This is a genomic window from Clostridium subterminale (assembly GCF_039521425.1).
Taxonomy (GTDB): domain Bacteria; phylum Bacillota; class Clostridia; order Clostridiales; family Clostridiaceae; genus Clostridium_J; species Clostridium_J subterminale.
The window spans coordinates 346,029-461,371 of sequence record NZ_BAAACI010000001.1 but is presented as its reverse complement, the minus strand read 5'-3'; the positions used below and the strand labels follow the sequence as shown (position 1 = coordinate 461,371).

The following is a 115,343-nucleotide window of genomic DNA, read 5'->3' as shown; positions in this document are numbered from 1 at the left end:
TGAGAGAGTTGGAAATGGCGTTATTAAAAATGTGTTAGGTGAACATGATATGAAAATCTTCCAGAGTGGAGTAAGGTATTTTAAATAAAATTTTAGATTTGGAGGAGTACTAAATGAAGGTAGCAATTATATTTGGAAGTAAGTCGGATACTGAGGTAATGAGAGGTGCAGCGAAATGCTTAAGAGAATTTGATATTCCTTTTGAAGCTCATGTGTTGTCAGCTCATAGGGTACCAGAAAAGTTAACAGAAGTTTTAAAAAAGCTAGAGGAAGAAGGCTGTGAAACAATTATAGCTGGAGCAGGGCTAGCAGCTCATCTCCCAGGAGTTATAGCTTCAAAAACTATTATACCGGTAATAGGTGTTCCAATAAATGCAGCTATTAATGGGGTAGACTCTCTTTATTCAATAGTACAGATGCCAAAATCAATCCCAGTGGCTACTGTAGGAATAAATAATAGCTATAACGGTGGAATGATGGCAGTTCAAATGCTTTCAGTGAAGTACCCAGAAATTAAAAATAAATTAAAAGAATATAGAAAAAATATGAAAGAGAATTTTATAAAGGAAAATGAAGTGGGGGTAGAATTATAATGGATATGAAGAATTTTATTTATGAAGGAAAAGCAAAAAGAATATTTAAAACTGAAAAGGAAGATGAAGTACTAGTTTACTACAAGGATGATGCAACAGCTTTTAATGGAGAGAAGAAGGCATCAATAGCTTCAAAGGGAATACTAAATAATACTATCAGTTCTATAATCTTTGAAATGTTAAAAGAAAAAGGAATAAAGACTCACTTTGTTGAAAAAATTAGTGATAGAGAACAAATATGTAAAAGAGTGGATATAATTCCTCTAGAAATTATAGTAAGAAATATAGCAGCTGGAAGTATGGCTAAGAGATATGGGGTTGAAGAGGGTACAGAGCTTAAGACTACAGTACTTGAAATTAGCTATAAAAATGATGAGTTAGGAGACCCTTTAATGAATGATTATCATGCTATGGCCTTAGAAATAGCTACAAAAGAGGAATTAGATTATATATATGACCAAGCTTCTAAAGTAAATAAAATACTTACTGAATTTTTCTTGAATCAAGATATAAAATTAGTAGATTTTAAATTGGAATTTGGAAAACTTAATGGAGAAATATTACTAGCAGATGAGGTTTCACCAGATACGTGTAGATTATGGGATCTTAAAACAGGAGAAAAGCTTGATAAAGATAGATTTAGAAGAGAACTAGGAGATTTAGTAGAAGGATATACAAAGGTGCTTGAAAGAATTAAGTAATTGATCATTGGCAAGAGTATTTTTTAGGAGGAAACAGTAATGGATTTTAAGTTTAAGGCTTCTAGTTACGATGGATATGAGTGTTATGATGAAGATAAATTTCATGATGAGTGCGGGGTATATGGAATATATAGTAAGAAGGACAACTTAGATGTAGCAAAAAGGACATATTACGGTCTTTATGCCCTTCAACATAGAGGTCAAGAAAGTGCAGGAATAGCAACCTTTGATGGAAGCGATATGAATTGCCATAAGGATATGGGTCTTGTATCTGAAATATTTAGTAAGAAAATCCTAAAGGAATTAAATGGGTATGGTGCAATTGGACATGTAAGATATTCTACAGCTGGGGGGAGTTCACTAAAAAATGCTCAACCCCTTATGGGAAAATTTAAACTTGGAAACATTTCTATAGCTCATAACGGAAATTTAACTAATGCTGCTATTATTAAAGAACTTTTAGAAGATTCAGGGTGCATGTTTCAAACATCTACTGATACTGAGGTAATTATTAATCTTATATCTAGAGGGTCGAAGAAAGGAATACTTCAAAGTGTAATTGATTCTATGCAAGCTATAAAAGGTTCCTTTGCTATTGTAATATTAACTGAAAATGAGTTAATAGGAGTTAGAGATCCATACGGAATTAGACCATTATGCCTTGGAAAAATAAATGAAAGTTATGTATTAGCATCGGAAAGTTGTGCACTTAATGCTACAGGTGCTGAATTTATAAGAGATGTTGAACCTGGTGAAGTAGTTGTAATTAATGAAAATGGTGTAAAATCCATAAAGTTTGGTGAAAAATCTAAGCTTGCCACTTGTTCCTTTGAATATATATATTTTGCAAGGCCAGATAGTGTTATAGATGGAATTAGTGTTAATAATTCAAGATATAAAGCAGGAATCAAGCTTTATGAAGTAGCACCGGTGGAGGCTGATATAGTAGTTGGGGTGCCAGATTCAGGAATGTCAGCTGCTATGGGATATGCAAAGGCATCAGGAATACCTATAGATATGGCACTTATTAAGAATAAGTATATTGGAAGAACTTTCATAGCTCCAACACAAGAAGAGAGAGAAGCTTCGGTAAATGTTAAGCTTAATGTGATAAAAGATAATGTTTTTGGTAAAAGAGTTGTTTTAATAGACGATTCTATAGTACGTGGAACTACAAGTAAGAGATTGGTAACTATGCTTAAGGAAGCTGGAGCTTCTGAAGTTCATTTTAGAGTTTGCTCCCCTATGGTTAAATATCCTTGTTATTATGGTATTGATATACCTTATAGAAGTCAGCTTATAGGAGAGAAAATGAATGAAAAAGAAATAGGGGAAGTCATTGGAGCAGATAGTCTAGTATATCTTTCAAAAGAAAACTTATTAGAATGTCTTGAAAGTGACCATGGATTTTGTTGTGGATGTTTTGATGGAGAGTATCCAATTTCCGCACCGGTAAAATTATAGTAAGGAGTGATATAGGATGATAACATATAGAGATGCAGGAGTTAATATAGAAGAAGGTTATAAAGCTGTAAAGCTTATGAAAGAATATACAGCTAGAACTTTAACTTCGTCGGTTTTAAATGGAATAGGAAGTTTTGCTGGAATGGTGAGACTACCAGAAGGATATAAAAAACCTGTATTAGTTTCAGGTACTGATGGAGTAGGAACTAAAATTGAGATTGCAATTAAGCTTAACAAATTTGATACAGTTGGTATAGATTGTGTAGCTATGTGTGTTAATGATATTCTATGTCATGGTGCTAAGCCTTTGTTTTTCCTAGACTATATTGCTTGTGGAAAATTAGATTCTCTTATAGCTAGTGATATTGTAAAGGGTGTTAGTGAAGGATGCTTACAAAGTTATGCTTCACTTATTGGTGGAGAAACAGCAGAAATGCCAGGGATGTATGATTTAGGAGATTATGATCTTGCTGGATTTGCTGTTGGGATCGTGGATGAAGATAAAATTATAGATGGAAGCAAAATTAAAGAAGGAGATACCCTTATAGGCATAACTTCTTCTGGTGTGCACAGTAACGGATATTCTCTTGTAAGAAAAGTTGTTACAAATTATGACGAAGTCCTTGAAGGAAGAACTCTAGGTGAGATTTTATTAGAACCAACAAAGATATATGTAAAGCCAGTATTAGCACTTATGGAGAAATTTGATATCCATGGAATGTCGCATATAACTGGCGGTGGATTTTATGAAAATGTACCAAGAATGTTTAAAGATAACTTTACAGCAGAGATTAAAAAGGATTCTTTCCCAAGACAACCTATATTTCAGTATTTAATTAATAATGGCGTAGATGAATATCATATGTTTAATACCTTTAACATGGGAATAGGTATGGTTCTTGCAGTAGATAGCTCTGTTAAAAATGATGTAATTAATGAACTTAAAGCTCTTGGAGAAGAAGCTTATGAAATAGGTAAAGTACAAGCTGGAGGTGGAGGAGTTTGCTTAATATAGCAGTGTTAGTTTCTGGTGGAGGAACTAATCTCCAGTCTATCATTGATAGCATTAAAAATGGATATTTAAAAGATGTAAATATTAAGTATGTTATAAGTGATAGAGAAGGAATCTATGGAATAGAAAGAGCTAGAGCGTACAATATAGATACTTTAGTTTTAGACAGAAAAATATATAAGAAAGATCTAAGCAACAAAATTTATGAAGTGGTAAAAGATAAGATAGATTTAATTGTTCTTGCAGGATATTTGTCAATTATTTCATCTCCTTTAATAGACGGTTTTAAAGATAGAATAATTAATATTCATCCTTCACTGATTCCGAGTTTTTGTGGAAAAGGTATGTATGGAATTAAAGTTCATGAAGCTGCAATAGATTATGGTGTAAAAGTTAGTGGATGTACAGTACATTTTGTAGATGAAAATACAGATACAGGAGCTATAATTATCCAGAATGTAGTAAATGTAAAATCAGATGACACTCCAGAAAAGCTACAAAAAAGAATATTAAAAGAAGAACATAAAGCTTTGCCATTAGCTATAAAGCTTATGAGTGAGCATAAGATTTTTATAGAGGATAGAAAAGTTATTATAAAGGAGTAATGGAATTATGAAAAGAGCTTTAATAAGTGTTTATGATAAGAATGGAATTGTAGAGTTTACAAAATTCTTAGTAGAGCATGGGATAGAAGTTATATCTACTGGTGGTACCTATAGTCTTTTAAAGAAAAATAACATAGAAGTTAAAGAAGTAGCAGAAGTTACAAAGGCAGCGGAAATGTTAGATGGAAGAGTAAAAACACTACACCCTGTAGTTCATGGAGGTATCCTTGCCATTAGAGATAATGAGGAGCACATGAAGACTTTAAAAGAAAGAGAAATAGATACTATAGATTTAGTATGTGTTAATCTATATCCTTTCTTTGAAAAAGCTAATGAGGGATTAACCTTTGAAGAAACAGTAGAATTTATAGATATAGGTGGTCCAACAATGCTTAGAAGTGCTGCTAAAAACTTTAAAGATGTGGTAGTAATAAGTGATGAAGAAGATTATAAAATAGTTATGGAGGAAATGAAGGAAAGTGGAGAAGTTTCCTTTGAAACTCGTAAATATCTTGCTATGAAGGTATTTAACTTAACCACAGCCTATGATAGTGCAATATGTGAATACTTATTAAACCACATGGAGAATAAGGATAAACATTCAAATAAGTATTTATCCTTATCTTATGAAAAAATGGAAGATTTAAGATATGGAGAAAATCCTCATCAAGAAGCTTCTGTATTTACTAATACAAATAAAACTGGAATGCTTAATAATATTGTAATATTAAATGGTAAGGCACTTTCTTACAATAATATAAAGGATATGGATATAGCTTGGAAAGTAGTAAATGAATTTGAAGAAATTACCTGTTGTGCTTTAAAACATAATACACCTTGCGGAGTTGCGGTGGGGGATTCTGCTTTAGGGGCTTATAGTAAAGCATATAGTTGTGATAATGTTTCAATTTTTGGAGGTATAGTAGCCCTTAATGCTAAAGTAACTAAAGAGGCAGCAGAAGAAATGAAAAAAACTTTCTTAGAAATTGTTATTGCGCCTGAGTTCGAAGAAGAAGCTTTAGAAGTACTTAAAACAAAGAAAAATCTAAGAGTTATAAAATGTACGAGTAAACCAAGTGATAAAAAAGAAGTTATTTCTGTAGATGGAGGTATATTAGTACAGGATGTAGATAGAAAGCTTTATGAGGAATTAAAAGTAGTTACAGAAGCAAAACCTTCAAAGGAACATATGAGTGATATGATATTTGGAATGAAGGTTTGTAAATATGTAAAGTCCAATGCTATAGTGGTAGTTAAGGATGGTATGGCCAAGGGAATAGCTGGTGGACAAGTTAATAGAATTTGGGCTACAACTCAAGCTATAGATAGAGCTGGAGATGGAGTAATCCTTGCTTCTGATGGGTTCTTCCCATTTAGAGATTGTGTAGATGAAGCTAGTAAACATAATATAAAAGGAATAATTCAGCCAGGTGGATCTATGAGAGACAATGAGAGTATTGAGGCATGCAATGAGTATGGCATACCTATGGTTTTATCAGGAGTGAGACATTTTAAACATTAGTATCCTAGAAGTTAAACTTGAGGTGATTTTATGAAAATTTTAGTTATAGGAAATGGTGGAAGAGAACATGCTATAGCATGGAAACTTGGTAAGAGTGATAAGGTTTCAAAGATATATTGTGCTCCAGGAAATGGTGGTACTTCTATGGAACATAAATGTGAAAATATTAATTTAACAGATAATGATAAACTTCTAAACTTTGCTTTAGAAAATTCTATAGATTTAACTGTAGTTGGACCAGAAGTATACCTATGTAATGGTATAGTAGATCTATTTAAAAGTCACAATCTAAAAATATTTGGACCTAGTAAGAAAGCAGCAACTCTTGAAGGAAGCAAAACCTTTGCTAAGGAATTTATGAAAAAATATGGAGTTAAAACTGCAGCTTATGAAGCTTTTAGAGATTCAAAGAAGGCTTTAGAGTATTTGGAAAAGGCTGAATATCCAATAGTTATAAAAGCTGATGGACTTGCTGCAGGTAAGGGCGTTGTTATAGCTGAAACTAAGGAAAAAGGAATTTTAGCCATTAATGATTTCATGGTTAATGATACTTTTGGAGGAGCTGGGAATGAAGTTATAATTGAGGAGTTCTTACAAGGTGTAGAAGCTTCAATATTAAGTATTACGGATGGAAATACTATAATACCTTTTATATCATCTAAGGATCATAAGACTATATTTGAGGATAATAAGGGGCCTAATACAGGTGGAATGGGAACTGTAGCTCCGAATCCATATTGTAATGAAGTGGTTTTAAATGCCTTTGAAGAAGATATTTTAAAGCCCACACTTAAAGGCATACAGGAAGAGCACTTAGATTATGTAGGAATAATATTCTTTGGATTGATGATTTGTGAAAAAGGAGTATATCTTTTAGAATATAATGTTAGAATGGGTGATCCAGAAACTCAGGTTGTATTACCTCTTATGGAGAGTTCTTTTATTGATATAATTGAAACAGCTATAGAAGGAAAACTTAGTAAGGATATGGTTAAATTTAAGAATAAGACAGCTTGTTGTGTTATAGGATCATCAAAAGGATATCCAGGAAAATATGGAAAAGGTGAGTTAATTACAGGTGTTGATAGTTGCAGTGAAAAAGTATTTGTTGCTGGGGCTGAGACTATATATAATAAATTAATTACCAGTGGTGGCAGAGTTTTAGGAGTTACAGCTCTTGGAGATAATTTAGAAGAAGCTAGAGAAAAGGCATATAGAGGGTTATCACAAGTGAATTTTAATGGAATGTATTATAGAAAAGATATTGGTAAATAAATACTGAAATAAGAAAATGCTAAGGGGTAGTAAATAACTATTCCTTAGCATTTTTATTTCTATACTCACTGGGGGATATACTATAGGTTTTCGAGAAGACTTTAGAAAAGTAATTTTGATCACTAAATCCACAGTTATTAGCAATGTAGTTTATAGAATAATCTTGAATTTTTAAAAGCTTTAAAGAGTTCTCTAGTCTAACCTTTGTTAAATATTCATTAATGGTTTCATTATAGGCTTTTTTAAAGGTGTTAAAAAGAGTAGATCTACTACAAAAAAAGATTTCACATAAAAAACCGATAGAAATTTTTTTGTGGAAATTTTCATTGATATATTTTTTTATTTTGTAAGCTAAGTTTTTATCTGTTAGGCTTAGATGGTTGTTTAAGGTTATATATCTAGCACATATATTCATTATAGAGATGCAAGATAGTATTTTACTTTTAGAACTAGTAGGAAGCTTTTCTATTTCGTTACAAAGTTTAGAAGTATCTTTTAAGTATTTGATAGATTCTTGATATGTATAGGATTTACTATCTTGTGTATCGTCTATAGTTTGTCCCATCATTAAATATCCAGATAGTACTCCAAAATGATATATAGGTGCCACGGCTTCATATAGACCAAATTTACATCGATAAAAGTAAACCTCTTTACTTTCTTGTACAATCTTAAAAGCTTCCCTATCATTTTTTACACAGAAGTCTTTGCAACATTTATTTTCCTGGATTAAGGAGCAAAAGCCTGAAAGGCTTTGAGGATATGCAGCAATTTCTTTTAGATTAGTATCATATATAGAAATTCTGAATCCAGAGATATTATGTAAATCTTCTAGAACTGTATTTAATTGAATTAGATTCTTCATGGCATAATACTCCTTTTAATTTAGTAAAATAGTAAAAACAAGACCATTTTACTAATAAGTATACTATTTTTTAGAGAAATATCAAGATGATATGATTTATAATATATATATTAACTGTATTTAAAAAGGGGATGATTACTATTAAAGAGCCAGTATTAGTTATTATGGCAGCAGGAATGGGGAGCAGATATGGGGGACTAAAGCAAATAGAGGCTATAGATGAAGAGGGACATAAAATTATTGATTTTTCTATATATGATGCTATAAGAGCAAACTTTAGAAAGATAATTTTTATTATAAAAAAAGAAATTGAGGAGAAGTTCAAGAGGAAAATCGGTGATGAAATAAGTAAATATATCCAAGTAGAATATGTTTATCAAACATTGGATAATATACCTAAAGGGTATTCTATTCCAGAGGGTAGAGAAAAACCTTGGGGAACAGGTCATGCGGTTTTAAGTTGTATGAGAGCAATAGATGGACCTTTTGCAGTAATTAATTCAGATGATTATTATGGGCAAAGTGGCCTTAAAATGATTTATGATTATCTAATTTCAATAGACGATAGTAAACTTAATTATGCCATGGTAGGGTATAACTTAGAAAATACGCTTACAGATAGTGGTGGAGTTGCTAGAGGAATATGTAAGGTAGATGACAATAATATGCTTATAGGAATTACTGAAAGAAATTATATTGCAAAATTAGAAAATGGACCAGCTTACACTGAAGATAGAGGCAAAACTTGGACTAGTATCTTAGAAAGTAATATTGTTTCAATGAATATGTGGGGATTTAGTAGTACTATTTTAAAAGAATTAAATAACAGATTTGAAGAATTTTTTGAAAAAAAGGTTCATCAGGATCCTCTTAAAGCAGAATATTTCTTACCAGAAGTAATAGGACAATTATTAAATGAAAAAAAAGCAACTGTGAAGGTTTTAAAATCTAGAGATAAATGGTATGGAATTACTTATAAAGCTGATAAAGAAAGAGTAGTAAAAGAAATTTTTAACTTGAAGCTAATGGGAGTATACCCTAAAAAACTTTGGAAGTAGCAAATAAGGGAGTTATTAATATGACAAGGAAAGAACAATGTTCAAAAATTAATGAAGCCATTGAAAATATTAATTTTTCAGGTAAATATATAGAGCATACCTTATATGGTAGTGGACATATTAATGATACATTTTTAGTGAAATTTGAGCAAAATAATGGAGAAATTAAAAAGTATATTCTACAAAGAATAAATCATAATATATTTAAAAATCCTTTAAAGGTTATGGAAAATATATCAGGAGTTACATCATTTTTAAAATATAAAATAAAAGAAAGTGGTGGAGATACAGAGAGAGAAACTTTAAATATTATTAAAACTAAAGATGGAAATAATTTTTTTAAGGATAGTATAGGATCCTATTGGAGAGGCTATAAATTTATAGAAAACGCTACTAGTTTTGATAAGGTAGAAAAACCAGAAATTTTCTATGAAAGTGCCTTAACTTTTGGGTATTTTCAAAATCTATTATCAGAGTATGATGTTAGTACATTATATGAAACTATACCTGATTTTCACAATACACCTGTTAGGGTTGAATCTTTTAAAATAGCAATAGCAGAGGATAAGTTTCAAAGAGTAAAGAAGGTAGAAAAAGAAATAGAGTTTGTTATGGAAAGAGAAAAGGAAACTCATATTTTAATAGATATGCTTCGAAGAGGAATGCTACATTTAAGAGTTACTCATAATGATACTAAATTAAATAATATTATGATGGACAATGAAAGTGGAAAAGGGATATGTATTATTGATTTAGATACTATTATGCCGGGACTTTCAGTCAATGACTTTGGAGATTCTATTAGATTTGGAGCTAATACTGGAGATGAAGATGAAATAGATTTATCTAAGGTAAATTTAGATATGAATTTGTTTGAAATATATACAAGAGGATTTTTAGAGGGATGTAAAGGTAGTCTAGTTGATAATGAAATAGACATGCTACCCATGGGAGCTAAAATGATGACATTAGAATGTGGAATAAGATTTCTTACAGACTATCTTAATGGAGATAATTACTTCAAAATACACCGTCCAGATCATAACTTAGATCGTGCTAGAGCTCAGTTTAAACTAGTTTATGATATGGAGAAAAAATGGATGGATATGAAAAAAGTTATAGAAAACTATAGAAATATATTAAAATAAAAAAATAATGAAATTTCATAATACTTCAATGAGCTATGTAATAAAATTTTATTACATGGCTCATTTTAAGCTTTTCAAGAAAATTAGTTTTTTAGCAAAAATGAAAGTATATTTTAGTTATTTAAGGTATATGAAATAACTTTAAATCTTATAATATAAAGGGAGCAAGTTCTTACGAATTTATTACAATATTTTTTTTATATTGAAATAAACAAGTACATAATGTATTATAATCAATGTGTATATTTATGTATTGCGAGTAGTACCAAAATATGTAATAAGGGTATTAACAAGTATGGGAAAATTGTGTAAAATGTATGTAGAGGTATTAAAAGTAGATTTATATGTAAAATTATAAAATAAAAATAGTTTCCATAATAATAGTATATTAGTTATGGAAGAATAGAAAAATAAAGGTGAAGATTATGTTTAATTTAATATTATTAATTGTTATGTCTCCATATACTGCATTATTTATTGGAGCATATACTACTTATAAAGTAATAAAGATGAAAGAGGAAATACTGAAAAATAGTTGGAATATGGGATTAATCCTATTGTTTCTTTGGTCTCTATTAGTTGGACTTCTAAATAAAAGCATTATGTCTACAGCTGTTTCAATAGTATTTTTCTTATATTTTACAATAAGTGTAGTTTTACAAAATTATTGCAAGACAGAAGAAAAATTAGAACTAATATGCAATTATCTAATCAAGTTTTCAATTTTTTCAGGAATTGTTGGAATTATAGAGAAGGTTACTTTTGCATATTTTCCTATGGAGCTTTGGAAGAAATTTTTAGGGGTACCATTGGAGGTTTCAACTAACCATAGAATTTTTAGTACTTTTGGAAATCCTAACGTAGCTGGAGATTGGTTTGCTATAATGGTCATAATGGCAATATATTATGCTTGGAATAGTAAAGAAATTAAGGAGAAAGTGACATATTATAGTGCTACAGCTTTATTTTTAATAAATATTTGTTTATGTGGTTCAAGAGGGGTTTTTATTGGATTAGTGTTTGGATTACTTTGCCTATTACTATTGAAAATAAAAAGAAATAAGAGTGATATAATAATGATTTTATCTATTTTATTAGTTATAGTAATAGTAGGTTTTACTCCTCCAAAGGTATCTGATATATCTCAAGAAATTACTGGTCATCAGATTGAGAGGTCCTTTGATACTAGAGAAGAAATATGGTTAGGATCTTTAAGGATGATAAAAGAGAAACCATTAACCGGATGGGGAATGTTAGGAACTATAGAGCATGGTAATGAATTTTCAAGATATAGTCGTGTCATTAATCACTCTCATAATATATGGCTATCACTTTTTACTTCTTTAGGAGTAATCGGGCTTTTAATTTACTTATATATAAGAGCAAATATTTATAAAGATTTAATATATCTTTATAAATCTGGATATAATAGTGTAGCTTTACTTATGGCGATACAGGCGGTTGTTTTAGTTCATGGAGTTATTGATTTTACAATGATAACTCCACAAATAGGAATACTATTTATTGGATCATCATCTATAGTCACAGCCCTAGCAAAAGAAAGTGTTGGTGTGTTTTCGAAAAGAAGAAGCATAGCTGTATAGTTGTTAAATTTTATAAAGGCTTTTATGAAGAAGTTTATTATTCATAAAAGCTTTTTTATATATTAAATCACATTTTATTAAAAATTCTTATTTAAACTATTGTGATATTATAAAGTGTTAATGAAGAATCTAAGAATATCTTTATCCGATGACTACCAGCTCTAATACTACCATCTTCTTCAAAGTGGGAGTAAAGAGCTACTATGTCCCTGGATAACGATTTCCCCTAAAGGACAATGAGTTCTAAGTATCGAAAATACTGATACTACTGATAATAAGAACTCTGTTTATATTTTAATCAACCTTAATTTTATTATTTAAATAGTAAGTTCCATGAAATCAGCATAAATAGAACAACTATATAAATAGTTCCCTATATAAATTGTTATATAGGGAATTTTTTATATATTAGGACGTAAGCAAAGGAGTCTTATTCATGTAAAATTATATGTAATTGACATAACAGATTAATTTATATAGTTGTATTAATATTACCAATAAGTAATATTATATTTATCAATAATTGGTATTGGTAAATTGCTATATAAAGCAATAAAATGAAATTAAGAATAATGTATTACATTTTATAAAGGTTTTAATAGGGGGGCATTACAATATGAATCTAGAATATTTAAAAGAGTTGGAACAGCCAATGAGAGAAAAGCTGATGAGAGAAGAATTGGGAGAAGAAAAGTGTAAGATAATTGATAAGTTCAATTTACATCCCAATGAAAACTTATATTGGGAAAGAGTAGAGTCCAAATATCCTAATCAAGAATATTTTAGTCATAAACTAGCTATGAAGAGTACACCTATAGGAATAATATTTCATATAAATAGATTATGTTATGCAAAAACTAAATATTTTGAACAAAATTGGGATAAATTTGTTCCATGTATATATAGTTATATAGATAATTTTGTAGAAACGGAAATTTATAATATGGAATATATTAAACATAAAAGCACAGGTATAACTTTAGATTTGCGAGAACTTGCTAAAATTCATTGGATAGATGATTTTAGAGCCATATGTACTTACCTAGAGAAAAAAGGAATAGAAATGCAATCTTAATAGGAAAAATAAATTTATAAGAGCTTAGTTATCATTTGATAATTAAGCTCTATTCTTATAAAAGACTATAAAAGAAGAAATATTTAGGTTAATATATTATATAGATAAGTAAATTTATTTAATAGTATATTATTATCTTGAAAGGGGAGATAAATATAATAAATATAGATTGGAAGCCTGATAAAAACTTAAGTAAGCCCCTATATCTTCAAATTGTAGATTACTTTAAGGCGAAAATAATTGGTGGGGAATGGCAAGTAGGTTTTATGATTCCTACGCAACGTGAATTAGCTAAAATCTTTAATGTAAATAGGAGTACTATTGTTTCAGCTATAGATGAGTTAAAGGCAGAAGGAATCTTAGAGGGAAAGGGAAAAGGTGGAACCAAAATAGTAAATAATGTATCACCTTTATTATCTAATATACAACCAGATTGGAAGTCTTATATTGATGAAGGAATTCATATTCCAAATGTTAAAACTATTAAGAAAATCAATACCTTGGAGTTTAGAGAAGATTATATACGATTGAGTACTGGAGAACCCTCTTCAGAATTATTTCCAAAAGAAGAAATGAAAATAATATTAAATGAAGTAGCTAAAGATATGGATAATTTGGGATATGAAAGTCCCAGTGGCACTATGTATCTTAGGCAGCAGGTAAGTAAATATTTAGAGACCATTGGCATAGATGCGTCACCATCTTCCATACTTATTGTTTCTGGAGCTTTGCAAGCAATGCAACTAATTTCTATGGGGCTATTACAAAAGGGTTCTACAGTATTACTAGAGAATCCTTCTTATATGTACTCGCTTCAAATATTTCAGTCCTTAGATATGAGAAGAAGCGGAATACCTATGGATAATGAAGGGGTTATGGCTAATTTGATTCCAGATTACATAAAAAAACATGTTCCATCTATACTGTATACTATACCAAACTTTCAAAATCCTACTTCTGTAGTCATGTCAGAAAAAAGAAGAAAAGAATTGATAAAAGTTTGTCAGAAAGAAAAGTTGCCTATTATAGAAGATGATGTCTATAGGGAGCTTTGGATCGATGCTCCACCACCAGATCCTATTAAGAGTATAGATACTAACGGATTGGTATTATATGTAGGAAGTGTATCAAAGACATTATGTCCCGGACTAAGAATTGGTTGGATTGTTGGACCAGAACCAGTAATTGAACGATTAGGTGATATAAAGATGCAAACAGATTATGGTTCTAGCTCTTTATCGCAACTTACTGTTGGAAAATGGTTAGAAACGGGATTGTATGAAAATCATTTAAAAGAGATAAGAAATCAGTTAACTATAAGAAGAGATGTAACAATAAATGCTTTAAATAGATACTTTAAGAGTATAGCTACATGGGAAATACCTTCAGGAGGATATTATGTATGGATTACTTTAAAGTATAAAATAGGTATGTATAAGCTTTTTGATGAAGCATGTAAAATAGGAATTTTATTATATCCTGGATATATATATGATGCTAATTTCAACAATTCTTTAAGGATTTCTTTTTCCTACGCCCCCATAGAAGAACTAGAGGAAGGGTTATTAAAATTATCATTGCTTATTAAAGAATTAATTAAAAGTTAATTTTATAAATTTTTTTATAGTGATTAAGCAATTAATTGAATTTAGTATTATATTTGATTTTTAAAACTACTCATAACATAATTATATGGTTGTGTTATGAGTAGTTTTTGGTTGGGTTTATTATAATTAATATGGATGGAGAATCATTGAGTGAATTTTCTTATAATGAAAGCAAGGTAGCAGCTGTTAAATAAAACTAATTTAAATTAGGTATCTTATATTAGGGGACTGGAGAGGATACTATGTTAGAAAACACTTTAATCAATGATATCCATATAAAGGATATAGAGGAGCAGGAAGCATTTCCTATATTAGAGATAAATTTAAAAAAGGTATATGAAAATACTAAATATGTTGTGGATTTATGTAAGAACCAAGGAATTTCTGTAGCGGGGGTAGTTAAAGTTGTACATGCTATGCCACAAATAGTATCAGAGATGGATAAGGCAGGATGTAAATATCTTGCTACATCTAGAATTAATCAAGTTATAGAGATGAAAAAACAAGGTGTAAAAAAACCAATTATGCTTATTAGAATACCTATGTATAATGAAATAAAACAACTAGTAGAATATGCAGATATAAGTTTAAACTCTGAAATTGAAACTTTAAAGAAAATAAACGAGGAATGTAAAAATATAAATAAGAATCATAAAGTTATTTTAATGATGGACTTAGGTGATTTAAGAGAAGGCGTTGTAGATGAAAAGGAATTCATAAACCTAGCCTTATATGTAGAGAAAGAATTAACTAATGTTAAACTTTATGGTATAGGGACTAATTTAGGATGTTATGGTTCTGTAAAGCCTACAGAAGAGAATTTAGGAAAATTATGTGAGGTAGCAGAAAAAATTGAAGCTTTAATTGGTAGAGAATTAGATGTGGTCTCAGGAGGAGCTACTTCTTCGTTAACTTTAATCTGGGATGGAAAAATACCAAGTAAAATTAACAATTTAAGAATTGGTGAAGGAATACTTGTTGCTAAGGATTTAGATGATTTTTGGGAGTATGATATGTCTATGCTACATCAAGATTCATTTGTATTAAAAGCTCAGGTGGTAGAAGTTAAAAATAAACCATCTCATCCGATTGGTGAAATATTTATAGATGCTTTTGGGAATAAGCCCACTTATGAAGATAGAGGGAAAAGAAGACGTGCATTATTGGCAATAGGTAAGCAGGATTTTGTTTCGGTGGATACTTTAATACCTATAGATAAAAATATAGAGGTAATTGGTGCTAGTAGTGACCATTTAATTATAGATATAGAAAATTGTAAAACCAATTATAAACTTGGTGACGTTATAGAATTCAATATATATTATCCTCACTTATTATATCTTAGTGGATCAAAGGATGTGAATAAGAAGTTTATATATTGAAGATAAAGAATATGTAATTATAATATAGGTATATACAATAGATATTTTCAAATCTATTGTATATACCTATATTTATTTACAAAATTAAATAATCTTAATATAATAATATTTGTGACAGGGACATGTGCCATTAGCTCAGCTGGCAGAGCACCTGACTCTTAATCAGGGGGTCCAGGGTTCGAACCCCTGATGGCGCACCAAAGGAAACAATACTGTATAGTGTTGTTTCCTTTTTTATAAATTTATTTTAGGAAATAATAGAATAATAAATGATTTACTTGGTTAAGTTAATCTGTGTAAATATAAATTACACGGATTTATATTTTATTACATTAGATGATAAATATTTCTTTAATGTATTTTAATAAAATACTTTACAAAACTTACAGTCGGTTGTATAATAATATTTGTGATAAGGACATGTGCCATTAGCTCAGCTGGCAGAGCACTTGACTCTTAATCAAGGGGTCCAGGGTTCGAACCCCTGATGGCGCACCAAACCTCGTAGTACTAACAAGTATTACGAGGTTTTTTACTTTTCAAATTATAAGATAGTATAGACTTAATTAATAAAATGTATTAAGGTTAATATAGATTTTATACAAAATGAAAGAAGGAAAAATAATGAATCATTTATCAATAGAAAATGCTAATGCACCTAGTTGGTTTATATTTAGACAAAATGAACTATTAGTTAAAGAGAAAGAAGATAGAATTTTTATACCTAAATTTAAAGATTTAGAATCTATTAATATTAATCCTATAAGAGTTCAAAATCTAGGAACTAGAAGTTGTGGTAAGTGTTACTCTGTCGAGGTATCTCAAGAGTATTTAGAACCTTTAGGTATGAAATTTATAAGCTTAAGAAACTTATATGGACAAGTTCCTGATGAAATATATATAGAAGCGGGACGTGCTATTCAAATCATGAGTTGGGATAGAACCCATCAGTATTGTGGTGTCTGTGGTAGTAGAACTAATACCATATCAAATGAATATGGGAAAATATGTCCACAATGCGGATTTATAAGCTACCCTAGAATAAGTCCAGCTATAATAGTTGCTATAGTTAAGGAAGGAAAATTACTTCTTGCTAAAAATGCTAAGTCAAAACATAGTTTTTATAGTGTTTTAGCAGGATTTTTAGAGCCTGGTGAAACTCTAGAGCAATGTGTAGAGAGAGAAGTTATGGAGGAAGTGGGAATAGAAGTTAAAAATATAAAATATTTTGGTAATCAACCATGGCCTTTTCCTAACTCTCTTATGATAGGATTCACAGCAGAATATGATAAGGGTGAAATAGAGGTTGATGGAGTTGAAATTGTAGAGGCAAGCTGGTTTGAGGCAAATAACTTACCAGATATTCCTGGCAACATTAGTATTGCAAGAAAACTAATAGATTGGTTTAAGGAGAATTATACTGGGATCTAGATTTTATAAAAGAACTATATAGTGGTATTCAAAGGAACGTATACTGCGTTTTTATAGTATACTAAATAAACTTTAACACATAATAAACAATGAATATATTTGTTAAAGGAGGGATAAAGATGGACCATGAATTAATAAGAGATCAACAATATGAGATTAAACAACGCGAAGAAGATAAAAGAAAATATAAAAAGGAAAACTATCTTCGCAATGGTAATAAAACTCAAGGTCAATATGCTCAAAGTAGCTTTAATACTACTATTGAGGAGCCGGGAACCAATGAAAGTGGTATTGTAGCAAAAAAAAACGGTTATTAAAATTAAATATTTTATTTATAAAAGGGCTATTTCGAAATAATCTAAATCTTAAATTAATATTGAGTATTTACTAGCAAGAATATTAAAGTAGAAACTCAATATTTCAGAGATATTAGTAAATTACTTTGAGATAGCTCTTTAAGTTTTAATTATAAAATCTCAAAATATGAAAATAAAAATAATGGTCTAATAAATTATTAAAAATTTTAATAAAAAATTCTTACTATGTTATAATAAAGCTATTGAAATTTTTACGTGTTATATAAGGAGCAATTAAACTATGGATAAGAATAAAGTTAAGGCTTTTGCCATTTGGGCAAGAAGTAATCTTATTGAAAAAATAAAGGATAGAGCATATAAAATTGGGATTGAAGATAATAGAGTTCGAGATATAGAAAAGGTTCAAGGTGGATTTAAAGTAGTAGGTGGAGAAGAAATACTTAATATTTTACCTAACCATAGAAAAGCACTTATAAAGGAAGTAGAATCTAAATCTTTAGATGAAGTTGTGGAAGAGGTGGCATATACTTGGTTTAATAGATTTATAGGTTTAAGATATATGGAGGTAAATGATTATTTACCCATTGGAATAAGAATTATATCTTCAGAGATACCAGGTAAAACAGAACCAGATATTTTATTTAGAGTTGGTGAAGTTATAAGAGAGTTGAGACTAGATTCAGATTTAGTCTATAAGTTGTTAGATAGTGGTAAAAATTCTGATAGAGAAAGTCTATATAAATATATTTTAATAAGGCAATGTAATGAATTAGGAAATATTATTCCTGGTTTATTTGAGAAAACAGCAGACTATACAGAATTATTATTTCCAGATAATTTATTAGAAGAAGGCTCTATACTAAGAAAAATGTGCAGTGACATAGATGAAGAAGACTGGAAAGATGAAGTGGAAATTATAGGATGGATGTACCAGTACTATATTTCTGAAAAAAAGGATAAGGTTTTTGATAATTTAAAGAAAAATATAAAAATAACTAAAGAAAACATTCCAGCAGCTACTCAGTTATTTACTCCTAAGTGGATAGTGAAATATCTAGTAGAAAATTCACTGGGAACCATATGGATTCAAGGGCATGAGAATGGAAATTTAAAGACTGAGTTGAAATATTATTTAGAGGAAGGGATTCAAGATTCAGAAATAAATGATATTTTAGGTGGCATTAAATTGGATAGAAAGAAATTATATCCTGAGGATATAAAGGTTCTTGACCCATGCATGGGTTCAGGTCATATATTGTTATATACCTTTGATGTGCTTTATAAAATTTACAAATCTGCAGCTTATCCAGAACGAGAGATTCCAAGGATAATATTGGAAAGTAATATCTTTGGATTGGATATAGACTTAAGAGCAACTCAAATTGGTGCTTTTTGTCTTGCTATGAAGGCCAGATCTTATAATAGAAGGTTTTTTAGAGAAGTTGAAAAAAAACCTTTAAAGCTTAATATAGAATCTATAGAAGAAAGCAATGGTATTACTTATGAAATTATAGAATACTTTGCAAATGAAGATGAAGAGATAAGAGGAGATTTATCTTATTTAGTAAATGCTTTTAGAGATGGTAAGGAGTTTGGATCAATATTAAGGGTTGAGAAGGTTAATTTTCAGACTTTAAAAGCAAGGTTAGAAGAGATAAATGAAGAAAATAATTTAATATTTAGTGATTATAGACAGATACTTTTGAGTAAATTACCAAAGCTCATAAATCAAGGAGAAATAATGAGTAATAAATATGAGGTTTGTATTACTAATCCACCTTATATGGGATTAAGGGGTGCTAATGATACACTAGCTAAGTATCTTGTTAATAATTATCCTTTATCAAAGCATGATTTATTTTCTGTGTATATGGAAGTATGTAAGAACTATCTAAAAAAAGATGGGATTTATGCCATGGTAAACCAACACTCATGGATGTTTTTAAGTAGTTTTTTAGAACTTAGAGGTAAGCTTTTAGAAGAAAGTACTTTTATAAGTATGATTCATTTAGGGTCTAGAGTATTTGAAGATAATGTGGGAACCATAGTACAGAATGTTGCCTTCATAAATCAAAATAGCCAAATTTCTAAATATAAAACTAGGATTGTAGACCTTACTAAGGAGACAACTGCTTTAGAAAAGAAAATAAAAGTCAAGTCAGCTTGTAATGGCATGGAAAAAGATAGAGTTTATGATATATGGTTAAAAAAACTTATGACAATTCCAACAAAGCCCTTCGCTTATTGGGTAAATGACAATGTATTAAAATTATTTTCTAATTTAGATAAGTTTGAAAATATTGCAAAGCCTAGGCAAGGAATGGCTACATCAGATAATAAACGGTTTTTAAGGGATTGGTATGAGGTTGATATAAATGAAATTAATTTTTCAGCCAGTGATAAAGAGGAAGCTTTGTTAAGTAAGAAAAAATGGTTTCCATATAACAAAGGTGGAGAATTTAGAAAATGGTTTGGAAATAATAGGTTTGTAATTAATTGGGAGAATAATGGTGCAGAAGTAAAAGATTATGCATCAAAGTTATATAAATCATATAGTAGGACTATAAAAAATGAGGAATTTTATTTCAAAAGTGGACTTACTTATACTTTTATTTCGGAAGATATGGGAGTAAGATATTCTCCACAGGGGTTCATATTTGATGTCGCTGGGTCTTCTATATTCTTTAATGATAAAGAAATAGAAAAGGTAGTACTAGCATTATTATGTAGCAAAGTTGCTAATATGTTTTTAGATATAATGAATCCAACCTATAATATACAAGTAGGAGATTTGAAGAATATTCCAATACATGAAGGTATATTTAAAGAAGAAATTAAGTCTATCATTGATGAAGTTGTAGAGGAAAACATAGCTATTAGTGAAGCAGAATGGAATGACTTTGAGATATCATGGAACTTTAGGACTCATCCATTGATGAGAGGCTTAAGAGAAGATGGTTTTAATGATGTAACCATAGAGTCTAGATTTAGACATTGGGAAAAGGAAAATATTAAAATTATTGAGAGACTTAAAAATAATGAAGAAAAGTTAAACAAAATTTTCATAGATATTTATGGATTAAGTGAAGAATTAACCCCAGATGTGTCTTACAATGATATTACGTTAAGAAGAATTGGTGTAGAAAGAGAAGTGAAATCTTTAATATCCTTTGCAGTGGGATGTATTATGGGGAGATATTCAACTGATATTGATGGTTTAGTATACGGAGGTGGAAACTTTCAAAATAAGTGGGATTTTGAAAATTATAGAGTTAAGAAAGTTATAGTAGATTCCAAAGGAAAAGTAACTGATGATAGATGGGTAAATTCAAGTTTTATGCCTAAGTTTGATAATATAATACCTATAACAGAAGAAAAATATTTTTCAGAAGACTTAATGACTAAATTCGTTGAATTCTTAAAAGGAGTTTATGGAAATAATACCTTAGAAGAAAATCTTAATTTTATAGCTAATATTTTAGGCAAAAAGGATAGTGAGACTTCAAGACAAAGCATTAGAAGATACTTATTTAAGGAATTTTATAAGGATCATGTAAAAGTTTATGGAAAGAAACCTATCTATTGGTTATTTGATTCAGGTAAGAATGATGGATTTAAAGCTTTGGTATATGCCCATAGATATGACAGATTAACCATAGCTACATTGAGGACGGAATATGTTCATCTTATACAGAGAAAATATGAAGGTGAGTTAAGTAGATTAGAATTAATAAAAGATTCACAGGAATATAGTGCAAAGGAAAGAGCTAGAGCTAGGAAAAAAAGTGACAAGATAAAAAGGCAAATAGAGGAACTTATTGAGTATGATGAAATAGTTGCATATATGGCTAATGAAGAAATGTCCATTAGCTTAGATGAAGGAATTGTAAAAAATTACGATAAACTTCAAAATATTAAGATAATGAAAAAAAATGGGAAGGAAGCTAAGATGAATCTTTTATATAAAATCTAAGGACTTTATATTTAAACCATATAGGGGGAAAGTTATGGTGAATAATCTGGATAGCATAAATAAAGAATTATTTGGTGACATATCTGATGAAAAATTTATGGCATATTATGAAATGATAGTAGCTAGGATAAAGAGAAGTAGAGATAAGGTAGAAAAGCTTCAATATAAAAATGAAAACGAGTTAAGAGAAGATATAGAAGGTATAAGTCAGCGGATGTGGAATGGCTTGGAAGATATATATACTTTTGATTTAAGTAATATGAGTAAGATACATGAGTTTTTAATTGATGAAGTTATAAATCTACATAATGAAGAAGATGATATAAGTAATGACAATATTTTTAGCAATGTATTAAATATGAAAAATATAAAAAATCATGGTATTGATGGGAAAAGGGGTTCTAGAATATATCTATTTAAAGATTCTAGTTATGAATATTATTTTGTTGGAGATATTCATTCTGATGATTTTATTATAAGAAGAATACTAGAGAATTGTGATTTTTTTGAAAAAATTGTTTTGAGGAAAAATATTAGAATAATTTTTTTAGGGGATTATGTGGATAGAGGAAAAGAGCATCTAAAAACTATAGGTGAAATAATGATTTTAAAATATATTTTCCCAGGAAATATTTACCTAACAAAAGGAAATCATGATGGTGGATTCCTTGAAGGTGGTGGTGTAAAACTTTGTGTAGGAAAGCCCTTGGAAGATAAAATGGAAGACTACTTTATTCTATTTTTAGATATATTATATAAGAAAAATGGAAGTTTTTCTAAAGAGTTAATAAAAAAGTATTTAGAATTATTTAATAGTATGGCCATAATTAATATTATAATAATGGGAGATAAGATTATATTAGGAGCTCATGGAGGATTACCAAGACCACATAGGGAGAAGAAGGATATATATGGATATATTAAATCAATAATGGATTTAACAGATGAATCTATTGTTGATAACATAGGGAAAACTATAGTTCAAAATATTCTTTGGAGTGATCCTTTAAGAGGAGATCAGGAGATTAGAGAAAATTCGGGTAGATTTAGGTTTAAAGAAGAAGAATTCTATGAGTTTAGTAGGATGTTTGGGGTTGATATCTTTATAAGAGGGCATGAAGCTCATGAAAATGGTTGTGAGAAGTATTTTGATAATGGAGTGTATAGTGTTTTTTCCTCAGGTAGTATTATAGAGAATGGAAGAAATATTAACCTTTCTACAGCCTATGATTATATAAGTCCAAAGATTATAAAGATTGATTTAAAAGAAGGCATTCAAGTATTGTCTATAAAATAATAAATATTATATTTACAATACTAATTCTTAAAGTTATAATCAAAATTGTGTTAAGTTTAGCAAAATATCTATATATTCCTTTAATTTATGGTAAACTTTAAAAAGGTAATATTTAATAGTAATCTATATAAGTTAAACTTTAGATGAAATTGCGATATATCTCATATTATATAAATGGCTAAGTTGTATTAGATGGATTAAGCTAAGTTGTGAGGTAATTAATAAATATATAAGGTAAGGTGAATAACATGAATTATGAAATATTAGCAAATACAATTTTCCCTGACATTGATAAGGAGCCAGAATATTATATTTCAAAGTACCCAAAGAGAAACCTTAAAGAAGGTGCAAAGGTTACTAGATATGCTCCAAGTCCAACAGGGTTTCAGCATATAGGAGGAGTATTTTCTGCATTAATAGATGAAAGAATAGCTACTCAAGGTGAAGGAGTTTTTTATTTAAGAATCGAAGATACAGATCAAAAAAGAGAAGTGGCTGGTGCTATTAAAGATACTATAAATACCATGCATAAGTTTGGGCTAGATTTTACAGAAGGTATGACAGGGGATAATACATCTAAAGGTGAGTATGGGCCTTATAGACAAAGCGAAAGAGAAGAGATATATAAAACTTTTGCTAGAGATCTAATTAGCAAGGGTCTTGCTTATCCATGTTTTTGTACTTCAGAAGATTTAGAACAACTGAGAGAAAAACAAATTAGTGAAAAATTAACTCCAGGATATTATGGAGAATACGCAATCTGTAGAAGTTTATCTCCAGAAGTAGCTTTAAAAAGAATAAGTGAAGGTGAAAAATATATTATAAGATTAAAATCTCCAGGTAATCCAGAAAACAGAGTGGAGTTTCACGATTTAGTTAAAGGTGATATCTCTTTCCCAGAAAGCAATCAGGATATAGTTATAATTAAATCTGATGGACTTCCAACTTATCATTTCGCTCATGCCATTGATGATTCGCTAATGGGAACTACTACAGTAATTAGGGGAGAAGAATGGTTATCATCTCTTCCAATTCATATTCAACTTTTTGATATTCTTGGATTTGATAGACCTGAATATGCACATACTCCTACAATAATGAAGTTAGATGGAGATTCTAAAAGAAAACTATCTAAGAGAAAAGATCCTGAAAGTGCAGTAAGTTATTATGATGAAGAAGGATATCCTATGATATCTGTTATAGAATATTTACTTAACATAATAAATTCTACTTTTGAGGAGTGGAGAGAAGAAAATCCATCATCTGATTATCATGAATTTAGAGTATATCTAGATAAGATGAGTAAAAGTGGTGCTTTATTTGATATTGTAAAATTAAGTGACGTAAGTAAAAATGTAATTTGTAAGTTAAAGGCTGATGTAGTATATGATTACTATATAAATTGGGCTAAGGATTATGATAAGGAAATGTATGACCTAGTAACTAAAAATGAATCAATGTGTAAAGAAATATTTAATATTGACAAAGAAGGACCAAAACCTAGAAAGGATTTCGCTAAGTGGAGTGATGTTAAGGAAAAAATATTCTTCTTCTTTGATGAATTATTTAAGAGTACTTTAGAAGAAATAGAATTTCCTAAGAATATAGATTTAGCAGAAGCTAAAAGGGTAATAGAAGCTTATGCTAAGGCATATAACTTTAATACAGATAAGGATACTTGGTTTGAAGATTTAAAAGTAGTAGCTGTAGGATTAGGATATGCCACAGATAGAAAAGCTTTTAAGAAAAATCCAGAGAATTATAAAGGTATGGTTTCAGATGTAGCAGGATGTGTAAGAACAGCATTAACTCATAGAAATAACACACCTGATCTTTATACTATTATGCAAATAATGGGAGAAGAAAGAGTTAAAAATAGATTCAATAAATTTATACAATTATAATTTAAAAAATATATAGATAAAAAATCATCCCTATAATTTTATAGGGATGATTTTTTATCTATAACTGAAACATATTTATTATCCTTAATGTAGTATCTCCAAAGAAAGTCTTTTGCCTCTTCAGCGTAATCAATACCTATCCTTTTAGAATATACAATATTGAAGTCTTTAAAATCATCTTCATATAAGGATAACTCATCACTAAATATGGAATGGGCATTTAAAGATTTGTCTATATTAAAGGCTATACATAGTTTTCCAGGACCGGAAGTAAGATTAAATATTTCACGGGACTTAAGATCAGCGAAAGGTTTTTTAAATCTATTTTCACTCATAATTTCAATACCATCTATTGGTTCAATGGCACGAATTAAGACGCCTTGAGGATCACCTTCAGTACCGGTTACTATATTCATGCAGTTATACATTCCATATATTTTATATACATAAGCTATACCAGCGCTTTTAAATAAAGGTTCAGTTCTATGAGTTTTTTTATAATTATAGGCATGAGAAGCTTTATCAATTTTACCCACATAAGCCTCGGTTTCTACAATTCTTCCAGTGAGTTTAAATCCCATATAGTTTCTTACTAGTATTTTACCTAGTAGATCTTCAGCAACTTTTCTTGCATCTCTTTGAAAAAAGCCAAGAGAAAGAGTATTTAATTTCATAAGTATCCTCCATATATTTTTACAAATAAAATATTTAATCTTTTATAGTATATAGTTTAGTTTAAATATGTTTATATTATTTGTTATATATATAATTTTAAACCTGTAAAAATAAAGTATCTAGTAATTTTATATGGATTGAATTAAAATTTAAACTAGTAATATAAAATCTTCATTATTAATCTATATTAAAAAATATACTTTAAACTATCTTATACTAATATAGTCTAAAGTTTACTAGGAGGATTTACAAGTGGAAAATAAAAATGAAACAGTATTAATTACTGGAGCTTCATCAGGAATTGGATATGAACTTAGCAAAATATTTGCTAAAAATCACTATAATCTAATTTTAGTTGCTAGAAGAGTTGAAGAGTTAAATAGGATTAAAGATGAGTTATCAAAGATTTATGGAGTAGAAGTAATTATAATTCAAAAAGATTTATCAAAATCTCATAGTGGTAATGCAGTTTTTTATGAAATTATGAATTTAAATATAAAAATAGATATTCTGGTAAATAATGCTGGGGTGGGTTATTGTGGTCTCTTTCATGAAATTAATATGGAGGATCATAGTTTAGTAATACGAACAAATATGGTTGCTTTAACGGAGCTTACATATTTAATTTCTAATCATATGATTGAAAATGGACAGGGAAAAATTCTTAATGTAGCATCTACGGGGGCTTATCAACCGGGACCTTATACTGCAGTATATTATGCATCAAAAGCTTATGTATTGTCTTTAACAGAAGCTTTATCAATTGAACTGAAAAAGTATAATGTTCAGGTAAGTGGACTTTGTCCAGGAACTACGAAAACGGATTTTCATAAAAGAGCTGGTAAAGGAGAATTAAGAGGAGCTATGTCGTCTAAATTAGTAGCTGAAATAGGTTATAAAGAGTTTATGAAAGGACGAGGTATAATTATACCTGGAATTAAAAATAAAATAGCTATAGGAATATCTAAAATTTTTCCCAGAAAATTATTAGGAAAAATCGTGGGATATATTCAAAATTCAGCTATTTTATCTAATAAGTAATATTTTTGTATGAAATGTATTGATAATAATGTATAATTATATATTATATGGTTTAAATTTCATATGGGGGGGTAAAAATTTGAAAACACACGGTGTATTTTGGGGTATAATATTCATTCTTATTATAATTTTAATCATGGTTTCTATATTTAATAGAAGAATTAAAAGCTCTATAGGAAGACTAACTAATGAAATGGGGAAAATTGCTCAAGGTGATTTAACAAAGAAACTAAAGGAGAATAGAGTTAAAATAATAAAAGAACTAATTATGTATTCCAATGATTTTATGGTAAAAGTTAGAAGACTTATAGGAAAATCTACAGAAATTAGTGATAGAATACTTATAAATTGTAATGTGTTAGATGAAGATATGAAAAATATGGAATTACATGTAGTTGAAAACGTAGAGTCTATAACCACAATATCTGATGATATGAACAGTCAGGTTGATAAAGTTGTATCTGTTAGAAGTGATATAGAAAATATTGTTTTAAATCATGGAACTATGGCTAGAAATTCTCATAGCGTAGAAAAAACAGCCATGTCAATGATGGAATCCGTAAGTGAAAGTAAGAGTGAGTTTGATAAACTTATTAATAAGATGGAAAAATCACTATCTTTGGAAAAGGAACTATCTCTTAGGTTAAAAGACTTAGAAATTGGTGCGCAAAAAATTCAAGATATATCTGATACTGTAAAAGAAATAAGCGGTACTACTAATTTACTATCTTTAAATGCTTCCATAGAAGCTGCGAGGGCAGGAGAAGCAGGGAGAGGGTTTTCAGTAGTAGCTGAGGAAATAAGAAAATTGGCAGAAATGTCATCTGTACAAGCTGATGAAATTCAAAAAATAACAGATAAGGTACAAAAGGATATTTATGAATTTGGATCTATTATGGAGGAAGACTTATCAGTTATAAAAGAATCTATCTCATACTCTAAGAAAAATAGTGAAAATTTTCAATCTATATCTAAGGAGAGTATGAATACATTAAAATCTATACAAGAAATAAATAAAGCTATTGAGGAACAAAACATAAATTTAAGAAATATAGAGCTCTCTATAAATAGTATTTCTAGTTTTGTTTCTAAAACTACCATTCATGTCCAAAATACAGCAGAAAGTTCTAAGGATCAATTTAAGGTAGTAAAGCGTGTATCAGATAATATTAAAGAAGTAGTAAATATGAATAAGGATATGAAGCTAGTAATATCATCTTTTGCACAAAATTATGTTTTAGATGAAGATACTGAAAAATATATAAATAATGCGAAGAATATTTTAAATAGTATTGCAAAAGAGAGGGCAATAATTTCTTTAGAAGAAACTAAGTGTAATAAAGCTCTAAAGGAGTTTGTAAATAAATATCCATTCTTTTATCTGATTTCAGTTATGGATATAAATGGAGATACTAAGGGAATAACTCTAGAGGGAAGTAGAGAAGAGTTATATTGCAATTATTCTCATAGGCCGTACTTTAAAGAAGCCATTAAAGGCTTAATGTATAAGTCAGAACCTTATATATCTTCTGATACTGATGGATATTGTATAGCTCTTTCAGTACCAATAAAAAACCATATTGGACAAGTAGTAGGTATTGCAATGGGAGATTTAGTATTAGAAAAAAATTAAAATAAAGCTATCTTAGATCACTAAGATAGCTTTATTTTAATTTTTAGCTTTAAATAGTTCTAAAGCTTTTGCTAATTGATCAGGGCAGGAAGTATCTTTTAAACCACAATGGATTCCTTTGAGTCTTAATATAACTTCATCGATATCCATACCTTCTACTAAACTAGCAATACCTAATAGATTACCGTCACAACCTCTTACAAAGTTTACATTTCTTATTTTATTATCAACTACGTCAAAGTTAATTTCCTTTGAACAAACTCCTGAAGTAATAAATTTCATTTATTATGCCCTCCTATGCAAACTAACATACTATTAGATAATACTGTAATATGGTTAATATTTCAATAATAACAAATGATTATTTTATAATTAAATAGATGATTTTGAAATAATTAAAAAGTTTTAAGCTAATTAGGAAGTTTACTAGCTATTATTTCTTTAACCATATCAGGAAGTTTTTCTTGTTCTTCTTTAGATAAATTTTTAGTTTCAATAGGAGGATGAATAAATAACTCTACATTAGCAGCCTTAATTCTATTGTTATTAGCTTCCATAAGTTTATAGGAACCCTTTATAGTTATAGGTACAATGGGTGCATTAGACTTAGTTGCTAATTTAAAACTACCAGATTTAAATTCACCTAGAGGACCACCTTTACTTCTAGTACCTTCTGGAAATATAACTAGTGAATGTCCTTCTTTAATTATTTTTACACCTTCAATTATAGCAGAAGCAGATTTTCTAAGGTTACTTCTATCCATGAATACACAGTGAATATATCGCATCCAAGTTCTTACTAGTGGTATTTTTAAAGTTTCTATTTTAGCAATGAAACCTTTAGGCTTATTAATATAACTCATTAATAGTGGAATATCAAAATTTCCTTGATGGTTACTAATAAATACCACAGGAATATTATTTGGAATATTTCCTTTTCCATAAACAGATACAGTTGCTCCACTATATTTAAGCTGGGACATAGCCCACTTTGAGGTTACTTTATGTATATAAGTTTCTTTTTCTTCAATTCTTCCTTGTTTCTCTAAAGAATTAACTTTATACATTGGTCCAATTTTGGTTAAAAGACTAATGGCAAAATGACCAAACCATATAATTGTTCTTAACATAATAAATCCTCCATCATAGTAATGTATATTAGTAATTATATTACAGAGTTATAATTTAATAAAGAATAAAAACTCTATATTAAGGATAATATAGAATTTTAGCATATAATTAAATAAAAGTTTAAACAATTCCCATGAAGAAAGTGGTATAATTCAATATAAGAAAGTATAGAAAGGGTGATATCTATGGCTTTAAAAGATATAGACATAAAGAGTAAATTTAAAAATCTTGAATTAGAACAGTTAGAAAAACATAGTGAAAAATTATCTTCAGCATTAGTTGTAGGTGTAGTTATTGGAGCTATTGGAATTGGATACAAGGTTACTAAAACTATCATGAAGGTAAAAGGCAAAAAATAGTGCAGTTAAGTATACATAAAATTTAAGTTTAAGAATTTATAAATTATAGAATGTGAATTAAATGTATTATATATTAAAATAAATGGTATAAATATAGTTAGATATATAGTGATAAAAATGAGTGGCCATGCCACTCATTTTTATTTACAAATAGGTATCAAACCATTGAAGAGCTTCACAAACTATAGCCTCTGTAATATAGTGATTTAGTCTGTCATAGGTTTTCATATCCACTAAATCTTTGTTTTGGTAATGTTCTTTTATTGCATTAAAGAATGCAATCTCACTTTTTATTGGTACTAAAACATCTTTATCGCCATGAAGTAAAAGAAGGGGGATATTATTAAAATTATTAATATTATTAATAGGACTAAAGGAAGATAGTTCATTTAAACGTTTATCTATATAATCCTTATTTTCTTTATACTGATCGCCAACTATCTCTAAAGTTGCTTCCACCCATGCTCCAGAGCTATTCATTATTACACCAGCATTAATGCATTTATTATGAGCAATAATACCAGAAGTAATCATTCCTCCCATGGAATGACCAGAAACTCCAATTCTTTGTTCATCTATGTTGTAGTTAGATTTAATATAATCAAGAATTAAATTGAATTCCTTAACAGAATTTAACACCGTTGGCCAAAACTTAGTTAATCCACTATCACCTTGCCAATAATCTATGGTTCCGCGGTCACCATGATTTATTGAATCAGGTATAACTACCATATATCCATTACAAGCTAAGAAACTTCCTAGATTTTTATGCACATCCTTATTAGAACTCCATCCATGATAAAAGAATATTACAGGAAGTTTATCAGTAAAATTCTTAGGATAAATTATAAGAGTAGATATGTTTTGTATATTTACTTTTTTAAAATTGATTAAATTATTAATCCACATTGGTATGCCTCCCTTAAGATTTCATAGAGTTATAAAGTTATATATTATTTAATAAAAACTTGTGTTTTTTATTTTACTTATAAATTACATTATACATAAGTTATTTGAACTTTAATAGATATTTACCATTACTATTATTGGATAGGTAAATGCTTTCAATTAAAGAAAAGCAGACCATATTGAATTAACAAAATATGGTCTGCTTTTCTTTTAGATAAATAGAACTATAAACTAGAAATTAATTTAGAATATAATGTGAGCAATAATTGAGATTATAGGAAGAGTTATTAAGGTTCTTTCTAAAAATATAATGAATAATTCTTTTATATTAACAGGTATTTTAGATCCAAGTAATAAAGCTCCCACTTCTGAAAGATATATTAGCTGAGTTATAGAAGTGGCAGCTATAATAAATCTTGTCATATCATTCTGAATTGCACCTGACATTATAGATGGTAATAGCATGTCTGCAAATCCAGCTACTAAGGTGCTAGAAGCTGCTGCAGCTTCAGGGATTTGAAGAAGTTTTAAAATTGGTATAAAGGGTAAACCAAGAATTTGAAATAATGGTGTATATTCCGCTAACATTAGTGCTATAGTTCCTACAGCCATGACTACAGGGATTACTCCAAACCACATATCTATAACATTTAATGTTCCTTTAGTAAATACATCTTTTTTTAAGGATGAAGATTTAGCTTTATCTATAGCTTTTTCTAACCCAAATTTAAAAGGTGTATATCCTTCAGTAAGAAGGTCTTCCATAGAGTTATTTGTATTATTATAGTATATATCCTTTTTTCTTGATAGTGGAGGTAATTTAGGCACTAATATAGCAGCTACTAAACCAGCAAAGGTAACTGAAAGATAGAATGGGAAAAACATATGACTAAGCCCAACAGTATCAATTACAATTATACTAAAAGTTATTGAAACTAAAGAGAAGGTTGTACCAATTACACAGGCCTCTCTTTCAGTATAATACCCATCAACGTATTGCTTACTAGTTAAAAGTACACCAATAGTACCATCTCCAAGCCAAGAAGCAATACAATCTATTGCAGCTGAGCCAGGAAGATTAAAAATTGGTCTCATTATTTTTACTAGGAGAGCGCCTACAAATTCTAAAAGTCCGAAATTTAAAAGAAGAGGTAGGAGTAATCCAGCAAATAAAAATACTGAAAAAAGTATAGGGAGTAAATCGGATAAGATCATTCCGCCTGTATTTTCTGACCAAATTGCTTTAGGACCTATTTGAAGCATTGTGCATATTATAAATATTCCACCTAAGACTCTGATAGTAAACCAGATATTATTTACATTAAAAAGAGAATTTAAAAAATTATTTTTAACAATAAATTTAGGTTTAAATGTTTTAGTTACTATTGTAAAAGTTGCGGTCACAACTATTATGGCTGTTACTATGTATGGAAGTAATTGGCTGAGAGCATCTTGAACATAGGTTGATAAAGTTGCAATAGGTATAACAACATCTTGTCCCTTGGTGATTGGAATCATAAATAAGAAGACACCTAAAGAAGATAATAGAACAAATTTAATTACAGCTAATATATATGAATAATCTTTATTATTTGCTGAAAGAGATATTTTACTATTTTGATTTTCCACTTATATACATCCTTTCTATAACGAATTTATGTATAATTATACATAAGCTATCCCTATAATGCAACATAATTATACATAATTATTATATTTTAATTTAAAAATTTACTTTATTTATTGAAAAAAATGTAAAGATGTGTGAAAATTAGTATTAGGATTATTGGATAAATATATATTAATTTTAAATTGGTTTTATATAAAATAGTATTTATAAGTTACATACTATTTTATCTTTGGAGTTATAGGAATGAATAATTATAAATGTATTAATTACAAAAAACAAGTATAAGTAATAATTATACTTAATGTATAATCACTTATACTTGTTTAAAGGTAAATATTTAGTTAGTATTATATTGAAAGGTGGAACATAAAGTTTCTTCATTTGTAGATGAGGTATAACCAGAAATATCAATAGAGTTTGCAGTACATTTAAGTTTCTTATTATAGATACAATTCTTAGCTCTACAGTTTACATTGGAATAAGGAGTATTTATGCTTATAGAGTTTGTTAATGCACCTGACTTGTTTATAAAGTTCTCACAATTTGTACCATCAGGTTGATAGGTATTGGAACCCCCAATGGTTATTTGATTTAAATTACAGTAGTTGGAATTGTTATTTATACAGTTATGAACTGAACATTGAAGTAAAACCATTTTATCTCCTCCGAAAACAATTTTACCTTAGTATACCTAATTATTCTAATTTTTATACATAATCATAAACTTATTAAAATCTTCCTCACTAAGACACATATCTCCAATGTTACCATGTTTAGTATCATCCTTAGAGATTCCGTGAAAATCAGATCCACAAGTTATTAACATATTTCTTGATTTAGCTAATGATATAAATTCGTCAGTTTCTCTTTTAAAGTTCTGATAATATAGTGCTTCAATACCATGAAAATCATACTTTAATATATCTTTAATAGGCGTTTTTTTTATCAGTTTAGGATGTGCTAGAATTACTATGCAATTATATTTTTTTAAAAGTTTAATTCCTTCTTGTATGGATATATGTTTGTTAGGAACATAGGCAGGGCTATCATTACCTATAAATTTGTTGAATATATGCTGAAAATCATATGGATATCCAGCATTGACTATGGCTTGTGCTATATGAGGTCTAGCTATAACCCCATTACTAATCTTTAAAATATCATTTACATTTATTTTAATATTAAAATATTTATCTAAATTTTTAACTATAGATAAAGCTCTAGTTTCTCTGTTTTTCTTCAAATTATTAAGGAATTCTATTAAGGTTTTATCTTTATAATCATTTCCCCTAAAATATCCTAAGATATGTATGCTTTCTCTATTATGATTACAACTTAATTCAATTCCAGGAATGAAATTAAGGGAAATTTCATTGGCCTTGATTAAAGCTTCTTCTATGCCTTCGGTGGTATCATGATCTGTTATAGATAAAAGCCTAACATTTTTATTTTTAGCCATTTTTACTACTTGAGAAGGGGAAAACCTCCCATCTGATGCAGTTGTATGACAGTGAAACTCTGCTATAATATTCATAAATATCTCCTTCCTTTGTACAGTAAATAGATATATAATATAGATTTAGTATATCTTAAGTTTAGTATTATTTATACTATATAAGGAGATTCTATAAATTGAAAGAAAATTTATAAGGATAACTATTCAGTAATATATTATGTCATAATAATAATTGTCATAATTGAAAAAAATATATATAATAAAACTAAAATAAAAAATACTTATGAATTTAAAGGAGAGAAAAAATGAAAGGTGAAACAAGAAAAAGAATTGCGACATTAGATAATAGAATAAATACTACAAAACTTGTAAAATTATATATATTACATTATTTAATATATGAAAATAATGAAGAGTATGGATTGGAAATAGTAAATTATATAAATAAGAATTTTACTAAAGTTTCTAATGGTTTAGTGTATCCACTTCTTAGAGATTTGGAGGAGAATTTATATCTTACAGCTAAATGGGAAGATTTTGATAGAAAAAACAAACGTTTATATAAAATTACTGATGAAGGTATAGAACACTATAAAAGAATAAAGTCAGATTATTTTCATGCCATAGAATATAATATTTCTATTTATAATAATGTTTTAAGTCAAATCTATAATAAATAATAGAAAAGTGTGTACAGTATTATAAGGAGCTTATTATCATTATTAATCACATATGTAATTAAAAAGAATATTATATATGAAGAGATTAATTAATGGGAGGCTTTAAATTATGTGTAAGATAACCTTAGACCCTGGACATGGTGGTAGTGATCCAGGAGGTGTTTATGGTGATCTGATAGAAAAAGATATAGCGCTAACTATAGCCATAGAATGTGAGAAAGAGCTACTTAGACATGGAATAGAAGTTCAAATGACAAGAGATACTGATAAATATCTAGGACTTTCTCAAAGAACTACTATGGCAAATAATAATATGTCAGATTATTTTATTTCTATCCATTGCAATGTAGGTGGAGGAGATAGAGGTGAAATAGTTTATTCTATATATAATGGTAAAGGTCTAGAACTTACAAATAAAATTAGTAGTGAAATTATGAACATTGGGCAGACACAAGTTAAAACTTATAATATGATGAATAAAAGTAGAAGAGATTATCTTCCATTAATAAGAGATACTGTTATGGATGCAATTATTATTAAATGTGCTTTTATAGATAATGAAGAAGATAATAAGATAATTAGCACCATAGAAAATCAGAAAAAATTTGGTAAAGCTATCGCAAAAGGTATTCTTTCTCAGTTAGATATTGATTATAAGGATATAGAAGAATTGACTTATATTAATTAAGGAAGCTTTACAAGGATAACTATTAAACTGACACCTATCAATGAAGAAAATGTTAGACCCATTAGTATATTTATTCTAATGGGTCTAATATTATTTCATGCTTTTTATATAAATACTAAGTATATCTTCATAGCTTAATGGATATGGATGATTTTTAAGTTTCTCTTTATTAGAACTCATATAGGAAGCGTAATTTTTTAGTTCATCAAGAGATATTTTTAAATCCTTTGTAAATATTTCATCTATAAAGTTTCCAAACTCATCTATACTTGAGAAATTCAATAAAGATATAATTTTATCTACTTTATCCTTAGCATTATCTGCATATATTTCAAGATATTCTTTTAAAAGAATTCCATTAGCCTTACCATGAGGTACATTATGATAATATGTTAATGGATATCCCATTCCATGAGGAATAGAGGTACCACTTTGTGAAATTACCATACCTGCTATGGAGGATGCAATTAACAATTTTTCACGTGTTTCAAAGGAAATATTTTCTGAAGATATATGTGAAACACATTCACTAAATATATTTAAGCCATTTTCAGCAAGGGCATTGCTAAAGAAATTAGCATTAGTAGATAAATATCCTTCTATTAAATGTGAAAGTGCATCTATAGAAGTATTTATTGTTACATTTTTAGGTGTATCCATCAAATAAGTAGCATCTAAAAAAGATACTGCAGGGAAAATTTTAGGGGATATACCTCTTTTATTTTTAATCTTATGATCTGTTAATATAGAGTAAGGTGTAGTTTCAGTTCCAGTTCCAGCAGTGGTAGGAACTGCAACAATTGGAAGAGAATTAAGATCAGAATTCGTAAATAAATCTTCAATTGTGGCTTGTGAATTTAAAAGAAGCACTCCGGCAGCTTTAGATGCATCGATAGGGGAGCCTCCACCTATTCCTATAATAAAATCGATATCTTTACCTTGACCAAAATTTTTAATTCTATTAATAGTGTTTGTAGATGGATTTTCTTCTACATCATCAAAAATATGAAATTCTATATTGTTTTCTTTTAAAGAATTTAAAACATGGTTTAAAGAACCATTAGTTTTAGAAGAATGTGTCCCAGTTACTATTAAAGCGGTACTTCCTAAAGAATTCATTATACTACCATGATTTGATATTGCATTTTTTTCACATATAACCTTTGTTGGCATAAAAAATATTGGATTACTCAAAAATTTATTCCTCCTTAAAGTTTAATTGTCATATTAAAATTTTCATCATATTTTAATATAGCATCTATTACAAATTTTCTCAATTGATTAAGAGATATAACTTTATTATAAGTTTTTATTAATAAAATCTATCATCATTGAATATTAAAAATAATTCTGAAAATAATAGTTAATAGGGAGGTGAGCTTTATGGCTAAGAATAAGGAAAATAAACCTAAAAAGTCTTCCAATAAGATGAATGGTGAACTAACTTCTATGAACGACAAATCAAATGATAGTAGAAATTCTAAAACAGGATATATGGAACAACAACCTAACTCTCGCTTAAATCAGTTAAAATAAGTCTAGATTATAAATAAACCGATAACACTACAAAATATTAATATGTAGAGTTGTCGGTTTATTGTTTAATTGGATTGATTTTTTCATTAATAAAAATTATAATTCATTTTATTAGAGTTATGAAGGGAAGTTTAAGATGGAAGAGAGATTACAAAAATATATGGCTAGATGTGGTGTTGCTTCTAGAAGAAAATGTGAAGAAATAATATTGTCTAGCAGAGTTAAAGTTGATGGAAATATAGCAAATGAATTAGGAATAAAAATTGACTCTATAGTTAATGAAGTTAGAGTAGATGATAAAGTAATAAAACCAGAAGAAAAAAAGATATATGTAGTTCTTAATAAACCTACAGGATATATATCATCTGTAAAGGATGATAGGGGTAGAAAAACTTTATTGGATATTGTCAAGGTAGATGAAAGAATATATCCTATTGGAAGGTTAGATTATGATACTTCTGGCTTAATTCTTTTAACTAATGATGGTGAAGTTTATAACAATGTAATGCACCCAAGAGTTTCTATTAATAAAACTTATATAGCAATAGTAAAAGGGATAATCAATGAAGATAAAATATATAAATTTGAAAAAGGAATTGATATTGGAGATTATATTACTGCACCTGGGGGATGTAAGTTGTTAAAAAAGTATAAAAATAGTTGTGAAGTTGCTATAACTATTCATGAGGGAAAAAATAGGCAAGTCAGAAGAATGTGTGAAGCAATTGGACATCCAGTTATAAATTTGAAGAGAGTTTCAATAGGAGAAATAAAATTAGATACTGAGTTAAAAGAAGGTCAATGGAGATATTTAAGTGAAAAAGAAATACAGTACTTAAAGAATGGAGGAAATAAAAATGTTTAAATACTTGGGCAATATAACAGATTTATCTCACTATATAATTAAAAATTTTGTGGAAGATAAAAATATAGCTATAGATGAGACTTTAGGAAATGGTGGAGATTGTGACTTTTTAAGTGAGAGCTTTAAAAAAGTTTATGCCTTTGATATTCAATCAGTAGCAATAGAAGAATATAAGAAAAAGAACAAAGATAATGTAATACTTATTTGTGATTCTCATGAGAATATAGAAAAATATATTACTGAAGAAGTGGATGTAGCTATATATAATTTAGGTTTTCTTCCCGGTGGCGACAAATCTATAACTACAGAAGCTGAATCAACACTAAAAAGTATTAAAGGGACTTTAAAAATATTAAAAAATGGAGGTTTTGCCATTATATCAGTTTACATTGGTCATAATGAAGGTCTTCATGAAAGTGAAGAGATATTAAAATATGCAAGTTCTCTACCTAAAGATAAGTATGGAGTAATGATTCATAAAGTTATAAATAGGAGTGAAAGGGCTCCGTACTTGTTAGTTATTGAAAAGAAAAAATATCCTTAAAACTGTGATTTTTCAATGCTTAATGTAGATTTTTAAACTGTGTTATAAGTTTATAATTATCTCTTGGATGGAAAGAATTCATAAAAATTATATTCATAGAAGTTTTTTGTTGAAGGATAATCAATCATGTGTTAATATGAAGTATATAATTCATTTTTCAGTAAAATGAATTATATACTTTATAATCTTTTAAAAGGAGTTAAGTTATGGAAAATAATAGTACTGATTTAATGAGAATGATACAAACTAAATTTTCAAGGTTAAGTAAAGGGCAAAAGCTTATAGCTGAATATATTTTAAAGCACTATGATAAAGCCGCATTTATGACTGCTGCGAAGCTTGGAGCAAGTGTTGGTGTTAGTGAGTCAACAGTAGTTAGATTTGCTAATCAATTAGGTTATGAAGGGTATCCTGAACTCCAGAAGGCATTGCAAGAACTTATAAAAAACAAACTTACCACAGCTCAAAGAATAGAATTGTCTAACGACTTTATTATTCCTAATAACGCTTTAAAAGGAGTATTGAAATCTGATATAGAAAATATTAGAGCAACTATGGAAAAAATAAATTATGAAGCTTTTGAAAGTACAGTAAATAGTATATTGAACTCTAAGAAAATATATATTGTAGGGTTAAGAAGTTCAGCTGCGTTGGCAGACTTTTTAGGTTTTTATTTAAATTTAATATTAGACAATGTAAAAATCGTATCTTACGGAATGAGTGATATTTTTGAACAGATGCTAACTTTAGGGGAAGGAGACTGTGTGATTGGTATAGGTTTCCCACGTTATGCTATGAGAACTGTTGAAACTCTTAATTATGCTAAATCAAGGGGAGCTGATGTTGTTGCAATTACAGATAGTGTTTTATCTCCTTTAGCAACTAAGGCTGACTATGTTCTAATTGCTGAAAGTAATATGGCTTCCTTTGTTGATTCTTTAGTGGCTCCATTAAGTGTTATAAATGCTCTTATTATAGCTGTAGGTTTAAAAGAAAAAGATAAAATATCTAAAACCTTCACAGATCTTGAGCAAGTATGGCAAGAATATCAAATTTATTCTTACAAAACAAATAAGGATATTAATAAGTTTTAATTTTTCTGTCTAAATTTTTATAAAATTATGTTGATTTATAGGCAAAAGTATTCTATTATGTAAATAAAGGTATGTAATCGTTTTTAAATATTGCAACAAATCTGTTAAAATGTTTTAAAAAAGAAGGAAAAAAAACGATTACATAGAATATATATTACATGTAAAGATTTACTTGAGTGTGTTTTCATACAAAAAGTAAATTATATAAATAATTTTGTTTAAATTTTAGGAGGTATTGATACTATGGATACTAAAGCTTATATTGAGCAAGTATTAGAAAACGTGAAAAAAAGAAACAGCGCTGAACCAGAATTTATACAAGCTGTTGAAGAGGTTTTAAACTCTATAGGGCCTGTACTTGACAAGCACCCAGAATATGTAGAGTCTAACCTATTAGAGAGATTCTGTGAGCCTGAAAGACAAATAATGTTTAAAGTATCTTGGAAAGATGACAATGGTAAAACTCAAGTAAATAGAGGATTTAGAGTACAATTTAATGGAGCTATAGGACCTTACAAAGGTGGATTAAGATTCCATCCATCTGTTTACTTAGGAATTATCAAATTCCTAGGATTTGAACAAATTCTTAAAAATGCATTAACTGGACTTCCAATAGGTGGAGGTAAAGGTGGTTCAGACTTTGACCCAAGAGGTAAGTCTGATGCTGAAATTATGAGATTCTGTCAAGCATTTATGACTGAATTACAAAGACATATCGGACCAGATGTGGACGTGCCAGCTGGAGATATCGGTGTAGGTGGAAGAGAAATTGGATACTTATACGGTCAATATAGAAGAATTAGAGGAGCTTTCGAAAATGGAGTTTTAACTGGAAAAGGTTTAACTTATGGTGGAAGCTTAGTAAGACCGGAAGCAACAGGATTTGGAGTTGCTTACTTCTGTGAAGAAATGCTTAAACATGAAGGAACTGATTTCAAAGGAAAAACAGTTGCAGTTTCAGGTTTCGGTAACGTTGCTTGGGGAGCATGTCAAAAAGTTGCTGACTTAGGTGGTAAAGTTGTTACTTTATCTGGACCAGATGGTTACATCTACGACAAAGATGGAGTAGTTACTCAAGAAAAAATTAACTATCTAGTAGAAATGAGAAATTCAGGAAGAGATAAAGTTCAAGATTATGCTGATAAATTTGGATGTGAATTCTTCCAAGGACAAAAACCATGGGGAGTTAAAGCTGATATCATGATGCCTTGTGCAACTCAAAATGATATTCATATAGAACATGCAAAACAAATCGTTGCAAATGGAGTTAAATTTGTATGTGAAGCTGCAAATATGCCATGTACAAATGAAGCAGTTGAATACTTCTTAGCTAATGGATTAATAGTTGGACCTGCTAAAGCTGCTAATGCTGGTGGAGTTGCTACTTCTGCATTGGAAATGGCACAAAACAGTATGAGAATATCTTGGACAGCTGAAGAGGTTGATCAAAAACTTCATCAAATTATGGTAACAATCCATAAAAATGCTATGGAAGCAGCTGAACAATGTGGATTTGGATATAACCTAGTTGCTGGTGCTAACATTGCTGGATTTATGAAAGTTGCAGAAGCAATGCATGCTCAAGGAGATATTTAATATTAAATTAAAATAGTTTTAATATTAAAAGGAGGGAATTTTTGAATTCTCTCCTTTTTCATGTGATATAACAAGGATTTTGGTTTTAGATGAAATTTAGTATAATTCAATTCAACTTTATTAATAATGGTAACATAAAAATTTAATTAGCAAAATAAATTCATTGAAAAATTAGGAATTTTATATTAAATTATAATATAGGAATATGTTTAAAATAAAGTAGAAGAGACGGTGATTTTTTGGCACAGGTAGTAGTTGTAGGTGGAGGTCCAGCTGGAATGATGGCTGCAATAGCAGCAAGTAAAAGCAATAAGGTCATATTAATAGAAAAAAATAATAAACTCGGAAAAAAGCTTTTTATTACTGGAAAAGGCAGATGTAATGTAACTAATATTAAGGATATTAGTGAATTTTTTGATTATATTCCAACTAATCCTCATTTTCTATATAGCGCTCTTTATACCTTTACCAATGAGGATACTATTAAGTTTTTTAATGAAAGAGGAGTTGAACTTAAAGTAGAAAGAGGAGATAGAGTTTTTCCTAAATCAGATAAATCTTCAGATGTTATAAAAGCCTTTGAAAAAGCTTTAGTAGAGAAGAATATTGAAATTAAACTTGGAGTTGCTGTAAAAGATTTAAAAATTAAAAATAATAGGATTACTTCATTAGTACTTGATAATGATGATTCTATAGAATGTGATAATGTAATCTTAGCTACTGGTGGAGCTTCATATCCTCAAACTGGATCTAGTGGTGATGGATTTAGATTTTGTAAAAAGTTAGGTCATAATATAGTGCCTATAAAACCATCCTTAGTACCCATAGAAGTTAAAGAAGCGTGGGTAAAAGATCTTCAAGGTTTATCACTAAGAAATGTACAACTTACAGTGTTGGCTAACAATAATAAAATAATTTTTAAAGAGCAAGGCGAAATGCTATTTACTCACTTTGGAATTTCTGGTCCACTATGTCTTAGTGCAAGCAGTTTAATAAACCCAGGTGAAAAGTACAAGAGTGTATTAAATCTTAAGCCTGCACTTAGCGAAAAAGAGTTAGATTTAAGAATACAAAAGGATTTTTTAAAGTATAATAATAAGGACTTTAAAAATGCACTAAATGATTTATTTCCACAAAAATTAATTCCTATTATGATTAACTTAAGTAAAATACCAGAAGATCAAAAGGTGAATAGTATTACAAAAGAACAACGTAGGTATTTTTTAAATCTTATTTCAAATCTTACAATGGAAGTAAGAGGATTAAGGTCTATAGATGAAGCAATAGTTACATCCGGGGGCATTGATACAAAAGAAATTGATCCTTCGACAATGAAATCTAAGGTGATTTCTAACCTGAGTTTTGCTGGAGAAGTAATAGATGTAGATGCTTATACTGGAGGCTATAATGTGCAGATTGCTATTTCTACAGGTTTTATAGCAGGAAGTAAGATATAAATATACAAGTAAAGTTATTATTGAGAAATCTATAATTTTAAAATACTTATAAAATTATAGATTGACAGTAACTATCTAACTGAGGAGTGATACTATGAAAATATCAATAGCTATTGATGGACCTGCTGGAGCAGGAAAAAGTACTATAGCTAAATTAATAGGAGAAAAATATAATTTGATGTACATAAATACTGGATCTATGTACAGAGCAGTTACTTTGTTTGCAATGAGAAAGGGTATTGAACCTAGCCAAGTGGAAGAGTTATGTGAACTCATAGATACTTTGAAGATGTATTTTAAAAATGAGAATCTAATTGTTAATGATATAGATGTAACTGATGAATTAAGAAGTATTGAAGTTACGAATAATGTATCGAGATATGCATCTATACTAGAGGTTAGACAAAAACTAGTTGAAATGCAGCAAGAAATAGCAAAAAATTATAATGTGATAATGGATGGTAGGGATATAGGCACAGTAGTACTTAAAAATGCAAGTTTTAAAATATTTTTGACAGCTAGGGCAGAAGAAAGAGCTAAACGTAGGTATGATGAGCTTATAGCCAAGAATGTAAAAGTAGATTATAATAATATATTAGAGGATATAAAAAAGAGAGATTACATTGATTCAAATAGGGAAGTGGATCCTTTAAGAAAAGCTGAAGATGCTATAGAGATTGATTCTTCTACTATGGATATAAATGAAGTAGTAGAAACCATATCTAAATATATATCATCAATAAATGTAGATAAATAGTCATGTTTAATTTAAATTAATTTATTTTATAGTAAATAGTATTAGAGGTGAGGATAATATGTCTGAAGTAACTCTTGCGAATAAAGCAGGTTTTTGTTTTGGTGTAAAGAGAGCAGTAGAAGAGACAATAAGATTGAGAGAAAAATATGATAAAGATATATATACACTAGGACCATTAATACATAATAATGATGTTGTAAAAAGCTTAGAGGAAAAAGGTATTTATTCTATAACTCTTGAAGAAGCATATAATCTTAAAGAAAATGATGTTGTAGTAATAAGATCTCATGGTGTTGGTAAAAATGTATTTGACCATTTAAGAAGGAATAATGTTATAATAGAGAATGGGACTTGTCCATATGTGAGAAATATACAACAAAAGGTTGAGGAGTATTACAACAAAGGATATAATATAATTATTGTTGGAGATGATAAGCATCCAGAGGTCATAGGCATTAATGGATGGTGTAATGATAAAGCCATTATATCTAAAGATGGAGAAAATATAGATGCAATTAAGGGTAAGGTATGTGTAGTTTCCCAAACCACAGAAAAGCAAAGTAATTGGGAAAAGGTTTTGAACAGGATAATATCATTAGCTAAAGAAATAGTAGCTTTTAATACTATCTGTAATGCTACAGAAGAAAGACAGGAATCCGCAAGTAAACTTTCTAAGGATGTTGATTTAATGATAGTTTTAGGTGGGTACAATAGTTCAAATACTACAAAGCTTTATGAAATTTGCAAAAAAAATTGTGAAAATACTTATCATGTAGAAAAAGTAGATTCTTCACTTTTAAATATGATAGGGAATGAAAATATAAATAAAATTGGAATTACTGCTGGGGCGTCAACTCCAGAGTATGTAATTGAGGAGGCTATTAGTAAAATGAAAAAACAAAACGATATAAGTCAAGAGGATATGGACCTTTATGATAAATATTTTAAGGATACTAGCAACATATCTGTAGGTAGCATTTTAGAAGGTGAAGTGTTTAAAGTAAATGAAAAAGAAGCATATTTAACTATAGGTACAAAAACCGAGGCAATATTAACAGCAGAAGAATATTCAAGAGATAATGAAACTCCTTTAAATCAACAAATTAAAGTTGGAGACGTTATTAAGGCAAAAGTAATAAATAGAAAAAATTCTGATGGACTAGTTGTATTATCAAGAACTGAAGTTTTAAGAGCTGAACAACAACAAGTATTAAAGGCTGCCTTCGACAATGGAGAGATAATAAATGTTCAAGTTAAACAAGAAGTAAAAGGTGGACTTGTGGCATTATTTAAAGGAGAAAGAGTATTTATACCAGCATCTCATATAGAATTAAGTAGAGTTAATGATTTAACTAAGTATATAGGACAAAATTTTGATATAAAACTTATAGAGTATTCTAGAGAAAGAAATAGAGTTAAAATTGTTGGTTCAAGAAGAGAGCTATTAGAGAAAGATAATGAAGCTAAAAAAGCTACTACATGGGCTTCTTTAGAAAAGGGTATGGTAGTTGAAGGTGAAGTTAAAAGATTAACTGCTTTTGGAGCTTTTGTAGAAATTAATGGTATAGATGGTTTACTACACAGTTCTGAAATGTCTTGGAATAAAGTTAATAACCCATCAAAATTATTTAAAGTTGGTCAGGTTATTAAAGTTGGTATTTTAGAAGTGGACAGAGAAAATAACAAATTAGCTTTAAGTGTTAAAATGTTAAGTGAAAATCCATGGAACAATATTAATGAAAAATATCCAACAGGAAATGTTGTTGCTGGAAAAGTAGTAAGATTTGCACCATTTGGAGCATTTGTTGAGTTAGAGGAAGGGATAGATGGATTAGTACACATTTCTCAAATCTCTAATGAAAGAGTTGAAAAAATTGAAGATGCTTTAAAAATCGGAGAAACAATAAAAGCTGTGATAACTCAAGTAGATGCTGAAGGAAAGAAAATTGGACTTAGCATTAAAGAAGTAGAAGCATAAAAATTTTTAGAAGATACACTAGTGTATCTTCTATTTTTATATTTAAAATAAATATACTAAAAATGGTTATATTATTTAAATTTGGATTATAATATATATATAGATTCAAAAAGTATGAGGTAGATGAATTTATGTATAGATTAGAAACAATAAATAATTCAAATTTAAATTTTATAAATGAATTTAATATTACTAATGAGTATAAAGAAGAACTTATAGATATATGTACAAATAAGAACATATTTAAAAAACTTCTTTTGGGAAAAAATATAAAGTATATAAAATCTGAACAAAAATATATAGGTTTTTTATGGTATAGTAAACTTCAATATCAAGTATATAAAATACACTGTATAAAGTTTATTCCTGAATATAGTACTTTTGAGTATTATAAAGAAGTATTTAGGTTTTTCGATAGCTGCAATTCAATTATTATTAGTGAAAACAATAACTTGAATGCAAATTTATTAATTGATCTAGGATTTAGTATAGAAAGAGCTATTATTGAAATGGGAAGAGAAATAAGTTCCTATGAAGAACTTAATATTGATGAGAATATTTCTTTTACAACTTTTAAAGATGGCAAAGATGAAAAATATAGGTGTTTAATTCAGAATATAGTTTTTGATTCAGCTAATAGACAGTCTATAAATGAAGACGATATTATATATGAAAAATATCAAAATTATTATATTCCAGAAGGATGTATTTTTATAAAGTGCAGAGGGGTTTATATAGGGTATGGACAATTAATAAAAAAGGATGCAAAGATTTATATAGCTAATTTTGGAGTTTTACCAGAATATAGAGGCAAAGGTTATGGAAAAAAGCTGCTTAAATATATAATAAATTTAGCTCATGATCTTGGTAGTAAGAAAATATACCTTAAATGTGATAAAAAAAATATGGAAGCTGTAAATTTATATATATGTGAAGGATTTAAAACAATTGATACTTACTATGAATATAAGAAAGATAATATAGATTCATTTTAATATGATGAAATTAGGAGTATACATTATAATTATTATGAATAATAATTATAATAAAAAGAAATTAAGTTGTGAAACTTAATTTCTTTTTTTCTAATACTTATTTTTCAAGTTTAACATATTCAGCTAAAGCTCTTTCTAATATATCCATTGCATCAGCTAAAGCTTCAGTATTTAAGCAATAAGATAATCTTATTTCGTCCATACCAAGATCTTCTGTTGCATAGAAACCTTCTGCAGGAGCAACCATAACAGTTTTATTGTTATAATTATAGTCTGTAAGTAACCATTTTGCAAAATCTTCACCACTTTTTATTGGAAGTTTTGCTACTATATAAAATGCTCCAGTAGGTTTTTTACATATAACACCTGGCATGTTTGAAAGTTTTTCAAACATAATATTTCTTCTAGCTTCATATTCTTTTTTAACGTTAATAAAATATTCTTTAGGGGTATTGATTAGATTTGCTGCTGCTAATTGTTCTATAGTTGGAACGCATAGTCTAACTTGACACATCTTCATAATTTGACTTATAAGTTCTTTATTCTTAGAAGCTACTAAACCAATTCTTGCACCACATGCACTATAGCGTTTAGATATACTATCTATTAAAATTACTCTATCTTTAATATCTTCCATATAAAGAGCAGAAGTGTATTTTAATCCATCATAAACAAATTCTCTATATACTTCATCTGCTATAAGGAATAGGTTATTTTCTTTACATATATCAGCAAGCATTCTTATTTCATCTTCTGTATAAACAACTCCTGTTGGATTTCCAGGGTTAGAAACCATGATTGCTTTTGTTTTACAAGTTATTTTAGATTTTATAACCTCTTTTGCTGGTAGATGGAATCCCTCTTCAGCTTTAGTTATAAAAGGTACTACTTTTACGCCTGCTCCTTGTGCAAATCCTGCATAATTTGTATAGAAAGGTTCTGGTATAATTACTTCGTCGTCTACATCACAGATTGCTGTTAATGCTAAAGAAATAGCCTCAGAACCACCATTGGTAATGAGAATTTCATTAGATTCAAAATCTATATTCCACTCTTTGTAATATTTAATAAAACTATTAATTGCTTCATCTATTCCTTGAGATTGGGCGTATTTAAGCACATTATCTTTATAGTTATTAACTCCTTCAATAAATTCCTTTGGAGTTTCAATATCAGGTTGACCAATATTTAGATGATATATTTTTACTCCTTTACGTGTAGCTTCAGCTCCATATGGTGCTAGTTTTCTGATAGGTGAATATCCCATAGCCAGTATTCTTTTTGAAAATTCCATTTTAACTCCTCCTAAAATTATATGAATAAATATTTAAGTTTATTTATTTTCATTATTGTACTAGTGTATAAAGTATTTATTGTTTCTATTTTGCATAATATTTATGAAGAACTTTACCTAATCTTTTAATTCCTTCTACGATTTTATCTTCTGGCATGTTAGAGTAATTTAATCTAAAGAAATTTTTCTTGCCACCATTAGGGAAGAAAGAAGCACCAGGTACATAGGCTACATTTTCTTTAAGAGCATCTTCCATAATAGAAGCAGAATCTAAATCTTTTCTTAATTCAACCCAAGTAAACAACCCTCCTGAAGGATAAGTGTATTTAACATCTTTAGGGAAATATTTTTTCATACTATCTATCATTAAATCACGTCTAACTCTATAAACTTCAATTATGCTCTTTATATGATCATCTAAACTGTAAGTTTTCATGTATTCTCCTGCGACAACCTGAGCAAAAGTATTACATTGTAAGTCTGCGCCTTGCTTAATTAAAATATACTTTTTAATTATTTCTTCTTCTGCTAATATCCATCCAAGTCTTAGTCCAGGGCAGAAAGTTTTAGAAAAAGTGCCTAGATTAATTACATAACCTGCTCTATCAAAGGATTTAATTGAAGGAAGACTTTCTCCCTCAAATCGTAATTCTCCATACGGACTATCTTCAATTAAAGGTATTTCATACTTAGCAGCTAGTTCACATAAGCGTTTTCTTCTCTCAATATTCATTGTAATTCCACTTGGATTTTGAAAATCTGGAATAGTATAAATCATTTTTATATTGTGGTTTCCGTCTTCTAAAGCTTTTTCTAATTTCTCTACAATCATACCATTTTCATCCATTGGTATTTCTAAGAATTTAGGACCATAAGCCATAAATGCATTTAAAGCTCCAAGATAGCTTGGACTCTCACATGCAATAGTATCTTCTTCATTTATGAAAAGCTTTGCAGAAAACTCTAAACCCTGCTGAGAACCATTTGTTAGCATAACATTTGAAATGTCACACTTTACTCCTGTAGGTGATATTCTTTCTTTTACAATTATTTCTCTTAAAGGAATATAACCATCAGTAGAAGCATACTGTAGAGCTGCTTGACCTTTTTCTTTTATAACCACTGATGTTACTTCGTTTAATTTATCTAACGGAAATAATTCAGGAGCGGGTAATCCACCTGCAAAAGAAATAATTTCAGGCTTTTCAGTCAATTTTAAAAGTTCTCTTATTTCAGACGCTTTTAAATTTGAAGTCCTTTTTGCGTAACGTATATTCATATATATACCCCCCATAATTGCGTTTTAAAATTAATTATACTATTCATCTTATGTACTATGATTTTATTATAACTTATTTAGATGTTTTTTCAAGATATTTTAATATAATAGTAGAAAGAGTAATAAAATAAATATAAAAAATACTTGTTATTTAAGTTTATAAGTAGTATAATGATAAAAAGAATAAAGTAAAAAATAAAATATTTCTTTAAATCAGTCCAGAGAGGCTGGCAAGAAGGTACATATAATTATGGGATTATACTATATTTCTGTATATAACTTCTTGCGAAAGTAAGAAGTTTTTTTATTTATATACCTTTTAATCAGTACCGAGATACTGAAAGGGGAGAAAGAAATTTCTCCTAATATTAAAAATATTAAGGAGGCTTCATATGTCAGAAATAACATTAAAAAAAGAAGCAGAAGAAACTTTGGCAAAGAGAACTATTAGAGAGGAAATTAAAAGAATGGTGCTTGCTATGCAGCACTTAATTGCTATGTTTGGTGCGACGGTTCTAGTACCTGTACTTACAGGTCTTGATCCTTCAGTTGCTCTTGTTGCCGCAGGATGTGGTACTTTAATATTCCACCTTTGTACAAAAGGAAAAGTTCCAGTATTTCTTGGATCTTCCTTCGCATTTATACCAGTAATAATAGCTGCAGGAAATTTAAATGGTGGAGATTTAGCATATGCACAAGGTGGATTGTTAGTTGCAGGATTTATTTATGTAATAATTTCATTAATAGTTAAGAAAATTGGTGTATCTACTATAAAAAAATTCCTTCCAGCTCAAGTTGTCGGACCCATGATAATAGTTATAGGGTTAAATCTTGTACCTACAGCTATAGGAATGGCTAGTGAAAATTTCCTTATAGCAGGTATAACTTTAGCTATAGCATTATCTATTAACTTCTTTGGAAAAGGATTTTCAAAACAATTAGCTATACTTATTGCAGTATCCTTTGGGTATATACTTTCATTAATTATGAATATTGTAGATACTAGTACAATATCTCAAGCAGCATTTTTAGCTGTACCTAGCTTTACATTACCTAAATTTGATATGGCATCTATACTCGTAATTGCACCAGTGGTGTTAGCAGTACTAATGGAGCATGTTGGTGATATTACTACAAATGGACAAGTAGTTGGTAAAAACTTCATTGAAGATCCTGGTCTTAATAGAACTTTATTAGGAGATGGACTTGCAACTATGTTTTCTGCATTTATTGGAGGGCCAGCCAATACAACTTATGGAGAAAATACTGGAGTTTTAGCATTAACAAAGAACTATGATCCATCAATAATAAGAATTACAGCAATATTTGCTATCATCCTAGGTTTTGTAGCTAAATTAGGAGGATTACTTTTATCTATACCTAGCGCTGTTATGGGTGGAATTAGTATCATGTTGTTTGGAATGATTTCTTTAATAGGATTTAAAACTATTAAAAATGGGGATGTAACTTTTGATTGGAAAAACATTTTAGTTATAGCTACCATAATAATCATTGGACTTGGTACTACTAATTTAGAAAAATATACTGGTATATCAATTGGAATTCCAGTTGGTGCCTCTGTTAAAATAACAGGTGTCAGCTTAGCAGCAATTATAGGGGTTACACTAAACATTATATTTAACTTTAAAAGTGAAAAAGAAAAGGTAGCTTAATTATATACTTATTAAAATATCACCTAATACGAAAGTTATGTATTAGGTGGTATTTTTTTACATGCGGTGATATAATGTAATAAAATGTAACATGGGGGTGTGACAATGAAAAAAGTAAAAGTGGAAGATGCTATTGGTATGATAGTGGCCCATGATTTAACTAAGATAGTACAAGGAGAATTCAAGGGTGCCGCTTTTAAAAAAGGACATATAATAGAAGCTAGGGATATAGAAGAACTAAAAGCTATAGGGAAAAATCATATTTATACTATTGAAATGAATTCAGAAATACTCCATGAAGACCAGGCTGCTTTAGAGTTAGGACAAGCAATAGGAGGAAAAAATACCTATTTTAAATTACCTAATGAAGGCAAAGTAAATATTCTAGCTGCAAGAGATGGACTTTTAAAAATTAACACTAATCTGTTATATGAAATTAATTATATTAAAGATATTGTAGTAAGCACATTACACAATAACACTGTTGTACTAAAGGATACTATTGTTTCTGCTACAAAAGTAACACCTCTAGTTGTAGAAAAAAGATATATTAATCAAGTAAAGGATTTATTAAGAAATGTATCAGGAATTATAGACATAAAACCTTTTATAGTTCAAAAAGTAGGAATAGTTATTACAGGTACGGAAGTTTATAAAGGCATTATCACTGATAAATTTGCTCCAATCCTTAAGGAAAAGGTTAGTAATTACAAAGCTATGGTTGAAGATGTCATATTTGTTCCAGATGACTTAGAAAAAATAAAAAATGCTATAGAGAAATTTAGATCTAGAGGATGCAGTTTAATAATATGTAGTGGTGGTATGTCGGTAGATGCAGATGACTTAACGCCTGTAGCCATTGAAAAAACTGCTTCAGAGGTAATCACCTATGGATCTCCAGTGATACCAGGAGCCATGTTTATGTTAGCATATAGCGATGATATAACTTTAGTAGGAATTCCCGCTTGTGGAATGTTTTCTAAAATAACTATATTTGATATTTTACTTCCTAGAATAATGTCAAATGATAAAATTAACAAAAGAGAAATAAGTGAGTTGTCACATGGTGGGTTATGCTTAAAGTGCAATATATGTCATTATCCAATTTGTCCATTTGGTAAATAGGGAGGTATTTTATATGAGTATTACTTTACTTGAAGAAGTAAATGATCAAATAAAGAATGGAAATTTTGTAGCACTTTCTATAATTACTAAGGCTTGTGGGTCTTCACCTAGAGGAGAAGGGACTATGATGGGAGTACTAAGAGATGGTACTATAATTGGTACTATAGGTGGAGGTAAAATTGAAGATGAAATTATAAAATCTAGCATAGAAGCTATAAAAACACAAAAAAGTGGTAGATATGAATATAATTTAAATGAATCTAATAAAAAACTTAATATGGTTTGTGGAGGAAAAATTGAGGTATATATAAAAGTACTAATGCCTAAACGTAAACTTATTATAGTAGGTGGAGGTCATATTGCATTACCACTACATTTTATAGCTAATATATTAGGGTATGATATTGTAGTTTTTGAGGATAGAGAAGAATATTGTAATGAGGAAAGATTTAAATTAGCTGATGAACTTTTACTAGGAGATATTAAAGAAAATTTAAAAAAATATCCTATAAATAATCAATGCAGTATAGTGATTATAACAAGGGGACATTCCCATGACTATGAAGCTTTAAAAACTGTTATAGATACTGAAGCAAATTATATTGGTATGATAGGAAGTAAAGTAAAGGTAAAAAAAACTATTTCTAAATTATTAGATGAAGGACTTAGCAAAGGCTTGTTGAATAAAGTATATGCACCTATTGGTATAGAATTAGGTGGTGAAAGACCAGAGGATATAGCATTGGCCATAATGGCAGAAATATCGTTAATTACAAATAATGGGGTGCTTGCCCATAAAAAAATTCCAATAATATAGACATATAAAATTTTATCTTGTATTATTGTAATATAATTACTATGTTAATAATATTTTAATAATATAGGGTATTATGTTACTTGTTAATAAATTAAGATAGGTAATACTATATTTTATTAGTATATAAATAGAAAGGTGTTTTAAGGGGGAAAAGAATGGTAAATCGAAAAGCTTTAAAAAGTAAATCAAAAGAACAATTAAGGGGGCAGTGGAAAATACCAGTATTAATAACATTAATAGTGTGTATAATAGAGGGAGTTATAAGCTATGGTTCTGAAAGTTTTAAAGATAATATAGGACCGTCCGTTCTAATAGCAGTTATAAGCTTAATAATAAGCTTTAGCATAGCAATTATGATTAATTCTTTTTATTTAAAAATTTCTAGAGGTAAAAAAGTTGAATTTTCCGATATACTTATTCCATGGAAAACCTGGGGGAAAGGTATGGGTATACAGCTTTTAATAATCTTAATGTACATACCAATAATAATTATTATTGGTATAGTTGTAGGGTTTATAGCAATTCAGTATGGTAACAAGATAATTATGGGATCTTTATCAGGTAATCCAATTCCATCATTTGAAGGCATGGTAGCAGTTATTGTTCTGGTTACGTTAGTTTTATGTATACCAATAATTATTTTGGGTTTATATTTGTTCCCATCAGTGATTTTAGTATGTGAAGATAATAGTAAGGGTGTTATTCAGTGTATAAAAGAAAGTTTTAAATTAATGAAAGGAAATGTATGGAGTTTATTTGTACTATATCTTAGCTTTTTAGGTTGGGCGATTTTATGTATTGTACCAGTTATAGTTGTAGCTATTATTGCAGCTTTTTCATTTAATGAAACTCTCATTACAATATTACCTTTAATTGCAGCAATTGGCTTTCTATGGCTAGGACCATATATAAATACAACATCTTTAAATTTCTTTAATGAAATATCTGGATATGATAATAAACCTATATACGATGAAATAAATTCGTTAAGTTAATGGTATATGGAGCTTATTTAAGTCATCATTTAATATATTGATTAGAATAAAATATTTTACCTATGGAAATATATAAATATTTATATATAAAACTAGTTAACTATTTGTTCTATTTATGCGGTTTTGCAAGAGTTTATTTTTTTATTTGTACAATTAAATAAGGTATATATCAATTTAAAAATCCAAAGTATTCCTTTGGATTTTTAATGTTTAATTCAAATTTAACTTAATGAACTAATGATAAACTTGAAAAATATTACTTAAAAATTAAAGGTTGTATGGAAATACTATTGTTTGTTATGAATAAAGATGATAGATTAATAATAGATTAAATTTAAGAAAAAATACATTAATAAACTATATTGTATAAATATAAATAAATGATTAGGTGATGAAATGAAGATAGTATGTTCAATAGGTCCTAATGTTAAGACCTTAAGTGATTTAGACAAATTTATAAATTCAGGAATGGATTCTATGAGATTGAATTTTTCTCATATAGAATATGAAACAGCTAAGAATCAAATAAAGTATATGAAGGAAAAGTATCCTCAGATTTCTATTATTCAAGATTTGCAAGGCAATAAAATTAGAGTTTCTAATTTATTTAATGGCCAATTAAGAGTTAATCTTGGAGAAACCGTATATTTTTGTAGTGAAGAATTTTTTAAAGAAAATCTTAGACATAGTGGAAAGAATACATTAATTCCAATTTCTTTTCAAGGACAATTTTCTTGGCTTTCTAAATGTAAAAAAATCCTTATGAAGGATGGGACGATGGAATTTAATGTTATAGGAAAGCTTAAAGATAAAGAGGCAATAAAGGCAGAAGTTGTTTTAGGTGGTATGGTTAGAGGTGAAAAGGGGTTAAATGCCCCAGGAATGGATAGATCAGGCATGACTTTAACCATGAAGGATAAAAAGGATATTGAATTTGGACTTTTAAATGGAGTAGATACAATATGCCTTTCCTATGTTACGAGAGAATCTGATATTCTAGAATTAAAGGAATATATAAAAAAAGTAAAGAAGTATAATCCACAAATTATTATACCTAAAATTTGGGCTAAAATAGAGTGTAAAGAAGGAATTCTTAATTTTGATTCTATTTTAAAATCAGTGGATGGAATTATGCTAGGGAGGGGAGATTTATTTTCGGAATTAAATATAATGGAAATTCCCTTTGTACAGGATGAAATAGTAGAAAAGATGAAATCTAAAAAGAAGGAGCTTATAATAGCAACCTATGTGCTAGATTCCATGAGAAGTTCATTAAATCCTAAAATTCCAGAGTTGGATGATTTATATAATTTTATTAAAAATAAGGTAGATGGAATTATGTTAGCTGGGGAAGTTGGAGTAGGTAAGAATCCTCTCCATGTTATAAGATTTGCTAAAGAATTTATAGATAAATATAGTTATCTTAACGAATAGAAATAATTAAGGTGGATATATAAAATCAAACACTTCATTGTGGAGGATTTAATGGTTTGTTCATGTGTAACTAATAAGTACTTATATTTATTTGAAATGTAGAGTAAAAGCAATAGACTAATAGAAGTCTATTGCTTTTAAATATATTAAATTAAATTTATACAAACTGTTTTCCTAAGTTAAATATATCTAAATCTTTAACTTTCAATCCTCGTTTCATTACTGTTACCATGGCTCTTAAGGTATCTAGAGAAGTCATCAATGAAACTCCTGATTCTACAGCTGTTCTTCTAAGCTTAAAGCCGTCACGCTGAGAGTCATTGCCTCTAGTTGGTGTATTAACTATCATATTTATAGATTTATTTCTTATAGAATCTACTATATCAGGTTTTCCTTCACCAATTTTATTAACTATATTTGCATTTATTCCTTCGTTTTGAAGCATTGTAGCAGTTCCTTCTGTGGCTACTATCTTACAGCCAAGTAAGTTCATTTCCTTAGCTAACATTAAGAATTCATCTTTGTCACTATTATTTATAGTTGCAAGTAAGTTGTCTCCAGACTTTAAAATAGGTCTTTTAGCAGCCAAGAACCCCTTCATCATGGCTTCATCAAAGGTATGTCCTACGCCAAGAACTTCTCCAGTTGACCTCATTTCAGGTCCAAGACTTACTTCAACCTTTGGAAGTTTTTCTGTAGAGAATATAGGTACTTTTACAGTGACAAAGTTTGGTTCAGGACATATTTGTTCTTTATATCCCATATCTTCAAGAGATTCTCCAAGCATAGCACGAGTAGCTAATTCAACTATAGGTACATTAGTAACCTTGCTTATATATGGAACAGTACGAGAAGCTCTAGGGTTAACTTCTATGATATAAATTTCTCCTTCAAACTCAATGAACTGAATATTTATCATACCAAGAACTTTAAGTTCTAAAGCAATCCTCTTTGTATATTCAAAGATGGTTCTTTTAGATTTGTCCGATATATTTTGAGAAGGATAGATGCTTATAGAATCTCCAGAGTGAACTCCTGCTTTTTCAAGATGCTCCATAATTCCTGGGATTAATATATTTTTACCATCACAGATGGCATCAACTTCAATTTCTCTACCAACTAAATATCTATCAATTAAAACAGGGTTTTTATGATCTCTTTTAAAGGAATTCTCTAAATACTTCTTAAGTTCTTTCTCCCTATAAGTGATTTCCATACCTTGTCCACCTAATACATAAGAAGGTCTGACAAGGACAGGATATCCAAGGTTTTCAGCACCAACAACTCCTTCCTCAAGATTCCATACAGCTATTCCTTTAGGTCTATTAATTTTAAGCTCTTCAAGCATAGCATCAAATCTTTCTCTATCTTCGGCTCTATCTATTCCGTCAGCATCCGTACCTAAAATCTTAATTCCATTTTCTCTTAGAAATTTAGATAATTTTATAGCAGTTTGACCACCAAATTGAAGAATTACACCTTTAGGCCTTTCCTTATTGATTATATTAAGTACATCTTCTTCAGTTAGTGGTTCAAAGTAAAGTTTATCCGATATATCAAAATCCGTAGATACAGTTTCTGGGTTATTATTTACAATTATAGTCTCAATACCTTTTTTCTTAAGAGCTCTAACAGCATGAACAGAGCAGTAATCAAACTCTATTCCTTGTCCGATTCTAATAGGACCTGAACCTATAACCATTACTTTTATTTTATCAGATACTACTACTTCATCAAATTCTTCGTAGGTTGAATAGTAGTATGGTGATATGGCATCGAACTCTCCAGCACAAGTATCTACCATCTTATAGGTTGGCATAATGTTATACAGTTTTCTAAGGGTATATAATTCTATAGGGCTAATATTCATTAAGTCTGCAATACCTTTGTCTGAAAAACCCTTCTTCTTTAACAATTTTAGGTAATCTTTATTTAAATCTTCTAATTTAGCAGTTTTTAAGAATTCTTCTTGTTCTACTATCCATTTTAATTTATTTATAAAGAAAGTATCTATTCCGGTAACTTGTGATAACTTCTCTACTAGATATTTTCTTCTAAGCATTTCAGCTAGATCAAAGATTCTTTCATCATCTGGCACCATTACGCTACTTTTTAGCTGCGATAAAGTTTTTTCTTGAGATGGTTTATGCTCTAACACATATTTTCCTATTTCTAAGGAGCGAATTCCTTTAAGGAAGGCAGCCTCAAAATTAGATCCAATAGCCATGATTTCTCCTGTTGCCATCATTTTAGTTCCTAAGGATTTATTGGCATTTTTAAATTTATCAAAAGGCCATTTTGGTATTTTTACAACTACATAATCAAGAGCTGGCTCAAAGGAAGCCATTGTTTTACCAGTAACGGAGTTTACAATTTCATCTAGGGTATATCCAAGGCCAATTTTTGCAGCTACCTTTGCTATGGGATATCCTGTAGCCTTTGATGCAAGGGCAGATGAACGAGAAACTCTAGGGTTTATCTCAATTACGGCATACTCAAAACTATTAGGATTTAAAGCAAACTGGACATTACATCCTCCAATAATTCCTACTTCATCTATGATTCTCAAGGCTGAAGTTCTAAGCATTTGATATTCTTTATCAGAAAGGGTTTGAGAAGGAGCAACAACTATGGAATCTCCTGTATGAACACCAACAGGGTCTATGTTTTCCATATTACATACAGTTATGCAATTTCCTTTAGAGTCACGCATAACTTCATATTCAACTTCTTTCCATCCCTTAATACTTTTTTCTATAAGCACTTGATTTACAGGACTAAGATAAAGACCGCTTTCTAATATGGTAATTAGCTCTTCTTCAGTATCGGCAATACCACCTCCGGTACCACCTAGGGTATAGGCTGGTCTTACAATTACAGGGTAGCCAATCTTTTTTGCAAAGTTAATTCCAGTATCTACATCATTAACTATGTCTGACTCAATAACTGGCTCATTGATTTTTTCCATTAATGCCTTAAATAAATCTCTGTCTTCACCTTTTTTTATAGACTCTACCGAAGTTCCTATGATTTTAACTCCATATTTATCCAATATACCTTTTTCTTCAAGTTCTATTGTTAGGTTTAGACCTGTTTGTCCACCCATACCAGATAAAATGCTGTCAGGTTTTTCTTTTACTATAATTTTCTCAATAAACTCAGTAGTTAATGGCTCTATATATATTTTATTTGCGACTTCTTTGTCAGTCATTATAGTTGCAGGGTTAGAGTTTATTAGTATGGTTTCTATTCCTTCTTCCATAAGTGCTCTACAAGCCTGGGTTCCAGAATAGTCGAACTCAGCTGATTGCCCTATTACTATTGGACCAGATCCTATTATTAATACTTTTTTTATTTCATTTCTTTTACTCATTGATTATTCCTCCTACATGAAAGCTCACTGTCTTTCTTAATGTAATTTATTTTATTAAGGTTAAAAAATTATCAAATATAACGTTATTTTCTTTAGGCCCTGGTGATGCTTCAGGATGATATTGTACACTTGCTATTGGTAATTCTTTATGCATCATACCTTCTAGGGTGCCATCATTAACACTAATATGAGTGACCTCCATATCAATAGGTAACTTAGAAACATAGTAGCCATGGTTTTGACTAGTTATGTATACTTTATTTGATATAACATCTTTTACTGGGTGATTAGATCCTCTATGACCAAACTTAAGTTTACTAGTTTCTCCGCCAAAGGCCCAAGCTAAAAGTTGATGTCCAAGACAAATACCGCAAGTAGGTTTTACAGTTGCTAATTTTTTTACTTCTTCAACTATATTATCTAGTTTCATAGGGTCTCCAGGACCATTAGATAAGAATATTAGGTCTGGGTTTGAAGAGAGTATTTCTTCAGCCTTTGAGGTAGCTGGAAATACAGTTAGTCTGCAGTTTCTTTCTTTAAAGTTTCTTAAGATATTTGATTTAACTCCAAAATCCATAACAGCAACGTGAGGTCCACTGCCTGGTATCTCATATGCTTCATCAGTAGATACTTTATATACAGCATCATCATTTTCAAATTTTTCTAACTTATCATTTATATCTTCTAAAGATAAGTTTTTAGTTGTTATATAACCCTTCATGGATCCGTAATCTCTTAAGATTTTAGTAAGAGCCCTTGTATCAATACCTTCTAGTCCCAAGATTTTGTTCTCTATAAGGTAGCCATCTAATTCCATCTCACATCTGAAGTTTGAAGGATTATTAGATTTTTCTCTTACAATAAACCCCTTAATTTTTGGAGAAGAAGATTCTAAATCCTCTAAATTAATTCCATAATTTCCAATTAAGGGATAAGTCATTGTTACAATTTGACCATAATAAGATGGATCTGTAAGAGTTTCTTGATACCCAGTCATAGATGTATTAAACACTACTTCTCCCACAGTGTCATCAATGTATCCAAAGGCTTTACCTCTGAATTCCATTCCGTTTTCTAATATAAGTTTTGCTTCAATATTTTTTGTTTTCAAGAAAAACCCTCCAATCAAAATAATTAATGTACAACAAAAAGGACAACAAACAAAGCAAATTATAAGTTGCTCAATTTATCATCCTATGGGTTTCTCTTTAAAATAATTATACTTCTAGCCATTATTCCTGTCTCCCTTCTTGGCCTCTCTGGACCAACTTAAAAGTAGATTTGTCCTTTTGATTTTATAAAAAACTTTTTAAAATGTCAATAATAAAATAAATTTATTAATATAAAAAATAATTTCTAATAATTTTTAAAGCAAATATTTGATGAATAAATCTAATAAAATTACTAACAATAAATTCGGGAGGTGATAACAAATGAGTAACAATAGTTTAAAAGATAATAACTTAAAAAACAATAATAATTTCCAAGGGATGAATTCAAAGGCTGCTGGTAACTATACTAAAGGTGCCGTAGAAAGTTTTGAGAATAAAATTGTCAGTGAAACGAATTACTTAGAGAAAGTAAATAAGAATTTAGATAAATAAGAATATTATAAAAGGAGCTTAGGTAAATTTAATTTTATCTAAGCTTATTTTTATTCTTGTTAAATTTTATTAAATTTCATTGCAATTATACTTAAATTGTATATTATATTAATTATTAGAGCTATTTAAGGAGTATGTTATGAGTTGTTTGGGAAATATTATTTGGTTTGTATTTGGAGGATTAATTGCTAGTATACAATGGTTTTTAACAGGGTTACTATGGTGTATAACAATAGTTGGAATCCCTGTTGGAATGCAATGCTTTAAATTAGCTAAGTTACAATTTGCTCCATTTGGTAAAGAAATTATCACAACCAATGACAGTAGTATGGGATTTTTATTAAATATTCTATGGTTGATATTTGGAGGGTTACCTCTTGTAATAACCAATTTGATTAGTGCATTACTACTCTCTATTACTATAATAGGAATACCTTTTGCAGCACAATCTTTGAAAATGGCCAAGTTATCTTTGGCACCTTTTGGTAAAGAGGTAGTATAAAAATTTCAACTTAATTTAGTGATATTGGAGGAATTATGAGAGATATATCAGAATTCAAAGGTAAAATTTTTAGACATTTTAAGGGGGACTTATATTTATTTGAGGATTTTGTAATAAATTCAGAAACCCAAGAGAAGATGGTACTTTATAGAGCATTATATGGTGAATGTGGACTATTTGTAAGACCATATAATATGTTTATAGAAGAAGTACCAAGAAATAAAGTGAATCCAACAGGACAAAAGTATAGATTTGAAGAAATAACAGTAGAAAGTAAAAATATTCGTAGTAAATAATAGTATAAAGGATGAATCTATGTTATAATGATATTTGTATGTTTTAATGAATAGTTCAAAAGGTTTTACCCAATGGGTAAGACTTTTTTAATGATAATTGGAGGTAACGTTATGATTAGTACTACAGGAGTTAGTTTAAGATACGGAGCACGTAAACTTTTTGAGGATGTTAATATTAAGTTCACAGAAGGAAATTGTTATGGATTAATAGGAGCAAATGGGGCAGGAAAGTCTACATTCCTAAAGATATTAGCAGGAGATATAGAGCCTAATACAGGAGAAGTTAGTATAACCCCAGGTCAAAGGCTAGCAGTTTTAAAGCAAGATCACTTTGCTTATGATGAAGAGGAAGTGTTAAAAACTGTAATAATGGGTCATCCTAGATTAGTTGAAATCATGAATGAAAAAGACGCACTTTATGCTAAAGAGGATTTTAGTGATGAAGATGGAATAAAGGCTTCTGAGCTTGAAGGTGAATTTGCAGACCTTAATGGATGGGAAGCTGAAAGTGAAGCGGCTACATTACTTCAAGGCCTTGGGATAACAGAAGATTTACATTACAAGGCAATGAAGGACTTAAATGGTTCAGAGAAGGTTAAGGTTTTACTTGCACAAGCTTTATTTGGTCATCCAGATATTCTTTTACTTGATGAGCCTACCAACCACTTAGATATTAAATCTATAGCTTGGCTTGAAAACTTTTTAATGGATTTTGAAGGAACTGTTATTGTGGTATCCCACGATAGACACTTCTTAAATAAAGTATGTACAAATATGGCTGATGTAGACTTTGGAAAAATCCAAATGTATGTTGGTAACTATGATTTCTGGTATGAATCAAGTCAGTTAGCACTACAAATGTCTAAGGATCAAAATAAGAAAAAAGAAGAAAAGATAAAAGAACTTCAAAATTTTATAGCTCGTTTTAGTTCTAATGCATCAAAAGCTAAGCAAGCTACTAGTAGAAAGAAACAATTAGATAAATTAACTCTAGATGATATTAAACCATCTTCAAGAAGATATCCTTTTGTTGGATTTAAGGCCGATAGAGAAGCTGGAAATGATTTATTAGTTGTTGAAAATCTATGTAAAACCATTGAAGGTGTTAAGATTCTTGATAATGTAAGCTTTATGATATATAAGAATGATAAAGTGGCATTTTTAGGTGATGGTGTTGCTAAAACTACTCTATTCAAAATATTAATGGGAGAAATGGAGCCAGATAGCGGAAGCTTTAAATGGGGGATAACTACATCTCAATCTTACTTTCCATCTGATAACTCAGAGTTCTTTGATGGTTTTGATTTAAATCTTGTGGACTGGTTAAGACAATTTTCAGAGGAGAAGGCAGAAAGCTTTATAAGAGGATTCCTTGGTAGAATGCTATTCTCGGGAGAAGAAGCATTAAAGCAAGCTTCTGTACTTTCAGGAGGAGAAAAAGTTCGTTGTATGCTATCAAAGATGATGTTAAGTGGAGCTAATGTGTTAATTTTAGATGAGCCAACAAACCACTTAGACCTAGAATCTATAACAGCAGTTAATAATGGACTAATTAACTTTGCTGGAACTATACTATTTACATCTCATGACCATCAGTTTATTAATACAGTTGCAAACAGAATAATAGAAATTATTCCTGGTGGTGTAATTGATAAAAACATGACTTATGATGAGTATCTAGAATTAAAATAGAGCATAGTATGTTAATAAATTATAATAATGTTTGGTTAAATATCATTATGTATAAACTAAATACTTATTAGTATAAATATTAATTTATTTAGTTGACATTTTACCATTATTTATTTATAATACAAATAATATAAAATTTAATATGGAAATTCTATGAAAAGGACAGTACTTTCTTTATTAATTCTTAAAGCGAGTGAAGGTTGGTGTGAGCTTCACAAGAATAAAAGAATCTTATCAAGTAATTGCAAAGAAATTTATTAATAATAAATTAGGAAGAGAACCTTGGAGAAGCTGCCCCAAAAGTTTACTTAGTAGGGTAAGTCGCTGTTGCGTTAAAAATTTATGAGTGGACTTTTATAGAAGTCAATTAGAGTGGTACCACGGTTATATAACCGCCTCTTTCCTATGGAAAGAGGCGGTTTTTTTATATACATTTTGAAGTTTTTATAGAGAAAAGAGATGAAAGAAAAAAAGGAGGATTTATTATGGATTATAAAAATATAATAGCAGAGAATTTATGTAAGCATATAGATATGGAAAAGGAAACAATAGAAAAACTTGTTGAAAACCCACCAAAACCAGAAATGGGGGATTTTGCATTCCCATGTTTTCAATTAGCAAGATCTATGAAGAAAGCACCAAACATGATAGCTCAAGATTTAAAAGCATTACTTGGTAATTTAGATGGATTTGAAAAAATAGATGCCTTTGGACCTTATATAAACTTTTTTGTAGCCAAGAATGATTTTATGAAGGAAATCATTGAAAAAGTATTAAATGAAAAAGAGACTTATGGGAATACAAAAGAGGGAGAAGGCAAAAATGTAATTGTTGAATATTGTTCAGCTAATATTGCTAAGCCGTTCCACGTAGGTCACTTATATACTACCATGATTGGTAACTCTCTTTATAAAATATTTAATTCTCAAGGATATAATGCTATAGGAATAAACCACCTAGGAGACTGGGGAACACAATTTGGTAAACTTATATATGCATATAATCATTGGGGTGATGAGAAGGCTTTAGAGGAAGAACCAATTAAAGAAATGTTAAGGGTTTATGTAAAATTCCATGATGAAGCAGAAAAAAATCCTGCTCTTGATGATGAAGGGAGAAAGCATTTTAAGCTTCTTGAAGATGGTAATGAGGAAGAAGTTAAGCTATGGACTAAATTTAAAGACTTAAGCTTAAAGGAATTTGATAAATTATTTGATATGTTAAATGTTAAATTTGATTCTTTTGCTGGTGAGAGCTTCTACCAAGATAAAATGGATGCTGTTATTGATGAGATTGAATCTAAGGGATTATTAACTGAAAGTAACGGTGCTAAGGTTGTTATGTTAGAGGAACTTAATATTCCACCTTGTATAATAAAAAAGGCAGATGGAGCTACGATATATGCAACTCGTGATTTAGCTGCTATGTTCTATAGAAAGAAAACTTATGATTTCTATAAGAATATATATGTAGTTGCAAAGGATCAATCTCTTCACTTTAAACAAGTATTTAGTACAGTTAAAAAGATGGGGTATGAGTGGGCTGATGATTGTATACATGTACCATTTGGATTAGTTCGTTTCCCAGATAAGAAACTTTCTACAAGAAAAGGTGATGTAGTATTCCTTGAGGATTTATTAAATGAAGCTGTAGTTAAAACAGAAGAAATAATAAATGAGAAAAATCCTACGTTGGAGAGTAAGAAAGAAGTAGCTAAAAAGGTAGGAATTGGAGCAGTTGTCTTTGCTTATCTTAAAAACTCAAGAGAGAGGGACATAATCTTTGATTGGGATGAAATGCTTAGCTTTGAAGGAGAAACTGGGCCATATGTTCAATACACTTATGCTAGAGGAAAGAGTATTTTAAGAAAACTAGGAGAAGGTACTGATGAAGTTGATTATAGTAAACTTACTTCGGAGGAAGAGTTTGAACTAGTAAAAACTTTAGCTGGTTTAAATAATGCTATTAAGCAAGCATTAGATAAATTACAACCAAGTATAGTTACAAGATTTACTATAGATGTTGCTAAAGCTTTTAATAAATTCTATAATTCTATAAATATATCTAATTCACAAGATGAGGTAACAAAGAATACAAGATTAGCTTTAGTTAGAGCTACTCTTCAAGTAATAGAAAATGGATTACATCTCATAGGTCTTGAAACAGTAGACGAAATGTAATAAAGGTTAATATAAAGAAAATCCCTTGGCAATTTATCATTCAAGGGATTTTTCTTTATTTATTATGTTATTTATCATCATCAAGTTTTTTTATTGTATTAACATAACTAGGACACTTAGAGGTACAACTACCACAATTACATCCTTTAGATTTTTTCTTTAAGTTTTTAAAAAGAATAAAGGCTGCTAATACAACAATAACTATAGTTATAAGTATTTCCAAAATATTATCACCTCTTTAAAATATAAGTGAAGCTATATGATATATTCCGAAGGAAAAAATCCATGCCACTATAAATTGATATATAACTGAGAATACAGCAAGTTTTCCACTGAATTCTTTTTTAAATGTAGCTATGACAGAAACACATGGGGTATATAATAAAGTAAATACTAAGAAAGAAATACCGCTGGCTACTGTAAATGTTGCAGCAATGCTTGTAGCTAAATCACCAGTATAAAGTACTCCTAGAGTTCCAATAACTACTTCCTTAGCCATAAGTCCTGTTAATAGTGCTACAGAGTTTTCCCATGTACCAAATCCTAATGGAGCAAAAATTGGAGATATGAAGTTACCTATAGATGCAAGGAAACTTTCATTAATCTCGGCCATTCCACTCATATTAAAGTTTGATAAGAACCATACTAGTACAGATATAGAGAATATTAAAGTCCCAGCCTTTTTTAAGAATCCTTTACCTTTTTCCCAAGTATGAAGCATTAAACTTTTAAATTCAGGAAGTTTATATTCAGGTAATTCTATGATAAAGGGTTCCTCATCTTTTTTAAATAAAGTATTTTTAAATATAAATGCCATTATAAATGCTACTATAAGGCCTAAGAAATATAGCCCAAAAATGACTAAGGATTCATAACCTGCAAAGAGTGCACCAGCAAATAGGGCATATACAGGTAATCTAGCATTACAAGACATAAAAGGAATAATCAGAGCTGTTAACTTTCTATCTTTTTCACTTTCCAAGGTTCTTGCAGACATTATTCCTGGTACTGAACATCCAAAGCCCATTATTAAGGGTATGAAAGCCTTTCCCGAAAGTCCCAATTTCCTCATCAACTTGTCCATAATAAATGCTGTTCTAGCCATATACCCACTATCTTCAAGAAAGCTAATTCCTACAAATAGAGTTAATATGATTGGGAGAAATACAATTACGGAACCAACACCACCAATGATACCATCGATTATTAAAGATTTAAACCAAGGGGATGTATTAGCTAGTGGTATTTCTATTAGAGATACAAACCCTTCATTGACTAGTTTATCAGCTAATTCTTGCAAAGGACCACCAACCCAATCAAAGGTAAATTTAAATATAATAAACATAATTCCTAAAAATATAGGGTAGGCCCAAAACTTATTAAGGACAATAGAATCTATTTTTTCAGTAACAGTATTAATATTTGTTTTTTTACCTTCTACACATCTGTTCAGAATGTTTTCTATATATGCATAGGTTTCTTTTTCATTCATTTTATCAAATTCATGTTTAGAATTTATAGTTTTATCTAAAGACTCGAAGGAATCCTTATTAATAAGAAAATCTTTAACTGCTTTTACACCTTCACCTTTAGAAGCTGATATAGCCATTATATTAACACCTAATTCTTTAGATAAATCAGAGTAATTTATATGAATTCCATTACTTTCTGCTACATCTATCATATTTACTATTAGTAAAATAGGTTTATTGAATTTGGTTAATTGAGAAGTTAAGTAAAGGTTTCTTTCGAGATTAGAACCGTCTATAATATTTATAATTAAATCTACTTCGTCAGTATATAAAAAGTTTTTAGACACTTTTTCTTCATTAGAAAAGGTATCCATTGCATATATACCTGGTAGGTCAACAATTTTTATATCCTTTGATAAATAACCTTCTTTTTTATCTACAGTTACACCTGCCCAGTTACCTACATATTGGTTTGAACCTGTTAGTGCATTAAATAAAGTTGTTTTTCCTACATTAGGATTACCAATAAGGGCAATGGCTTTCATATTACACTGCCTCCTTAATAAAAATCAACTCAGCATCTTTTTTTCTAATAGCAAGGTCTGTCCCTCTTAAGTTTATAATAATTGGATCTCCTAAAGGAGCGGTTTTTTTAACTAAAACCTCTGTTCCTTCAACAAACCCTAAAGCTAATAATCTTTTGGCTAATTTATCATCACATGCAAGTTCTTTAATTAATCCTTTATGACCAGGTTTTAAATTAAAAACGTTCATGAATATCACTCCTTTATGAAAATAATTATCAATATCTATATTTACATTATATTCTAAATGATAACCGATGTCAACTTAAAGTATATATTAATAAAACACATATATAATATAGATAAAAGGGATTTATTTGTGATATAATATAATTATATATTTTTATAGTACATATAATTATATATAGGCTTCTTTGGAGTATATTTGAAGCACAATACCTATTAAAGAAATGAGTGGTAAGGTGATAGTTAAAGAAAGTACTATAGACATTGAGAAAGATGAATTTAAACAGAGTCTAAATATTAGCGGAGATAATGACCTTTATAAAAAGTCGGTTTTCTTTGATTTAGAACATTATGTTTATAAGAAACCTATATGCATAGGGGTCTTTGGAGCAGGATATTATGACGAAGAAAATAATAAGTTGGTAATTACTCAGTATATGATTGAAAATAAGCATGAACTTGAGAAAATTCTTGCTTTATCAAAAGAGTATTTTGAAAATATGAGAAATACTCTAAAAAAAGAATATGTTGTTACTTTTTCAGGAAATAATGACTATCTAGTAATTGACTATCTATTTAAAAAATATAAGTTAAATTATACTGTTGAAGAATATTTTAAAAGTATAGATTTGCAAAAAAAATATGAGCAAGTTAAGCAGAAGTCAATAGGACTTAAAGCGCTAGAGAGTGAATGTGGTGTTCTTAGAGAAAGTGAAGTTATAAGTGGCTCTACATTGGCTAAAACCTTCAGTAAGATAATGAAAGATGATATGTATTTTTCACGAATGCCCATGGAAAAGAAAGAAAAAATTCTTTTATATAACATGCAAGATGTGGTTAGTTTATTTCATATATATACTCAATGGAATAAGTATGTCAGACAAGAGTAATAAAAAAACTATCTCATAGAAGAATATAAATTTGTATTTTTCTATGAGATAGTTTTATATATATTGTTTTTATGTAGCACTCCACGTATTAATAGATGTGAGAAATAGCAGAGGTAATAACATAGATAAGTTTATTAACTTTGATGTAACATAAATTCATAATAGTATATAAAATACATATAATTTTAGAAGATAGAGGAGGTATTATGGAAATATTAAGAAAAGGTAGAGGTGCTACTATAGGAAAGGGAAAATGTGACTTAGTACTTAAAAACGGGAAATTTATTAATGTATTTACTGAAGAAATAGAAGAAGGGGACATAGGAATTATTGATGATACAATTATAGGAATAGGTTCATATGAGGGGAATAAGGAAATTGATTGTAGATCTAAAATTATATGTCCGGGTTTCATAGATGGACACATTCATGTGGAATCTTCCATGACAACTCCAGAATCTTATGGAAATGTAGCTTTAACGAATGGTGTTACAACAGTAGTAGCTGATCCTCATGAAATTGCTAATGTGCTTGGAATGGATGGGATATCTTTTATGCTAGATAGTGCACAAAGAAGTCCTTTGGATATATATTTTATGATGCCTTCTTGTGTACCAGCGGTGTCATTTGAAGAGAATGGTGCTATTTTAAGTGCAGAAGATTTATCTAAGTTTCTTGATAAACCAGAAGTAATAGGTCTTGGTGAGGTAATGGATATACCTTCTGTTATAGAACAAGTACCTTCCATGATGAATAAGCTGGATGCATTTAAAGATAAAATTATAGATGGACATGCGCCACAAATCTCTTATGAAGATCTTAATCAATATATTTTATCAGGTGTAAGAACTGACCATGAATGTTCTTCAAAGGAAGAAGCTTTAGAAAAAGTAAAATTAGGAATGTATATTCTTATAAGGGAAGGTTCTGCTGCTAAAAATTTAAAGGATTTAATTTCAGTAGTTAACAATAAGAATTTTCGAAGATTTTTATTTTGCACTGATGATAGGCACTTAGAGGATTTAGTTGAAGAGGGATCTATAAATAATGCTATTAAGCTTAGTATAGAAAATGGTGTTGATCCTATAAAAGCATATATAATGGGAAGTTATAATGGATATACTTGTTATGGTATAAAAGGCAAAGGAGCTATAGCACCAGGGTATAAGGCTGACCTGGTCATTTTAAATGATTTAACTAAGGTAGATATTTATAAAGTTATTAAGTCGGGTAGAGAAATAGATGACTATAAGAAATTATCCTATACTATTAAAAATAAAAATACTATGAATATAGAAAAGGTAAAAGAGGAGGCATTTAGAATACCCTCTAAAGGAAGCCAAGTAAATATAATTGGTGTAACTCCAGGGTCTCTTGAAACTAAGCTGTTAGTGAAACCTAGTAAGATTATTGATGGATATCTAGATATGAGTGAATATGAAGATATTTTAAAAATAGGGGTTTTTGAGAGGCATAAAAATACTAATCATTATTCATTAGGATATTTATCAGGATTAGGTATTAAAAACTGTGCTATAGCTCAAAGTATAGCCCATGATTCTCATAATATTATTGTTGTAGGAGACAATGATAAGGATATGTCTAAGGCGGTAAATAAGTTAATTGACATAGGTGGAGGAATTACTATAGTGAGTGAAGGCGTACTAATTGATAGCCTTTCCTTAGAAATAGGAGGATTGATGACTAATTCACCTGTAGATTATGTATACAATAAGTTAAAAAATTTAAATAGGATAGTAAGAAACTATGGGCTAAAACTTGATATGGATGCGTTTATAACCTTATCTTTTATGAGCTTACCAGTAATTCCACAGGTAAAGCTTACAAGTAAAGGATTATTTCTATATGATTTATTTAAGTTTATTGAACTTTCTTTTAATTGATAGTGACATAATAATACAAAATATATATAATATGTATTATATACTTTAAAAGTAAACAACATTAATTAAGGAGAATATAATCTTGAAGAATTTAAGCCCAATAAACAAATTTAAGAAATATATTGGTATGAGAAATATAAAAACTGCTCTAGCGGCAGCAATAAGTGTAATTGTAGCTGAATTGTTCCATCTTCAATCACCATTTTTTGTGGCTACAGGAGCTTTGATTTCTATGGAAACTACAGTGAAGAAGGGGATTAATGCTGGAATTTCAAGGGTACTTGGTACTGTAATGGGAGGTTTAATTGGTATTATAACTGTTCTAATAGACCCAGGTAACATATTTTTGCTTTTCTTAGGAATGGTATTTCTGATAACATTACTTAATATATTAAAATGGCAAGACTCTATATCTATGGCTTGTGTTGTATTTTGCGTAATTATGATTACTATGACTAGTGAAAATATAGTTCTATACGCTTTTCAAAGAACAGTTGATACCATAGTTGGGATTGTCATATCAATAATAATTAATTACATTATTTCTCCACCTTTAGATTCTAAGTTCGCTAAGAGTAAAACAGAAGATGAAGATATAGAAGATTTTATTATGAGAGTTCCTGAAAAAATAGATATAAAAGAGTCAAAATAGTGAAAAACTACTGATATAATTTATCAATTAATCAGTAGTTTTTGTTTTAAGAAATTTTATTAATCGACTACTATAGATTAAATACATACCTATAAATGAAATAATAATGGGTAATACTACCAAGTAAAACAAAAATATGAAATATTTCATGTGCACCAAAAGTTCTATGTTTTCCTTTTCTTTCTAAGCAATATATAATTCCACCTATAGTATATAATACTCCTCCTAACACTAATATTGAGAGGCCTCTACTAGATACAACTTTTGAAAGTGGATTAAAAATAAATATAGCCATCCATCCCATAACAATATAAATAGCAGAAGACAACCAAGAAGGACAATTAATCCAATATAATTTAAAAAGAATGCCAATTATAGCTACAGCCCATATTATAGTGAGCATATAGTATCTAATTGGTGTCTCTAATAGAACTAGGCAAATAGGTGTATAAGTTCCAGCTATTAATACAAATATCATTGCATGGTCAATCTTTCTAAGGATATTTATTATTGAATCTTTAGCTACAATAAGGTGATATACACTGCTAGCTGTATAGAGTAGAATTAAGCTTATTCCAAATATAACAGTTGATATCAAAGTATATATGTTGTAATTGTTACTATGAAGTTGAGCAAATAATAAGAAACATAAACCAAGTAAAGAAATTATAGCTCCTAACATATGGGAAAATCCACTAAAGGGTTCTCTAAATTTTGAATTAGTCATATTATACCTCCTAAGATTAAATTCACATGTAGTTTTGAATGCTACATATAGATTATATGTATATTATAACACGTTGTTTATAAAAATGTATATTGTAAATATTAAAATTGTGTTAATGATTATTTTGAATTAAATATGTAAAACTACTATAGAATTTTAGCATTGATATTTATCTATAATATTATTTACTACTACTACTAATAATATTATAATAAAAGAAAATATACATATGAGGTGATTATGTGAACTTTAATATAGAAAACTTAGAAGAACTTCTAATTAATATGAATTTAGATGATAGGATTAATATTAATAAAATACCAGATATCGATTTATATATGGATCAGGTAATTCAATTATTTGAAAATAACTTAGAGCATATAAAAAGAAACCCTACTGACAAGATTTTAACCAAGACTATGATAAATAACTATTCTAAAGACAAATTACTTTTTCAAAATAAAAATAAAAAATATTCTAAAGATCATATACTTTTAATGATTCTAATTTATGATTTAAAGCAAACTTTATCTATAGCTGATATAAAAAAACTATTTACCCCTATGGTAGAGATATTATCGGAAGAAAAGTCTAATTTTGATTTAAGTAATATATATAATGAATACCTTTTATTAAAGGAAAGTCAAATTAATAAAGAAAGAGAGCTACTAACTTCAATTGTCAAAGATGCAACTAATTTATGTGAAAAAGATACTATTAAAGAATGTGAGGATTATAAAAAAATATTATTGATTATATTAACACTTTTAAATTCAGCATCTTTAAATAAAAGAATTGCAGAAAAAATAATAGATACTTATTTTAACAAATAAAAAATAGGAATAAAATAAACATATGAACAAATATTCATATGAAAGGGGAATATAATACATGTATAAAGAAGAAGTTTGTATGCAAGCTTGCATACACGATGAAGTTATTGATAGGTTAAAAGGCAAAACTTTAAGTGATAATACGGTAGAAGGACTTTCAAACTTATTTAAGTCTATGGCAGATCCTACTAGGGTAAAAATATTAAATATCTTATTAAATACAGAAGCTTGTGTCTGTGATATTGCAGCTTTAACTAATATGACACAATCTGCTATATCCCATCAATTAAGAGTATTAAAACTAGCTAGGATTGTTAAATCAAGAAAAGATGGAAAAGTTGTATATTATTCTTTAGATGATGATCATGTTAAAGATATTTTCTATAAAGGACTTAGCCACGTTAATGAATAAACTAGTAAGAGGGGGAGTAAAATAATGGGACAAACAAAAAGACTTTATGAAATTCAAGGGTTACATTCTGCAAATTGTGCTTTGAAAATCGAACGTGAACTAAATCAGTTGCCTTACATACAAAGTGCTGTAGTCAACTCTGTGACATCAAAAGCTATTTTAGAAGTTAAAGAGAACATTGATAAGGAGCTAATATTTGATGATGTAGAAAGCATATCTACTAGAATTGAACATGGAGTTACAGTTAAAGAAATTGATAAAAATGTTATAAATAAAAAAAATGTTAAGGTTCAGGGGAATACAAAAATTATTAATTCTAATGTAAATGATAGTAAAGCCAAGGCAGAAAAGTTTACTCACAAGGATTCTAATGTTGATAATCACAACCATGATCATGGGCATAATCATGGACAAGGGTTTAAAAAGAAACAAATAATAAAATTTATTATAGGAATTTCTCTTGCAATTACAGGAGTATTAATTAAGGATATGGTAAGCATATTTTTATTTATAGCTGCTTATCTAGTAATAGGTGGAGATATTCTGCTTATAGCTGGTAAAAATATAATAAAAGGTCAAGTCTTCGATGAAAATTTTTTAATGAGTATAGCTACAATAGGAGCCTTTTTAATTGGAGAATATCCAGAAGCTATTGGCGTAATGTTATTCTATCAAGTAGGAGAATTTTTTCAGGAATTGGCAATTAACAAATCTAGAAATTCTATATCAGAGTTAATGAATATTCGTCCAGATCATGCAAATTTAAAATTAAGTAATGGCGATATTTCCTCAGTTTCTCCAGAAGAGGTAAGTATTGGTGATATAATAGTTATTAAGCCAGGTGAGAAAATTCCTTTAGATGGAGTTATAGTAAAGGGAGATTCTCAAATAGATACTTCTGCTTTAACAGGAGAATCGGTACCAAGAGTAGTTAAAGAAAGAGATGAGGTTTTAGCTGGATCTATAAATAAAACTTCTCTTATTGAAGTTAAGATAACTAAAGAGTTTAGTGAATCTACGGTATCAAAGATTCTTGAATTAGTAGAAAATGCTTCAAATAAAAAAGCACCAACAGAAAAGTTTATAACAAAGTTTGCTAAGTACTATACACCAATTGTTGTTATATTAGCTATTCTACTAGCTTTTTTACCACCAATAATTATGGGTGAAGATTTATATACCTGGTTATACAGGGGGTTATCATTTTTAGTTGTATCTTGTCCTTGTGCTCTTGTAATATCAATACCTTTAAGTTTCTTTGGTGGAATTGGAGGAGCATCTAGAAGTGGGGTGCTTGTCAAAGGAGGAAACTATCTTGAAGCATTGAGCAAAGCAGAAGTGGTGGTTTTTGATAAAACAGGTACATTAACAGAAGGAAGCTTTGAAGTTACAAAAATTAATCCTTATGGATTTATTACAGAGGACATGTTAATGGAATATGCGGCACATGCTGAGATATATTCTAATCATCCTATTGCAAAATCTATCGTAGAATCTTATAAAAAAATTAGTACAAAGGCTATTATTGATAAAAGAAGAATAAAGAGTTATGAAGAAATTGCAGGTAAAGGTGTAAAAATATATTTTGGTGATAGATATATATATGCAGGAAACTATAAGCTGATGGAAGAGCTTGAAATTGAATATGTGAAATCAAATGAAGTAGGTACTATTATATATGTTGCAGTAAATAATAATTTTGTAGGAAGTTTAGTAATTTCTGATAGAATTAAAAATACTTCACCTAGGGCTATTGCAAAGTTAAAAAAACTAGGAATTAAGAAAACTGTTATGTTTACTGGAGATAATAAGACAATTGCTGAATATGTAACAAAGGTTATTTCAATTGATGAGGTTAGAGCTGAATTAATGCCTCATGAAAAAGTGATTGAGGTAGAAAAAATATATAATGGTCTTTCTAGGAAGGGAAGATTAATATTTGTTGGAGATGGAATAAATGATGCCCCTGTATTAGCTAGAGCAGATATAGGTATAGCAATGGGGGGAATAGGATCAGATGCAGCTATAGAAGCTTCAGATGTAGTTATCATGACTGATGATCCTGAAAAAATATCTACATCTATAACAATAGCTAGAAAGACACAAAAAATTGTAGTTCAAAATATTGTATTTTCATTATTTATAAAAGCTGTAGTATTAGTACTAACAGCATTAGGAATTACTGACATGTGGATGGCGGTTTTTGCAGATGTTGGAGTTACAATAATATCAGTATTAAATGCTATGAGAGCTATGAAGATGGAAGAATAAATAAAAGTTTAACTTGAAAATACTAAACAAAAGAATTAAAAATATATTAAAGCCCTTTAATGTTTTTTATCATTAAAGGGTTTTTAAATTTAAGTGATACTTATTAACTTATTTTTGACATGCTTTTAAATTCGCTAAACTCGTCACTATTTTCTTCTTCAAATAATTTCTTATAGCAATATGATATTATATCGCCTCTTTTTATAATTCCAATGAATATATTTGAGTCATCAACCACTGGAACGAAGTTTTGTGATTTAGCAACAAGTATTAAACTCTCTATATCAGAATTAATTGATACAGGTTTATCTTTAAAATGTCTTGGTATGTCCTTTATTAAAACATTTTCTGTGTCTTTTAAGCTTAATTCGGAAGAATTTTTTAATTTCCAAAGAAGATCACCTTCTGTTAAAGTACCTACATATTTTCCTTTATCATCTACTAAAGGTATAGAAGTATATCTATGATATTCCATTCTCTCCATTGCTCTTCGCATAGTAGAACTAACCTTTTCAAAAATTACTTCGCTTTTAGGAGTTAGAAAAAAGGCAATGTTCATATTTTATCATCCTCCATTAAATCAATATTCAATAAGTATACTAAAAAGCTACATTTTAATTATAACATAATTTTCAGACTAAAAGAGAGTAAAGTTTTTAATAAATTAAGAACAAGTAATGCTATGAATTAATCCTATAATTTATTAAACACAAAAACATATGAGCGATAAACTTTTTAGGAAATGTAAGTGCTAAGGTGTTTCTAAAAGCTATCGTAGATTTAGAAATATTTAAAATATCACAATTGCTTAATATAAAATGATCCTTTAATGATATTTCTTTATTATCTATATCTTGTCTCAACAAAATTACTTTTTCTAATATTTTATTTAGTAATTCATCATAACTATATATAGCACACCTTTCTATTTCTATAACTTCAGCAGCAATTTCCATAGCCATAATAATATTAATATGATTCCTAGATATTATACCTGAAAAATTTTTAATTCTTTTTATAGCTCTTAATAATTTTAAATGGTCATAGATGGAATTATTAAAGTCTACAGAATTCATTATAATGTTTAATTCGGTATCATCAATATCTTTTAGTAATCCTTTTGAAACTTCATCTTTAAAAAAGTAATAGTTTTGTCCTATCAAATGATTAAAAGCTTTTAATGTATCTAAATAGCCTAATTTTATATTTCGTTTAATTCTTGGACCATCAAAATTAATAATTGGACCAAGGCTTTCACTACATTTAATTTCTATTATAGGTATATTATTTTTATTATTAAATTTTCGCTTAAATCCAGGGCCGTCAATATCCACTTGAATTATAGTAGAGCACGAACTATTTAAAAGCATACTAGTTGGAACATTATTATACATACCTCCATCAAAAAAAGTAACGCCATCAATAACCATGTGTTTTAGACCAGGTAGAGAGCAACTTGCCATTATATAGTCAATAATTTTTCCATAAGGAATATCAGTTTTAAATATTTCTATTGGTTTGAGAGGAAACATACTAAGGGTAACTATACCAAAATCTATAGATGAATTTCTTATTATATCTTCATTTAAATAGCTTTGTAATAGACTCTTTAAAGGGGTATTATCCAAACCTCTATTAGATATAACATTTTTAATCAATTTTGGAATGTTTTTAGAGGATAGATTCTCATCTACAGAAAAATTATCATCCACATAGAAGCAAGTTGAAAAATCTATTGATAACCATAATTCTTCTAAATTCTTATAATTATTACTACATATAAAAGCACTATTAATAGCTCCAATTGAAGTTCCAACTACTACAGATATATCTATATTTAATTCTATTAAGGCTTTCCATACTCCAACTTCATAAGCTCCTTTAGAACCACCACCGCCTAAAACTAAACCATAACTATTCAAACTATAAACACTCCTTTAATTGGAAAAATTAATTTAAATATAATGCTATCTACTATTATAATATCCTAAGTGAGTCGAATTTGATAACTATTACAATAATTATATTATATATACTATTTATTGCTATTTATACGTTGAACTTTTATGTAAATAATTATATAATTATTATATACTAACAATGAAATTATAGTATATAATAAACTATCTACAATGATATAAATTTTAAATGCTGAGAAATTTCAATAATAACCAATGTAAGAAGGAGATTAGTTATGGAAATAAATTTAAATTTAATAGAAGAAGCAGTTAAATTGAATAGTATTGAAGAAATTAGAAAAGCATTAATTGAATACTTAAGAATCGAGCCGGAAAACTCAGAAAAAATTATAAATGCTTTAAATTATGCTAAAGAAAATACTGAGGGATTATTTGAAATTCACGATGGTGCAAAATTAGAAGAGGATAATAAGTGGACTAAAGATTACTTTTTAAAAACCCTTAAAGACTTATCTAAAAATTTTTCTGAAGAGAGATTTAACCATTTATGCTTAGTAGGAGCTTTTATATATCCCAATATAGATACTTTAGATCAAGATACAGTTATAATTAATAATGTAAAACCTGTTTCAGATGCTGAAATTAAGTTTGAAAAAGTAAAGTCTGCTCTTGCGTTAGGAACCGGACTTTTAATAGGATATATTATTGGGAAAAAGATTAATAAAAAGAGATAATGTATATTAAAATGACCTATTAGTATTTTATTAAATTAATACTAATAGGTCATTTTGTTTTTAGGAAGTATAATATATTGAAATTATTTTAAGATTCTTATTGAAAACTACTGCTATATAATTCATGCCTTTCAATATGATTAATATGTTTTTGATAATCTTTATTCATTAAATTTATAGTAGTATAGCTTTCACGATTAATAAAATTGGGATCTGATATTAGTTTACAGCCTAAATTTAATACGTTATTTGTAGCTTCACAAGTTTTTTTTAAAACCTCTTCATCAATAATTGTAGTATCATTATTAACGTATGAATATACATTAGTAAAATTATCAATTTGTATAGGTTTTCCACCTAAGTTAGTTATTATTTTACATATTCTTAATGCGTGTTTTTGGTAGTCATTTAGAACTTTAGATATTTGAGAAATAACATTTTCATTTTTAGAATTCTTAATGTAATTTTCAAAAGTATTTATATCGATATATATACCATGTAATAATTCATTTAAACTATTAACTATATATTTTTTATCCAAGAAAATCAACTCCTTGCAATAATATTTATTATATTATTGCCTAAGTGGTATTGACATTATTCATACTACAAAATATTTTAAAAGGTCAAAAAGGCCATTGAATATAAGGCCTTTTTATAATAGGTTAAGATTCAATAACTGTTTTTTCTGATTCTTCTAGTTTTTCCATTGAGAATCCTGTATATCCGTAAACTATCGATATTATAGGATTTATATAATTTAAGAAGCAGAATGGTGCATATAAGAAACAGGATACGCCAAGTGTAGTAGACATAAATGCGCCACATGTATTCCATGGAATAAATGGAGATGTAAGAGTTCCAGCATCTTCTAAAGCTCTTGATAAGTTTTTAGGTGCTAATCCACGTTTAGCATATTCATCTTTATACATTCTACCTGGAATAACTATAGATAAATATTGATCTCCAGCAAGTATATTAACAACAATACAAGAAATTATAGTAATTAGTACAAGAGAACCTGTATTAACGGCAAGTCTAAGTAACTTTTCAGCAAGTACATTTAAGAATCCGGCTTTCTCCATTATACCACCAAAGGTCATAGCACATATAATTAAAGAAACGGTATACATCATACCTTGAAGGCCACCTCGAGTTAGTAGGTCATCTACAATTTCAACTCCAGTTTCGCTTACATATCCATCATTTAAAACATTAACTATATCACCATAATTAGCACCTTGTACTAAAATTGCCAAAATAACTCCTGCAACAACACCTATTATTAGACCAGGAATTGCAGGCATTTTTTTAACAACAAGGACTATTACTATTACTGGTGGTAGTAATAGTATAGGGTTAATTACTCCAGAAGCTTTCAAGCCATCAAATATTATATTGAGTTTAGAAACATCTAGCTCTTGACCTGCATATTTCATTCCAAGTATAGCGAATAGTATAAGAGAAATTATTAAACTTGGTGTTGTAGTATAAAACATGTGTTTAATGTGATCAAATAAAGTAGAACCAGCCATAGCAGGAGCTAAGTTAGTTGTATCAGAAAGCGGTGACATTTTATCTCCAAAATATGCACCAGATATTATAGCACCAGCTATCATTGGAGTAGGGATTCCTAAACCAATACCTACTCCTATAAGTGCAATACCTACAGTACCGGCAGTTGTCCACGAACTTCCAGTGGCTAATGAAACTATAGAACATATTATACATGTAGCTACTAAGAATATACCTGGAGATAAAATCTTAAGTCCGTAATAAATCATTGTTGGAACGGTACCACTTAATATCCAAGCACCAATTAAAACTCCAATTATCATAAGTATTATAATTGCTTGCATCGACATTTGAATAGTATCTATAAATCCTTTTTCTAGGTCTTCCCATTTAAATCCAATACATAAAGCTGTAATAGTTGCAGCTATAGCTGCAATTATTAATGGAATATGTGGACTTGAATCATATAATATAATTGCAATAGATAGAGAAACAATAAGAACTAAAATAGGTATTAGAGCTTGCCAAACTTTTGGTTTGCTAGGGGGGGAAGCTATCTTACTAGATTTTTGTTTTTTTTCTTTCATTAACAACACACTCCTATATTAAATTCCAATTAAAGTAATTGAATTAATTATATATCAGTATAATTATAATTGCAATACTATTCAGAAAATTTTAAAACTAAACATAATGGTCATTGATATTATGCATTGTATTGAGAAAATCTTATTATAAATAGCTTATATAATTGATTTATGAAATTTATTTTAAAATTATATTCATATTATCTTTATAAAAAAGAGTACAAAAAAAATTTGTACTCTTTTTTATGAAAAATTTCATAATTATACATTTATATATTAAATGATTTGAAGGCTGTAAGAAATTTATTTATATCATCATCGCTATGACATGTTGATAGGAACATTGCTTCAAATTGTGATGGAGGTAAATTAATTCCTTTGTCTAACATATGCATAAAATATTTTTTGAATAAATCTGTATTACAACTTTTAGCATCTTCGTAATTATTAATTTCTTTTAAATCTGTAAAGAATACAGTCATCATTCCACCAATTCTATTAATCACTATATTTATATCTTTTTCTTTTGAAATTTCTTTAATACCATTTTCTAACTTTGTTCCTATGGTTTCTATATGAGTATATATGTTTTGATTTTCGTATAACTCTTTTACAGTTGCTATTCCAGCCGCCATAACAAGAGGATTACCTGACATAGTTCCGGCTTGATATACAGGGCCTAATGGAGCAAGTAGTTCCATAATTTCACGTCTTCCGCCATAAGCACCACAAGGTAGGCCACCTCCAATAATTTTACCATAGGTGATAAGATCAGGTGTCACATTTGGGAATAACTCTCTTGCACCTTTATATGCAATTCGGAAACCACACATTACTTCATCAAATATTAATAAAGTACCGTTTTCTTTACAAAGTTTATCTAAGTTCTCAATAAATTCTATAGATGGTCTAACAACTCCCATATTTCCTGCAATAGGTTCAATAATAACACAAGCTATATCATTATTATAAACAGTAAATATTTCTTTTAAGTTATCTATATCGTTATAATTTGCAACAATTGTATGCTCTACATGTTCTTTAGGTATGCCAGCACTGCCAGGTATGCCACAAGTCATAACTCCAGAACCTGCACTAACTAGAAATCCATCATAGTGGCCATGATAACAACCAGCAAATTTTACAATTTTATTTCTTTTAGTATAGCCTCTTGCTAATTTAATTGCACTCATTGTAGCTTCGGTACCAGAGTTAACCATTCTAATCATATCAATTGAAGCAGTTTCACATATAAGTTTTGCTAAGTCTAGTTCTAATTTTGTTGGTGCACCAAAGGCTATCGCTGTTTCTGTGGTGTTTTTTATAGCATTAACAACTCTAGAATTACAATGTCCTAAGATCATAGGTCCCCAGGCTCCAACAAAGTCTATGTATTCTTTATTTTCTTCGTCATATATTTTAGAACCCATACCAGATTTTATTATAGGAGGGGTGATACCCATATCCTTAAGTGCCCTTACTGGACTATTAACGCCTCCAGGAATATACTTTTTGCTTTCTTCAAATATAGTTTTATTATTCATTAAGCTCTTCCTCCTAATTAATTTTATTTAGAAAAATACGTTCTATTAGCTTGTAGACGTCCTCATTATCTCCTTTTAAAGTTTCTTCTTTCAAAACTTCAATGGCACGATTTATATATGTGTTAGCACTACTTTTTAAAAGAGTGGCTACAAGCTTGTCATTATCTTTAGTATACTTTTTATTCTTAAAAGTTTTAAGGTTATTTTCTACAAGTAATTGACCTTCATCTTTAACATCTTTAATTATACCGCCTAAAGACTTTAACTTTAAAAAATTTTCATATTCATCGTAGTATTTATTTATTATATATTTATTTGAATTCATAATATTTCTGCGTTGAATCTTGTTTTCTTTATCTACATTTTGAAGATTATCTAAATTAAATAAACATACATTTTTTAATTCACTACAAGAATCCTCTACATTAATTGGTAAGGAAAGATCAAAAATTAACATTGATTGAGAAGGTAGATCTTTCTTTAAAACAAGGGGAGTAGGGGATGCAGTACAGCATATTAAAGCATCTATGTATTTATAAGTGTCAACTAGCTTATCAATGGATATAATTTCAATCTTTTTATTTACAGTTAATTCTATATTTTTAATTATAGTGCTATGATTAATAACTTTATCTGTATTTCTTACCACTATATATATTTTATCTAAGATATCTTGTTTTCCTATAAGATAATTTAAAGTTAATTGTGCCATTTTACCAAAGCCTAATATTAATATGCTTTTACAACCTTGGTCTAGAGCTTTTTTAGCAGCTATAGATGAATAGGATACAGGTGTCTTATGTAGTTTACTTTCAGTTTTAAACTCTTTTCCACAACTAATAGCCATTGAAAATAGCTTATCAAAAGAAGCTTTTATTACTTTTAATTCTTTACTTTTTATATAGGCATCTTTTACTTGACCTAAGATTTGATCTTCACCTAAAATCTTCGAATGAAAACCACAACTTACTTCCAGTAGGTGAGTTATAGCTTTACTATCATTAGAGTAAAATATATATTTAATAAATTCTTTATCCCAATTAAGTGATTTGAACACTTCTTGTATTATATTATTTTGTGATAAGGAAGATTTTAAGTATATTTCTGTTCTATTACAGGTATTAATTATAACAACTTCCTCGCATATAGTTTCTTTCATTTTTAGTAATATTCCATCTATATTATCTTGGGATATTGCTAGTTGAGCTCTTAAAATTAAATCAAGTTCTTTCTTTATTCCAATTAAATGAATCATTTTTACCCCCAAATCTATGAAATTACTAAATTTTATTTAATCAAATTTAAAACCCACTACAAGTGGGCTTATCATAACTCATATATTGTAACAAGAAAATTATACTATATGAAATTTTTTTTGACAATGATAAAATAGGATAATAAAATCTTATTATATATACTACTAGTAAAAGGAAAGGGGAATATGATGAAAAAATTTATTTTAAACACTGTTATTTCTATTACAGGCTTTGTTTTTATTATTCTTATCTCTACTTTAATAGTAACAAGTATAAAACCTATTTATACTTATAGTATTAATAAATTTAATATGGAGGAAAGAACAAGTTTATCTATTGTTGAGATGAAAGAAAATTATTCTTATGTGATAGATTATTTGTTATATAATAACAATGATAAATTTGAACTACCATCTTTAGAATCATCAGAGGCAGGAGATTTTCATTTTAAAGAGGTAAAAGAATTATTTAGTTTAGCTAAGATTACTATATTAAGTTTAGCAATTATGTTAACAATACTATTTGTACTGTATACTAGAATCTATAAAAGCTATAACTATATAAAATATATCTCTATTATATCAATAATAACTCCGCTTATAACGTCAATTGTTATAAGCACTAATTTTAAATTTTTCTTTACAATATTCCATAAAATATTTTTTAATAATGATAAATGGATTTTTGATCCTATTACAGATCCTATTATAAATATACTTCCTGAAGAATTTTTTGCATTATGTGCTGGTGCCATTGGAATTCTTTGTATAGTCATTGGAGTAATATTATATGTGACATATTACAGTTATAATAAAAATAATTTAAAAAGATATTAGAAAAATTCTAATATCTTTTTAAACTTACAGATAAGTTATACATACTTTTTTACCTAATGCAGTTAATAATCTTGATATATCTTTAACAATTTTGATTTTTAAATTAAATTCATCTGGAAAAGATGGATTTTGATGAGCTGGATTAACTGCTTGCCCTACATATATATCTATGGAGGTACCTTCATTAATTAGCATATTAGTAATTCTAGAAGCTCCATCAGAGCCATTTATAGTGCAGGGTATAGTGTTCTTTTTAATAGCAGTTAGATAATTTTTTAATAAATCTTTTACTTTATTCAAAGTTAGTATACCCTCTGTAACCAAGTCTATACCTTTCATATATCCCATGGGTGGGACCTCTGAAGTATAATGCTTTAAGTCTATTTCTATTGGAGTGTGCAGTGCATTAGATATTATATTAGCTGTAGTGCCACCACATACAATTTTTTTACCAGTGGTATTTTTCACAAGATTTATAAGAACGCTATCGTCGTCTTTAATTTTAGGTGGTCCAGTAAAGATAGATATATGTTGTTCCTTTCTTATCTTAATAGTTACTACAGTGGTATCATCGCCAGGTTTATTATCATATAAGTCTTTACATACTTCTAACAATTGTCTACATATATTTTGAGCAATCACTTCTTTATGGAGTACATTAGTGAGATATCTGTTTATATGAGGCCATTCCCAACCTAAATTTAAGAGCCCACCTACACCAGCATGTACAACTCCATCGCTTATAATAACTAGGGCGTCGGATTCATTCATGTAAAATCTGCTTTCAAAAATAACCTTACCATTTACTATACGTCTATTCTTTTTAATGTCACAACTTCGATTATTTCTAAAAAGAAAAACAGGAGGGTTATCATATTCTACCATATACACCTCGCCACTATTTTTAATTTTCACGATTGTAAAAGTGGAGTAGGCTAATTTTCTAACTTGACACTCAGGTAATGTATTAATTATAGTATCTATAGTTTCATCTATGGTAGCTCCTTCTTTTAACATAGTAACTGCAATTTTTGATGTTAAAGTTCCTAATATATTAGCTTTAACACCACTGCCAAGACCATCTGACATTACTACTATAATCCCATCTTCTGTTTTAGCAATTTCAACATTGTCACCACAAAGTTCTTCCCCGTGCTTATTCATACTCATATTGGCTACATCTAAGTAATATTTTCTCATATTAGTCTTCCTTTTCTAATACTTTTTTTAATTCTAAGATAGCAACTTTAGTTTCTGCAGTAGTTTCACCAAGTAAGCTAGCTATTTCTTGTGCAACCATCATTTGCTTATTTATAATTGATTGGGTAACATCAATAGATTTATGCTTTAGTTCAATTAACTCTAACTTTCTGCTTTCCTCTTCTGTTATATCTGTAAATGTTACCAATAAAGATGAGTGATTTTTAATATAGATTATACTTTTATATCCATGAAAATCTAATTGACTATAGAATACCTTTTTACCTAAAATGTTCTTTTTTGTTTCAGCTACTTTTTTAAAATCTAAGTCATGTATTATTTCAGTTATAGGAAATCCTATTACACTTTCATTTTCACAATTTAGAAACATTTTTCTTCCAGAAGGATTAATGTCTTTAATTAATAAGTTATCATCAATTATAATTAGAGCATTAGGTGAATTTTTAAATATTTCACTATTCATATTTTCAGCTAATGACCTCATATAAGGTACACACATTTCAACTTGAGACATTCCGTTATAAACGGCAATAGCTTTTTCAACGCAGGTGTTATATCCACAAGCACCACAGTTTAATTCATCTTCTTTAGTGTATTTTCCCATTTGTTTAAGAAGAACTTTAATTTCATCTTCTTCAGGGGATAGCATGTGTATCTTTTTATTTTCATAATTTCTTGTAAGATTAGATTTATTTATATTAATAACTTTTGATTTATTATTTTGGGTTTTTAAGTAATCTTGAATTCTTTGAAGTCTGGTGTATACAGATTCATTATTAGATAGTGTGCCTGGACCACCAAGACAACTTTCATTACATGCACTTAATTCTATACACACATTTTTTAAAGTATTATTTTTAAGTTCCTCTAAAATAACTTTACAATTTTCGAGACCGTGAACTCTAATTACATTTAAATCTTTTTTATCAATAGTAGGCCTTATAGCATTTAATATTCCGCCAACTACAGGATAGCGATCACCTCTAGTTGTACCACTAAAATCCACATCTCCATCTTCTAGTTGAAAATAGTCTATATCACTATCTTTTATAAAATCATTGATTTCATCAAAGGTTAGTACAGAATCAACAAATCCTAAATTAGATTCAGATAAAGCTTCGTATTTTTTAGATACACATGGACCTATAAAAACAGTATAAGATTCCTCATATCTTTGTTTTATGCTTTTTCCGTGGGCAACCATAGGAGAGGATACTGGTAAAACTAATGGTATTAATTCAGGATAATATTTTTCGATTAACATTACTATGGAAGGACAGCAACTTGTGATGAATTCGCTATTTGAACTACAATCAATCCTAGATTCATATTCTTGAGTTACTAGTTCTGCACCTATAGAAACCTCTTCAATGTAAGAAAAACCTAATTTTCTTAGAGCAGTTATCAATTTATGAGGATGAGAGAATACTCCTCTAAAAGCAGGTGCTAATTGAGCTACAACTGTTTTATTGCTATTTAATGCTGCCTTTACATCATCAATATCTGAAAGTACATGACGAGCATTTTGAGGGCATACTACTAAACAGTGACCGCAGGAAATACATCTATCTTCTTGAATTTTAGCTTGATCATTTAATACTTCTATAGCTTTAACTGTACAAGTACGTACACATTTGTAGCAATTTTTACAGTTAGCTGATGAAAAATTCATTACTTGCATAAATTCACCCTCTTAATTATATATTCTTCAAAGAATTTATCTACTTCATCTTCATTTACAGTATAAATTTTATCATCTACCGTAACACATACTGAATCAGTACAATGACCAAGACAAAATGAAGCTTTTAATTCTATTTTATCTGTTAAATTGTTTAATTCTATTAAACTCTTAATTCGGTTTATAACATTGTGAGAACCTCTTACATAACAAGCACTTCCCACACAAACTTTAACAATCAAAATAAAATCCCTCCTTAATCTGTATATACCTTATACAATAAATTATAGAACTTTGGTAAAACACCGTCAATCACATGTTGTTATGCATTTGACAATGTTATAGAAGTAAGGTAAATAATAAGTATAAAATATATTATAGGAGGAAATAGAATGAGGTTAGTAATTGTTTCTGATATTCACGGCTCTTTAAAATATACAAAAAAAGCTATAGAAATATTTAATAGAGAAGAGGGGGATTATTTATTAATTCTTGGAGATATACTTTATCATGGGCCAAGAAATCCATTACCTGAAGAGTATAATCCTAAAGATGTAGCAGAGATATTAAATGAATATAGTCATAAAATAATTGCAGTGCGTGGAAACTGTGATTCGGAAGTTGATCAAATGTTATTAGATTTTCCATGTATGGGGGATTATTCTGTAGTTTTATATAACAACAAAAGATTTTTTCTAACTCATGGACATATATATAATGAGAATAATATGCCGAATATATCTACAGAAGATATAATGTTACATGGGCATACACATATACTAGGGCTTAGCATAAAAGAGGGTATTTCAATAATTAATCCAGGTTCTATATCTTATCCAAAGGAAAATAATCCTCATAGCTATGGAGTTGTAGCGGGAGATACGTTCTATATAAAAACATTAGACGGCACCATAATTAAAGAAATAGTATTAAACTAAATAATGTTATATATTAAAAAAGAAGAGGAGCATTTTAAAGCTTCCTCTACTTTTTAATTATTTTATCAATTATACTAGATTCAATTAATTCACTTTTACTAAATCCATTTCTAAAGTATCTCACTTGTTTATATTTAACTCCACCCATTTCAAAATCAAGGACATCAATTCTATCTCCCTTAAAAATTTCAGCTTCTTTTTTCCCTTTTAGAAATATATGAATTTCCATATCATTCCTCCATATAGTTATTTACTAAATAAATTATATAACAACATAGATAATTTATTCAATTATATAGATAAAAAGAATTATTGAATTAGGTTAAATAATATTTTAAAAGATAGACATATAGTAATTATTCAAGGGATCTTTTTTGTAAATAGGATTCTATATTTATACTTAACAAAAATAATTTGTAAATAATTAAAAATGGAGTAGGTATAACATGAAAAGTAATGTTATAATGATATGTAAAGGATCTGGTGGTTATATTGTTACTATATGTACTGCAAAACTAAGTACTAAGGCTTCACCTAACATAAAAGAAAAAAATGGTTAGAGAAGCTTTTACATGGTTCCACCAAAAATAACTAATTTTAACTGCAGGAGGAGTATGTATGAACTTAGAACATGTAAAAAACATTGATTCAGAAATTTATGAAGCAATTTGCCTTGAAACTGCTAGGCAGGAAAGTAAAATTGAACTTATCGCTTCAGAAAACTTTACAAGTGAGGCTGTAAGAGAAGCCATGGGGTCAACTCTTACAAACAAATATGCAGAAGGCTATCCGGGAAAAAGATATTATGGTGGTTGCGAATGTGTAGACATTGCTGAAAACATTGCTAGAGATAGAATGTGTAAACTATTTGGCGCAGATCATGCCAACGTTCAACCTCATTCAGGCTCTCAAGCTAATATGGCAGTTTATATGAGCGTATTAGAACCAGGAGATAAAGTATTAGGAATGAATTTATCTGATGGTGGACACTTAACTCATGGAAGTTCAGTTAATTTTTCTGGAAAGTTATATAAATTTATATCTTATGGAGTAGGTGAAGATGGATTTATTGATTATGAGGCATTAAGAACTGTTGCTTTGGAAGAAAAACCTAAAATGATAGTTGCAGGAGCTAGTGCTTATCCAAGAATAATAGAATTTGATAAAATAAGAGCAATTTGTGATGAAATAGGTGCATATATGATGGTAGATATGGCTCATATTGCTGGACTTATTGCAGCAGGGGTTCATCCTAGTCCAGCACCATATGCAGATTTTATTACAACAACAACTCATAAAACTTTAAGAGGACCAAGAGGGGGAGCAATACTTTGTAAAGAAAAGTATGCAAAACTAGTAGATAAAACTATATTCCCAGGAATACAAGGTGGTCCATTAATGCATACTATTGCGGCTAAAGCTATTTGCTTTAAAGAGGCTCTAGATCCATCTTTCAAAGAATATCAGCAAAAAGTTTTAGAAAATGCTAAAACCCTTGCAAATGCATTAAAAGAGAGAGGATTTAATTTAGTATCTGATGGTACTGATAATCATTTAATTCTATTGGATTTAAGAAATAAAGATATTACAGGAAAAGCAGCAGAACATCTATTAGATGAGGTTGGAATTACTGTAAATAAAAATACAATACCTTTTGAAACACAAAGCCCATTTGTAACTAGTGGTATTAGAATAGGTACTCCAGCTACTACTACTAGAGGTTTTGGAAAAGATGAAATGATTGAAATTGCTGATATAATGAATTGGGCAATTGATAATAGAGATAATGATTTATCACCAGCTAAGGAAAGAGTTAAAGCTCTTTGTGATAAAATTCCACTATATAAGTAAATTACTTGCAATAAGTAAATACCTGGCATTTTATCTGCTAGGTATTTATATTATTTAAAAATATAAGGATGAATACATAAGTAATATTTAGATTATATTGACTTATTTGTTTAAACCTCTTATAATTATGATTGAAAATCAAATAGTATTTTAGGTGCTTTTTAAAAGTGAAAAGGGAATATGGTTAAAATCCATAGCAGCCCCCGCTACTGTAAATGATGACGACCCTCAAAATACCACTCTTCATAGGGGAAGGTGAGGTTAGAATGATTCATAAGCCAGGAGACCTGCCTAAATGTAAGCTTTCGGAGGGAAATGAGCTATTTTAGTGGCTAAGTTAATATGTATAAGAAAATTAAAAAATTTTGTAAGTTTTATCTTACTTATATTTAAACTTATATTCTTATTTTACTAAGATGGAAATTTTTTATTTATTTGGGCAAGGGAGCTTTTCTTCCTTGCTTTTTTATTTTATTTAGATAGAAAGAAGGTATAGTAAATGGCTAAAATAATGATTCAAGGTACAGCTTCTTCTGTAGGGAAAAGCATACTAGTAACTGCATTATGTAGAATATTTAAACAAGACGGATATTCGGTATGCCCGTATAAGTCACAAAATATGTCTCTTAACTCATATATAACACTGGATGGAAAAGAAATGGGGCGTGCCCAAGTGTTACAAGCTTACGCTGCTGGTCTTGAACCACAGGTATATATGAATCCTATTCTGCTAAAACCAACTACAGATAAAAATTGTCAAATAATTTTTAATGGAGAAGTCTATGGTTACTCTAATGCAAAGGAATATCATAATTTAAAAGTTAAATTCAAGGATGATTTAAAATCTGCTTTTGAAGAATTGGAAAATCAATTTGATATTATTGTTATGGAAGGTGCAGGAAGCCCTGCAGAAATAAATTTAAGAGATAATGATATTGTTAATATGGGTATGGCTGAACTAATAGATGCGCCTGTTTTACTTGTAGGTGATATCGATAAGGGAGGCGTATTTGCATCTTTATTAGGTACTATTATGCTCCTTAGTGATGCTGAGAAGGACAGAGTTAAGGGAACTATTATAAATAAGTTTAGAGGAGATATATCTTTACTTAAACCAGGAGTTGATAGTTTAGAGGAGCTAACTCATAGAGATTGCTTAGGGGTTGTTCCATATTTTAAATTAGATTTAGAAGATGAAGATGGAGCTGTTGACCTTAATAAGAACATCACAGATAAAATAGATATAGCTATTATAAGATTGCCACATATATCAAACTTTACTGATTTTGATGCATTATCTATAGAACCAGATGTTTCTGTAAGATATGTGGAAACTGTAAACGAATTTAAAACTCCTGATTTAGTTATAATTCCTGGAACTAAAAATACACTAGGAGACTTAGAATATCTAAAAAAATCAGGTTTATATAACAAGATTAGAGAATATGAGGGTAATGGAAAAATTATAGGTATATGTGGTGGATATCAAATGCTAGGTAAAGTACTAGAAGATCCTTATGGGATTGAAACTTTACTAGAGTTTATGGATGGATTAGATCTTTTACCTATAAAAACAGTATTTGAAGAGAAAAAGGTTACTACTAGAGTTAATGGTATCATAGCAAAGGACTTAATAAACAATAACACTCCTTTAAATATATATGGATATGAAATACACATGGGAAAAACTACAATTATGGATGAAGGTAAAAACCTTATTACTATAAATAAGAGTAATAATGAAGAGACTAATCATTTAGATGGGGTAGTAAATGATAAAGGAAATGTGATGGGAACCTATATTCATGGCGTTTTTGATGGGGTTGAATTTAGACAACATATTATTAATGAATTAAGAAGAAATAAGGGGATTGAAGAGAAGGCTTCTATGCCTTATGAGCACTTAAGAGAAAAGGAATTAGATAAACTAGCTGACCTTGTAAGATCGTCTATAGACATGGATAAAATATATAAAATAATGGGCTTAAATAGGTAATAGGAGATATTATTATGATTAATTTTCATATATCTTTAAATATACTTTGTGTATTTTTAGCAGCTATCTTAGACTTTATTTTAGGTGATCCTAGTTGGCTACCACATCCTATTATATATATTGGAAAGCTTATTGGTGCTCTAGAAAAGTGGCTAAGAAAACACTTCCCTAATAATAGTAAATTGAAGTGGACTTCTTTATTTATGGTATTTATAGTTTGTGCAATGACATACATGATTCCTTATTTATTACTTAAACTATCTATAATAAATAATATTATTTTTATAGTAGCTAACACTCTAATAATATGGACAACGCTTGCGGCTAAGAGTCTTCATTCAGCAGGAATTCAAGTCTATGATGCTCTTGGTGAAGATGATATAAAAGAAGCTAGAGTTAAACTTTCATATATTGTAGGTAGAGATACAACTTCTTTAAGTAAGGATGAAATAATTCGAGGGGATGTAGAAACCATAGCTGAAAATACTTCTGATGGTATAATTGCACCTATAATTTATGCCATTATCGGAGGAGCTCCCCTTGCTATGATGTATAAAGGTATTAATACTATGGATTCTATGGTAGGGTACTTAAACGAAAAGTATAAGAATATAGGTTTTTTCCCAGCAAATATTGATGATATATTTAACTTTATTCCTGCTAGATTAACAGGAGTATTAATGTGTCTTACAGCATGGATAGTTAATGGAAGTATAATTACATCCTTTAAGATTATGATTAGAGACAGAAAGAATCATAAAAGTCCAAATTGTGCTTATCCTGAAGGAGCTACAGCTGGAGCTCTATCTATTGAATTAGGTGGTACTAATACTTATTTTGGAGAAGTAGTAGAAAAACCAACTATCGGTGATGCTACAGAATCATTAAGTCATCATCATATAAAAAAATCTATAATACTAATGTATAGTAGTGAAATTTTGCTAATAATTTTAAGTTTAGCATCTTTGATTATACTTTAATTAAAGTTGATTACTTATATATACTTACACATATTAAGATGAAAGGTGGTATATATATTTTGAAACATGGAGGAGATATATATACTGAAGGTACTTTAATTGGAAGAAAACTTTTAGACTTTAGCTCAAATGTAAATCCTATACCTATATCTAAGGAATTTAAGGATAATATAGGAGAAGCTTTAGAAAAGGTACCTCTGTATCCAGATATAAAATATAGAGAATTAAAAAATAACCTATTAAATTATTTATTTAATAGTAATGAGCACTTTAATGGAAATGCCTATGGAGAAGAGTCTCTTAAGAGCATAAGTATTGAAAATATTATAGTAGGGAATGGAGCAGCTGAAATATTAGATTTAGTTATAGGCTATTTGAATTCTATAACTATAGTTGTTCCTTCCTTTGTAGAATATGAAGACTTTAGTAAAAAACATAAATTGAGCATTAATTATTCTTTTTTAAATGAATTTATGGAATATGATTATGTAGATATTTTTAAAAAAGTACAAAATACAGAGGGGTTAATAATCGCTAATCCCAATAATCCAAATGGTTGTATTATTGATCATTGTAAATTTAAAAACATATTAGACTATTGCGAAGTGCATAATAAATTAGTGATTATTGATGAAGCGTTTATAGAGTTTGTATTAGATAATAAGAAGAGTATAATTAATTATATACATAATTATAGTTGTATTGTAATAGTTAGGGCTATAACAAAATTTTTCTCTATGGCAGGAGTTCGCTTAGGTTATGCCATAAGTAGAAATAATGGACTACTAGATTTTATTCAATATAATCAAAATCCTTGGACAGTAAATTGTTTTGCAGAAGTTGCTGCTAAGTATGCTTTAACTGATGAGAAATTTATAAAAGAAGGTAAAAATTGGTTGATTTCTGAAAGAGAATTTATGAAGAATTCTTTGAATGATATAAAGATTATAGAAAAGGTATATGAAAGCAAGGGCAATTATTTTCTTTGTAAAATAAAAGGAGTTACAAGCTCAGAACTTTTAAAACAGCTTATGGAAAAGGGTATTTTAATTAGAAATTGTAATAATTATACTGGCCTTAATGATAGTTTTGTAAGGATAGCTATAAAAACTAGAGATATGAACAAAGCTATTATAAAAGCTTTAAGTGAAATTAATAGCTAAATAAAATATTAGAATAAAGGATAGGATTTTCATGGATAGTTTTAATAATTCCGTATTTATTTCATTGAATGGTATGAATACTAAAGTTTTAATATTAGGTGGAGGAAAAAGCGCTTTAATAAAAGCTAAAACTCTTTTATACAATGGATTTATGGTTCATTGCATCTCAAAAGAATTTACCGATGAATTTAAAGTGTTAGATGGTGCTTATACTAATTTGGAACTTTTAGATAAACCTTTTACTAATGAGTTATTGGAGGATTATCATTTAATTGTAATTTGCACTAATGATGATAAATTCAATGAAAATATTAGGAATATATGCAACAGTAAAAATAGAATTTTTATAGATACTACACTTCCAGAAAACTCCAAGGCTGTTCTTTGTGCTACAGGAAGAAGCAAAAATATTGCTTTAGGTCTTCGAGTTAAGGGGAAAAATCCTAAAGCATCAGTATTTTTATGTAATAAGGGAAAAGAGTATTTTGAGAGCTTTGACAATTATATAGAATTTATAACTCATATTAGAAATAATGTAACAACTTTAAATAACAAAAATGAAATTCTAAATTTTATCTGTTCTGAAGATTTTCTTTTTTTCTTTAACCATGGATACCATATTGAGATTTTGAAGTTATTTTATTCAGATTTATTAAATAAACGAGGTATAGATTTAAACTATACCATGAATGGAGGAGTATAATTGGTTTTAAAATTAGCTACACGAAAAAGTAAGCTTGCTCAAGTTCAAACTGATTATGTAATGAATTTGATTGAAGAGTTACATAATATAAAATGTGAAAAGGTTCTTACAGATACCTTAGGAGATAAAAGACTTGATGTAACGTTAGATAAAATTGGTGGAAAGGGTGTCTTTATAAAAGAGTTAGAAAAATTAATGATTGATGAAAAAGCACATGGTGGAGTCCATAGTATGAAGGATGTACCCTATGAGTTACCAGAGGGTTTCTCTATTGCTGCTACACCAATAAGGGAAGATGTAAGAGATGCATTTGTATCTATGAATGGTATTTCATTTTTTGATTTACCTAAGGGAGCTAGAGTTGGTACTAGTAGTAAAAGAAGAAGTGAACAAATTCTGCTTTTAAGGCCAGACGTTGAAATAGTTCCTGTAAGAGGAAATGTTCAAACAAGAATTGATAAGATTGAAAATGAAAATTTAGATGGAATAGTATTAGCTGCTGCAGGGTTAAAGAGATTAGGATTAGAGGGAATCATTACTAATTATTTTGAGACAAATGAAATAGTTCCTGCAATTGCACAAGGAGCATTAGGAATAGAAATTCATGAGAGTTGTGAGTATGCAGATGAATTAAAGGCCTTAGATAATGAGGAAGTCAGAATTTGTGTAGAAGCTGAAAGAAGCTTTATGAGAGAGTTAAAAGGCGATTGTCACTCTACTATTGGTGCATATGCTAGTATAGAAGAGGATGTAATGACTATTATGGGTATATATGAAGTCAATGGTAAACTAATAAAAGACACTGTAGTAGGAAATAAAGAGGAATATTTAAACTTAGGAAAAAAATTATCACAAAATATCTTAAATAAATAGATATTAAATAGGAGGATGTATGGGAAAGGTTTATTTAATTGGAGGTGGTCCAGGATCACCAGACTTAATAACATTAAGAGCTATAAAGGTTTTAAGAGAATGTACAGCTATACTTTACGATAGGTTATCTGGTTCAGAAATATTAAAATATGTAAATGCAGATGCAAAGCTTTATTATTGTGGGAAAGAGCCAGGATGTCACTATAAAACTCAAGAAGAGATTAATGATACTTTAGTTAAATTAGCAAAGGAAGGACATATTGTTGGGAGAATTAAAGGTGGAGATCCATACATATTTGGTCGCGGTGGGGAAGAAGCCTTAGCTCTAATAGAGGAAAACATTGACTTTGAAGTAGTACCTGGTATAACTTCACCTATTGCAGCACTTAATTATGGGGGCATACCTGTAACTCATAGAAAAATCGCCCAAAGTTTTCATGTCTTTACAGCAAAAAGTGCAGCTGGATTAAACTTAGATTTTGATACTATAGCTAAATTAAAGGGTACTTTAATTTTTATGATGGGTTATGAACAATTAGGAGGCATTTGTAATGGTCTTATTAATGCTGGATTAGGAGTAGATACTCCAGTAGCTCTTGTAATGAGTGGAACTACCTCTAATCAAAAGAAGGCAGTAGGAACTTTAAAAGATATAACTGAAATAGCTAAGGAAAAGGGTATGTCTAATCCATCTATTATTGTAGTTGGAGAAGTAGTTAAATTTAATGACAAGTTAAATTGGTTTGAGAAGTTACCTTTATTCGGAAGAAATATTTGTATAACTAGGAGTAAGGCTCAAAGTAAAAAAATTAGTGATGAACTATCTAAATTAGGAGCTTCAGTTACAGAAATAAATTCTATAGCAATAAAAGCTGACACTGAAAGTATTAAAGCTGTTGAAAATAAGTTAGAAGACTATAAGTATATATTATTAACTAGTATTAATGGAGTTGAAATGCTATTTAATGCATTATGCTATAACAATATAGATATAAGAAAAATTAAAGGTGAGTTTATTTCCATAGGAGATGCTACTACTAAAGCTTTAAAAGCTAAAGGAATAATTCCAACTTTAACAGCTGAGGAATTTACTGGTGAAGGTTTATTTAAAGCTATAGAGCCAAAGGTTTCCTCAGAAGATAAAATATTAATTCCACGTTCTAAGAAAGGAAGAAACTATATTGTAAATGAACTTAGAAATATTGGAGCTGAGGTAGATGATATACCAGTGTATGATACAGTTATTGGCGAAAATCCTAATTTAATTTCCTTTGACAATTGTGATACAGTGATATTTACTAGTCCTAGCACCGTAGAAAATATGATTACTTTGGCTGGGATAGATAAAATTAAAGAAAAATCAATTATATCAATAGGGCCTATTACTTCAAAGGCTTTAAATATTCATCAATTATCGTATATAGAATGTGATAAAATTGGAACTCAAGGTATTATAGATACCTTAATTAAGTAAATTATTTTTTAAAAGTATTGAAAGGTAGGTGTATCATGGCCTTGAATCAATAGAAGGCCATGTTTATTATGTTCAAAAGATATAGAAGATTAAGAGAAACTAGTGCAATAAGAGATATGGTACGAGAGACTGTTTTAAACAGTAATGATTTTATATATCCAATTTTTGTGGTTGAGGGAGAAAATATAAAAAGTGAAATTCCTTCTTTAGCAGGTAATTATCATTGGTCATTAGATAGATTACCAGAAGTTGTAGATGAGGTTATTGCTGCAGGAGTAAAAGGGATAATCTTATTTGGACTTCCAGATGAAAAAGATGAAATTGCATCTTCAGCTTTCTGTGAAGATGGTATAGTTCAAAGAGCAATAAGAAAAGTTAAAGAAATATCTAAGGAGTTATTTGTTATTACTGATGTATGTATGTGTCAATACACTTCTCATGGTCATTGTGGAGTCATTAAAAATGAAAGAGTAGATAATGATGAAACTTTAAAGTATTTAGCTAAGATTGCGCTTTCTCATGCCAAAGCTGGAGCTGATATGATTGCGCCTTCTGATATGATGGATGGTAGAGTTAAAGCTATAAGAGATATTTTAGATGAAAATGGATTTGGACATATATCTATAATGAGCTATAGTGCAAAATATAGTTCTGCTATGTATGGTCCTTTTAGAGCAGCTGCAAATTCAGCTCCTGAATTTGGAGATAGAAGTAGCTATCAAATGGACCCTGCCAATGGGAAAGAAGCTATGAGAGAAATCGCAGCTGACATTGAAGAAGGAGCAGATATAGTAATGGTTAAACCAGCTATATTATATTTAGATATAATAAAAGAGGCTAGTTTGAATTTTAATATGCCTATTGCTGCTTACAATGTCAGTGGAGAATATGCTATGATTAAAAATGCTGGGGAAAATGGATTAATTGATGAAAAAAGAGCTGCTCTTGAAATGTTAACTTCAATAAAAAGAGCTGGGGCTAAGTTAATTATCACTTACTATGCTCTAGAAGCAAGTAAATGGATTAAAGAATAAATAAATTTAACATATAAAAACCTGTTGTAAAAAAACAATGGGTTTTTATATTTATAATAAATAATTACACTAAGTAAAATCTTTGAGATTTGGTATAATGAATAATTTGAAAATAAAATTCATATTTATAAACTATATCATTGAATATACAAATTTTTAGCAGTATAATATGCTTAGATGTTTATTAGTAGAAAATAGGGGTGAATATGGATGAATGTTAAAGAAAAAATTGAAAATCTTAGAACTGCTATGAAAGAAAATCAATTATCAGCTTACATTATTCCTAGTTTTGATTCTCATCAAAGTGAATATGTAGCTGAATACTTCAAAGCTAGAGCATGGATTTCTGGTTTTACAGGTTCAGCAGGAACTGTAGTTGTAACTCATAATAGAGCAATACTATGGGCAGATGGTCGTTATTATATTCAAGCTGAAAAACAACTATCTGGTACTGGTATAGAGCTTTTTAAAATGGGACAACCTAAAGTTCCTAGTTATACAGAATTTCTTAGAAAAGAACTTAATCCAGGAGATATAGTTGGTTTTGATGGTTCTGTAATGCCTATTGATTTATATAAAACTATGACAGAAACATTTAAAAGTAAAAATATAAAAATAAATCCAGATAAGGATTTGATATCTCCAATTTGGAGTGATAGACCAGCTGTTCCAAATACAAGGGTATTTCTTCATGATGTTAAATTTGTAGGTAAATCAGCAACAGAAAAACTTACTATTATTAGAGAAAAGATGAAGGAAATAGGCGCTGAATATTATGTTCTAAGTTCTTTGGATGACATTGCTTGGACATTAAACATTAGGGGAAATGATGTAGAAAGCAGTCCTGTGACAATATCTTACTTATTAATTAGTATTAATTCTGCAAAGTTTTTCATAGATAATAATAAATTATCTGATGAAGTTATATCTAATCTAAAGGCTTCTTCTGTAGACATATTAGATTATGATGAGGTATTTAATAGTTTAAAAGAACTTAAGGATACATCTATATTATTTGATCCAAATAAAACTAATGTAAAAATTCTTACTTCATTGAATGAGTCTATTTCTAAAATTGAAAAAAGAAATATAACCACAGATTTAAAAGCTATAAAAAATGAAGTAGAAAGAAGTAACTTTAGAAACTGCACTATAAAAGATGGAGTTGCTATGGTTAAGTTTATAAAGTATATAAAAGAAAATGTAGGAAAAGAAGAAATATCTGAGATGTCAGCTACAGATACTTTAATTAGATTAAGAAGTGAACAAGAGTATTTTGTTGAACCAAGCTTTTCAACTATAGCTGCCTATAAAGAACATGCTGCTATGATGCACTATTCTGCTACTCCAGAAAGTAATTATATATTAAAACCAGAAGGGTTATTCTTAGTGGATTCAGGTGGACAATACTATGATGGAACCACAGATATAACAAGAACTATAGTTCTTGGTGAATTGACTGAAGAAGAAAGAAGAGATTTTACCCTTGTAGTTAAGAGTAATTTAGCTTTAACTATGGCTAAATTTTTATATGGTGCTACTGGCTCTAACTTAGATATTATTGCAAGAACACCTCTTTGGGAAGCAGGAATAGACTATAAATGTGGAACAGGTCATGGAGTTGGATTCTTCCTTAACATTCATGAAGGACCACAAAGTTTCTCCCAAGTTCCTAATACAGTAGTCTTTGAAGAGGGTATGAATATTACAAATGAGCCTGGTGTATATAAAGAAGGTAAACATGGTATTAGAATAGAGAATTTACTATTTGTTACTAAAGACAGTGAAACAGAATATGGTGGACAATTTATGAAATTTGATGTAGCTACTTATTGCCCTATAGATTTAGATGGTATAAGAATAGATATGCTTACAGAAAAAGAAAAATTATTCTTAAATAATTATCATAAGGAAGTATATAAATTGTTATCACCTTATCTAAATACAGAAGAAAAAGAATTTTTAAAGAAAGAAACTAGAGAAATTTAAACTTATATTATAAAGTATTGTTACGTATACTAAAATAAAAATCATCTCTAATAATGGAGATGATTTTTATTTTAGTATTATAACATTTTAAATATTCCGGATATTATAATTAATAACATACCTATAAACAAATAACTAAACATATTAGAATCACGGTTCATGGCAATACCTCCAAACTTACTATTGTCTATATGTACACTTATAATATATACGCCTTATAGGTTGTAAAAATACCTAATTAAAAAATATAAAAAAATATAATATTTTACTATAATGTGATATAATTATACTTAATACACATGCATATAATATTTTATATATGTTTATTAATATTATTTAAATTTGAGAGGTGATATTTAATGGATTTAAACTGGATTTGGTTTGGATTACTTATTTTTGTAATAATTGTAGATATAGCTACAAGTAACTTTACATTTTCATGGTTGGGAATAGGCTTTATTCCTGCATTTATTGCTGGATACTTTGTAGACTTTACTACGCAAATATGGATTGCTTTATTACTAGGAACTGTAGCAATTTTATTTGGATTAAAGGTATCTAAAAAATATATTCATGGAAACCTACCAACTGAGAAACCACTGGTTGGTAAGTATGAAGATAGGGAATTTGTATCTGAAGTTAGATTAGAACATAATAAAGAATGTAGAATAAAAGTTAATGAAGTATATTGGACAGCCAGAAATATAGGCGAAGATATAAATATTGGTGATACTTTTAAGGTGTTAAAAATTGAAAATAATAAATTAATAATTGAAAAAGGAGTGATTTAAATGGGATTAGTAATTGGTGTTTTAGTTATACTATTTGTTTTTCTAGTCATCATAATTTCATCAGTTAAGGTAGTTAATACTGGTTATAACTATGTTATGGAGAGGTTTGGTCAGTTTTATAAAATTTTAGAGCCAGGTTGGCACTTTACAATTCCTTTTGTGGATTTTATCAGAAAGAAGGTATCTGTTAAACAACAAATACTTGATATTGCACCACAGAATGTAATAACAAAAGATAATGTTAATATTTCTGTAGATAATGTTATATTCTACCAAGTTCTAAATGCAAAGGATGCTGTTTATAACATAGAAAACTATGTTCAAGGTATAATGTATTCTACTATAACTAATATGAGAAACATATTAGGTGATATGAGTTTAGATGAAGTATTAGCAGGAAGAGACCTCATCAATTCAAAGTTACTACAAATTGTTGATAATGTAACTGATGCTTATGGAATTAAGATATTATCTGTAGAAATTAAAAATATTGTTCCACCTTCTGAAATTCAACAGGCTATGGAAAAGCAAATGAAAGCTGAAAGAGATAAGAGGGCAATGATTCTTCAAGCAGAAGGTTTAAGGCAATCACAAATTGAAAAGGCTGAAGGAGAAAAGAGAGGACAAATCCTTGGTGCAGAAGCAGAAAAAGAAGCTAATATTAGAAGGGCAGAAGGGTTAAAAGAATCTCAATTACTTGAAGCAGAAGGTAAAGCTAACGCAATTGCCAAAATTGCAGAAGCAGAAGCGGAAGCTATAAGAAAAGTAAATGAAGCTATTATTCAATCTGGAACCAATGAAACTGTTATAGCTTTAAAACAAGTTGAAGCACTTAAAGAAATGGCTAATAATCCAGCTAATAAGCTTATACTACCAAATGAAACACTATCTTCACTTGGAAGTATAGCAGCTATAGGAGAAATGCTAAAAAACAATAAATAGTACACTACAAAGCATTAGGTTATATCCTAATGCTTTATTTTATACAAAAATAATTACAATATTCATATTAAAATGTTGAAATTATTAAATAAATATTGTAAAAAATCTTATATTAGCATATACTCTTAATACAATGAAATGAGAAAGTTTGTATAAATATATAATTAAAAGGGTAGGTGAAATTTTCATGAATAATTTAAACATTGATTTAGACTTAATGTTAGAGCTGAGTTTATCAGAAACAAGAGGGGAAGGTGAATGTTATTTAAACTTAAATGATGGAGAATTTTCTTATATTCCTCAAAGCATTATAGAAGCATTAAAAGATGAATCAAAATTTACTAAACTTGAAAGTTGGGAAAAGGAATTGGCTAAAGAAACAGAAGATATTATAATGAATTATAGTGACAGCTATATATACATGCCTTTAATTAGTGATGATATATTAATTGATGCTATGAAAAAATATTTAAATACCTTAAGTTCTAATGAGAAAGATGAAATCTATAATAAAGTAGATTGGTCAAATCCGTTATTAACTTTTAATAGGGTTTTAATTGATAAAAATAAGCTTGATGAGTTTTATACATTTAGAGATGAATTTTTGATTAATCATCTATTACAATGGTTAAAAGATAAAAATATAAATGTAGTTAATTAAATTATGATATAGATAATAAAAAGAAGTTGGCTTAATTTTAAGCCAACTTCTATAATTTTAATCTAAAAATGGAGTTTCTTTCTCTATATAAACTTTATGCCAAATTAAGAAAATAAGTATAGTCCAGATCTTTCGACTTAGGTCAAATGGACCTTTTCTATGATCTTCTACTAATTTAATAGCAGCTTCTTTATTTATAAACTCATCAGCATTACTATTTTTTATTATATCTATGGCCCACTGATAAAGTTCATCCTTAAGCCATAATCTTATTGGAACGGGGTATCCAAGTTTCTTTCTATCTAGAGCAGTTAAGAATGGTAAATCTGATTTAAAAGACTCTCTTAATAAGTATTTTGTCACATGACCATTGATTTTTTCATCAGCAGTAAGCTTTGAAGCAACTTTAAATACTTCTTTATCTAGGAATGGTACTCTAAGCTCTAAAGAGTGAGCCATAGTCATTCTATCAGCTTTAACAAGAATATCACCTGTAAGCCATGTATTAAAATCTACAAATTGCATTTGAGTGATTGGGTCATACTGAGCTGCTCTATCATAAATATCATTCATAGCTCTCTTAATAGTATATTTTGAATCATATTTATTAAGTATTCCTTCTTTTTCAGCATCTAAAAAGATTTTTGCATTACCCACATAACGTTCTCTCATTGGAGTACAACCTCTATCAATAAAGCTTTTTCCTCTTGTTCCTTCTGGTATATGGGATGCACCTGATTTTAAAGCTTTCTTTAAGAAGCCAGGTACATAGTCAAACATTTTTAATGAATTAGGCTCATGGTAAATAGTATACCCACCAAATACCTCATCAGCACCTTCACCAGATAGAATAACCGTAACATGTTTAGCAGCTTCTTTAGCAATAAAATAAAGTGGTATTGCTGCAGGGTCTGCTACAGGTTCATCCATATGCCAAATTATCTTAGGCAATTCATTGGCAAATTCTTCATAAGAAACTATCTTACTTATATTTTCTAAACCTAGTTTATCTGCTGATTCTCTAGCTAAATCAATTTCACTATATCCATTTCTATCAAAACCTATGGTAAAAGTTTTTAAGTCTGGCATGTGCTTTTTAGCTAAAGCAGTTACAACAGTAGAATCAATTCCACCTGATAAGAAAGACGCAACAGGCACCTCAGATTGCATATGTAATTCAACAGAATCTTCTATGACCTTACGAATTTCTTCCATCTTTTCGTCTTTGGGTCCTTGAGTAGGGTTAAACTTAATTGAATAATAACAGCTTATTTCATGAGTTTTACCTAATTCTTTCTTTATAATATGACCTGGTTTTAAAACTTTTATATCCTTTAGTAAAGTTTTAGGCTCTGGTACAAATTGAAATGTAAGATAGTCATGAAGTGCCCCGTTATCAATATCAACACAATCGCTATCAGGATTAGCATGAAAACTCTTAAGCTCAGAAGCTACATAAAGTCCAGTTTCATTTTCTGTATAATAAAATGGCTTTATTCCAAAGGGATCTCTTCCACCTAAGAATATTTTTTTCTTTCTATCCCAAATAATAAATGAGAACATTCCTCTAAGCTTCTCAACAAACTTATCTCCTAAGTGAGTATATAATGTAGCTATTACTTCTACCTCTGAGTTAGTAGTAAAGCTATAGCCTTCTTTTATTAATTCATCTCTTAAAGATATATAATTATAAATTTCTCCATTAAAAACTATTTCTAATTCATCTTTATAAGAGTAGGGTTGAATTCCATTAGCCAAATCTAGAATACTTAGTCTTTTAAAGCCTAAATAAACATTTTCGTCCATATACTCTCCATCTTGAGTTGGTCCTCTATGTTTAATAATTTCTCTCATTTCACGAAGAGTTTCTTTCTTTTCTTCTAGTATTTTAGAATTGCTAAAATACGTTACAAATCCGCACATCGATAATCCTCCTTAGTGTTTATACACATAAAAATATTTTACAATATATATCTATCTTAATCAATATATTCATTATTATATAATTAGTAGTACCTAACTTTTATTTCTACCACATAGTATACCATATTTCTACATGAAAAGTTATATAAGTTGAATAACTTTTCGACGAGGATAAAGACTTCAAAACGATTGTAATAAAATGTAAAAACAATCAGATAAATAATAAATGGAAAATAAAGGTAAATAAATGTTATTATAGAATAATACTAATAGAATTAATATGGTACTAATTAAGGGGAGAGAAATTATGAGTAATTATTGTGGTAAAAATATCTGTTTTTATTATTATGGGGAGGATCATTTAGTAATTAATCTATATAAATACATAAAACAGCAAATAGAAAATAATAATTATGTTTATCTTTATGTAGATGAAGATATATATAAATTACTTACTAATAATTTAGATTCAAATGAAAGATCAATGATAGAAAATATTAGGATGAGTAATGTATTAATGTCTTCGTATAATGAAAATATAAATTCTACGATGATATCAAAGTTTCTTAGAGAACTTAAAGCAAAAGCTTCGAATTCAGGATTTTGGGGAGGGGACTTTATAATAGATGGTGCTAAGATATTAAATAACACATGTAATACAATATTTGAAGAATTTATTAAAGCTTTATCTAATATATGTGAAGAAGAACATATAAATATATTAACATGCTATGACTTTTTAGATTATGTAAATAGAGGAAAAACTATTACTGAAGACGTTATGAGAGCCTCTTATAAATACCATGATTATAGGATGTTTGGAAATGAAATTTTACCAATAGAATCCTTTCAAATAGAGAGTAATACAGTATAGAAAAATTTAGCCATTACATTCCCTTATAGTTAATAAAGTTCTATAGAAAAAAGTGATAAACCAATCTATTGACACGCATAAATGCTATGATATTATATAATTATAAATGACATTGATAATTAATTGTGTTTAATGTCATAAAGATTTAGTTATATCTAAATAATAGTTATTATATATAGAAATGAGGTAAAAGTATGTCAATAGTAAATATAAGTGATAAAGCTACTACTGAATTCTTACAATTTTTAAAAGATAATGAGGTTACAGCAGATACAGTAAGAATTCATTTTGCAGGTATGGGTTGTAGTGGTGCTGTGTTTAATTTAGTTTTAGACGAGAAAAAAGATAGTGATAACATAGAAGTTGTTGAAGGACTTACATTTTTAGTTGATAAAGGAGTTACTGAGCAATTTGGTGAACTGACAATTCTTTGTGCAGATGAAAATGGTAGAGGTGGATTCTCTATAGAGCCAGAAATAAAACCAGAAGGTGGAGGTTGTGCTGGTTGCACAAGCTGCGGTTAAATTTAAAAGTTATTAATCATACTACTGAAAGTGCAGTATTAAACTTGTTTAATATTGCACTTTTTTAGTATGTATATTTATTTCAAATAAAATCTATTAGTAAATCCAATGGTAAATACAATTGACATTCATAGTAATATTTATTAGTGTAATAAATATGTAGATTCATTGGCACAATATTGGTGTATCTATAAAACTGAAAAGGAAAAGAGGTAAAAATTATGTCAACAGTTAAAATAAGTGATAAAGCTACCGTTGAGTTCTTACAATTTTTAAAAGATAATGAAGTTACAGCAGATACAGTAAGAATTCATTTTGCAGGTATGGGATGAGGTGGCCCAACATTTAATCTAGTTTTAGATGAAAAAAAAGATACTGATAACACGGAAGTTGTGGAAGGACTTACATTTTTAGTAGATAAATCTGTAAGTGAACAATTTGGAGCTCTTACTATTCGTTCAGGTGAAGAGAATGGTAGAGGTGGATTCTCTATAGAGCCTGAAAAGCAAGCTGAAGGTGGCGGATGTTCAAGTTGTAGCAGCTGCGGCTAATGCATAAACAAAATCTAATTTAAAAGTAAAAGTGCAATGTTAACTTTATTTAGCATTGTACTTTTTATTTTTTTATATACTTATTTCTATCTATAGAAAACATAGTTGAGTATAAAACTTCTTATATTGTTTAAACTAATGGTGACAAATAAGTAGGAGGGAACTATTATGGCAAAAGCAGGAATGAGAAGACCAGATCCAAAAGATTCACATGGTACAGAAAGTAACAAGCATAATCACTTTCCTAAAAATGAAGTTCATCCAGTACCAGAGCTTCAAGGAAGAGCTAAAACTTCTGATAAGAAATCTAAACCAATTAGCTATGATGGAAAATGGTAAAATGATGTGTGAATGAAAATAAAATTAATACCATTAATACAATTTAAATTAAAAAGGAATAATAAGCACTTACTTAAATTAAGAGTAAGTGCTTTTGTTATGTTTATGATTACCACTTAAAGGATTAATCATTACTTAACTAGACTTTCTTTTTATATCTTTTATATGCTATAATACTATAGAAATTCAATAGGAAAAACGGAGGAAAATAGTAAATGAACGAAATTAATAAGATTGATATATATGGCCTAAATAAAAATTTAAAATACTATATAGAAACATGGGGTTGTCAAATGAATGAAGAGGACTCCGAAAAATTATCTGGTGGATTAAAACCATTAGGATATATAAGAACTAACTCTAAAGAAGAAGCTGATATAATAATCTTCAATACTTGTTGTGTTAGAGAAAATGCTGAGCAAAAGGTAGATGGAAACCTTGGAGCTTTAAAAAAATTTAAAAAAGAAAACCCTAGTAAGGTTATTGCAGTTACAGGTTGCATGATGCAACAGGAGGGAATGGCAGATAAAATAATAAGTAAGTTTCCTTTTGTAGATATAATTATAGGAACTCATAATGCCTATAAGTTTACAGAGTATCTTGGAAGAGTTTTAGGTGGGGAAAGACCAATAGTAGAAATTTGGGATAAAGAAGCAGATATAATAGAAGGAGCGCCTATTGATAGAGCAAGTACTATAAAAGGCTTCGTTACAATAATGTATGGTTGTAACAACTTCTGTACTTATTGTATAGTTCCACATGTAAGAGGACGTGAAAGAAGTAGAAACTCTGCTGAAATAATTAAAGAAATAGAAAGTATGGTTAAAGAAGGATACAAAGAAATTACTCTTCTTGGACAAAATGTTAATTCTTATGGTAAGGGTTTGGAAGAAAATATTAATTTTGCAGAACTTTTAAGAAGAATAAATGAAGTAGATGGTATTGAGAGAGTGAAATTTATGACTTCTCATCCAAAGGATTTAAGTGATGAAGTAATTGATGTAATTGCAGTAGGAGACAAATTATGTGAATCTATCCATCTTCCAGTACAATCTGGATCATCAAGAATATTGAAGAAAATGAATAGACATTATACTAGAGAGCAATATTTAGAATCAATTAGAAAAATCAAGGAAAGAATTCCGAATGTAGCACTAACTACAGATATAATTGTAGGTTTTCCAGGAGAAACTGAGGAGGATTTTGAAGATACTTTAAGCTTAGTAAAAGAAGTGGAATATGATTCTGCCTTTACATTCTTATATTCTAGAAGAGGTGGTACTCCTGCAGATTTAATGTTTGATCAAGTAGATGAAAAAGTTAAAAAAGAGAGATTTAATAGACTAGTTGAAGTGGTTAATGAAATTTCTGCTAAGAAAAATAAGCTTTATGATGGAAAAGTAGTTGAAGTTCTTGTAGAAGGTGAAAGTAAAAGTGATGATACAAAGCTAGCTGGAAGAACAAGAACAAGTAAGTTAGTTAATTTTACTGGTAATAAAGAAAATATAGGTAAATTAGTTAATGTTAAAATCACAAAAGCAAATTCTTTTTCATTAATAGGAGAAGAAGTATAAAAGCGACTTTGTCGCTTTTTTTAAATAATTATGAAGGAGAGATATATATGGCGTTAACTCCAATGATGCAACAATATTTTCAAGTTAAAGATAAATATAAAGAATGTATCTTATTCTTCAGACTAGGTGATTTCTATGAAATGTTCTTTGATGATGCTAAAATTGCATCAAAGGAGTTAGAATTAACACTAACTGGAAGAGATTGCGGTCTTGAAGAAAGAGCTCCTATGTGTGGAATTCCTTTTCACGCAGCTAAGAATTATATTGGAGCTTTAATATCAAAAGGATTTAAAGTGGCAATATGTGAACAGGTAGAAGATCCTGCAGTGGCTAAAGGAATCGTAAAGCGTGATGTAGTTAAAATTTATACCCCAGGAACTTATACAGAAGCTTCTTATTTAGATGAGAGTAAAAATAGTTATACAGCCAGTTTATATGTGAAGGAAAATGAAATTGCGCTGGCCTTTTGTGATGTGTCTACAGGGGACTTCTATACTACTGAATTTAAATATAATATTAATGTGATTATAGATGAATTATGCAAATTTAATCCTCGAGAGATAATTATTACAGAAAACTTTGACGAAGAGATTATAGATGAAATTACAAGTAGAACATCCTTTTATATATCTCACTTCCAAGATGATAATTTTAATTTAGAAGATGAAGAACTAAAAGAACAGTTTCCAAACTTAGAAATAGATAAATTATCAGATATATTAATTAGAACTTGTAATGGATTAATTAGATATATAAAAGAAACTCAAAAGGTTTCTTTAATTCATATAAACAATATAGAAGTATATGATATTTGCACATATATGACCATAGATGTGAATTCAAGGAGAAACCTTGAGCTTGTGGAGAATCTAAGAGATAAGGGAAAAACAGGAACTCTTTTATGGGTTATGGATAAAACTAATACATCTATGGGTGGAAGAAGAATTAGAAAGTGGTTAGAAGAGCCTTTAATTATTAAGGAAGATATTTTAAATAGGCAAGATGCTATTGAAGAGTTTACTAAGGATATAATATTAATGGAAGATTTAAAGGAAGCTTTAAATAGTATTTATGACATTGAAAGATTAGTTGGTAAAATAAGTTCTACTGCAATAAATGCTAAGGAGCTTATATCATTAAAGCATTCCATTGCTAAAGTTCCAAGAATTAAAGAAATTATATCTAATCTTACAAGTCCGTTAATGAAGGAGATTCATTCTAACTTAGATGAACTACGAGATATTTGGACTTTCCTTGAAAGTTCTATTATGGATGAACCTTCTTTGTCTGTTAAGGAAGGTAATATTATTAAAACGGGATATAATTCCTTAGTAGATGAATTAAGAGAAAGTAAAACTAGTGGAAAGCTTTGGCTCGCCAATTTAGAAAATGAAGAGAGAATAGCTACAGGCATAAAATCCCTTAAGATTTCTTATAATAAGGTTTTTGGATACTATATTGAAGTTACAAAATCTAACCTTTCCTCAGTACCAGAAGGAAGATATATTAGAAAACAAACATTATCTAATGCTGAAAGATATATAACTCCTGAGCTTAAGGAGATGGAAGATAAAATTCTAGGAGCGGAAGAGAAATTAATAGCTCTTGAATATTCTATATTTACAGAAGTTAGAGAGAAATTGGAAGAAAATATAGATAGAATGAAAAATACGGCTAAGCTCATATCAGAAATTGACTGTATTTGGGCTTTAGCTATGGTTGCTAGAGAAAACAATTATGTTAAACCTGTAATTAACACGGATGGTATCATAGAAATTGAAGAGGGGAGACACCCAGTTGTAGAAGTCATTACAAAGGCAAATAGTTTTATATCTAATGATACTACCTTAGATCTTCAAGATAATAGACTTATGTTAATTACTGGTCCTAATATGGCTGGTAAGTCTACATATATGAGACAGGTGGCATTAATTACACTATTAGCTCAAATGGGAAGTTTTGTTCCTGCTAAAGAAGCAAATGTTTCTATTTGTGATAAAATATTTACTAGAATAGGAGCTTCTGACGATTTAGCTGGTGGTAAGAGTACCTTCATGGTAGAAATGTGGGAAGTATCAAATATTCTTAATAATGCTACCAATAAGAGTTTAGTACTTCTTGATGAAGTTGGTAGAGGTACTAGTACTTACGATGGACTCAGCATTGCTTGGGCAGTTATAGAGTATATATGTGAAAATTCAAATATTAAGTGTAAAACTCTATTTGCTACTCATTATCATGAGTTGACTAAGCTAGAAGGTGAAATTCCGGGAGTAAAAAACTACTCTATTTCAGCAAAAAAAGTAGATAATAATATTATATTCTTACGTAAAATTATAAAGGGTGGAGCAGATGAATCTTATGGTATAGAGGTTGCTAAGTTAGCAGGGTTACCTTCAGCAGTAATTTCTAGAGCAAGAGAAATTTTAGAGACTTTAGAAGATGGCTCTTCAAAAGATATAATCAAAGAAGAAGCTAAAACTGTAATCTCATCTACAGATAAAGTAGAAAAAGAAATTTGTTTAACCCAGCAAATAGCCTTTGAAGATGTTGCTATGCAAAACCTAATTGAAGAAATTAAGTCTATAGATGTACTTAATCTTACACCTATGGATGGATTTAATAAATTATATGATATTATAAAAAAAGCTAAGAATATATAAAGGGATAAAATAATTATTTAAGGTGGGTGTATTATGAGAAGAATCAATTTATTATCTGAAAACACTGCCAATAAAATTGCAGCAGGAGAGGTTGTTGAAAGAGCTAGTTCTGTAGTTAAAGAATTAATGGAAAACAGCCTTGATGCTGACAGCAAAAATATAACTATTGAAATAGAAGACAGTGGAAATAAACTTATAAGAATCACAGATGATGGAAGTGGTATTCATCCTGAAGATATAAAAAAAGCTTTTATGCCCCATGGTACTAGTAAGATAAGTTCCGTAGAAGATATTTATGATATTCAATCTTTTGGATTTCGTGGAGAAGCTCTTGCTAGTATAGCTGCTGTTTCAAAGGTTAGACTAAAATCAAGGATGGAAGCTTTTGATTATGGTAGAGAGATTTATATTGAAGGTGGAAAAGTAATCTATGAGAAAGACATAGGTTGTAATTTGGGAACGGAAATTGAAGTTAAAGATCTATTCTTCAATACTCCAGCAAGACAAAAATTCTTAAAATCACCTCAAAGAGAAAAATCTATAATAAATGACTTAGTATTAAAGCTAGCCCTAGGAAATTATAAGACTTCCATTACATTAATTAATGATGGAAAGCAAACCCTCAGGACTTTTAGTGAAGATGAACTGGATAAGACCCTTAGAATTTTATACGGAAAAGAAGTATATGAAAATGTAATACCAATAGAAAATCATAGCGATATTTTATCTGTATATGGATTTATTGGAAAAGAGACTATTAGTAGGGGTAGCAGAAATAGACAAAGCATCTTTGTAAACAAGAGACTTATAAAAAGCTCTCTAATAACTGCAGCTGTAGAGAATGCATTTAAATCCTTTATTATGGTAAATAAATTTCCCTTCTTTGCTATATACATTGATATATTTCCAGAGTTTATAGATCCGAATGTACATCCAACTAAAAATGAAATTAAGTTTTTAGAGGAAAGAGTCTTATTTAAAACAATATTTGATGGGGTTCATAGTGCATTAAAAGAAAGCTTAAAGAAGAGTTTTATTATACCAGAAGAAATAGAAGATTCGTCTATGGTTCAAGAGGATAAATCATACATAAGTTATACTCATCCAGAACCTAGTCAAATGGGGTATTTAAATGATAATCAATATACTAATAAAGACAATAATTTAAATTATAATAAGGATTCTGCTTTTAATAAAGAAGTAAACTATAATGACAATCCTTCTTATATAAGAGAAATTCCTATAGAAAATCAAGTTGAACCTAAAGAATCTAACATATATTCTAGTAAGGAAATATCGAGAATACCTAAGTTTCCACCAATTAAACTCATAGGACAGTGTTTTAATAGTTATATAATTGGTGAATATTTAGATGAATTGTATTTAATTGATCAGCATGCTGCTCATGAGAAGATATTATTTGAACAGTATAGAAAAAATATAGGTAATCTTAATGTGGTAAGTCAGATTTTAGCTGTACCTATAATCATTCCATTAGCCTTTGATGAATATGCCATTTATAAAGATAATGAAGATATTTTTTCAAATGCAGGATTTGTAGTTGAAGGTTTTGGAGATAATGACGTGTTAGTGAGAGAAGTTCCCTTGCTTTTAGGGAAACCTCATATAAACAATTTATTCCATGATATGATAGATAATATAAAATCTATGGGTAGTGGTTTAGCAATAGATGTAAAATATGATAAAATAGCATCTATTGCTTGTAAAGCAGCTGTAAAAGCCAATGATAAGCTATCCGATGTAGAGATTTTATCACTCCTTGAAGAGTTAAGATATATAGATGAGCCATTTACTTGCCCTCATGGTAGGCCTACTATAATTAAATACTCATTAAAGGAAATAGAAAAAAGTTTTAAAAGAATTTAGTATGAAGGGGTTAAAGCTATGAAAGATTTATTTATATTAGCAGGACCTACTGGTATTGGTAAAACAAAGATCTCAATTGATATTGCCAAAGAACTTAATGGGGAAATAATATCTGCTGATTCCATGCAGATATATAAGAAGATGGATATTGGATCTGCTAAAATATCATCAGAGGAGATGAATGGTGTTAAGCATCATCTAATAGATTTTTTAGATCCTAGCGAAAGCTTCAGTGTAGCAGAGTTTAGTAACTTGGCAAAGGAAAGTATTGAAGAAATAAGTAGTGCAAATCATCTTCCAATGTTAGTAGGTGGAACTGGGCTTTATATTAATTCTCTTATTTATAATTATAGTTTTGCAGAAACTAATAAAGATGAAGCTTATCGTAAAGAATTAGAACAACTAGCCTTAGAAAAGGGAGTAGATTATGTTCATGAGATGTTAAAAGAGGTTGATGAAGTTAGTTATAATAAACTATATCCCAATGACCTTAAAAGGGTAATTAGAGCTTTAGAGGTATATAAGGTAACTGGAATACCTATATCTGAAGCAGCTAAAAATGATGAAATTTTTAATATACCTTATAAAGTTTATTACTATGTGTTAAATATGAATAGAGAAAAGCTTTATGAAAGAATTAATCATCGTGTTGACTTAATGATAGAAGCTGGTCTTTTAGAAGAGGTAATAAGGTTAGAAAAAGAAGGATATAATACAGATATGCAATCTATGAAGGGAATAGGTTATAAAGAACTATTACAATATCTTCATGGTGAAGTTTCTAAAGATAAGGCTATAGAAAATATAAAGCAATTTAGTAGAAATTATGCTAAACGTCAACTTACCTGGTTTAGAAAAGACCCAAGAGTTAAGTGGGTAGATAAGGACGATTTTTCTAATGACGAGGATATAGCAAAATTTATTATTAATGATTTTAAAGAGATAAAATATATAGACTAGATTAATTTTAAACATTATATAAGATATGGTGATAGCTATGAATATTAAGGAATTATTTGCTTAATATTCATAGCTATGTTAGTATTAGAATGTTATTTTATGTTTAAGGAGCGATTTTTTATGATAGAAAAAACTAAAAAGTTTTTAATAAATAACTTTAAAATAAATGAAGGGGTTTTTAAAGTATCAGAACAGGCCTTAAAGGATATTCAAGATCAATTTTCTATGATGGATGATATTCGCGAATATAATCAATTAAAAGTTCTTAATGCTTTGCAAGCTGAAAGAGTTAGTGATATGCATTTTACTAATTCCAGTGGATATGGTTATGGGGATGTTGGTAGAGATACTTTAGATAAGGTTTTTGCTAGAGTATTTAACACAGAAGCTGCCCTAGTGCGTCCACACTTTGTAAATGGAACTCATGCTATTGGATGTGCTTTATTTGGTAACTTACGCCCAGGAGATACAATGCTTAGTATATGTGGTTCACCTTATGATACTTTACATAACATTATAGGAATAACTAAGGATGTAAACATAGGATCTTTAAAGGAATATGGGGTAAACTATAATCAACTAGAGTTAACAAGTGCAGGTAAAGTTAATGTTGAGGAAGTACAAAGAGTTTTAAGAAAAGATTTAAGTATAAAGTTAGTACATATTCAAAGATCTACAGGATACGGTTGGAGAAATGCACTGTTAGTAGATGAAATAGGTGAAATAATAAAGGCAATTAAAGATATTAATCCAGAAGTAATTTGCTTTGTAGATAACTGTTATGGCGAATTTATAGATACTATTGAGCCAACAGATGTAGGAGCTGACCTTATAGCTGGATCTTTAATTAAAAACATTGGTGGAGGAATTGCTCCAACAGGTGGTTATATAGCAGGTAAAGAAGTCTATGTAACTCAAGCAGCTTATAGATTGACCATACCAGGGATAGGGGGAGAGTGTGGTTCTACCTTTGGCGTTATGAGAAGCTTATATCAAGGATTATTTTTAGCTCCCCATGTAGCTGTAGAAGCTGTAAAGACAGCTATATTCTGTTCAAGGGTAATGGAACTTCTAGGATTTGATGTATTGCCGAAATATGACACTAAGAGAAGTGATATCATACAAGCTGTTAAATTTAATGATAAGGATAAATTAATTCATTTTTGCAAGGGAATTCAAGCTGGTTCTCCAATAGATTCCTTTGTAGAGTGTGAACCTTGGGCTATGCCTGGCTATGAAGATGAAGTTATTATGGCTGCAGGTGCATTTATACAAGGTTCTTCAATAGAACTTTCTGCTGATGCTCCAATAAGAGAGCCATATATAGCATATCTTCAAGGTGGATTGACCTTTGATCATGGTAAAGTAGGAGTTTTAATGGCTATATCTAGAATATTATCTTAACTATGAGTTAAATTAATAGGTATATAATAAATCTATATTATTATATAAAAAAATATTAAGAAGCTATAATAGCTTCTTAATATTTTCTATAAATTCCTGAAAGTTTACCTAAGATTTTGCAATTATCTACAATTATTGGCTCCATAGTAGAGTTTTCTGGTTGTAATCTAATATGCCCATCTTCTTTAAAAAATCTTTTTATAGTGGCTTCATTTTCTATTAAAGCAACTATAATATCACCGTTAGAAGCAATAGAAGTTTTTTCTATTATAGCTAAGTCTTTATCATGTATTCCAGCTTCTATCATACTGTCTCCTTGGACTTTCAGTATAAATAATTCATTTGTACTGTTTACAAAATCAAGGGGTATAGTTAGATAATCTTCTATACTTTCTTGGGCAAGTATAGGTATTCCAGCTGTAACTTTACCTATAATAGGAATATCAATCATCTCTTTTTTATTATGAGGTTCTTGTAATAATTCTATTGCCCTTGGTTTAGTTGGGTCACGTCTTATTAATCCTTTTTTCTCAAGTCTAGTAAGATGACCATGAACTGTAGATGTTGAACTTAAATTTACAGCTTCACAAATTTCTCTAACTGAAGGTGGATACCCTTTAGTATTAACTTGATTTTTAATAAACTCATAAATTTCTGATTGTTTACCACTTTTAATATCAATCATGAAAACACCTCTCAATCTAGATAATTATACCATAATGAGTGAAGAATATCAAACTTTTGTTCCCATTAAGGAAGATTATTCTAGGAAATTTAAATAAAAACTGGAGATGAAAAAATGAAAAATTTTTTAGAACTAAATATAAATGCAGAAATAATAAAGGCGTTGGAGAAATTAAAAATAACTAAGCCAACTCCGATACAAGAATTATCAATTCCTAAAATATCAGCAAATATAGATGTTATAATGCAAAGCGAAACAGGTAGTGGTAAAACATTGGCTTACTTGTTACCTCTAATTGAAAGAATTAATTATGAAAAAAGAGAGAATCAATTTATAGTGTTAGTTCCTACTCATGAATTAGCCCTTCAAGTAAATGAAGTTTTAAATACTTTAGCAGATAAATCAGCTTTGGATATAAAATCTACTGTTATCATGGGAGATGTAAATATAAAAAGGCAGGTTGAAAAATTAAAGGATAAACCTCAATTTGTAATAGGGTCTCCTGGAAGAATACTAGAACTTATAAAAATGAAAAAAATAAGTGCTCATACAGTTAAAACTATAGTAATTGATGAGTGTGACAAACTTTTAGATAAAAATAATTTAAATATGGTGAAGGATGTTATAAAAACTACACTTAGAGATAGACAATTAGTAATGACTTCTGCAACTTTAACGGAGGAAGCTTTAAATATAGGCGAAAGTTTAATGAAATCTCATGAAATGATAAAGTGTAACAATGATACAACTATAAACCCTAACATAAACAATTTTTATATAGTTTGTGATAGAAGAGATAAAATACTTATCCTTAGAAAGTTAATGGCAAGTATAAAACCTAAAAAAGCCATTACTTTTATTAATAAAAGTGAAGAAATAGAAATATTAACTTCTAAGTTAAAATATCATGGATTAAATGTAGATGGAATACATGGTAGTTTTGTTAAAAATCAGAGGCAAAAAACCATGCTAGACTTTAAAGCAGAGCGTATAAATCTGTTAGTGTCTTCTGACTTATCAGCAAGGGGATTAGATATAGAAGATGTTACTCATATATTCAATGTAGACTTACCAGAAGATATGAATACCTATGTTCATAGAAGTGGTAGAACCGCTCGAGGAGATAAAAGTGGCACAGTTATATCTATTATTTCCCCTAAGGAGATAGCACAGTTAAAATCTTATAGTACAAAACTAAATTTTAATCTTACTGAAAAAA

General features: G+C 29.1%; 104 protein-coding genes, 2 tRNA genes, 1 riboswitch and 1 other annotated feature (2 of these 108 cut by a window edge). Of the genes, 77 read left to right on the top strand and 29 right to left on the bottom strand.

Translation table 11 applies throughout. From position 1 onward, the window contains the following. The 8 genes in view from ABDZ93_RS02410 to purD are tightly spaced (at most 39 nt apart) and all read left to right on the top strand, a layout consistent with a single transcriptional unit that may run on beyond the window. Positions 1-88, top strand: the final stretch of a protein-coding gene (locus tag ABDZ93_RS02410; RefSeq protein WP_343823288.1) for a phosphoribosylformylglycinamidine synthase. 3,683 nt of this gene lie to the left of the window's left edge; 88 of the gene's 3,771 nt are visible here — the last part of the coding sequence; its start codon lies off the left edge, out of view; its stop codon occupies positions 86-88. A gap of 25 nt (positions 89-113) precedes the next feature. Next, complete coding sequence (gene purE, locus ABDZ93_RS02405; protein ID WP_343823286.1) at positions 114-593, top strand: 5-(carboxyamino)imidazole ribonucleotide mutase; 480 nt, start codon at positions 114-116, stop codon at positions 591-593. Next, on the top strand, positions 593-1,294 hold the full coding sequence (gene purC, locus ABDZ93_RS02400; protein WP_343823284.1) for a phosphoribosylaminoimidazolesuccinocarboxamide synthase: 702 nt from the start codon (positions 593-595) through the stop codon (positions 1,292-1,294). Before purE ends, purC begins: the two co-directional genes overlap by 1 nt. Positions 1,295-1,333: 39 nt before the next feature. Next, positions 1,334-2,758 carry an amidophosphoribosyltransferase gene (purF, locus tag ABDZ93_RS02395; RefSeq protein ID WP_343823282.1) on the top strand — a complete coding sequence of 475 codons (1,425 nt, stop codon included), beginning with the start codon at positions 1,334-1,336 and terminating at the stop codon, positions 2,756-2,758. Between the two features lie 16 nt (positions 2,759-2,774). Then, positions 2,775-3,773 carry a phosphoribosylformylglycinamidine cyclo-ligase gene (gene purM, locus ABDZ93_RS02390; protein ID WP_343823281.1) on the top strand — a complete coding sequence of 333 codons (999 nt, stop codon included), beginning with the start codon at positions 2,775-2,777 and terminating at the stop codon, positions 3,771-3,773. Beyond that, entirely contained in the window at positions 3,761-4,375 is a 615-nt protein-coding gene (purN, locus tag ABDZ93_RS02385) for a phosphoribosylglycinamide formyltransferase (RefSeq protein WP_343823279.1), read from the top strand. Before purM ends, purN begins: the two co-directional genes overlap by 13 nt. A 4-nt stretch (positions 4,376-4,379) precedes the next feature. After that, positions 4,380-5,897, top strand: a complete 1,518-nt coding sequence (purH, locus tag ABDZ93_RS02380; RefSeq protein ID WP_343824505.1) for a bifunctional phosphoribosylaminoimidazolecarboxamide formyltransferase/IMP cyclohydrolase — start codon at positions 4,380-4,382, stop codon at positions 5,895-5,897. A 30-nt stretch (positions 5,898-5,927) separates the two neighbouring features. After that, positions 5,928-7,172, top strand: coding sequence for a phosphoribosylamine--glycine ligase (gene purD / locus ABDZ93_RS02375; protein ID WP_343823277.1), 1,245 nt, complete (start codon positions 5,928-5,930; stop codon positions 7,170-7,172). A 37-nt stretch (positions 7,173-7,209) separates the two neighbouring features. Here the strand turns inward: purD and ABDZ93_RS02370 are convergent, their stop codons facing one another. Continuing rightward, positions 7,210-8,037 (bottom strand): PocR ligand-binding domain-containing protein, encoded by an 828-nt coding sequence (locus ABDZ93_RS02370; RefSeq protein ID WP_343823275.1) that lies wholly within the window; start codon positions 8,035-8,037, stop codon positions 7,210-7,212. A gap of 140 nt (positions 8,038-8,177) precedes the next feature. On the opposite strand from ABDZ93_RS02370, the gene ABDZ93_RS02365 reads away from it, so the two are divergent. From ABDZ93_RS02365 to gltX, 13 genes are all read left to right on the top strand, one after another. Continuing rightward, positions 8,178-9,095: a sugar phosphate nucleotidyltransferase gene (locus ABDZ93_RS02365; RefSeq protein WP_425544753.1), complete on the top strand. Its 918-nt coding sequence runs from the start codon at positions 8,178-8,180 to the stop codon at positions 9,093-9,095. A 20-nt stretch (positions 9,096-9,115) separates the two neighbouring features. After that, positions 9,116-10,243, top strand: a complete 1,128-nt coding sequence (locus tag ABDZ93_RS02360) for a phosphotransferase (RefSeq protein WP_343823272.1) — start codon at positions 9,116-9,118, stop codon at positions 10,241-10,243. Positions 10,244-10,668: 425 nt separating this feature from the next. Further along, positions 10,669-11,847, top strand: a complete 1,179-nt coding sequence (locus ABDZ93_RS02355; RefSeq protein ID WP_343823270.1) for an O-antigen ligase family protein — start codon at positions 10,669-10,671, stop codon at positions 11,845-11,847. Between the two features lie 616 nt (positions 11,848-12,463). Next, positions 12,464-12,922, top strand: a complete 459-nt coding sequence (locus ABDZ93_RS02350; protein WP_343823268.1) for a hypothetical protein — start codon at positions 12,464-12,466, stop codon at positions 12,920-12,922. Between the two features lie 137 nt (positions 12,923-13,059). Further along, entirely contained in the window at positions 13,060-14,529 is a 1,470-nt protein-coding gene (locus ABDZ93_RS02345; protein WP_343823266.1) for an aminotransferase-like domain-containing protein, read from the top strand. Positions 14,530-14,771: 242 nt separating this feature from the next. Then, positions 14,772-15,911, top strand: a complete 1,140-nt coding sequence (locus tag ABDZ93_RS02340) for an alanine/ornithine racemase family PLP-dependent enzyme (protein WP_343823264.1) — start codon at positions 14,772-14,774, stop codon at positions 15,909-15,911. Between the two features lie 124 nt (positions 15,912-16,035). After that, a tRNA-Lys gene (locus ABDZ93_RS02335) sits at positions 16,036-16,111 on the top strand. Positions 16,112-16,333: 222 nt separating this feature from the next. After that, a tRNA-Lys gene (locus ABDZ93_RS02330) sits at positions 16,334-16,409 on the top strand. Positions 16,410-16,535: 126 nt separating this feature from the next. Next, positions 16,536-17,342, top strand: coding sequence for an NAD(+) diphosphatase (gene nudC, locus ABDZ93_RS02325; RefSeq protein WP_343823262.1), 807 nt, complete (start codon positions 16,536-16,538; stop codon positions 17,340-17,342). Positions 17,343-17,461: 119 nt separating this feature from the next. Next, entirely contained in the window at positions 17,462-17,659 is a 198-nt protein-coding gene (locus ABDZ93_RS02320) for a hypothetical protein (RefSeq protein ID WP_343824548.1), read from the top strand. Positions 17,660-17,939: 280 nt separating this feature from the next. After that, a complete protein-coding gene (gene pglX, locus ABDZ93_RS02315) occupies positions 17,940-21,632 on the top strand; it encodes a BREX-1 system adenine-specific DNA-methyltransferase PglX (protein ID WP_343823260.1) in 3,693 nt (1,230 codons plus the stop codon). Positions 21,633-21,666: 34 nt separating this feature from the next. After that, positions 21,667-22,929: a metallophosphoesterase family protein gene (locus ABDZ93_RS02310; protein ID WP_343823258.1), complete on the top strand. Its 1,263-nt coding sequence runs from the start codon at positions 21,667-21,669 to the stop codon at positions 22,927-22,929. A gap of 248 nt (positions 22,930-23,177) precedes the next feature. Next, on the top strand, positions 23,178-24,833 hold the full coding sequence (gltX, locus tag ABDZ93_RS02305) for a glutamate--tRNA ligase (RefSeq protein ID WP_343823256.1): 1,656 nt from the start codon (positions 23,178-23,180) through the stop codon (positions 24,831-24,833). A gap of 38 nt (positions 24,834-24,871) precedes the next feature. Here the strand turns inward: gltX and ABDZ93_RS02300 are convergent, their stop codons facing one another. Further along, a complete protein-coding gene (locus ABDZ93_RS02300; RefSeq protein WP_343823254.1) occupies positions 24,872-25,507 on the bottom strand; it encodes a DNA-3-methyladenine glycosylase in 636 nt (211 codons plus the stop codon). A gap of 253 nt (positions 25,508-25,760) precedes the next feature. Between ABDZ93_RS02300 and ABDZ93_RS02295 the strand changes: the two genes are divergently transcribed. Both ABDZ93_RS02295 and ABDZ93_RS02290 read left to right on the top strand, forming a co-directional pair. Continuing rightward, positions 25,761-26,549: an SDR family NAD(P)-dependent oxidoreductase gene (locus ABDZ93_RS02295; RefSeq protein WP_343823252.1), complete on the top strand. Its 789-nt coding sequence runs from the start codon at positions 25,761-25,763 to the stop codon at positions 26,547-26,549. Between the two features lie 79 nt (positions 26,550-26,628). Next, on the top strand, positions 26,629-28,182 hold the full coding sequence (locus ABDZ93_RS02290; RefSeq protein WP_343823250.1) for a methyl-accepting chemotaxis protein: 1,554 nt from the start codon (positions 26,629-26,631) through the stop codon (positions 28,180-28,182). 36 nt (positions 28,183-28,218) lie between these two features. Here ABDZ93_RS02290 and ABDZ93_RS02285 read toward each other — a convergent pair whose 3' ends face one another. Together ABDZ93_RS02285 and ABDZ93_RS02280 are read right to left on the bottom strand one after the other, a co-directional pair. Further along, complete coding sequence (locus tag ABDZ93_RS02285) at positions 28,219-28,464, bottom strand: TIGR03905 family TSCPD domain-containing protein (protein ID WP_343823248.1); 246 nt, start codon at positions 28,462-28,464, stop codon at positions 28,219-28,221. A gap of 128 nt (positions 28,465-28,592) precedes the next feature. Then, complete coding sequence (locus ABDZ93_RS02280) at positions 28,593-29,312, bottom strand: lysophospholipid acyltransferase family protein (RefSeq protein WP_343823246.1); 720 nt, start codon at positions 29,310-29,312, stop codon at positions 28,593-28,595. Positions 29,313-29,498: 186 nt separating this feature from the next. Here ABDZ93_RS02280 and ABDZ93_RS02275 point away from each other — a divergent pair, with 186 nt between their 5' ends. After that, positions 29,499-29,672, top strand: a complete 174-nt coding sequence (locus tag ABDZ93_RS02275) for a hypothetical protein (protein WP_343823244.1) — start codon at positions 29,499-29,501, stop codon at positions 29,670-29,672. A 144-nt stretch (positions 29,673-29,816) separates the two neighbouring features. On the opposite strand, the gene ABDZ93_RS02270 is transcribed toward ABDZ93_RS02275, so the two are convergent. From ABDZ93_RS02270 to ABDZ93_RS02255, 4 genes are all read right to left on the bottom strand, one after another. Beyond that, positions 29,817-30,581: a prolyl oligopeptidase family serine peptidase gene (locus ABDZ93_RS02270; protein WP_343823242.1), complete on the bottom strand. Its 765-nt coding sequence runs from the start codon at positions 30,579-30,581 to the stop codon at positions 29,817-29,819. Positions 30,582-30,824: 243 nt separating this feature from the next. After that, a complete protein-coding gene (locus tag ABDZ93_RS02265) occupies positions 30,825-32,189 on the bottom strand; it encodes a YjiH family protein (RefSeq protein ID WP_343824503.1) in 1,365 nt (454 codons plus the stop codon). A 359-nt stretch (positions 32,190-32,548) separates the two neighbouring features. Further along, on the bottom strand, positions 32,549-32,866 hold the full coding sequence (locus ABDZ93_RS02260) for a DUF1540 domain-containing protein (protein WP_343823240.1): 318 nt from the start codon (positions 32,864-32,866) through the stop codon (positions 32,549-32,551). Positions 32,867-32,911: 45 nt separating this feature from the next. Beyond that, on the bottom strand, positions 32,912-33,745 hold the full coding sequence (locus ABDZ93_RS02255; protein ID WP_343823239.1) for a PHP domain-containing protein: 834 nt from the start codon (positions 33,743-33,745) through the stop codon (positions 32,912-32,914). 227 nt (positions 33,746-33,972) lie between these two features. Here ABDZ93_RS02255 and ABDZ93_RS02250 point away from each other — a divergent pair, with 227 nt between their 5' ends. Then, positions 33,973-34,347, top strand: coding sequence for a PadR family transcriptional regulator (locus ABDZ93_RS02250; protein ID WP_343823238.1), 375 nt, complete (start codon positions 33,973-33,975; stop codon positions 34,345-34,347). 109 nt (positions 34,348-34,456) lie between these two features. Further along, positions 34,457-35,035 (top strand): N-acetylmuramoyl-L-alanine amidase, encoded by a 579-nt coding sequence (locus ABDZ93_RS02245; RefSeq protein ID WP_343823236.1) that lies wholly within the window; start codon positions 34,457-34,459, stop codon positions 35,033-35,035. Between the two features lie 90 nt (positions 35,036-35,125). Here ABDZ93_RS02245 and ABDZ93_RS02240 read toward each other — a convergent pair whose 3' ends face one another. After that, entirely contained in the window at positions 35,126-36,229 is a 1,104-nt protein-coding gene (locus ABDZ93_RS02240) for an iron-containing alcohol dehydrogenase family protein (protein ID WP_343823234.1), read from the bottom strand. A gap of 189 nt (positions 36,230-36,418) precedes the next feature. Between ABDZ93_RS02240 and ABDZ93_RS02235 the strand changes: the two genes are divergently transcribed. The 9 genes from ABDZ93_RS02235 (at position 36,419) to ABDZ93_RS02195 (ending at position 45,857) form a co-directional block, all read left to right on the top strand. Further along, positions 36,419-36,571, top strand: coding sequence for a hypothetical protein (locus tag ABDZ93_RS02235; protein WP_343823232.1), 153 nt, complete (start codon positions 36,419-36,421; stop codon positions 36,569-36,571). A gap of 136 nt (positions 36,572-36,707) precedes the next feature. After that, positions 36,708-37,436, top strand: coding sequence for a pseudouridine synthase (locus ABDZ93_RS02230; RefSeq protein ID WP_343823230.1), 729 nt, complete (start codon positions 36,708-36,710; stop codon positions 37,434-37,436). Next, the gene (mnmM, locus tag ABDZ93_RS02225) at positions 37,429-37,980 is read left to right on the top strand and encodes a tRNA 5-(aminomethyl)-2-thiouridylate-methyltransferase MnmM (protein ID WP_343823228.1); all 552 of its coding nucleotides are present in this window, start codon (positions 37,429-37,431) and stop codon (positions 37,978-37,980) included. The genes ABDZ93_RS02230 and mnmM overlap by 8 nt, the downstream gene beginning before the upstream one ends. Positions 37,981-38,186: 206 nt before the next feature. Next, entirely contained in the window at positions 38,187-39,074 is an 888-nt protein-coding gene (locus ABDZ93_RS02220; protein ID WP_343823226.1) for a MurR/RpiR family transcriptional regulator, read from the top strand. Between the two features lie 243 nt (positions 39,075-39,317). After that, positions 39,318-40,670, top strand: a complete 1,353-nt coding sequence (gdhA, locus tag ABDZ93_RS02215; RefSeq protein WP_343823224.1) for an NADP-specific glutamate dehydrogenase — start codon at positions 39,318-39,320, stop codon at positions 40,668-40,670. Between the two features lie 239 nt (positions 40,671-40,909). Then, entirely contained in the window at positions 40,910-42,127 is a 1,218-nt protein-coding gene (locus ABDZ93_RS02210) for a BaiN/RdsA family NAD(P)/FAD-dependent oxidoreductase (protein ID WP_343823223.1), read from the top strand. A 94-nt stretch (positions 42,128-42,221) separates the two neighbouring features. Further along, a complete protein-coding gene (gene cmk / locus ABDZ93_RS02205; RefSeq protein ID WP_343823221.1) occupies positions 42,222-42,884 on the top strand; it encodes a (d)CMP kinase in 663 nt (220 codons plus the stop codon). A 58-nt stretch (positions 42,885-42,942) separates the two neighbouring features. Further along, a complete protein-coding gene (locus ABDZ93_RS02200; protein ID WP_343823220.1) occupies positions 42,943-44,862 on the top strand; it encodes a bifunctional 4-hydroxy-3-methylbut-2-enyl diphosphate reductase/30S ribosomal protein S1 in 1,920 nt (639 codons plus the stop codon). 131 nt (positions 44,863-44,993) lie between these two features. Further along, a complete protein-coding gene (locus ABDZ93_RS02195) occupies positions 44,994-45,857 on the top strand; it encodes a GNAT family N-acetyltransferase (RefSeq protein ID WP_343823218.1) in 864 nt (287 codons plus the stop codon). A 97-nt stretch (positions 45,858-45,954) separates the two neighbouring features. Here the strand turns inward: ABDZ93_RS02195 and ABDZ93_RS02190 are convergent, their stop codons facing one another. Together ABDZ93_RS02190 and ABDZ93_RS02185 are read right to left on the bottom strand one after the other, a co-directional pair. Next, positions 45,955-47,151: a pyridoxal phosphate-dependent aminotransferase gene (locus tag ABDZ93_RS02190; RefSeq protein WP_343823216.1), complete on the bottom strand. Its 1,197-nt coding sequence runs from the start codon at positions 47,149-47,151 to the stop codon at positions 45,955-45,957. Positions 47,152-47,236: 85 nt separating this feature from the next. Continuing rightward, positions 47,237-48,430, bottom strand: a complete 1,194-nt coding sequence (locus ABDZ93_RS02185; RefSeq protein WP_343823214.1) for an aminotransferase-like domain-containing protein — start codon at positions 48,428-48,430, stop codon at positions 47,237-47,239. Positions 48,431-48,822: 392 nt separating this feature from the next. Between ABDZ93_RS02185 and ABDZ93_RS02180 the strand changes: the two genes are divergently transcribed. The 5 genes from ABDZ93_RS02180 to ABDZ93_RS02160 all read left to right on the top strand — a co-directional run bounded on the left by ABDZ93_RS02180 (position 48,823) and on the right by ABDZ93_RS02160 (position 54,474). After that, on the top strand, positions 48,823-50,103 hold the full coding sequence (locus ABDZ93_RS02180; RefSeq protein ID WP_343823213.1) for a uracil-xanthine permease family protein: 1,281 nt from the start codon (positions 48,823-48,825) through the stop codon (positions 50,101-50,103). 105 nt (positions 50,104-50,208) lie between these two features. Next, on the top strand, positions 50,209-51,228 hold the full coding sequence (locus ABDZ93_RS02175; protein WP_343823212.1) for a molybdopterin-binding protein: 1,020 nt from the start codon (positions 50,209-50,211) through the stop codon (positions 51,226-51,228). 13 nt (positions 51,229-51,241) lie between these two features. After that, positions 51,242-52,045 (top strand): XdhC family protein, encoded by an 804-nt coding sequence (locus ABDZ93_RS02170; RefSeq protein ID WP_343823211.1) that lies wholly within the window; start codon positions 51,242-51,244, stop codon positions 52,043-52,045. Positions 52,046-52,200: 155 nt separating this feature from the next. Then, positions 52,201-53,040, top strand: a complete 840-nt coding sequence (locus tag ABDZ93_RS02165) for a DUF975 family protein (RefSeq protein WP_343823210.1) — start codon at positions 52,201-52,203, stop codon at positions 53,038-53,040. 396 nt (positions 53,041-53,436) lie between these two features. Continuing rightward, positions 53,437-54,474, top strand: a complete 1,038-nt coding sequence (locus tag ABDZ93_RS02160) for a pyruvate kinase (RefSeq protein ID WP_343823209.1) — start codon at positions 53,437-53,439, stop codon at positions 54,472-54,474. 157 nt (positions 54,475-54,631) lie between these two features. On the opposite strand, the gene carB is transcribed toward ABDZ93_RS02160, so the two are convergent. Both carB and ABDZ93_RS02150 read right to left on the bottom strand, forming a co-directional pair. Further along, positions 54,632-57,847: a carbamoyl-phosphate synthase large subunit gene (gene carB, locus ABDZ93_RS02155; protein ID WP_343823207.1), complete on the bottom strand. Its 3,216-nt coding sequence runs from the start codon at positions 57,845-57,847 to the stop codon at positions 54,632-54,634. A 46-nt stretch (positions 57,848-57,893) separates the two neighbouring features. After that, positions 57,894-58,943, bottom strand: a complete 1,050-nt coding sequence (locus ABDZ93_RS02150) for a carbamoyl phosphate synthase small subunit (protein WP_343824501.1) — start codon at positions 58,941-58,943, stop codon at positions 57,894-57,896. Positions 58,944-59,280: 337 nt separating this feature from the next. On the opposite strand from ABDZ93_RS02150, the gene ABDZ93_RS02145 reads away from it, so the two are divergent. From ABDZ93_RS02145 to argS, 5 genes are all read left to right on the top strand, one after another. Beyond that, entirely contained in the window at positions 59,281-59,451 is a 171-nt protein-coding gene (locus ABDZ93_RS02145) for a hypothetical protein (RefSeq protein WP_343824547.1), read from the top strand. Positions 59,452-59,590: 139 nt separating this feature from the next. Next, positions 59,591-59,953: a YccF domain-containing protein gene (locus tag ABDZ93_RS02140; RefSeq protein WP_343823206.1), complete on the top strand. Its 363-nt coding sequence runs from the start codon at positions 59,591-59,593 to the stop codon at positions 59,951-59,953. Between the two features lie 35 nt (positions 59,954-59,988). After that, positions 59,989-60,249: a DUF1653 domain-containing protein gene (locus tag ABDZ93_RS02135; RefSeq protein WP_425544747.1), complete on the top strand. Its 261-nt coding sequence runs from the start codon at positions 59,989-59,991 to the stop codon at positions 60,247-60,249. Positions 60,250-60,360: 111 nt separating this feature from the next. After that, a complete protein-coding gene (locus tag ABDZ93_RS02130) occupies positions 60,361-61,941 on the top strand; it encodes an ABC-F family ATP-binding cassette domain-containing protein (protein WP_343823204.1) in 1,581 nt (526 codons plus the stop codon). Positions 61,942-62,085: 144 nt separating this feature from the next. After that, positions 62,086-62,344 (top strand) — a binding site (T-box leader). A gap of 82 nt (positions 62,345-62,426) precedes the next feature. Continuing rightward, positions 62,427-64,121 (top strand): arginine--tRNA ligase, encoded by a 1,695-nt coding sequence (gene argS, locus ABDZ93_RS02125; RefSeq protein WP_343823202.1) that lies wholly within the window; start codon positions 62,427-62,429, stop codon positions 64,119-64,121. A 67-nt stretch (positions 64,122-64,188) separates the two neighbouring features. On the opposite strand, the gene ABDZ93_RS02120 is transcribed toward argS, so the two are convergent. The 3 genes from ABDZ93_RS02120 to ABDZ93_RS02110 are packed head-to-tail and all read right to left on the bottom strand — an operon-like array spanning position 64,189 to position 66,367. Next, positions 64,189-64,344 carry a FeoB-associated Cys-rich membrane protein gene (locus ABDZ93_RS02120; RefSeq protein WP_343823200.1) on the bottom strand — a complete coding sequence of 52 codons (156 nt, stop codon included), beginning with the start codon at positions 64,342-64,344 and terminating at the stop codon, positions 64,189-64,191. Positions 64,345-64,359: 15 nt separating this feature from the next. Beyond that, positions 64,360-66,138, bottom strand: a complete 1,779-nt coding sequence (gene feoB, locus ABDZ93_RS02115; RefSeq protein ID WP_343823199.1) for a ferrous iron transport protein B — start codon at positions 66,136-66,138, stop codon at positions 64,360-64,362. A gap of 1 nt (position 66,139) precedes the next feature. Continuing rightward, complete coding sequence (locus tag ABDZ93_RS02110; RefSeq protein WP_343823198.1) at positions 66,140-66,367, bottom strand: FeoA family protein; 228 nt, start codon at positions 66,365-66,367, stop codon at positions 66,140-66,142. 220 nt (positions 66,368-66,587) lie between these two features. Between ABDZ93_RS02110 and ABDZ93_RS02105 the strand changes: the two genes are divergently transcribed. The 3 genes from ABDZ93_RS02105 (at position 66,588) to ABDZ93_RS02095 (ending at position 69,809) form a co-directional block, all read left to right on the top strand. After that, positions 66,588-67,253 (top strand): ribonuclease H-like domain-containing protein, encoded by a 666-nt coding sequence (locus ABDZ93_RS02105; RefSeq protein ID WP_343823196.1) that lies wholly within the window; start codon positions 66,588-66,590, stop codon positions 67,251-67,253. Between the two features lie 206 nt (positions 67,254-67,459). Continuing rightward, a complete protein-coding gene (ade, locus tag ABDZ93_RS02100; protein ID WP_343823195.1) occupies positions 67,460-69,157 on the top strand; it encodes an adenine deaminase in 1,698 nt (565 codons plus the stop codon). A gap of 82 nt (positions 69,158-69,239) precedes the next feature. Beyond that, entirely contained in the window at positions 69,240-69,809 is a 570-nt protein-coding gene (locus tag ABDZ93_RS02095; RefSeq protein ID WP_343823193.1) for an FUSC family protein, read from the top strand. A 70-nt stretch (positions 69,810-69,879) separates the two neighbouring features. On the opposite strand, the gene trhA is transcribed toward ABDZ93_RS02095, so the two are convergent. Next, positions 69,880-70,536 (bottom strand): PAQR family membrane homeostasis protein TrhA, encoded by a 657-nt coding sequence (trhA, locus tag ABDZ93_RS02090; RefSeq protein WP_343823191.1) that lies wholly within the window; start codon positions 70,534-70,536, stop codon positions 69,880-69,882. A 242-nt stretch (positions 70,537-70,778) separates the two neighbouring features. On the opposite strand from trhA, the gene ABDZ93_RS02085 reads away from it, so the two are divergent. The 3 genes from ABDZ93_RS02085 to ABDZ93_RS02075 are packed head-to-tail and all read left to right on the top strand — an operon-like array spanning position 70,779 to position 74,052. Continuing rightward, positions 70,779-71,369, top strand: coding sequence for a DUF1836 domain-containing protein (locus ABDZ93_RS02085; protein ID WP_343823189.1), 591 nt, complete (start codon positions 70,779-70,781; stop codon positions 71,367-71,369). A gap of 58 nt (positions 71,370-71,427) precedes the next feature. Continuing rightward, entirely contained in the window at positions 71,428-71,781 is a 354-nt protein-coding gene (locus ABDZ93_RS02080) for an ArsR/SmtB family transcription factor (RefSeq protein ID WP_343823187.1), read from the top strand. 24 nt (positions 71,782-71,805) lie between these two features. Continuing rightward, positions 71,806-74,052 carry a heavy metal translocating P-type ATPase gene (locus ABDZ93_RS02075; RefSeq protein ID WP_343823185.1) on the top strand — a complete coding sequence of 749 codons (2,247 nt, stop codon included), beginning with the start codon at positions 71,806-71,808 and terminating at the stop codon, positions 74,050-74,052. 103 nt (positions 74,053-74,155) lie between these two features. Here ABDZ93_RS02075 and ABDZ93_RS02070 read toward each other — a convergent pair whose 3' ends face one another. Continuing rightward, on the bottom strand, positions 74,156-74,611 hold the full coding sequence (locus ABDZ93_RS02070) for a CBS domain-containing protein (RefSeq protein ID WP_343823184.1): 456 nt from the start codon (positions 74,609-74,611) through the stop codon (positions 74,156-74,158). A gap of 121 nt (positions 74,612-74,732) precedes the next feature. Then, positions 74,733-75,974 carry a patatin-like phospholipase family protein gene (locus tag ABDZ93_RS02065; protein ID WP_343823182.1) on the bottom strand — a complete coding sequence of 414 codons (1,242 nt, stop codon included), beginning with the start codon at positions 75,972-75,974 and terminating at the stop codon, positions 74,733-74,735. A 272-nt stretch (positions 75,975-76,246) separates the two neighbouring features. Here ABDZ93_RS02065 and ABDZ93_RS02060 point away from each other — a divergent pair, with 272 nt between their 5' ends. After that, entirely contained in the window at positions 76,247-76,705 is a 459-nt protein-coding gene (locus tag ABDZ93_RS02060) for a hypothetical protein (RefSeq protein ID WP_343823180.1), read from the top strand. Positions 76,706-76,802: 97 nt separating this feature from the next. Here the strand turns inward: ABDZ93_RS02060 and ABDZ93_RS02055 are convergent, their stop codons facing one another. From ABDZ93_RS02055 to hemA, 4 genes are all read right to left on the bottom strand, one after another. Further along, on the bottom strand, positions 76,803-77,246 hold the full coding sequence (locus tag ABDZ93_RS02055) for a ferritin-like domain-containing protein (RefSeq protein WP_343823178.1): 444 nt from the start codon (positions 77,244-77,246) through the stop codon (positions 76,803-76,805). A 124-nt stretch (positions 77,247-77,370) separates the two neighbouring features. After that, positions 77,371-78,807, bottom strand: a complete 1,437-nt coding sequence (gene nhaC / locus ABDZ93_RS02050) for a Na+/H+ antiporter NhaC (protein WP_343823177.1) — start codon at positions 78,805-78,807, stop codon at positions 77,371-77,373. Between the two features lie 269 nt (positions 78,808-79,076). Further along, positions 79,077-80,351 (bottom strand): glutamate-1-semialdehyde 2,1-aminomutase, encoded by a 1,275-nt coding sequence (gene hemL, locus ABDZ93_RS02045; RefSeq protein ID WP_343823175.1) that lies wholly within the window; start codon positions 80,349-80,351, stop codon positions 79,077-79,079. A 13-nt stretch (positions 80,352-80,364) separates the two neighbouring features. Continuing rightward, positions 80,365-81,606, bottom strand: coding sequence for a glutamyl-tRNA reductase (gene hemA / locus ABDZ93_RS02040; RefSeq protein WP_343823173.1), 1,242 nt, complete (start codon positions 81,604-81,606; stop codon positions 80,365-80,367). Between the two features lie 189 nt (positions 81,607-81,795). Between hemA and ABDZ93_RS02035 the strand changes: the two genes are divergently transcribed. Further along, the gene (locus tag ABDZ93_RS02035; protein WP_343823171.1) at positions 81,796-82,443 is read left to right on the top strand and encodes a TIGR01906 family membrane protein; all 648 of its coding nucleotides are present in this window, start codon (positions 81,796-81,798) and stop codon (positions 82,441-82,443) included. Positions 82,444-82,467: 24 nt separating this feature from the next. Here ABDZ93_RS02035 and ABDZ93_RS02030 read toward each other — a convergent pair whose 3' ends face one another. From ABDZ93_RS02030 to ABDZ93_RS02020, 3 genes are read right to left on the bottom strand one after another with little or no spacing between them, the layout of a single operon-like run. Next, entirely contained in the window at positions 82,468-83,643 is a 1,176-nt protein-coding gene (locus ABDZ93_RS02030; protein ID WP_343823169.1) for a SpoIIE family protein phosphatase, read from the bottom strand. Between the two features lies 1 nt (position 83,644). Then, a complete protein-coding gene (locus ABDZ93_RS02025; RefSeq protein WP_343823167.1) occupies positions 83,645-85,345 on the bottom strand; it encodes a [Fe-Fe] hydrogenase large subunit C-terminal domain-containing protein in 1,701 nt (566 codons plus the stop codon). After that, positions 85,336-85,587 (bottom strand): NAD(P)H-dependent oxidoreductase subunit E, encoded by a 252-nt coding sequence (locus tag ABDZ93_RS02020; RefSeq protein WP_343823165.1) that lies wholly within the window; start codon positions 85,585-85,587, stop codon positions 85,336-85,338. Before ABDZ93_RS02020 ends, ABDZ93_RS02025 begins: the two co-directional genes overlap by 10 nt. 150 nt (positions 85,588-85,737) lie before the next feature. Between ABDZ93_RS02020 and yfcE the strand changes: the two genes are divergently transcribed. After that, complete coding sequence (gene yfcE, locus ABDZ93_RS02015; protein WP_343823163.1) at positions 85,738-86,283, top strand: phosphodiesterase; 546 nt, start codon at positions 85,738-85,740, stop codon at positions 86,281-86,283. 46 nt (positions 86,284-86,329) lie between these two features. Here the strand turns inward: yfcE and ABDZ93_RS02010 are convergent, their stop codons facing one another. After that, positions 86,330-86,512 (bottom strand): hypothetical protein, encoded by a 183-nt coding sequence (locus ABDZ93_RS02010; protein WP_343823161.1) that lies wholly within the window; start codon positions 86,510-86,512, stop codon positions 86,330-86,332. Positions 86,513-86,901: 389 nt separating this feature from the next. Here ABDZ93_RS02010 and glyA point away from each other — a divergent pair, with 389 nt between their 5' ends. From glyA to ABDZ93_RS01950, 12 genes are all read left to right on the top strand, one after another. After that, a complete protein-coding gene (glyA, locus tag ABDZ93_RS02005) occupies positions 86,902-88,134 on the top strand; it encodes a serine hydroxymethyltransferase (RefSeq protein ID WP_343823159.1) in 1,233 nt (410 codons plus the stop codon). Positions 88,135-88,269: 135 nt separating this feature from the next. Next, a riboswitch (cobalamin riboswitch) is annotated at positions 88,270-88,443 on the top strand. Between the two features lie 190 nt (positions 88,444-88,633). Further along, the gene (locus ABDZ93_RS02000) at positions 88,634-90,130 is read left to right on the top strand and encodes a cobyric acid synthase (protein WP_343823158.1); all 1,497 of its coding nucleotides are present in this window, start codon (positions 88,634-88,636) and stop codon (positions 90,128-90,130) included. A 41-nt stretch (positions 90,131-90,171) separates the two neighbouring features. Beyond that, positions 90,172-91,110, top strand: a complete 939-nt coding sequence (gene cbiB / locus ABDZ93_RS01995; RefSeq protein ID WP_343824498.1) for an adenosylcobinamide-phosphate synthase CbiB — start codon at positions 90,172-90,174, stop codon at positions 91,108-91,110. A gap of 38 nt (positions 91,111-91,148) precedes the next feature. Beyond that, the gene (locus ABDZ93_RS01990; RefSeq protein ID WP_425544746.1) at positions 91,149-92,273 is read left to right on the top strand and encodes a pyridoxal phosphate-dependent aminotransferase; all 1,125 of its coding nucleotides are present in this window, start codon (positions 91,149-91,151) and stop codon (positions 92,271-92,273) included. Positions 92,274-92,304: 31 nt separating this feature from the next. Then, complete coding sequence (locus tag ABDZ93_RS01985; protein WP_343823154.1) at positions 92,305-92,976, top strand: NAD(P)-dependent oxidoreductase; 672 nt, start codon at positions 92,305-92,307, stop codon at positions 92,974-92,976. After that, positions 92,977-93,849, top strand: a complete 873-nt coding sequence (gene hemC, locus ABDZ93_RS01980; protein WP_343823152.1) for a hydroxymethylbilane synthase — start codon at positions 92,977-92,979, stop codon at positions 93,847-93,849. Between the two features lie 19 nt (positions 93,850-93,868). Continuing rightward, positions 93,869-95,323 carry a uroporphyrinogen-III C-methyltransferase gene (cobA, locus tag ABDZ93_RS01975; protein WP_343823150.1) on the top strand — a complete coding sequence of 485 codons (1,455 nt, stop codon included), beginning with the start codon at positions 93,869-93,871 and terminating at the stop codon, positions 95,321-95,323. A gap of 68 nt (positions 95,324-95,391) precedes the next feature. Further along, positions 95,392-96,357 (top strand): porphobilinogen synthase, encoded by a 966-nt coding sequence (gene hemB / locus ABDZ93_RS01970; RefSeq protein WP_343823148.1) that lies wholly within the window; start codon positions 95,392-95,394, stop codon positions 96,355-96,357. A gap of 210 nt (positions 96,358-96,567) precedes the next feature. Beyond that, positions 96,568-98,346: an aminopeptidase P family protein gene (locus ABDZ93_RS01965; RefSeq protein WP_343823146.1), complete on the top strand. Its 1,779-nt coding sequence runs from the start codon at positions 96,568-96,570 to the stop codon at positions 98,344-98,346. Positions 98,347-98,705: 359 nt separating this feature from the next. Then, positions 98,706-99,137 (top strand): NfeD family protein, encoded by a 432-nt coding sequence (locus ABDZ93_RS01960; protein WP_343823144.1) that lies wholly within the window; start codon positions 98,706-98,708, stop codon positions 99,135-99,137. After that, complete coding sequence (locus ABDZ93_RS01955) at positions 99,138-100,079, top strand: SPFH domain-containing protein (RefSeq protein WP_343823142.1); 942 nt, start codon at positions 99,138-99,140, stop codon at positions 100,077-100,079. A 187-nt stretch (positions 100,080-100,266) separates the two neighbouring features. Continuing rightward, entirely contained in the window at positions 100,267-100,740 is a 474-nt protein-coding gene (locus ABDZ93_RS01950; protein WP_343823141.1) for a hypothetical protein, read from the top strand. Positions 100,741-100,797: 57 nt separating this feature from the next. Here the strand turns inward: ABDZ93_RS01950 and asnB are convergent, their stop codons facing one another. Then, positions 100,798-102,663, bottom strand: coding sequence for an asparagine synthase (glutamine-hydrolyzing) (gene asnB, locus ABDZ93_RS01945; RefSeq protein ID WP_343823139.1), 1,866 nt, complete (start codon positions 102,661-102,663; stop codon positions 100,798-100,800). Between the two features lie 307 nt (positions 102,664-102,970). Between asnB and ABDZ93_RS01940 the strand changes: the two genes are divergently transcribed. The 10 genes from ABDZ93_RS01940 (at position 102,971) to ABDZ93_RS01900 (ending at position 113,439) form a co-directional block, all read left to right on the top strand. Continuing rightward, positions 102,971-103,537 carry a DEAD/DEAH box helicase family protein gene (locus tag ABDZ93_RS01940; protein WP_343823137.1) on the top strand — a complete coding sequence of 189 codons (567 nt, stop codon included), beginning with the start codon at positions 102,971-102,973 and terminating at the stop codon, positions 103,535-103,537. 194 nt (positions 103,538-103,731) lie between these two features. Beyond that, positions 103,732-104,061, top strand: coding sequence for a HesB-like protein (locus ABDZ93_RS01935; protein WP_343823135.1), 330 nt, complete (start codon positions 103,732-103,734; stop codon positions 104,059-104,061). Between the two features lie 221 nt (positions 104,062-104,282). After that, positions 104,283-104,393 (top strand): iron-sulfur cluster assembly accessory protein, encoded by a 111-nt coding sequence (locus ABDZ93_RS20180; protein WP_479723507.1) that lies wholly within the window; start codon positions 104,283-104,285, stop codon positions 104,391-104,393. A 60-nt stretch (positions 104,394-104,453) separates the two neighbouring features. After that, positions 104,454-104,612, top strand: a complete 159-nt coding sequence (locus ABDZ93_RS01930; RefSeq protein WP_343823133.1) for an iron-sulfur cluster assembly accessory protein — start codon at positions 104,454-104,456, stop codon at positions 104,610-104,612. 168 nt (positions 104,613-104,780) lie between these two features. Further along, positions 104,781-104,951 carry a hypothetical protein gene (locus ABDZ93_RS01925; RefSeq protein WP_167403110.1) on the top strand — a complete coding sequence of 57 codons (171 nt, stop codon included), beginning with the start codon at positions 104,781-104,783 and terminating at the stop codon, positions 104,949-104,951. Between the two features lie 215 nt (positions 104,952-105,166). Continuing rightward, positions 105,167-106,525: a tRNA (N6-isopentenyl adenosine(37)-C2)-methylthiotransferase MiaB gene (miaB, locus tag ABDZ93_RS01920; RefSeq protein ID WP_343823130.1), complete on the top strand. Its 1,359-nt coding sequence runs from the start codon at positions 105,167-105,169 to the stop codon at positions 106,523-106,525. A gap of 47 nt (positions 106,526-106,572) precedes the next feature. Further along, positions 106,573-109,188 (top strand): DNA mismatch repair protein MutS, encoded by a 2,616-nt coding sequence (gene mutS / locus ABDZ93_RS01915; RefSeq protein WP_343823128.1) that lies wholly within the window; start codon positions 106,573-106,575, stop codon positions 109,186-109,188. A gap of 33 nt (positions 109,189-109,221) precedes the next feature. Next, positions 109,222-111,075: a DNA mismatch repair endonuclease MutL gene (gene mutL, locus ABDZ93_RS01910; RefSeq protein WP_343823126.1), complete on the top strand. Its 1,854-nt coding sequence runs from the start codon at positions 109,222-109,224 to the stop codon at positions 111,073-111,075. 18 nt (positions 111,076-111,093) lie between these two features. Continuing rightward, positions 111,094-112,035, top strand: coding sequence for a tRNA (adenosine(37)-N6)-dimethylallyltransferase MiaA (miaA, locus tag ABDZ93_RS01905; protein WP_343823125.1), 942 nt, complete (start codon positions 111,094-111,096; stop codon positions 112,033-112,035). Between the two features lie 120 nt (positions 112,036-112,155). Continuing rightward, positions 112,156-113,439 carry a methionine gamma-lyase family protein gene (locus ABDZ93_RS01900; protein ID WP_343823122.1) on the top strand — a complete coding sequence of 428 codons (1,284 nt, stop codon included), beginning with the start codon at positions 112,156-112,158 and terminating at the stop codon, positions 113,437-113,439. A gap of 76 nt (positions 113,440-113,515) precedes the next feature. Here ABDZ93_RS01900 and lexA read toward each other — a convergent pair whose 3' ends face one another. Beyond that, positions 113,516-114,124: a transcriptional repressor LexA gene (lexA, locus tag ABDZ93_RS01895; protein WP_343823120.1), complete on the bottom strand. Its 609-nt coding sequence runs from the start codon at positions 114,122-114,124 to the stop codon at positions 113,516-113,518. Positions 114,125-114,238: 114 nt separating this feature from the next. Here lexA and ABDZ93_RS01890 point away from each other — a divergent pair, with 114 nt between their 5' ends. Continuing rightward, positions 114,239-115,343, top strand: partial view of a DEAD/DEAH box helicase gene (locus ABDZ93_RS01890; RefSeq protein ID WP_343823117.1) — the 5' portion only. The gene runs 152 nt beyond the window's last position; only the first 1,105 of its 1,257 coding nucleotides appear in the window; it begins with the start codon at positions 114,239-114,241; its stop codon lies beyond the right edge, outside the window.

What these genes read in the sequence shown, in the direction of transcription:
- purE (WP_343823286.1), top strand. Translation starts at nt 114, where the DNA reads ATGAAGGTAGCAATTATATTTGGAAGTAAGTCGGATACTGAGGTAATG.
- purC (WP_343823284.1), top strand. Translation starts at nt 593, where the DNA reads ATGGATATGAAGAATTTTATTTATGAAGGAAAAGCAAAAAGAATATTT.
- purF (WP_343823282.1), top strand. Translation starts at nt 1,334, where the DNA reads ATGGATTTTAAGTTTAAGGCTTCTAGTTACGATGGATATGAGTGTTAT.
- purM (WP_343823281.1), top strand. Translation starts at nt 2,775, where the DNA reads ATGATAACATATAGAGATGCAGGAGTTAATATAGAAGAAGGTTATAAA.
- purD (WP_343823277.1), top strand. Translation starts at nt 5,928, where the DNA reads ATGAAAATTTTAGTTATAGGAAATGGTGGAAGAGAACATGCTATAGCA.
- ABDZ93_RS02370 (WP_343823275.1), bottom strand. Translation starts at nt 8,037, where the DNA reads ATGAAGAATCTAATTCAATTAAATACAGTTCTAGAAGATTTACATAAT.
- ABDZ93_RS02360 (WP_343823272.1), top strand. Translation starts at nt 9,116, where the DNA reads ATGACAAGGAAAGAACAATGTTCAAAAATTAATGAAGCCATTGAAAAT.
- ABDZ93_RS02355 (WP_343823270.1), top strand. Translation starts at nt 10,669, where the DNA reads ATGTTTAATTTAATATTATTAATTGTTATGTCTCCATATACTGCATTA.
- ABDZ93_RS02350 (WP_343823268.1), top strand. Translation starts at nt 12,464, where the DNA reads ATGAATCTAGAATATTTAAAAGAGTTGGAACAGCCAATGAGAGAAAAG.
- ABDZ93_RS02340 (WP_343823264.1), top strand. Translation starts at nt 14,772, where the DNA reads ATGTTAGAAAACACTTTAATCAATGATATCCATATAAAGGATATAGAG.
- nudC (WP_343823262.1), top strand. Translation starts at nt 16,536, where the DNA reads ATGAATCATTTATCAATAGAAAATGCTAATGCACCTAGTTGGTTTATA.
- ABDZ93_RS02320 (WP_343824548.1), top strand. Translation starts at nt 17,462, where the DNA reads ATGGACCATGAATTAATAAGAGATCAACAATATGAGATTAAACAACGC.
- pglX (WP_343823260.1), top strand. Translation starts at nt 17,940, where the DNA reads ATGGATAAGAATAAAGTTAAGGCTTTTGCCATTTGGGCAAGAAGTAAT.
- ABDZ93_RS02310 (WP_343823258.1), top strand. Translation starts at nt 21,667, where the DNA reads ATGGTGAATAATCTGGATAGCATAAATAAAGAATTATTTGGTGACATA.
- gltX (WP_343823256.1), top strand. Translation starts at nt 23,178, where the DNA reads ATGAATTATGAAATATTAGCAAATACAATTTTCCCTGACATTGATAAG.
- ABDZ93_RS02300 (WP_343823254.1), bottom strand. Translation starts at nt 25,507, where the DNA reads ATGAAATTAAATACTCTTTCTCTTGGCTTTTTTCAAAGAGATGCAAGA.
- ABDZ93_RS02285 (WP_343823248.1), bottom strand. Translation starts at nt 28,464, where the DNA reads ATGAAATTTATTACTTCAGGAGTTTGTTCAAAGGAAATTAACTTTGAC.
- ABDZ93_RS02280 (WP_343823246.1), bottom strand. Translation starts at nt 29,312, where the DNA reads ATGTTAAGAACAATTATATGGTTTGGTCATTTTGCCATTAGTCTTTTA.
- ABDZ93_RS02275 (WP_343823244.1), top strand. Translation starts at nt 29,499, where the DNA reads ATGGCTTTAAAAGATATAGACATAAAGAGTAAATTTAAAAATCTTGAA.
- ABDZ93_RS02270 (WP_343823242.1), bottom strand. Translation starts at nt 30,581, where the DNA reads ATGTGGATTAATAATTTAATCAATTTTAAAAAAGTAAATATACAAAAC.
- ABDZ93_RS02260 (WP_343823240.1), bottom strand. Translation starts at nt 32,866, where the DNA reads ATGGTTTTACTTCAATGTTCAGTTCATAACTGTATAAATAACAATTCC.
- ABDZ93_RS02255 (WP_343823239.1), bottom strand. Translation starts at nt 33,745, where the DNA reads ATGAATATTATAGCAGAGTTTCACTGTCATACAACTGCATCAGATGGG.
- ABDZ93_RS02250 (WP_343823238.1), top strand. Translation starts at nt 33,973, where the DNA reads ATGAAAGGTGAAACAAGAAAAAGAATTGCGACATTAGATAATAGAATA.
- ABDZ93_RS02245 (WP_343823236.1), top strand. Translation starts at nt 34,457, where the DNA reads ATGTGTAAGATAACCTTAGACCCTGGACATGGTGGTAGTGATCCAGGA.
- ABDZ93_RS02235 (WP_343823232.1), top strand. Translation starts at nt 36,419, where the DNA reads ATGGCTAAGAATAAGGAAAATAAACCTAAAAAGTCTTCCAATAAGATG.
- ABDZ93_RS02230 (WP_343823230.1), top strand. Translation starts at nt 36,708, where the DNA reads ATGGAAGAGAGATTACAAAAATATATGGCTAGATGTGGTGTTGCTTCT.
- mnmM (WP_343823228.1), top strand. Translation starts at nt 37,429, where the DNA reads ATGTTTAAATACTTGGGCAATATAACAGATTTATCTCACTATATAATT.
- ABDZ93_RS02220 (WP_343823226.1), top strand. Translation starts at nt 38,187, where the DNA reads ATGGAAAATAATAGTACTGATTTAATGAGAATGATACAAACTAAATTT.
- gdhA (WP_343823224.1), top strand. Translation starts at nt 39,318, where the DNA reads ATGGATACTAAAGCTTATATTGAGCAAGTATTAGAAAACGTGAAAAAA.
- cmk (WP_343823221.1), top strand. Translation starts at nt 42,222, where the DNA reads ATGAAAATATCAATAGCTATTGATGGACCTGCTGGAGCAGGAAAAAGT.
- ABDZ93_RS02200 (WP_343823220.1), top strand. Translation starts at nt 42,943, where the DNA reads ATGTCTGAAGTAACTCTTGCGAATAAAGCAGGTTTTTGTTTTGGTGTA.
- ABDZ93_RS02195 (WP_343823218.1), top strand. Translation starts at nt 44,994, where the DNA reads ATGTATAGATTAGAAACAATAAATAATTCAAATTTAAATTTTATAAAT.
- ABDZ93_RS02190 (WP_343823216.1), bottom strand. Translation starts at nt 47,151, where the DNA reads ATGGAATTTTCAAAAAGAATACTGGCTATGGGATATTCACCTATCAGA.
- ABDZ93_RS02185 (WP_343823214.1), bottom strand. Translation starts at nt 48,430, where the DNA reads ATGAATATACGTTACGCAAAAAGGACTTCAAATTTAAAAGCGTCTGAA.
- ABDZ93_RS02180 (WP_343823213.1), top strand. Translation starts at nt 48,823, where the DNA reads ATGTCAGAAATAACATTAAAAAAAGAAGCAGAAGAAACTTTGGCAAAG.
- ABDZ93_RS02175 (WP_343823212.1), top strand. Translation starts at nt 50,209, where the DNA reads ATGAAAAAAGTAAAAGTGGAAGATGCTATTGGTATGATAGTGGCCCAT.
- ABDZ93_RS02170 (WP_343823211.1), top strand. Translation starts at nt 51,242, where the DNA reads ATGAGTATTACTTTACTTGAAGAAGTAAATGATCAAATAAAGAATGGA.
- ABDZ93_RS02165 (WP_343823210.1), top strand. Translation starts at nt 52,201, where the DNA reads ATGGTAAATCGAAAAGCTTTAAAAAGTAAATCAAAAGAACAATTAAGG.
- ABDZ93_RS02160 (WP_343823209.1), top strand. Translation starts at nt 53,437, where the DNA reads ATGAAGATAGTATGTTCAATAGGTCCTAATGTTAAGACCTTAAGTGAT.
- carB (WP_343823207.1), bottom strand. Translation starts at nt 57,847, where the DNA reads ATGAGTAAAAGAAATGAAATAAAAAAAGTATTAATAATAGGATCTGGT.
- ABDZ93_RS02145 (WP_343824547.1), top strand. Translation starts at nt 59,281, where the DNA reads ATGAGTAACAATAGTTTAAAAGATAATAACTTAAAAAACAATAATAAT.
- ABDZ93_RS02140 (WP_343823206.1), top strand. Translation starts at nt 59,591, where the DNA reads ATGAGTTGTTTGGGAAATATTATTTGGTTTGTATTTGGAGGATTAATT.
- ABDZ93_RS02135 (WP_425544747.1), top strand. Translation starts at nt 59,989, where the DNA reads ATGAGAGATATATCAGAATTCAAAGGTAAAATTTTTAGACATTTTAAG.
- ABDZ93_RS02130 (WP_343823204.1), top strand. Translation starts at nt 60,361, where the DNA reads ATGATTAGTACTACAGGAGTTAGTTTAAGATACGGAGCACGTAAACTT.
- argS (WP_343823202.1), top strand. Translation starts at nt 62,427, where the DNA reads ATGGATTATAAAAATATAATAGCAGAGAATTTATGTAAGCATATAGAT.
- feoB (WP_343823199.1), bottom strand. Translation starts at nt 66,138, where the DNA reads ATGAAAGCCATTGCCCTTATTGGTAATCCTAATGTAGGAAAAACAACT.
- ABDZ93_RS02110 (WP_343823198.1), bottom strand. Translation starts at nt 66,367, where the DNA reads ATGAACGTTTTTAATTTAAAACCTGGTCATAAAGGATTAATTAAAGAA.
- ABDZ93_RS02105 (WP_343823196.1), top strand. Translation starts at nt 66,588, where the DNA reads ATGAGTGGTAAGGTGATAGTTAAAGAAAGTACTATAGACATTGAGAAA.
- ade (WP_343823195.1), top strand. Translation starts at nt 67,460, where the DNA reads ATGGAAATATTAAGAAAAGGTAGAGGTGCTACTATAGGAAAGGGAAAA.
- trhA (WP_343823191.1), bottom strand. Translation starts at nt 70,536, where the DNA reads ATGACTAATTCAAAATTTAGAGAACCCTTTAGTGGATTTTCCCATATG.
- ABDZ93_RS02080 (WP_343823187.1), top strand. Translation starts at nt 71,428, where the DNA reads ATGTATAAAGAAGAAGTTTGTATGCAAGCTTGCATACACGATGAAGTT.
- ABDZ93_RS02075 (WP_343823185.1), top strand. Translation starts at nt 71,806, where the DNA reads ATGGGACAAACAAAAAGACTTTATGAAATTCAAGGGTTACATTCTGCA.
- ABDZ93_RS02070 (WP_343823184.1), bottom strand. Translation starts at nt 74,611, where the DNA reads ATGAACATTGCCTTTTTTCTAACTCCTAAAAGCGAAGTAATTTTTGAA.
- ABDZ93_RS02060 (WP_343823180.1), top strand. Translation starts at nt 76,247, where the DNA reads ATGGAAATAAATTTAAATTTAATAGAAGAAGCAGTTAAATTGAATAGT.
- nhaC (WP_343823177.1), bottom strand. Translation starts at nt 78,807, where the DNA reads ATGAAAGAAAAAAAACAAAAATCTAGTAAGATAGCTTCCCCCCCTAGC.
- hemL (WP_343823175.1), bottom strand. Translation starts at nt 80,351, where the DNA reads ATGAATAATAAAACTATATTTGAAGAAAGCAAAAAGTATATTCCTGGA.
- hemA (WP_343823173.1), bottom strand. Translation starts at nt 81,606, where the DNA reads ATGATTCATTTAATTGGAATAAAGAAAGAACTTGATTTAATTTTAAGA.
- ABDZ93_RS02035 (WP_343823171.1), top strand. Translation starts at nt 81,796, where the DNA reads ATGAAAAAATTTATTTTAAACACTGTTATTTCTATTACAGGCTTTGTT.
- ABDZ93_RS02030 (WP_343823169.1), bottom strand. Translation starts at nt 83,643, where the DNA reads ATGAGAAAATATTACTTAGATGTAGCCAATATGAGTATGAATAAGCAC.
- ABDZ93_RS02025 (WP_343823167.1), bottom strand. Translation starts at nt 85,345, where the DNA reads ATGCAAGTAATGAATTTTTCATCAGCTAACTGTAAAAATTGCTACAAA.
- yfcE (WP_343823163.1), top strand. Translation starts at nt 85,738, where the DNA reads ATGAGGTTAGTAATTGTTTCTGATATTCACGGCTCTTTAAAATATACA.
- ABDZ93_RS02010 (WP_343823161.1), bottom strand. Translation starts at nt 86,512, where the DNA reads ATGGAAATTCATATATTTCTAAAAGGGAAAAAAGAAGCTGAAATTTTT.
- glyA (WP_343823159.1), top strand. Translation starts at nt 86,902, where the DNA reads ATGAACTTAGAACATGTAAAAAACATTGATTCAGAAATTTATGAAGCA.
- ABDZ93_RS02000 (WP_343823158.1), top strand. Translation starts at nt 88,634, where the DNA reads ATGGCTAAAATAATGATTCAAGGTACAGCTTCTTCTGTAGGGAAAAGC.
- ABDZ93_RS01990 (WP_425544746.1), top strand. Translation starts at nt 91,149, where the DNA reads ATGAAAGGTGGTATATATATTTTGAAACATGGAGGAGATATATATACT.
- ABDZ93_RS01985 (WP_343823154.1), top strand. Translation starts at nt 92,305, where the DNA reads ATGGATAGTTTTAATAATTCCGTATTTATTTCATTGAATGGTATGAAT.
- cobA (WP_343823150.1), top strand. Translation starts at nt 93,869, where the DNA reads ATGGGAAAGGTTTATTTAATTGGAGGTGGTCCAGGATCACCAGACTTA.
- hemB (WP_343823148.1), top strand. Translation starts at nt 95,392, where the DNA reads ATGTTCAAAAGATATAGAAGATTAAGAGAAACTAGTGCAATAAGAGAT.
- ABDZ93_RS01965 (WP_343823146.1), top strand. Translation starts at nt 96,568, where the DNA reads ATGAATGTTAAAGAAAAAATTGAAAATCTTAGAACTGCTATGAAAGAA.
- ABDZ93_RS01960 (WP_343823144.1), top strand. Translation starts at nt 98,706, where the DNA reads ATGGATTTAAACTGGATTTGGTTTGGATTACTTATTTTTGTAATAATT.
- ABDZ93_RS01955 (WP_343823142.1), top strand. Translation starts at nt 99,138, where the DNA reads ATGGGATTAGTAATTGGTGTTTTAGTTATACTATTTGTTTTTCTAGTC.
- ABDZ93_RS01950 (WP_343823141.1), top strand. Translation starts at nt 100,267, where the DNA reads ATGAATAATTTAAACATTGATTTAGACTTAATGTTAGAGCTGAGTTTA.
- asnB (WP_343823139.1), bottom strand. Translation starts at nt 102,663, where the DNA reads ATGTGCGGATTTGTAACGTATTTTAGCAATTCTAAAATACTAGAAGAA.
- ABDZ93_RS01940 (WP_343823137.1), top strand. Translation starts at nt 102,971, where the DNA reads ATGAGTAATTATTGTGGTAAAAATATCTGTTTTTATTATTATGGGGAG.
- ABDZ93_RS01935 (WP_343823135.1), top strand. Translation starts at nt 103,732, where the DNA reads ATGTCAATAGTAAATATAAGTGATAAAGCTACTACTGAATTCTTACAA.
- ABDZ93_RS20180 (WP_479723507.1), top strand. Translation starts at nt 104,283, where the DNA reads ATGTCAACAGTTAAAATAAGTGATAAAGCTACCGTTGAGTTCTTACAA.
- ABDZ93_RS01925 (WP_167403110.1), top strand. Translation starts at nt 104,781, where the DNA reads ATGGCAAAAGCAGGAATGAGAAGACCAGATCCAAAAGATTCACATGGT.
- miaB (WP_343823130.1), top strand. Translation starts at nt 105,167, where the DNA reads ATGAACGAAATTAATAAGATTGATATATATGGCCTAAATAAAAATTTA.
- mutS (WP_343823128.1), top strand. Translation starts at nt 106,573, where the DNA reads ATGGCGTTAACTCCAATGATGCAACAATATTTTCAAGTTAAAGATAAA.
- mutL (WP_343823126.1), top strand. Translation starts at nt 109,222, where the DNA reads ATGAGAAGAATCAATTTATTATCTGAAAACACTGCCAATAAAATTGCA.
- miaA (WP_343823125.1), top strand. Translation starts at nt 111,094, where the DNA reads ATGAAAGATTTATTTATATTAGCAGGACCTACTGGTATTGGTAAAACA.
- ABDZ93_RS01900 (WP_343823122.1), top strand. Translation starts at nt 112,156, where the DNA reads ATGATAGAAAAAACTAAAAAGTTTTTAATAAATAACTTTAAAATAAAT.
- lexA (WP_343823120.1), bottom strand. Translation starts at nt 114,124, where the DNA reads ATGATTGATATTAAAAGTGGTAAACAATCAGAAATTTATGAGTTTATT.